Here is a 114,718-nt window from a genome sequence, read left to right as displayed (position 1 = left end):
ACGTTTACCCACGTACGACCAACAAGATCCTGCGTGCCTTCCTGCATTCGAAAGGGGTCGAGGATAAGGATATCGAAGAGGTTTACACCCCGTTTGGTCACAGCGACTACCAGACTATCGTTGCCAACATTAAGAAATTCTCCGCAGGCGGTAAAACCGCCGTGGTATCGACCATCAACGGAGACTCCAACGTACCGTTCTACAAAGAGCTGGCCAATCAGGGTCTGAAAGCGACCGACGTGCCGGTAGTGGCATTCTCCGTGGGTGAAGAAGAGCTGCGCGGGATCGACACCAAACCGCTGGTCGGCAACCTCGCGGCGTGGAACTACTTTGAATCCGTGGATAACCCGACCAACCAGGCATTCGTGGCGGATTACAAAGCGTATGCGAAAGCACACAAACTGCCGAATGCCGACACCGTGGTCACGAATGACCCGATGGAAGCCACTTACGTTGGCATCCATATGTGGGCACAGGCGGTGGAAAAAGCCGGTACTACCGATGTAGATAAAGTGCGCGCGGCGATGGCAGGCCAGTCATTTAAAGCCCCTTCAGGTTTTACGCTCACCATGGATGCCACCAACCATCACCTGCATAAGCCGGTCATGATCGGTGAAATTGAAGGGAACGGTCAGTTTAACGTGGTGTGGCAGACTGAACAGCCGGTACGTGCCCAGCCGTGGAGTCCGTTCATTGCCGGGAATGACAAAAAGCCCGATCAGCCGATGAAAACCGCCAGCAACTGAGCCATTACCGCAGGGAGATAATCCATGAACGTCATGCGCACGATCGTCGCTATTGTGTGGCTTGCCGGTCTGCTGCCAGGGATGGCGCAGGCATCGGATGCCGATCGTTTTGTTGCCGCCAGTCGCAGTCAGCAGGCTGACCTGTTGACGCAGTGGGCTGCAACGCCGGATGCCGCAAGGTTGCCGCTGCTTCAGGCACTGCAAGATGAAAACCTCTACACCGACAGCCAAAAGCACGCGTTTGTGCAACGTAATGGCGGCATCATGCCGCTGGGGGAAACCAAAACTGCAGAGGGGCCAACCAAAGCCGTGCGTCTGACCAACCGACTGCGGGTGCTTGCCGCAACAGCCATTGCTACACATCAGCTTGTGAGTGACAGTGTCACTGAAAGGCGTGCTGCGGCTCGCCAGCTTCAGCGTGATGCTCAGCCCGAAATGCTCGGTTTCCTGCAAACGCGGGTTGAGAGTGAAACCGATGATGTGGCGCGCCAGGCGCTGCTGCTGGCGGTGGCGAATCTTCAGCTGGCAAGTCCGCAGGCAGAGGTGCGCCGCAAGGCTGTCGAGCTGTTAGGCCAGTCCGACGATCCGGATGTGCAATCAAAGCTAATACCGTTTGCGCAGGTACAGACAGAGCCTGATGCTGGTGTTCGCGCTGCCGCAGAAGAGAGCCTTAGCCAGATTAAGCATCGCCTGATGTGGGGCGATCTGCTGGGACAGGCGTTTATGGGACTCTCTCTGGGATCGGTGCTGCTGCTGGCCGCGCTGGGTCTTGCTATCACCTACGGTTTGCTGGGGGTAATCAATATGGCCCACGGTGAGATGCTAATGCTCGGGGCGTACGCTACATGGATGGTGCAGCAGGTGATGGCCGGGCTTGCTCCCCAGTGGCTGGCGCTCTATCCGATTATCGCGTTGCCGGTGGCGTTCTGCCTGACGGCGGGCATCGGGATGGTGCTGGAGCGTACCGTGATCCGTCATTTGTACGGACGTCCACTGGAAACGCTGCTGGCAACCTGGGGCATCAGCCTGATGCTCATCCAGCTGGTGCGCATGACGTTTGGCGCACAGAATCTGGAGGTGGCAAACCCGGCATGGTTGTCTGGCGGCGTGCAGGTCTTCGCTAACCTGACGTTGCCGTGGAACCGCATAGTGGTGCTGGGGTTCGTACTGCTGGTGCTGTTCTTCACCTGGCTGATTCTGAATAAAACCCGTCTGGGACTTAACGTGCGTGCGGTGACACAAAACCGCAGCATGGCAGCCTGTTGTGGGGTGCCGACGGGGCGCGTTGATATGTTGGCGTTCGGGCTTGGTTCAGGCATTGCCGGGTTAGGCGGCGTGGCGTTATCTCAGCTTGGGAACGTAGGGCCAGAGCTGGGTCAGGGCTATATCATCGACTCTTTCCTCGTGGTCGTTCTCGGTGGCGTAGGCCAGCTGGCAGGCAGCGTGGCCGCAGCCTTTGGTCTTGGGATCTTTAATAAAATCCTTGAGCCGCAGATGGGGGCGGTACTGGGCAAGATTCTGATTCTGGTGGCGATCATTCTGTTTATTCAGAAACGACCGCAGGGGTTGTTTGCACTGAAAGGGAGGGTTATTGACTGATGAGCCAGCCACTCACCTTAACGCTGGCGCGTAAAGCGCCACGAACCATTCAGATTGTCGGCAGCCTGCTGGTGGCGTGTCTGCTGATATTACCGTTTTTTGCCTTGCTGCCTGCGACGCATCCGCTGGCGCTTTCGACCTGGATGCTGACGCTTATCGGTAAGATCCTCTGCTACGCCATCGTTGCGGTGGCGCTGGATCTGGTGTGGGGCTATGCCGGAATGTTGTCCCTTGGGCACGGCATTTTCTTCGCGCTGGGTGGTTATGCGATGGGCATGTACCTGATGCGCCAGGCCGCAGGTGACGGTTTGCCCGCGTTTATGTCGTTTCTCTCCTGGACCGAAATGCCTTGGTTCTGGTGGGGAACCCAGTACTTTGCCTGGACGCTGGTGCTGATTGTCATGGTGCCTGGCCTGCTGGCGCTGGTATTTGGCTGGTTTGCCTTCCGCTCGAAGATCAAAGGGGTCTACTTCTCGATTATGACCCAGGCGCTGACCTATGCAGGGATGTTGCTGTTCTTTCGCAACGAAACCGGTTTTGGCGGTAATAACGGTTTTACCGGTTTCACCACGTTACTGGGGTTTTCGGTGACGGAAACGACCACGCGTATTGCGCTGTTTCTGGCGACCGTATTGTTGCTGCTTCTGGCGTTAGGCACCGGATTTGCGCTGGCGAAGAGCAAGTTTGGTCGCATTTTGACTGCCGTACGGGATGCCGAAAACCGCCTGACGTTTTGCGGGTACGATCCTCGTGGGTTCAAGCTGCTGGTGTGGACACTTTCTGCAGTGCTGTGTGGCCTGGCAGGGGCACTCTATGTTCCGCAGGTGGGCATTATCAACCCAGGAGAGATGTCACCGACAAACTCGATAGAAGCGGCAATCTGGGTAGCGCTGGGCGGACGTGGCACGTTGGTGGGGCCGGTGATAGGCGCTGCGTTAGTGAATGGTGCAAAGAGTATTTTCACGGTCGCGATGCCGGAATACTGGCAACTGTTTCTCGGGATGATTTTTATCGCCGTGACCCTGTTTTTACCACGCGGCGTTTACGGTCTATTTCGTAAGGGAGAGAAGTAATGCAGCCAGCTGAAGGATTATTCACCCGCCAGTTACCTGGCGATCGCTACCGCGAACAGACCGACCCGGTACTGCAACTTGAGGCCATTAATGTCAATTTCGATGGGTTTCAGGCCCTGACGGATCTGACGCTGAATATCGGTGTGGGTGAGTTGCGCTGCGTGATTGGTCCCAATGGTGCAGGGAAAACCACGCTGATGGATGTGATCACTGGCAAAACACGGCCGAAAAGCGGCAAAGCGATTTATGACCAGTCTATTGACCTGACGCTGCTTGAGCCCGCCGCCATTGCCCGCCAGGGGATTGGCCGAAAATTCCAGAAACCGACGGTATTTGAAGCACTGACGGTGTGGGAAAACCTTGAGATTGCCATGAAAACCGATAAATCCGTCTGGGCGAGCCTGCGGGCAAAACTCAACGGTGAACAACGCGACCAGATTGATGAGATGCTGGTTTTGCTGCGGCTGAGTAGCGAACGTGATCGCTTGGCCGGGCTACTTTCGCACGGGCAAAAACAGTTCCTCGAGATCGGCATGCTGCTGGTCCAGGATCCGCATCTGTTGTTGCTGGATGAGCCGGCGGCCGGGATGACCGATGCAGAAACCGAATATACCGCTGAGTTGTTCAAAACGCTTGCGGGCAAGCATTCTCTGATGGTGGTGGAGCACGATATGGGCTTTGTAGAAACCATTGCCGATCACGTGACGGTACTGCACCAGGGGCGCGTGCTGGCGGAGGGATCGCTTCGCGAGGTGCAGGCCAATGAGCAGGTGATTGAAGTCTATCTGGGACGCTAAGGAGCGGTGATGTTACAGGTTAACGAACTGAATCAATATTATGGCGGTAGCCATATTCTGCGCGGCGTGAGCTTTGAAGCCATCACTGGCGAAGTCACCTGTTTGCTGGGGCGTAACGGCGTCGGGAAAACCACGCTGCTGAAGTGTCTCATGGGTCTGATCCCGGCGAAAACCGGGGAGGTGATTTGGCAGGGCAAAAAAATCACCCATAGCAAGCCGCACCAGCGGGTGCAGTCTGGCGTGGCGTATGTCCCGCAAGGGCGTGAAATTTTCCCGCGCTTAACCGTTGAAGAGAATCTGCTGCTGGGCCTGTCGCGGTTTTCTGCCCGCGATGCAAAGCAGGTCCCGGAAGAGATCTGGCAGTTGTTTCCGGTGCTTAAAGAGATGAAACAGCGACGTGGGGGCGATCTCTCCGGAGGACAACAGCAACAGCTGGCGATTGGTCGAGCGCTGGCAAGCCGCCCGCAATTGTTGATCCTCGATGAACCCACAGAAGGTATACAGCCTTCAGTCATAAAAGAGATAGGCCAGGTGATCCGCACTCTGGCAGACCGGGGGGATATGGCGATCCTGCTGGTCGAGCAGTTTTATGATTTTGCCGCCGGGCTGGCTGACAGCTATCTGCTGATGTCGCGCGGCACCATCATTCAGCGCGGACGGGGAGAAAACATGGAGCAGGAGGGCGTGCGCGGCCTGGTTGCGATTTGAAATGTTATAATATAACATTACCGCTCTTATAAAACGGAGTGAGGGTTTTGTTTTGGCTACACATATTGGCAAATTTGCAATGACTCTGGCGGCGATGCTGGTCAACGGCCAGCTGTTTGCCCACTCGCATGGACACCAGATGACCGAAGCGGAACAGAAGGCAGCGAACGGTGTCTTTGAAGATAAAGACGTCAGGGACAGAATGTTGTCTGACTGGGACGGTACCTGGCAGTCCGTATATCCTTTCCTGCTTGATGGCGCGCTGGATCCTGTCTTTAAACAAAAAGCCCAGAAGGATAAAAGTAAGTCCTTCGACGAGGTGAAAGCCTACTACCGCACAGGTTACGCGACGGATGTGGAGGCCATCGGCATCGAAAATAACGTCATGGAATTCCATAAAGGTAAAAAAGTCAGCCGCTGTCATTATGATTACAGCGGCTACAAAATCCTGACCTATACATCCGGCAAAAAAGGGGTTCGCTATCTGTTTGAATGCAAAGATGCCAGCAGTCAGGCACCGAAGTTTGTCCAGTTCAGCGACCATATCATCGCGCCGAAAGCGTCTTCGCATTTCCACATCTTTATGGGTAATACCTCTCACGAGGCGCTGCTGAAAGAGATGGATAACTGGCCGACCTATTATCCGAATGAAATGTATAAAGAGCAGGTAGTGGAGGAGATGTTACACCATTAATGCTTTAGGGCCGGGTAACGGCTACGCCTTACCCGGCCTACACGAGCTACGCTACGTTGGGTGTTTCGCACCACGCCTTCACGCTCATCCCGCGCAAGATCATCAGCCAGGCGATGACAATGGCGACCATCATAATCACAAATAACGACCAGTGCGGCAGGTTGGTCAGGATAATACCGGTGATCATCGGGTTTGCTGCAGCCCCCAGCCAGCCTAACGCCTGCGCGGAGAAGTAGCTCGCTTTCATTCCTGGTGGAGCGATATTGTCGATCAACATGTATTCACCCGGCGCATAGATAATCTCACCCAGCGTGAAAATGGCGGCAGCGATACCCCAGTAAATCAGGTTCTCTCCGGAGAGCATGAAGCCGCCGAGTCCCATAATAAAAAACAGGGTCGCGAGGGTCATCAGCGGGCGAATATTGCTGGCAGAGATCTTGCGGCCCAGCGCATATTGCAGCGTCACCACCACGGCGGCGTTTACGGGCAATACCACGGCGACCACTTTTTCAGCGAAATCACTGTCTGCATGCGCAGCCAGAACGTATTGCGAAATACAGCTCGCGAACGACCCTCCCACGTAGGACGCCAGCAGGCCAGAGAGCGTGTACCAGAACAGCGCGCGGTCTTTAAGCAATACTGACGGCTGCCACGGTGTCTTCTCCTCTGCGGTATCTAACGCCACGCTTTTCTGTACAAAGAAGTGGATAAATCCGAGCGGCAGTGCAGCACAGAAGGCGGCCAGCCAGAACGGTAACTGCAGGCTATACATTACCAGCAGGGTGCCAATAGGCGGCCCAATCGTCCAGCCAATATTCAGAAAGCTGTAATTCAGCGAGAAGACACGCGCTTTCTGACTTGCGGTGAGCACATCGGAGAACCAGGCCTTCAGCACCGTCGAAAAGACGGAATAGGCGCAGTTGATCAGCGCAAAGAAGAGCACCACCAGCGTGACGTTATCGACCAGCGGGATCGCGACAAATCCGGCGATAAAGGCCACGATCGCGATCAGCATGTAGCGTTTTTTATCAAACTTATCGGCGAGAATGCCAAACCCCAGGCTGAACACCACGCCGATAGTCAGCGCAATCGTCAGGGCATAACCAATATTCTCGACGCTCATGCTATAGACGCGCGTGAGATAAATGGTCATAAACGGCAGCGTTGCCCCCCGACCGATTGTTAACAACAATGACGATGCCAGCAGCGCTGCGGTTGAGCGCCTGAGAGATGGTTTCATATTCCTGCCCGACAATTGCTTATGCTTTTTTTGTGGTGTCCTAAAAGGAGTATCACGACATAAGGGGCTTGTATAGCACCTAATTTATCCGTAAGTGCTTAGTCTTACTGCCAGAATTAATGATCTTCTCGCAGCGCGCTTTTTTCTGTTACCTTGAAGTGTTAACAAATAATTAATATTTCAGGGGCAGGGTATGACGCGTAAAGACGGGCTGCTGGCGTTGCTGGTGGTCGTAGTATGGGGTCTCAATTTTGTAGTTATCAAGCTGGGGCTGCACAACATGCCCCCACTTATGCTGGCCGGTTTACGTTTCATGCTGGTGGCGTTCCCGGCGCTCTTTTTCGTCGCCCGTCCTAAAATCCCGTTGAAACTGCTGCTGGGCTATGGCCTGACCATCAGCTTTGGCCAGTTCGCGTTTCTCTTCTGTGCCATCAAGTTCGGAATGCCGGCCGGTCTTGCCTCGCTGGTGTTACAGGCGCAGGCGTTCTTTACCATTATTCTCGGCGCGTTTGTGTTTGGTGAGCGTCTGCAGGGCAAACAGCTGGCGGGGATCACGCTCGCGGTGTTTGGCGTGCTGGTACTGATTGAAGCCAGTCTGAATGGTCAGGATGTGGCGCTACTCGGCTTTATGCTGACGCTGGCGGCGGGGCTGAGCTGGGCATGCGGGAATATCTTCAACAAATTGATTATGCAGCACGAGGCGCGTCCGGCGGTTATGTCGCTGGTGGTCTGGAGTGCGCTGCTCCCGATAATCCCGTTTCTGGCGGCGTCGTTTATTCTGGATGGTCCGGATGTGATGCTGAACAGCCTGGTTGAAATCGATCTCACCACGATTTTGTCACTACTCTACCTGGCGTTTGTGGCCACCATTATCGGCTATGGGATCTGGGGTTCACTGCTCGGCAAGTATGAAACCTGGCGCGTCGCGCCGCTGTCGCTGCTGGTTCCGGTGGTGGGGCTTGCCAGTGCGGCACTCTTACTGAATGAAACGCTGAGCGCGCTGCAACTGCTTGGCGCTGTGCTGATCATGGCCGGGTTGTATATTAATGTCTTTGGCTTTCGCGTGCGTCGGGCGACGCGGGTCAGTGGAAAGGCATAAAAAAAGCCCCGCATCTGCGGGGCAAAACGAATCAGAGGCCGTGCTGATTATAATAAGGCACGCCTAATTCGTCGGACTTGTCGCTACCAGCACCCATGTGGTTGAAATCATAAGGTGACTGGCCATGTGCTGACGGCAAAATCATCGTATCAGGATTATTTTGCTGCGTTGCACGAGGTGTTTGCTCCGCGAAGGTCTGGCTGGAGAACAGCACCAGCAAGGCGAGGGCGGCGGAGGCGATAGCTTTCATGATTTCCTCGGTTACGTCTTTAAAGGCGATGATTAACTACAATGTTTTAACGGATACAGGTATCGGGATTCCCCCGGCACGCTGGTAATTCGGTACTTATGAGGTGGCACGTCAAAGTAGTTCTTGAACGTACGCGTCAGGGTTTGTTGCGATTCAAATCCGTAACGCTCCGCCAGATAAAGGATCGGCTCATTGCTTTCTTTCAGTTTCTGGGCAATTTCTGTCAGCTTGCGGCTGCGAATATATTGACCTAATGAATGGCCGGTCTCTTTTTTGAACATCCGTTGCAGGTGCCATTTGGAGTAACCTGAACGCTCGGACACTTTTTCAAGGGAGAGCGGCGATTCCAGGTTATCTTCGATCCAGTCCAAAATGCTATGAATGGTGATAGCGTCAGTATTGCGTCTGGACATCGTCATACCTCTTATTCTGTTTACGGCAGTATTTTCTTAAGCAAAAGCTCAAGGGTTGCCACTTCATCTGCCGTTAAGTTTTTTGTGAGTTCCTGATGTAATTTTTGTCCTACTAATTGATGACATTGTTCGCACATCGCTGCGCCATCGTCGGTCAGTTTGACCAGTACGCCGCGTTTGTCATTCGGGTTAGGGCTTCGTTCTATCCATCCTTTGCAGACGAGACGATCCAGCATGCGGGTTAATGCACCCAGATCGACAGAGAGCACCTTTTTCAGCTCAACCGGCGTGATACACACTTCGCAGCGAATGGAACACAGCACTTTGAACTGTGTTGCGGTGATATCCAGCGGTGACAAATAGTCATTGAGCAGGCGATCTTTTTTCTGATTGACCATATGAATAAGACGACCCAGTGGAATAATGTCGTTGAAGAGATCACTGGTGCTTTTCACAATGGTTGCCCTGGCAAGTAGTTTAGTCACGGCAGATATTATTGCTCAGGCAAGTATAAGTCAACTGAATGAATTAACCGATGCCACGAATTGCTAAAACGTTTCATGCACGTTTTTTGAGGTCTTTCAAATCAGATAGATAACCAGGAGTAATTGTTCACGGAGGAAAATAATCGTTACGTTGAGCAGATGGATGAATGTCACACTTTCCCCCTATAATTGCTGTGTTAAATATGGATAAGGATAACGACGCACTATGTTGGATTTGATGAAAGCAATTGGTCTTGGGCTGGTGGTATTACTGCCGTTGGCCAACCCGTTAACGACGGTTGCGCTCTTCCTCGGACTGGCGGGGAACATGAACAGCGCCGAGCGTAATCATCAGTCGATGATGGCCTCCGTATATGTATTCGCCATCATGATGGTGGCTTACTACGCCGGACAACTGGTGATGAACACCTTCGGGATTTCTATCCCTGGCCTGCGTATCGCCGGGGGGCTGATTGTGGCCTTTATCGGTTTCCGTATGCTGTTCCCGGCGCAAAAAGCGCATGAGTCACCGGAAGCGACCAGTAAATCCGAAGAGCTTGAAACTGAACCGAGTGCGAATATCGCCTTTGTGCCCTTAGCCATGCCGAGTACGGCGGGGCCGGGTACCATTGCGATGATCATCAGCTCCGCATCCACGGTGCGTGACAGCGCAACCTTCCCGGACTGGGTACTGACGGTTGCTCCGCCGCTGATTTTTGCGTTGATCGGAATCATCGTGTGGGCGTCTTTGCGCAGTTCTGGTGCGATTATGCGCTGGGTAGGCAAGGGCGGTATCGAGGCGATTTCCCGTCTGATGGGCTTCTTACTGGTCTGTATGGGCGTGCAGTTTATTATTAACGGCGTGCTGGAAATTATTAAGACTTACCATTAAGTTCATTGCCGGGTGGCGGCTTCGCCTTACCCGGCACAAACAAACGTCACCCGTGTTGCCGCTGTTCTTCCAGCGCCACCGGCCATTTACGGAAGATGAGCACCGACCAGATCAGCGCTACCAGCGCAGGAATGGCACCCAGATAGCCAATCGCCGACATCGACACATGCAGGCTGATTTGATTTCCCACCAGCGCGCCCGCGCCAATCCCCAGATTAAAAATACCCGAGAAGAGTGACATTGCGACGTCTGTCGCATCCGGTGCCAGGGCCAGAACTTTCACCTGCATGCCCAGACCGATAATCATGATCGCCACGCCCCAGAACAGACTGAGGATCGCCAGATGGTTTTCACTTCCTGCAGCGGGCATCAGTAACAGCAGGCAGGCCAGCAGCAGGCCAATAGCACTACTCACCAGAGTGGAGGCATGCTGGTTACCCAACTTACCAAACAGAATGCTGCCAATAATGCCCGCTCCACCGAGGATCAACAGTAATACCGTGGCAAAGTTGGCGCTAAAGCCCGCCACAACCTGTACAAACGGCTCAATGTAGCTATACGCCGTGTAATGCGCCGTCACCACAATGACGGTAAGCAGGTAGATACTCAGTAACGCCGGGCGACGCATCAGTAGCGGCAGGCTTTTCAGCGAGCCAGAATGTTCGCTTGGCAGCGTCGGCAGCAGTTTGATCAGGCAAACCAGCGTGATCAGTGCCCCCATGCCGATGGCGAAGAAGGTGGTACGCCAGCCGAAATATTGCCCTACGATGCGGCCAATAGGCAGACCCAATACCATCGACAGCGCCGTACCGGTGGCAATCAGGCTCAGCGCCTGGGCACGTTTACCGGCCGGCGCCAGTCGTATAGCCAGAGACGCAGTAATCGACCAGAACACAGCGTGGGCAAAGGCAATGCCGACGCGGCTAATGACCAGCACGGTAAAACTCCACGCCATAAACGACAAAACGTGGCTGGCAATAAACAACGCAAACAGACCGATTAACAGCTTACGCCGCTCTATCTGACTGGTCATGAGCATAAACGGCAAGGACATCAGCGCCACCACCCAGGCGTAGATGGTCAACATAATGCCCACCTGCGCCGTTTCCATCTGGAAACTTTCCGCGATATCAGACAACAGCCCAACCGGAACAAATTCTGTGGTGTTAAAAATAAATGCGGCAATAGCCAGCGTGACCACCCGTAGCCACGCAACTCTGCGGGAAACTGTGTTCGTTGTCATAGGGATGTCGGAGATTCGTTGCTGAAAAGAAGAGAGGTCGATCTTAAAACGTTAAATGGTGAAAACTCAATTATTATGTGATGTAGATCTCAATATTTACCTTATGAAAGCGGTAGCCGGGAACGTCGTTTTCATTGAATATAAAAGAACAACATAATAAAAACAGGCGGTAAGACAATGCAGGAGATTGATTTTTATCTGGTTGATGCCTTCAGTGACAAAACTTTTGGCGGCAATCCGGCAGCAGTTTGCCCGTTGAAGACATGGTTACCCGATGAGACCTTGCTGAGAATGGCGCAAGAGCATAATCAGTCGGAGACGGCTTTTTTCGTCTGCAGTAAAGGGGGGATTGAGCTACGCTGGTTTACCACTCTTACGGAAGTGAATCTCTGCGGTCACGCCACGCTGGCGGCGGCGTATGTCCTGTTTACCGAACTGGATTATCCCGACTCGCGGATCCACTTTGATACCGCATCTGGCCGCCTGACGGTAAGCCGTGAAGGTGACTGGATGACACTGGATTTTCCGGCATGCCCAACGCATGAAGAGACGCCCCCGCCGGAAATGCTCTCTGCCCTGGGGATCAGCAACTACGCTGAAGCCCGTAAAGGCCGGGCCTGGCTCATCGTGCTGGACGATCGCCAGCAGGTCGAAGCGCTCGCGCCAGACATCTCCGCGATGACGCCAGGCGAACATAAAGTAACGGTAACGGCACGGGGAGACAGTGAATATGATTTTGTCAGCCGCTTCTTCTCGCCGGGGGTGTCCGTCCCGGAAGATCCGGTTACCGGCTCTGCGCACACGATGCTCATTCCTTACTGGGGTGAAAAACTGCGTAAAACGACGATGCTTGCTCGTCAGGTTTCCGCACGCGGCGGGGATGTCCGTTGCGAACTGAAAGGCTCACGTGTGCTGATGAGCGGCCAGGCAGCACTCTATTTGAAAGGCACAGTTTTTCTGCGCTGAATACCCATAACAAGAGAGGAAGAGACAATGCAGGAAATTGAATTTTATCTGGTGGATGCCTTTAGTGACAAAACGTTTGGCGGCAATGCGGCAGCAGTGTGTCCTCTGGAAGAGTGGTTGCCGGACGAGACGCTGCTCAAAATGGCGCAGCAGCATAACCAGTCTGAGACAGCTTTTTTTGTGAGAACCGACGGCGGGTTTGAGTTGCGCTGGTTTACCACGCTGGATGAAATTAACCTGTGCGGCCATGCCACGCTGGCGGCATCACACGTTATTTTCGAGTACCTTGATTATCCGCATACCGAAATCACCTTCACCACGCGCTTTGTCGGCGAACTGACGGTAAAACGCAGCGGCGACTGGCTGACGCTGAATTTCCCTGCGTGGTCAACGGAGGTGGTCGACAACCCACCTGCGGGGCTGTTTAGTGCGCTGGGCATCACAAAGGCGAAAGAGGTGCGCGTTGGTCGAGATTACATGGTGATGCTGGAGAGCCAGCAGGCGGTGGAAGCACTAACGCCGGACATCGCGGCGATGCTCCCGCTGGATAAAATGGTTTGCGTGACGGCGCCGGGTGATGAGTACGATTTCGTCAGTCGCTTCTTCTGCCCGGGTGAAGGGGTGCCGGAAGATCCGGTCACCGGGTCGGCTCACAGTATGCTGATCCCCTACTGGAGTGAGAAGTTGGGTAAAACCTCACTGAATGCCCGCCAGGTGTCGTATCGCGGCGGGGATCTGCGCTGCGAACTGAAGGGTGACCGGGTGTTAATTGGCGGCCAGGCGACTTTGTATCTGAAAGGGCGCATCTATTTACGCTAACCGTGCGGCGCTGGTTGTGGACGTTCGTTTAGCAGCGCTATAAAGGCCTCCAGTTGGCGGGTCATTGCACCGCGTCGCCAGACCAGCCAGGTGGTCAGCCAGCGCCAGTTTTCTGCCAGCGGCCACGCCTCAACCTGATGATGCCCCGGCATGCTTTCCAGCATTGAACGGGGCATCAGCGCAATACCCGCACCCGCGATAACACAGGCGAGCATGCCGTGATAGGACTCCATCTCATGAATGCGGCCAGGCGTGGCTCTGTCTGCATGAAACCAGCTTTCCAGGTGTCGACGGTACGAGCAGTTAGCGCGAAAAGCGTAGACGTCGCTACCGCTCACCTGCGTGGCACGTTTGACCTCCGCGTGCCCGGCGGGGGTGACCAGCATCATTTCTTCGCGGTAGACGGGCATTCCCTCCAGCTCCGGGTGCGAAAGTGGCCCGTCGACAAAGGCGGCGCTTAAGGTTCCCTCCAGTACGCCATCAATCATCGTCCCGGATGGTCCGGTAGAAAGGGCAAACTGGATACGTGGGTAGCGCTGATTAAACTGCGCCAGCGTCTCAGGGATGCGTACCACTGCGGTACTTTCCAGCGCCCCGAGGGCAAATAACCCCTGGGGTTCATCTCCCGCGACGACCATGCGCGCTTCATCCACGAGCGCCAGGATCTGCTTGCTGTAGCGCAGGAAGTTATGCCCGGCGGGGGATAAACGCAAACGCTGGTTCTCACGAATAAACAACTCAACGCCAAGGTCAGCTTCCAGCTGGCGAATGCGGGTCGTCAGGTTGGACGGCACGCGATGCACCTTCTGCGCCGCCTGGGTGATACTGCCCGTCTGTGCGACGGCGTTAAACATTTCAAGCTGGGTTAAATCCATAGCATTCTCGATTCGTGAATAAGGTGGTTAGTATTATTCATTTTTAAGAAATAGCAGAGTGGGCCACAATCGATCAACCGTTTTAACGTGGGGAACATCATGACTTATTCACCTGCAACACATGCCCTCTCTGTGAACCCGACAACAGGGGAAACGCTCGCAGCCTGGCCGTGGGCAACCCAGGAGGAGGTTGAACACGCGATTTCACTGTCTGACGCGGGTTTTCGTCAGTGGCGATGCGAAAGCGTTTCACACCGTGCGCAGAAACTACGCGATCTTGGCGCAGCGCTGCGCAACCGTGCGGAAGAGATGGCGCAGATGATCTCCCGGGAAATGGGAAAACCCATTCTGCAGGCGCGGGCGGAAGTGGCAAAATCAGCCGGTCTGTGCGACTGGTATGCTGAGCACGGCCCGGCGATGCTGCGTGCGGAGCCCACGCTGGTGGAAAACCAGAAGGCGGCGATTGAGTACCGACCAATGGGACCGGTTCTCGCGGTGATGCCGTGGAACTTCCCGCTCTGGCAGGTGCTGCGTGGCGCGGTACCGATCCTGCTGGCCGGGAACAGCTATCTGCTTAAGCATGCGCCGAACGTCCTCGGTTCAGCCGATCTTATTGCGCAGATTTTTGCAGACGCAGGGTTTCCTGAAGGTGTTTTTGGTTGGGTGAATGCCACTAATGATGGCGTGAGCCAGGTGATTAACGATCGTCGTATTGCGGCAATTACCGTAACCGGCAGCGTGCGTGCCGGTGCGGCGATTGGCGCCCAGGCCGGGGCGGCGCTGAAAAAATGCGTTCTTGAACTGGGGGGCTCTGACCCATTCATCGTTCTCAACGATGCTGACCTGGATCTTGCCGTGAAGGCGGCGGTAGCGGGTCGCTACCAGAACACTGGACAGGTGTGTGCGGCGGCAAAACGCTTCATTGTGGAAGAGGGTATTGCGGATACTTTTACCCAACGTTTTGTCGATGCGGTTTCTGCGCTGAAGATGGGTGCTCCGGATCGGGAAGAGAACTATATTGGCCCGATGGCGCGTTTTGACCTGCGCGATGAACTGCATCAGCAGGTGCAGGCCACCCTGGCTGAAGGGGCAACGTTGCTGCTGGGCGGGGAGAAAATCAGCGGTGAGGGTAACTATTACGCACCAACCGTGTTGTCGAACGTTACCCCATCGATGACGGCGTTCCGCCAGGAGCTGTTTGGTCCGGTCGCGGCCATCACAGTAGCGAAAAACGCGGAACATGCTCTGCAACTGGCAAATGACAGTGACTTTGGACTCTCCGCCACCGTATTTACCGCCGATGAAGCGCTTGCGGATACATTCTCTCGCGAGCTGGAATGCGGCGGGGTGTTTATCAATGGCTATAGCGCCAGCGACGCGCGCGTAGCCTTTGGTGGCGTGAAGAAGAGTGGATTTGGCCGCGAGCTTTCCCACTTTGGGCTGCACGAGTTCTGCAACGTGCAGACGGTGTGGAAGGATCGCGTGTAATTTATTCGGCCCTCATCACGAGGGCCGTTGTCATTTCTCTGCAATGGTTCTGTCATTTTCATTTCGTAGACTCGCACGCGTCTAACGCATTGTTAATGAAGATAATTATGAACCTAACGCAAATTTTTCGCTGTATTGCGCAGCGTCTCACCCCTCGTCACTTTGGCCTGCTGACGGGCATCTTTTGCATTATTGGCCTTTTCTCCGCGCTGCAGCTCTCCTCGTCATTCCTGCTTAACGCCTCCCTGAATGAAGCTCAGCATAACGAGCAGAAAAATCTGCTGGCGTATCAGCAGCAGAGCAAGCTGGATCTGGCCCGTGTCTCCCTGCTGGCGGCAAGCGATCTGCTTAACCGGTCCGGCGTCTGGTTTATGCAGGATAAAGAGACCGGCTCCGACGGAAGCTGGCATAGCCTGATGGATGACGCGCAAAAGGCGCTGACGGTTTCTCAGCAGGCATGGAAGGCCTGGCTGGCGCTTAACCCGCCGAAAGATGATGCTCTGACGAATAGCTATCAGCTGTTCTATGGCGCGATCAAAGAGCAGGCTGAAGCTCTGGTCAAAACTAACACTATTGATGCGTTTTTTACCGTACCGGCTCAGGCATTTCAGACAGACTTTAACGACAACTATGCACGTTATCAGCAAGCCAGCGAGAAGCAGGCCATGCAGGGCCGCCAGACGTTGATGGCACAGCTTTCTGGTCTGCAAACGTTGTTCCTGTTTGCTCCGGTTCTGTTACTCGCCATTGCCGTTGCCGTCTGGTTCGGCATGTCCAGATGGGTGATTACGCCGTTGCGTCAGTTGATTGCGCACATCAACCGACTGGCTGCCGGGGATCTCTCCGGCACTCCACCGGGTGTTACGCGTTTTAACCGGGAAATAGGGCAGCTCAGCGACAGTATTACCACCATGCAACAGGGGTTACAGCAACTGGTGTCTCAGGTCAGTAATGCCACCACCTCTATGGTAGAGAACATTGGTTCTCTTGCGCAGGGTAACCAGAAGCTGTATCAGCAGTCAGCACGCCAGGCGAAAGAGCTTGAGGACGTGACGGCGCATATTGCGGCACTGGAAACGCATGTAGAAGGGAACACGGGTTATGCCAGACTCGCCAGCTCGCGAGCGGATGAAGCGCGCCAGGCGGCAATTGGCGGAGACCAGATGATGTCTACCGTTAATGCCTCTATGCAGGCGATCGTCGACCGATCCTCAGAGATGCGCGGGATCGTGGCAATGATCGACAGTGTGGCGTTTCAGACCAATATCCTGGCGCTAAATGCCGCCATCGAGGCTGCCCATGCCGGGAACCAGGGGCGGGGGTTCGCCGTCGTCGCCAGGGAAGTCGGACTGCTGGCCAGAAAGAGCAGCCACTCGACGCAGACTATCCAGGAACTTATCAATCGCTCATTACAGGGGATTGAGGACGGTTCCCGCGCCGTTAAGCGGATGGAGGATAACTTGCAGCAGGTCACCGGTCTGGTGGGGAATTTAAGTAGTTTGCTGAATGAGATCTCAGCCGCCACGCTCAGTCAGGGAGAGAGTATTCATCAGATGACAAGCCAACTTCAGGCGCTGAATCAGGTCTCTCGTCAGACGGATTTACTGGTCTCTGACGCCTCGGATGCTTCTCTGCGGCTGCAGAAGCAATCCGATCTTTTATTGCAGGCGGTTTCGCGTTTTCGTCTTAGCGCCTGACGTAATACATAAGCCTCTGTTATACTCGCAGCCCGTTTTAGCCTGAGGGCAAGGAGCAAAGTGTGGCTGCGGTCATCCATAATGAGATGTTGGACGAGATTCTGGCGCAGGTTCGTCCGTTAATTGGAAAGGGGAAGGTTGCCGACTACATTCCGGCCCTTGCCTCGGTCAGCGGGAATAAACTTGGCATCGCTATCTGCACCCTGGACGGACAGCGATACCAGGCAGGCGATGCAACTGAACGTTTTTCCATTCAGTCCATTTCCAAAGTGCTGAGCCTGGTTGCAGCCATGCGCCAGTATGAAGAAGACGAAATCTGGCAGCGCGTGGGTAAAGATCCTTCCGGCCAGCCTTTTAACTCACTGCTGCAGCTTGAAATCGAACAGGGTAAGCCGCGAAATCCCTTCATCAACGCCGGGGCGCTGGTAGTCTGCGACATGTTGCAAAGCCGCCTCAGCGCGCCACGTCAGCGAATGCTTGAGATTGTTCGCCAGCTTTCAGGCGTAGACGATATCGCCTACGATCCAGTGGTGGCGCGCTCGGAATTTGAACACTCCGCACGCAATGCCGCTATCGCCTGGTTGATGAAATCCTTCGGCAATTTCCATAATGACGTGGCGACCGTTCTGCAAAATTACTTCCATTACTGCGCCCTGAAAATGAGCTGCGTTGAGCTGGCTCAAACGTTCCTGTTCCTGGCACACCAGGGGCACGCTCCGCATCTTAACCAGGAGGTGGTTTCACCTCTGCAGGCGCGTCAGGTTAATGCCCTGATGGCAACCAGCGGGATGTATCAAAATGCTGGCGAGTTTGCCTGGCGTGTCGGCCTCCCGGCCAAATCAGGCGTTGGCGGTGGTGTGGTGGCGATTGTACCTCATGAAATGGCGATTGCCGTCTGGAGCCCGGAACTGGATGAAACGGGGAATTCGCTTGCCGGTGTGGCGGTTCTGGAGCAACTGACCCAACGTCTTGGGCGTTCCGTATACTGATGTCTGACCTGGAGCCTCTCTTTTCCCGCCTGGCGCGATCGAGTTTTCGTTCGCGCTTTCGCTTAGGCGATAAGGAAAGACAGTACTGCTGGGACAAAGGCGCCGAAACCATCGATCGGCATGCCGCTGACTTTGTAGAAAAGCGCCTTGCTCCGGCCTTGCCGGTAAATGATGGCAAACAGACACCGATGCGTGGTCACCCGGTGTTTATTGCCCAACATGCTACGGCCACCTGTTGTCGGGGTTGTCTGGCAAAATGGCATAACATTCCGCAGGGTGTTCAGCTTACGGCGCAGCAACAGCATTATATCGTCAGCGTGATCCACCACTGGCTGGTGCTCCAGATGAACACCTAAATTTGACGAGTTATGATCCCGTTGTAATTGTGTTATAGATGCATCCTAAGTTAGTCCCGACCATGCTGACGACCGCAGTAATTGCCATAAGCAACATATGGAATGATATTTAATGCGTTCTGCTCTTACCGCTTTCAGGCTGTTCCAACCCGATACGCCGCTGCGAAATACGTTGGCGATTTTTATTCTCACCTCCTTGTTCTATTTTGTAGGGGCGGAATTACGGCTGATTGAGGCTTTGTCGCTGTTCTGGCCGCTGAATGGCGTCATGGCGGGGATCTTTGCCCGTTATGTCTATCTGAATCGCCTGCATTATTACGCGGTGTCGTATGTTGCTATGCTGACGTACGACGCAGTGACGACCAACTGGGGAATGGCCTCAGTGGTGATTAATCTGTCTAATATGATCTTTATCGTTGTTGTCGCCGTGTTGGTTCAGCGCGACAGACGGTTAATGAAGAAAACCCCCGACCCGCTCAACGCGTTACGTCTGTTTAACTACTGCCTGATTGCCGCGCTGCTTTGTGCGTTGCTCGGTGCGGTGGGGTCAGTGGGGATTGATAGTCACACCTTCTGGCCGCTTTTTGCCGACTGGTTTAGCGAACAATTCTCAACCGGCGTGCTTGTTGTGCCTTGTATGCTTACGTTACGTATGCCCCTGCGTGAATTCAGGTTACGTCTTGAACAGCTCTTGCCGGTGATTGCCTTGATCGTCTCGGTGGTTGCATCGGTGGTGATTGGCGGGGCGGGGAGTCTCTCATTTCCTCTTCCTGCACTTATCTGGTGTGCGGTTCGCTACTCATTGCCTGCGACCTGTCTGCTGACGTTTATCACGGGCGCGACTGAAATCATTCTGGTCGCCAACTCGATTATTAATATTGCCGTGGCGACGCCGTTTACGACGCCGATGATGTTTTCAGCCCGTCTGGGGATCGCCACAATGGCGATCTGCCCGGTGATGGTATCCGTCAGCATGGCAGCGATTAATTCCCTGATTCGCCAGGTTTCTCTCAGGGCTGATTACGACTTTTTAACGCAGGTTTACTCGCGTTCCGGCCTTTATGAGGCGTTGAAGCGTGAAGAAACGTATCGCCATTCACGTTTTCTGACCGTCATGCTGCTGGATATTGATTACTTCAAAAGCATTAATGATAACTACGGCCATGAGTGCGGGGACCGCGTGCTGGCGTCGTTTGCCCGGCAGGTTCAGGAGGTCGTTGGTGAAGATGGCATGGTGGCGCGAATGGGCGGAGAAGAGTTTGCTGTGGTGGTAAACTCTGGCGACGCGCAGAATGGTTTTGAACTGGCTGAGCGCATCCGGTCCACCGTTGCCAGTCACCCTTTTACATGGCGTCAGCAAGCACTCCATTTGACGGTCAGTATTGGCCTGGGGAGTGGCAAGGCTGAGTCATGGCAGTTGACGGAGGTCTTCAATAAACTGATGGCCGAAGCGGACGATCATCTCTATCGTTCAAAAAAAGCGGGTCGAAATCGTACCAGCGCCCGGGTGTCGGATGAGCAAATTGCCGCGACCTCCGGAAGTGAAACATAGCTGCGTTAATCGTCATAAGGCATTGACGTGAATAGTAAGCGACTTAACAGGATGTTCGAACACTGACAACGTTCCTGTTTAAGCTACGCTTTGAGTAACGCTTTACGTCAGGAGACATTATGAAAGCACCTGCAATCCCTGAAAATGAAACGGAACGTCTTAACTCACTGCGTGAGTCTGGCTTGCTTGAGATTGACGGTTCCCCATCGTTTGACCGCTTAACACGACTGGCAAAACGCTTCTTCCAGGTGCCGTTGGCGATGGTCAATCTTATTGATGAACATGCGCTGATCGTTAAGTCAGCCGATGGGCAGGCACCCGGCACTGTGCCGCGTAACATCTCATTTTGTGGCCATACGATCCTGACCGAAGCGCCGCTGGTGGTGGGAGATATGCTCAAGGACGATCGTTTTGCGGATAATCCGCTGGTGGCCGGTGAACCTGGTGTTCGTTTCTACGCGGGCTTCCCGTTGCGTTTGCGTGATGGCGCAAGCGTAGGCTCGCTATGTCTGGTTGATTACGTGCCCCGCGAGTTTTCAGCGGCGGATCTCGCCGTACTGGGAGATCTTGGCGCTTTGGCAGAAGATGAATTTGCCGCGATCAGTGCTTCGACGACGGATGAATTGACCGGGCTGTTTAACCGCCGGGGCTTTAATCAACTCATGCGTTTCACCCTTTCCATTGCCCGACGCAGAGCTGAGCCGTTAACCCTTGGTTGGCTGGATTTGGATCGTTTTAAAGAGATTAACGATCGTTTTGGTCATGAAGAAGGCGATAAGGCGCTGAAAGTGATGGGACAACTGATGCGCGCTTCTTTCCGTGAGGCGGATCTGCTGGTGCGTTTTGGTGGAGATGAGTTCGCCGTATTGTTCGCGGATACGGATGAGCAGGGAGCCTGGATCGCTATGCAGTATCTCGTCGAGCAAGTCGAAAACTATAACGCCCGCAAATTACACCCCTGGTCGCTCCAGTTCTCCTGGGGGTTAAGTGAGTTCGACCATAACCGCAATGACCCGCAACAGTGGTTGAAAGATGCTGATGAAAAGATGTATGCCATGAAACTGCAGCGCCAGTGCGCCCGGTGACATAACAAAAGCCTATGTTCGATCCGTTTGCGTTAAGAAGATGTTAAATGCACAGTGAGCGTATTCAACGTAAGGAATAACAATGAATACCTCACTGCAAATCAAAAGCCTCACCCGCGAAGACATTCTCACCCATATTGATGCCCTGGCCGGGATCCTCGAAAACTGTGTCAACGGCGGCGCATCCGTCAGCTTTATGCTTCCCTTTAGTCTGGAGAAGGGCCGCTCTTTCTGGCGCGGTGTTGCTGAAAGTGTAGGGCGCAATGAGCGCCTCGTGCTGGCCTGTGTCGACCCGCAGGACGGCATCATCGGAACGGTGCAGTTAATCACCGACCAGCCGGAAAACCAGCCTCATCGTGCGGATGTGGCAAAGCTGCTCGTTCATGAGAAAGCGCGCCGGAAAGGGGCCGCGATGGCGCTAATGGAAGCGCTTGAAGTTCAGGCCAGAGCCAGAGGCATTTCCGTGCTGGTGCTTGATACTTCCACAGGCAGCGGCGCCGAGACGTTTTACCAGCGCGCTGGCTGGCAAAAGGTCGGCGAGATCCCACGCTATGCTCTTATGCCGGACGGTGCCATGACGGCCACGTCCGTGTTCTACAAGTTCCTGTAATTATTTTGCACAACTGCACCGGGATTGATCAAAACAGGGTTTCTGGTCGTCAGGTTTTGATAGGTTATCGTACCAATCTTATCAGGCTGTATGACTAATTATAAAAGGAACCTAAAGTGGACACTCTCAACCGTCGTGATTTTCCCGGTGCGCAATATCCTGAACGTATCATTCAGTTTGGTGAAGGCAATTTCCTGCGTGCGTTCGTCGACTGGCAACTCGATTTGTTAAACGAACATGCCGATCTTAACGCTGGTGTGGTTATCGTTCGTCCTATTCAAAGTGACTTCCCGCCGTCGCTCAGTACTCAGGATGGTTTGTATACCACGATTATTCGTGGCCTGAATGCGCAAGGTGAGGCGGTGAGCGATGCGCGTCTTATCCGTTCCGTTAACCGGGAGATCAGCGTCTATAGCCAATATGATGAGTTCCTGAAACTGGCTCACAACCCGGAGATGCGCTTTGTTTTCTCGAATACCACCGAAGCCGGGATAAGTTATCACGCCGGTGACAGATTTGAAGATGCCCCCGCAGTGAGTTACCCGGCGAAGCTGACGCGACTGCTGTTTGAGCGTTTCAGTCACTTCAACGGCGCGCCAGACAAAGGCTGGATAATCATTCCCTGTGAATTGATTGACTACAACGGAGATGCACTTCGTGAACTGGTGTTGCGCTATGCGCAAGAGTGGGCGCTGCCTGCCGCTTTTATCCGCTGGCTGAACGAGGCCAACAGCTTCTGTTCGACGCTGGTCGACCGTATTGTGACAGGCTATCCGCGTGACGAAGTGGCCACGCTGGAAGCTGAGCTGGGTTATCACGATGGGTTCCTGGATACGGCTGAACATTTCTATTTATTTGTCATTCAGGGACCGGCATCCCTTGCCCGTGAGCTTTGCCTGGATAAATACCCGCTAAATGTGCTGATTGTTGATGACATCAAGCCATACAAAGAGCGAAAAGTCGCGATTCTGAACGGTGCGCACACGGCGCTGGTGCCGGTGGCATTTCAGGCAGGGCTGGATACAGTGGGTGAGGCGATGAATGATAGCGACGTTTGCGCCTTCGTCGAGAAAGCGATTTATCAGGAAATTATTCCTGTTCTGGATCTACCGCGTGATGAACTGGAATCTTTCGCCAGCGCGGTAACAGGTCGGTTCCGTAATCCTTACATCAGGCATCAGTTGCTCTCTATTGCGCTCAACGGCATGACCAAATATCGCACTCGTATACTGCCGCAGCTGCTGGCAGGGCAGAAAGCGACAGGTAAATTACCTGCACGCCTGACATTTGCCTTAGCGGCACTGATGGCGTTCTATCGTGCAGAGCGTAACGGGGAACGCTATCCGGTGCAGGATGATGCACACTGGCTCGAACGTTATCAACAGCTGTGGGCGCAGCATCACGATAAGCAGATCAGTACCCGTGAGCTGGTGCAGGCGGTATTGAGCGTAAGTGAGCACTGGGAGCAGGATCTCACACAGGTTCGTGGCCTCGTAGACCAGGTGACACTGGATCTTGATGCCATTTTGTTGAAAGGAATGCGCTCAGCGGTAAAACCGCTTTGCTAAGGACGTTACCCGGCTTCGGCCGGGTTTAATAACAACATCATTTAGTTACAACATACTATTAGGCCTGAATTTAAAATTCAGATGCAGCACCGTGCGGTTAAAGCTAAACAGGTGTGAAAATTCAATGTTCCATTAACATGCTTGCAACCGTGTGGGGGATCACGTTTAATAACCACGCTCTTTTCTTTTCTGAAACTCACTATGATTGTTCGTCCTAAGCAGCACTGGCTGCAAATGATTTTTGTCTGGCATGGCTCGGTACTGCCTAAAATCTACACCCGACTGTTACTTAACTTCCTGTTATCTATCGCCGTGATCGTGATGCTACCGTGGTATACCTCTCTCGGCATCAAATTTACGGTTGCGCCATTTAGCATTCTCGGCGTGGCGATCGCTATCTTCTTAGGTTTCAGAAACAACGCCTGTTATTCGCGCTACGTTGAAGCTCGCCTGCTTTGGGGGCAACTGATGATAGCGGCCCGCTCTCTGTTTCGCGAGGTAAAAAACACCCTACCAGACGATAAGTATCTGGGTGAATTTGTCCGCCTGCAGATTGCCTTCGCAAACTGTTTACGCATGACCCTGCGCCGGGAAATGAACGCCGGTCAGTTGTCTCGCTATCTTGCCGCAGATGATTTAAAAAAAGTGATGGAAGCCAACTCGCCGGCGAACCGTATTTTGCTGATCATGGGAGAGTGGTTGGCTGTTCGACGTCGTAACGGACAACTATCAGACATTCTTTTCCACAGTCTGAATAACCGTCTGAACGACATGTCCATCGTTCTGTCTGGTTGTGAGCGTATTGCGACGACTCCAGTGCCGTTTGCGTATACGTTAATTCTGCACCGTACGGTGTATCTGTTTTGCATCATGCTGCCGTTCGCGCTGGTTGTGGACCTGCATTACATGACGCCGTTTGTCTCTGCGCTGATTTCTTACACTTTCATCTCGCTGGATGCGCTGGCGGAAGAACTGGAAGACCCGTTTGGTACAGAAAATAATGACCTGCCATTGGACGCCCTCTGCAACATGATGGAACGCGATCTGCTGCAGATGAACGATGAAGAGACTATTCCTGACAGGCTGATGCCGGATAAACATTATCAGCTGACCTGACGGGCGTTCCACTCGTCGCGGGTGATCTCCCACAGCTCAGATTCCAGTATTCCGCTGACGTACGCTTTCTTTTCTGTCCTGATAAGCCGCATGCCGCTACTGTCCGAAATACGTCGGGAGCGGCTGTTGGCGGCGGCTTTCGGGGCGCGTAATACGGGTTTGTTTAGCGTATTGAACCAGTAATCCGTCGCGGCAATGCTGGCCTCGCGCATATATCCCTGGCCCTGAAACTCCGGGGCCAACCAGAATCCTCGGTTGTTATCTTCCACATCGTACAGACAGATAATGCCCATCAGTTCATCGGGAACGTCGCGATGGCGGATGCTCCAGAACCATGCAATTCCTTTTGCCATATCCGGCAGCGCCACATTATTGACATAGTTTTCCGCGCCGTTATCCGGGTAGGGCCAGGGTACAGAAGAGACCATATAGCGGACGATCTCCCAGCGCGGATAAAGCTTCTGTATCTGGACGGCATCTTCGGCAACCAACGGTTTTAGCAATAGGCGTTCTGTCGTGAGAGTCGGTATCATCATCCGCGGATCTCCATATTTAAGCGTTATGCTTTTGTTTGGGTTCTGGTATTTTCATGTCTATCACATTCTGCTGAGCCATGCTGGGGTTATTCACTACCAAAAATGGGCAACATTTATTTAATGGCGAAATTTTGATGGGATTTTTGTCTCTTTTAACCGGACGGGTTTTCCTGGATCTTCTGAAGCATGGCAAAGAGATAGAGGAGTCTATTGCACGTTATTCCACTCCCGAGATGGAACAGTCTTTTTCTCCTCCCCTTAGCGAGTTGCCGCGTCAAAATCCTTACCCGGTAGCCACGTTGTTCCCTCTGTTTTTAGTGGTGTTTGCGTTTAACCTTTTGCCTTTTCTCCATACTATGCAGGGGTTATCTCCATTAAATCATGCACTGAGCTTTTTCGTACCATCATTAATAATGACAGGCGCGCTCATTGTTATAAGCGCGCTTCTGGCACGAGGGGCAACGTCGGGATTGCTGGGGTTTATGACGCTGTTCATAGTGATGCTGGTACTAACCCTCGTTCAGACGCTATATCTTCTGCTTTCCCATGACGGAAGTCTTTGGCCACTAGTCATCGCATTCTCCGCACTGTTACTTTGTCGGGTAGTGATGAATAGCAGTGGTTTTGTGCTGTTTACGCTGTATTGTCGTACTCAGCGTCTTGCCAGGCTGGCACGTGAAATGCGGCTAAAAATCCGTTAAAGAGGTGATGTGACGTTACCGAAAACTAAGTCGGGTTTTGATAATGGCGAACTCTTTGTAATACGAGGAAATACATGGCTGTCACGGTAAGAGCTTTACGCGCAGATGATTATTCTCAATGGCGTCCACTGTGGGACGGCTATACCCATTTTTATGACTGCTACCTTGAGGAATCTGTTACCGCATCGACATGGGAGAGGGCGTTATCAGATCGTTCACAGATGTTCTGCCGCGTAGTAGAGAAGAACGAAAAGGTCATCGGTTTTGCGATGTGCATTCTGCACGAAGGAACCTGGTCGACAGCGCCCATTTGTTACCTGGAAGATCTGTTTGTCGATGCTACCGAGCGCGGGGCGGGAGCCGGAAAGGCGCTCATTGATGCCCTGATAGAGGAAGGCAAACGGGAAGGGTGGTCAAAACTATACTGGGTCACCCGGGAGAACAATCCGGCGCGTAAACTCTATGATAAATATGGTGAAGCTGACGATTACGTCCGCTATCGCCTCTCCCTGTAAATCTGTAACGCCTGTGTTTGTATCACACTGTATCAGTGCCCCAGATACATACACAGGCTTGCAATAAACCCGCTTTCGAACATATCCGCTATACATTGAGGTGTTGTTATATCCCCGTGAAATGTACTCAACCGGAGATACCAACATGTTCAGCAAACTCGCTTACTCAACCCTCGCTCTGACCGTTTCTCTTGGCACTGTGATGTCCTGTCAGGCCCAAGTCACCGGCACAAACTTCGCGTCAGCTTTCGATAATCCACAGCAAATTAACGCCGGCGATCTGAATGTCGGTTATGTCGACATCGGCCCCAAAAATGGTCAACCAGTTATTTTATTACACGGCTGGCCTTACGATATTCACAGCTACGCCGAGGTAGCACCCGCGCTGGCGGCCAAAGGCTACCGGGTGATTGTGCCTTCTCTGCGCGGCTACGGCACCACGCGCTTCCTGTCTGCAAAAACGCCGCGCAACGGCCAGCCTTCGGCGATGGCGAAAGACATTGTTAACCTGATGGACGCACTGAATATCAAACAGGCGGTGTTCGCGGGATACGACTGGGGTGCCCGCACGGCGGATATCGTCGCGGCACTTTGGCCTGAGCGCGTTAAATCACTGGTATCGGTGAGTGGATATCTCATCAGCAGCCAGCAGATTGGCAAACAACCGTTGCCACCAAAAGCCGAACAGCAGTGGTGGTATCAGTTCTATTTCTCCACCGAGCGTGGTGCTGAAGGTTATGCCAAAAACACGCATGACTTCGCGCGTTTAATCTGGTCGCAGGCATCACCTGACTGGAAATTTAGCGATGCGGCCTTTAAGGCCAGCGCCAAATCCCTTGATAACCCGGATCATGTTGCAGTAACCCTCAGCAACTATCGCTGGCGTTTAGGGCTGGAAAAAGGGGAGCGTAAATACGACAGCTATGAGCAAAAACTGGCGACTTTGCCGAATATTACCGTCCCGACCATTACCATTGAAGGCGGAAATAACGGTGCACCGCACCCGGCACCGCAGGCCTATGCAGGTAAATTTACCGGTAAATATGAGCACCGCACCTTCGGCGCAACCGTGGGGCACAACCCTCCTCAGGAAGATCCACAGGATTTCGTCAAGGCGGTTATCGACGCGGATAAGCTGTGATATGTGCTATTTTCAATACGTTACCCCTCAGTCAGGAGAGTTCGGTGGAGCATATTGATCATATCCTTGTCGTCGATGACGACAGGGATATTCGTGAACTGATTGTCGACTATCTCATTAAGTCCGGTTATCGCGCGACCGGTGCGGCAAACGGTAAAGAGATGCGTGCCGTGCTGGATAAACAGCATATCGACCTGGTAGTGCTGGATGTCATGATGCCCGGTGATGATGGACTCACCCTGTGTCGACAGCTTCGCAGCGGCAAACACAAAGATCTGCCCATCCTGATGCTGACGGCGCGCAGCGAAGAGACGGACAGGATCCTGGGACTGGAAATGGGGGCGGATGATTACGTCGTGAAGCCGTTTGTCGCCCGTGAGCTACTGGCACGTATCAAAGCAATTTTGCGGCGGTTTCGCACAATGCCGCCCAATTTACAGGTGACCGAGGCAGGACGACTGGTGATGTTTGGCGAATGGCAACTGGATACCGTCGCCCGCCACTTAATTGACCCGGAAGGGGTGATCGTGGCGCTCAGCGGGGCGGAGTATCGCCTGCTGCGCGTATTCCTCGACCATCCTCAACGTGTTCTCTCCCGGGATCAGTTGCTCAACCTGACGCAAGGGCGAGACGCCGAACTGTTTGAACGTTCTATCGATTTGCTCGTAAGCCGGGTTCGCCAGCGTCTGAATGAAGATGCACGCACGCCTGCCTATATTAAAACCGTGCGCAGTGAAGGCTACGTTTTTACCATGCCCGTGATAATCAAAGAGGTTAATGAATGACGCTTTGGCCACGCTCACTGCTTGCCCGACTGCTGATCATTGTGCTTGCGGGTCTCTTGCTGGCCAACGCCCTGAGTCTGACGCTGGTCATGATTGAACGAATGCACAGTGCCCGCACGGTGATGCTCGGCAATCTGGAATACGATGTTGCAACCAGCGTGGCCATATTAGACCGGTTACCTGCCAGTGAACGCGCGGCCTGGCTTCCGCGACTTGAACGGGGTAACTATCGTTATATCCTCGGTGCAGGTGAGTCTGGTGCCGCGCCGACGGATAAGCGTTCGCAGGATGCCATCCGTACGTTAAAAGAGACCCTCGCGGTTGACTATCCGCTCAGTTTTACCGCTGTTCCGGGTTCTGTTTCCCATATTCAGGCACATCTCACATTGCACGATGGCTCGCCGCTGACCATTGACCTGATCCCCCGAATGCCGCCTGTCGCAAGCTGGCTACCTGTTGTTCTCATCCTGCAACTGTTGCTCCTGGCTGCCTGCTCCTGGATCGCGGTGCGACAGGTGATACAGCCTTTTTCACAATTTACCCATGCGGTAGATACGCTGGATCCTTCAGCAAATGCCCCCATGAAAGAGAAGGGACCGGTTGAAGTACAACGAGCAGCGCATGCCTTCAATGCAATGCAGGCTCGCATCCAGTCCTATATCAAAGACCGCGCGCAGATCCTCGCCTCCATTTCTCACGATCTCCAGACCCCAATAACACGCATGAAACTGCGTGTCGAAATGGCAGAACAACCTGAGCTTCGCGACAAGCTATTAAATGACCTTGATAACATGTCGCGTCTGGTGCGGGAGGGGATTGCATATGCCCGGTCATCAGAATCACTGGAAGAGACGTCGCTGAAACTGGAGCTGAACGCGTGGGTGAATAGCATAGCGTGCGATTATCAGGACATCGGTAAAAACGTGCAGTTTCAGGCAAGCGAGGCTCGTTTACCCGTTGTTACGCGCCCGCAGGCGCTTCGTCGGGTGATGACTAATTTGCTGGATAACGCTCTGAAATTCGGTGAATGTGCCGTCATCGCTATAGATGATTCGTCTACCGACGAGGTGGTCATTCACATCATGGACGGTGGGCCGGGAATACCCGAGGCCGAGCTCGCGGCTGTATTGCAGCCTTTTTATCGGGTTGAAACATCGCGCAACCGTGACACCGGCGGAACCGGGCTTGGTCTGGCTATTGCCGCGCAGCTCACCGCCCAACTTGAAGGAAAGCTGAAGCTGGTAAACCGCGCAGAGGGAGGGCTCGACGTCTCCATTGCGCTGCCTCGACGCTAATTGTACGGCTTTGTATCTCCCGGCAGACAGATACAAAGCCAGACAAAATCCCCGGTTTTACACATATCCTGAACACATCGGTACGATGAAATAGCCTCACTGCAGCGTTGCAGCATCTGTCATGTGAGGTCACTATGTTTCTGATAATTGCTTTCCTGGGCGGGATGATAAGCCTACTCAGTCCATGTACGCTCCCGGTTATTCCACTCCTGTTCGCCGGTTTCCAGGGGCAACGACGACATATTCTGGCGCTCTTTGCGGGGATGATCGTGATGTTCACCCTGGTGGCGATGGCCGTCACTGTCGCCAGCGAGTGGATTGCAGAGGCAACCCTCATCGGGCGCTGGGTCGCGCTTGTCATTCTGGCTATCGCCGCGCTGAGCTTAATCTCCCCGTCCTTCGCCCAGCGCATTGCATGGCCTGCCGTCAGCGTGGGAAATGTCCTGAACACGCGAAGCGGGCAAACGCGCGGTATAGCATCGGCTTTTCTGGCAGGACTAGCCGTCGGGTTGCTCTGGTCTCCCTGTGCCGGACCGATTCTGGGCGCCATTTTCAGCATTAACATTGCAGGACATTCGGCCATTGCGACGGGGGCTCTGCTGGCCGCCTATGGCAGCGGATGCGCGCTGATGCTGGGATTGCTTATTGTCGGCGGGCGTAAACTGGTGGCACCGCTGAGAGCAAAGTCGGCGCTGATGGAGAGATTGCGCCAGGCCGCGGGGGGCGTGATGCTTGCGGCTGTAGTTTTGAATGCAACAGGCGTAACGTCCATATTGAAAGGCGCTAACGGCGTCGCCGACTATCTGGAAACGTCGTTGCTGAATCTGGCAAAACCGGCAACCACACCGGTGAAACTCCAGCCAGTCGTGATGACTGAGCCCAGCAGTCAGTTACCTTCGTTAAACGGTGGAACAGGGTGGATAAATGGTGACAGTGTCACGTCTGAATCACTGCACGGTAAGGTAGTACTGATCGATTTCTGGACATGGGACTGTATCAACTGCCAGCATACGCTCCCGCATGTCCGTGACTGGGCGACAAAATACCAATCGCAGGGTCTGGTGGTGATTGGGGTTCACACGCCAGAGTATCCCTGGGAAAAACCGCTTTCCTCGGTAAAAAATGCAGTGAATAAGTGGCAATTGCCCTATCGGGTTGTGACAGATAACAACTATCAAATCTGGAATGCTTTCGGCAACCAGTACTGGCCCGCACATTACTATTTTGATGTGAAAGGGCAGTTACGCTACACCTCTTTTGGCGAAGGCAACTATGAACAGCAAGAGAAGGTCATTCAACAGCTGCTCAAAGAAGCCCGATCATAACCCGTCAGGGTTGACGTTTCGCAACGATAAACAGCCGTGGAAAAGCCAGCAGTATCTGCCCGTTTTCCTGGAGCGGATACTGCTCTTCCAGTAGTTCATGATAGCGTTTCAGAAAACGCTTCTGCTCGCTCTCATTTAGCTCCTGCAGCCACGGGCGCAAACCGGTGGCGCTGACCCAGTCAATAATGGCCTGGTGTGAGCTCATTTTATGAAAATACGTTGTCCGCCAGATATCTACGTCGCAACCAGCCTCTGACAAAATATCAAAATAGGCATGTACGCCGGGTAACGGTTCTCGACCACGATCAGGATAATCTTGCTCCAGCGCCACTTCACGCATCGCCACATGGGTGGGCTCGAGCCAGTTGTCAGGCATCTGGATCGCCAGCACGCCATTTAACATAAGCAAAGAGACAAGGTGAGGCAGGAGATCGTAATGGTCAGGGATCCATTGCAGCGATGCATTAGCGTAAATCAGACTCAGCGGCTGGCCGGGCTTATACTGACGAATATCGGCTTCAACAAAATGGCAGTCAGGTAACGCCTTGCGTGCTTCTTCCAGCATCGCAGGTGAATTATCAACCCCAGTAATATGTGCCGATGGCCAGCGATGCTGTAACAGGGCAGTACTGTTGCCTGGCCCGCAGCCCAGATCAACGATGGAGGTGACGTCATCCAGTGGAATTCTGGCGAGCAGTTCAGCGGCAGGACGCGTTCGTTCTGCACCATATTGCAGGTAAAGAGAAGGGTTCCAGTCAGCCATTGTCAGATCTCCGTTTTGCCTCTTTTTGCAAGAATAGCACAGGCAGACACCTGCACAGTGGCAGGTGTCATGAGTCAGGCAAATTACAAAATGCCTTTCAGTGCAACATGGTAAAGCAGCATGATGGTTTTCCCGTCGACAATCTTACCCGTTTCAATGCCCTGTAATGCTTCTTCCAGCGTCATTTCGAGTACATCGATATCTTCGCCCTCAGCCTTGATCCCGCCGCCTGAGCTGGTTTTGTCTTTCGGATGGTACTCGGCAAGGTAAAAATAGAGTTTTTCCGTGACGGATCCCGGGCTCATATACGCTTCAAAGATTTTCTGCACGCATGAAACGCTAAACCCGGTTTCTTCTTCCGCTTCTGCTTTAATGCGGCTCTCTGGATCCATGTTATCGAGCAACCCTGCAGCAGCTTCGATCAAATCGTCCTCATGGCCGTTGATAAATACAGGAAAACGGAACTGGCGGGTCAGGATCACCGTCTTTTTCTCACGGTTGTAGAGCAGGATTGTCGCGCCGTTACCCCGGTCATAAACTTCACGGTTTTGCCGCTGCCATTCGCCATCACGGCGCTGCAGGTCAAAGGTATATTTTTTAAGGACATACCAGTTATTTGACAGCGTTTCACTGTCAATAATGCGTACATCTGCACGTTTTGATTGCACGATTGTTCCTCCTTACGTAGAGTAATCATCATAACCAGCATTATCATGCAACTTCAAGATTAAACATGCAACACCAGGAATCCTAATGCTCACCAGTCAGCGAAAACAATTGATTATTGAAAAGCTCGAAGCCGAAGGGCAGGTTCAGTCGAAAGCACTCAGCATTCTCTTCGATGTGTCTGAAGACACTATACGGCGTGATTTACGTGAGCTGGCGGCAGAAGGGCGTTTACAACGCGTTCATGGTGGCGCACTACCGTCATCTTCCGCTATTGCTCCGTTTGCAGAGCGTCAATCCGTTAAGATGGATGCGAAAAAAAAGGTGGCCCAAAAAGGCGCACAGCTCATTTCTTCGGGGCAGGTGGTAATCATTGACGGCGGGACAACGACCGCCGAACTGATTACGTTTTTACCTCCTGACTTACACATCACCGTGGTAACGCACAGCCCGAGTATCGCTCTGGGGCTGGTAACTCATCCTGCTGTCGAAGTGATTCTGATTGGTGGCCGCCTGTATAAACACTCTATTGTTGCGGTCGGCGCGGGTGCCATTGAAGGTATCGAAAATATTCACGCAGATCTGTTCTTTATGGGAGTGACCGGCATCCACCCTGAGGCGGGACTGACGACCGGTGATTTTGAAGAAGCGTGCATCAAACGTGCATTTTCCGGCAGAGCCGCCGAGACGGTTGTCCTGGCCTCACCGGAAAAAATAAACACCGCGTCATCGTTTGTGATTGGCGATGTGTCTCTGGCGAATACCATCGTTGTCGATGGCAATACAGATGAAGACTGGATCCGTGCGTTATCGGAAAAAGGAGTATCTATCATTGCGTAAGTGAAGGGCTGGTCTATGCTAAAAAAGCGATCGGCCCTGATTGGGCTTTTTGAAAAATAACGATAATTCTCGCGTTTTCGGTGGCGAATATGAACAGGATTGTGCTCGCGCTTTTAACGTATTTTCTCTTCTCTGTGGTTGTTAATTCGCATGCAGCGGAACCTCGTCAGGAGCCCACTGAAAAGGAGCGCGCCCGAACGGTTTATATTTTCCATCAACCGATCGTCATGCTACAGGCAAAGTTCGGTCTTACCACGCCAGAAGAACGGGTGTTACGCATCCGCAATACGCTGCGAAATTTCACTGAAGCCGATGTTCGCGAACCGCTAAAGATTGTATCGGTAACCCGTTATAACCAGCCAGGTAGGCTCATTGTGATGAACGGCAAACCGGTGATGCTCCTGACAGCAGGCGATCTCGACGAGGGAGACGATCTCACCCTTGACCAGGCGGCGCAACGCGTACTGGCGCGTATGGAAGCACAACGTTCAGCCTTGAGCGTTCAATATAACAGCACCATGCTGGCGTTATCGGCAGTGAAAACCGTGGCGGGACTGCTGGGACTGGTGCTGTTTTGGTATGGCGCGTACCGTTCCTGGCGCTGGATCAAACGTGTTTTCCGCCGGCGTATTTTTGAGAATCGAAGCTGGATACCTCAGCGCTGGCGGCGGTTTATCGGTGCTATCGAAACGCGATTGTATGCATTGTTGATGATTTTACTGGGAATTGTCGCACTCTATGTCTGGCTGAGTTGGGCCTTCAGCCTGTTCCCCTGGACGCGCGTCTGGGGAGAGTCTCTGGGAGAGTGGTCCGTACGCGTGGTACGCGATATCGCGCTGTCGATTGTCTCAGCATTACCGGGCCTGTTGATTGTCCTGATCATTTTCCTTATTACCGCCTTTATTCTGAAATTGTTAAAGATGGTGCTCAACCAAGTGGAAGCAGGGCGTTTGCAACTGCCAGGCATCCATCCTGAAACGGTTGGTGCAACCCGCAAGCTGATTTCAGTCGTGGTGTGGCTCTTTGCACTTTCGGCAGCTTATCCTTTCTTGCCCGGGGCAAATTCACTGGCTTTTAAAGGTATCAGTGTATTCTTTGGCCTGATGCTTACGCTGGGTTCTGCCGGGGTGATGAATCACGCAATGAGTGGTCTGGTTTTGATTTATTCACGTGCTCTTCGCAAAGGAGACATGATTCGGGTGGCAGATAATGAAGGATTGGTAAGCGAAATTGGTATGCTTGCGACCAAAATTATCACCCGAGAAAACTATGTGGTTACCGTGCCGAACGCCGTTGTAGTAAGCGGTAAAATTACCAATTTGAGTGCGCAAAGCACGAACGGTGGCGTTAACCTGACGGTCGGCGTCACCATTGGTTACGACACGCCATGGCGTCAGGTGCATGCAATGTTAGAGCTGGCGGCCAAGCGTGCCAAAGGAATCGATCTTGTACAGCCACCGTTGGTGCGACAGTTGAGCCTGATGGATTGGTATATTGCCTACGAATTACAGGTACGGCTGCTTCCGAATGTGTCACTGGCAGATGCCCGTAACGAACTGCACAGCAATATTCAGGATGTCTTCAATGAATTTAACGTGCAGATCATGTCTCCGAACTTTGTACTGCAACCGGAAAACAGTGTGGTTGTGCCAAAAGAGAACTGGTATAGCGCGCCAGCGACGCCACCTGATGGCGGAAAATCATAATCGGCGATTGATAAGGTGCTTTCTGTCCAGGGCAATGAGGATGGTAAAAGCACAGATTTGCCCATGCATCCACATTGGTGCGCATAATGTATATTATGTTAAATAACCTCCATAGGTCTATTACTTCATGGCATGACAAATGCGGCTAGAGTACGCGCAGTGATTAGATTCATAGGCTACCTGATCACTACCTATGTATCTCCGTACTATCGAAATGAAACGCCCAAAGAATTGTCTCGTCATGCATCCCGTCTCAACACTCGATTGCTGATATGCAAAGAAGAGTTTAAAACTCTGGAAAGAGGCAATCAGCAGTATTATTCTCGAGTCATTCAAGGATTTCGGAGTATGACTGGTGATATGGTTGAAAATGTATATCGCATAGTCGTACCAAGTTCAAAGCATAAAAATAACTTTCTAAACCCCTTCCCTTCTGGATTTATTCAGTTTGACTGCTTCAATTTTAAACTCTTCGGGATAACGTTTACCGCTCATGGGCACCTCTCTTTAAGTCATCTTAAATGACTCCGAAGTGTCTGTTAAACCCGTGGCGATTCAATAAGAGATAACGTCATTATTTTATGTATGAATCCAGCACCTTCAGCACCACATCCAGATCTTCTTCGCGTCTGTTTTCCTCGGCTTCATGAACAATATGTTCCGTCAGATGCCCCTTTATCACTTCACGCATAAGTCCGTTAACTGCACCGCGTATCGCAGCGATCTGCTGGAGTACAGCTGCACACTCATGTGGCTCATCCAGCATTTTTTTCAGGGCAACAACCTGCCCCTGGATTTTACTGGTCCGGGCTTTCAGTTTTTGTTTATCTCGAATGGTATGCGACATAGCTGACCTCACTCATCAGAAGACACCTGTCATTATACCCCTGCCATCTACTGGGGGGTAGTATTTGTTACTGGGGGGGAGTAGAATCCGGATCGTCTGCCATAACCAAGAATGATTCTCATGAACGAATTTACAGCTCTTCTTCAGCAAGGCAATGCATGGTTTTTTATCCCCAGCGCGATTCTGCTTGGCGCATTCCATGGCCTGGAGCCCGGGCATTCTAAAACAATGATGGCGGCGTTCATCATTGCCATTAAAGGCACTGTCCGTCAGGCCGCGATGCTGGGGCTTGCGGCAACGCTGTCACATACCGCGATCGTGTGGTTAATCGCGTTTGGCGGGATGTATATCAGCAACAAATTTACCGCAGAATCTGCTGAACCCTGGCTGCAGATGATTTCGGCGGTGATCATCCTGGTCACCGCGTTCTGGATGTTCTGGCGTACCTGGCGCGGTGAAAAAAACTGGCTGGAGGGAATGCAGGACAACGGGCATCACCATCATGATGAAATCAAAATTGTCGATACCGGCCACGGAAAGGTCGAATTGTCCATTTTTGAAGAGGGTCAGCCTCCTCGCTGGCGGTTACGGACACTCAGCGGCCGAAAATGGGATGCCGGCAGCGTATCGTTAGTCACCCGCAGGGAAACGGCTACCTTCTCGCAGGTGTTTGATTTCGTTGATCGCGGTGATTATCTGGAATCGACATCCGCTATTCCGGAGCCGCACGATTTTAACGTGCGTCTGTCACTGGGGCACCGCGGACATATTCACGATTATGAGGTGACATTCAGCGAACACGAACATGACCATGACCACTCTGCCCTTGAGGGGCTGGATGTGAGTTCAAAAGAGTACCAGGATGCGCATGAGCGGGCTCACGCGAATGACATCCAGCGCCGCTTCACCGGAAAAGAGGTGACAAACTGGCAGATCCTGTTGTTTGGTCTGACGGGAGGACTTATCCCCTGCCCGGCGGCCATCACCGTATTGTTAATCTGTATTCAGCTCAAAGCCCTCACGCTGGGCGCCACCCTGGTGGTCTGTTTCAGCATCGGTCTGGCATTAACGCTGGTCACGGTGGGGGTAGGCGCAGCCGTCAGCGTCCGTCAGGTGGCTAAACGCTGGAGCGGATTTAACACCCTGGCCAGGAAGGCCCCTTATTTCTCCAGCGCCCTGATCGCAGCCGTGGGTCTTTATATGGGACTTCACGGCTGGTCCGGCCTGGTCAGCTGATGACATTACCGGGAAATATATGCTCTGGATCATTACAAAATATATTCTGACCGCGGCTGTGGTGGTGATGGTGTCGGAAGCCGCAAAACGCAGTGATAAACTGGGCGGATTACTGGCCGCATTACCGCTTGTCACTATCCTTGCATTGATCTGGTTGTATGTTGAAAAGCAGCCAATGGAGAAAATTGCCCGCCATGCCTGGTACACGTTCTGGTATGTGATACCCACGCTGCCTATGTTTCTGGTGTTCCCGCTGCTGCTCCCGCGGCTGGGATTCTGGCCCTCATTGGCGGCCTGCGTGATACTGACAGTCATCCTGTTTGGAGTGTTTTCCCTGACAGTACGTCGTTTCGGTATAGAGCTCCTGTAATGATAAAAACCCCTGATGCTCTTATCAGGGGTTTCTGTTGCTTCATCGTTCACTGACTGAACCGCGCTCAGGGTCCTGTCCCGAGTAAATACAGCACGATCCCGGCAGCGCAGCACCCGGCCAGTGTCGTCATCATTCCCAGCCGGAAGCGGAACAGCGACAGCATGGCAACACCCGACAGCGCAAGTGACCAGGGCTCCAGGCTGGACAGTACCGGTACCTGCAGGACCATGCCAAAGGTGCGAACGACGCTGATCTGCGCAAACAACGTATGCAGGGCAAACCAGACGGAAAGGTTGAGAATCACTCCCACAACAGCAGCGGTGATGGTGGACAGTACGGCATTGAGTGCCTTGTTGTTACGCAATGCCTCAATATAGGGAGCACCGATAAAAATAAACAAAAACGAAGGGGTAAAGGTCATCCATTTGGCCAAAATACCGCCCAGTGTCCCGGCCACCACCGGGCTGAATCCCCCCGGATCGCGGAATGCCGCCATAAATCCGACAAACTGCACAACGCTAATCAGCGGACCCGGAGTGGTTTCCGCCATCCCCAGTCCGATTAACATTTCCCCCGGGGTAAGCCAGTGAAAATGTTCAACAGCCTGCTGTGCCACATAAGACAGTATCGCGTAAGCACCGCCGAACGTGAGAACGGACATCTTACTGAAAAATAAAGCAATATGGGTATAGACGCTATCAGCCCCCATCGTGACCACAAAACCCATCAGCGGCCCCAGCCATATCAGTAAACCAAGGAGCGTCACTTTAATGGCTCTCCTGTGGGAAGGCCGCACGTGTTCAGGGATTTCCTGAGCAAAAGCGACATCAATCGCGGCCCCGGAATTATCCGCCGCATCGGGATCGCCAGGGTTCGAACGGGGCTGAAAAGCGCTAATCCCGGTTTTACTCCCGATAAATCCGATCAGTGCAGCAGCAGCAATAATGAGTGGAAAAGGGATGGCAAACACAAATATCGCGATAAATGACAACACCGCGACACCGACCATAGCCTGACTTTTTAGTGCCCGTCGGCCGACCCGCATAACGGCTTCCAGCACTACAGCAAGCACCGCAGCCTTGAGGCCGAAAAAAAGTGCCTGAACAATTCCAATCTGACCATAGCTGGCATAAATCCAGCTCAGTGTCCCCAGGGCCAGCAGGCCAGGCAGAATAAATAATATCCCGGCAACAAGCCCTCCCCGGGTGCGGTGCAGTAACCAGCCGATATACACGGCCAGCTTGTGTGCTTCCGGGCCAGGAACAAGGGTGCAGTAGTTGAGGGCGTGCAGAAAACGGGTTTCACTGATCCAGTTTTTTTCTTCCACCAGGATCCTGTGCATCACGGCTATTTGGCCTGCCGGTCCGCCAAAGCTCAGTGCGGCAACCCGCAACCATACCAGCAACGCTTCGCGAAAAGACACACCGTGCCGTTCATATGCCGGTGTTTGCGGAGAGGGAAATACCGGGTCTGAAAAACGGCTGTTATTGATGTTCATGGCTATTGACCTGTGTTGATGGATCCACTCCGGAGGCTTAATGACCTGGTTTATCGTCGTCGGAAGCACTTTTGCTGTAGGTGAGCAGAAGGCTGTCAAAAATGGGGCTGGCTGCATTCAGCAGTTGCTCATCATCGGTGAATGTTTCACGTAATCCCGCGAGAATACTTTCCACCCCGGCAGCTTCCGGGGGCTGAGCACCGCCGACATCAAGGTAATGCACGAGTAACCCGGTACGTGAAAGCCCCTCCTGCTCCAGAGAAAATCCGGCCAGCAGCACTTCGAAAGTCACCCTGTTATCCACATGACTGAATGTGGCCCCATCGAAGTCAAACCCGACAGCGCCGGCCGGACATTCCGCCGGATTGTCCATCCAGATAAATGTTGCCCGGGGATCAATAAAGCGCCGGATTAACCATGCACAGGCCAGCCTGTCTACCCAGGGACGCTGTCGTGTTGCCCAGATCCGCTGCTGGTAGTCACTTATGCGTAACAACGGGACCGCGACGCGGCCCCGTTTGCCGGATTAATGTTTTTTATCGTTTTCACCGCCGTGATGTTGGTGATCCCCATGCCCTCCGTGGCCGTGGAATAGATGCATTAGCGGGCAGGCCAGCAGCAAGAGATATGGCCAGTAGCCCGCCACATGTGACCAGTGTTCGCGCAGAAGCGCAAATGTCGCGATCGCGGCGACAGCAATAAGAGCATAGGTTGTACTTTTCATACTGGACTCCTTCTGTTCGTAACAGCCCTATCATTCAGGGTTATTTCCCGAGCCTGACACTTTTCAGACGCAACGCATTTACAATCACGCTGACGGAGGAAAGAGCCATGGCCGCCGCCGCAATAACCGGCGACAGTAGTATTCCGTAAAGAGGGTAAAGCAGACCGGCAGCCACAGGCACACCGAGTGCGTTGTAGATGAATGCAAAAAACAGATTCTGCCGGATATTTGTCATGGTGAGCTCTGACAGATGACGGGCTCTGTTGAGTATAATCAAATCGCCTTTGAGAAGGGTAACCCCGGCACTTTCTATTGCCACATCAGTACCCGTTCCCATGGCTATGCCAACGTCAGCAGCCGCCAGCGCCGGGGCATCATTTACACCGTCTCCTGCCATCGCGACCACATGACCAGACGCTTTCAGTCGAGTTATCACTGCTTTTTTGCCGTCAGGCAGAATCCCGGCTTCAACCTGATCTATACCCAGTTTCCGTGCGACGGCTTCAGCAGTAAGCTGGTTATCCCCGGTGAGCATAACAATGCGGATCCCCGCCTGACGCAAAGCTTTAAGCGCATCCGGCGTGGTTGCTTTCACGGGATCCGAGATAGCTATCAGGCCTGCAAGGTCCCCGTCTGTGGCCACATAGATAACGGTAGCGCCTTCCATCCGCAGCGTATCCGAAACGGCCTTTTGATTATCAATAACGATACTGTTTTCCTGCATAGCCAGTTCATTACCAATAACAACCCGTTGACCTTCGACATCGCCTGAGACACCTTTACCCGACGGCGCATCGAAATGAGTGACTACGGGTATCGCGATCCCCTTTTCCTGTGCTGCTCTGACGACTGCTATACCCAGCGGATGCTGCGAGCCTTTTTCCACTGCGGCCGTTACACGTAAAAGAGAGGCTTCCCCACCTGGATTGAGGCTGATTATCCCTGTCACCTTAGGCGAACCTTCCGTGAGCGTGCCTGTTTTGTCGACAACCAGCGTGTCTACTTTTTCAAGACGCTCAAGGGCTTCGGCATTCTTGATTAACACCCCGGCCTGGGCTCCTTTGCCCACCCCCACCATTATCGACATCGGTGTGGCCAGCCCCAGCGCACAGGGACAGGCAATAATCAGGACCGATACAGCCGCAATCAGACCGTGTGCCATCCTGGGCTCTGGTCCCCAGACAGACCAGATAACGAAAGCAACAACCGAAATAATTATCACCAGAGGAACAAACCAGCCTGAGACGCTGTCAGCCATTCTCTGGATGGGGGCACGCGAACGCTGTGCATCAGCGACCATCTGAACAATTCGTGAGAGCATCGTTTCATCACCGACTTTCTCTGCACGGATGATAAGACTACCTGTCTGATTAATCGTCCCCCCAATGACAGGGTCCCCCTCCGTTTTGGTAACCGGCATAGACTCCCCGGTCACCATCGATTCATCAATGGTTGTTTTGCCTTCGACCACGATACCGTCGACCGGAATACTCTCTCCTGGTCTGATGCGGAGCTTATTACCAGGCAGGACATCTTCCACATTAATATCCGTTTCATGACCGTCATGATCCAGCCGCCTGGCGGTTTTGGGGGCAAGGTTCAAAAGCGCAGTAATGGCACCTGAGGTTTGTTCCCGTGCCCGCAACTCAAGAACCTGTCCCAGCAGAACAAGCACCGTAATAACTGCTGCGGCTTCAAAATAAACGGCCACCAAGCCATCCATGTTTCTGAACGATGCAGGAAACCAGGAGGGGAAGACGGTTGCAATGACGCTGTAAACCCAGGCTACGCCGGTCCCCATTGCAACAAGGGTAAACATATTCAGGGAGCGGTTACGCAACGACATTCCGGCCCGGACGAAGAATGGCCAGCCACACCACAACACGACTGGAGAGGCCAGAAGCAGCTGCAGCCATGTGTTGTACTGTGGCGGTACTGTATTTCTCAAGGCGGGTAACAGATGGGCTCCCATTTCGAGTATCAGAACCGGAAACGCCAGCAACAACCCCAGCCAGAAGCGTCTTGTCATGTCGCGAAGTTCATCACTCTGCCCCGTTGATGCCGTGGCTACGAGAGGTTCCAGTGCCATTCCACAGACAGGACAGCTTCCGGGACCACTGCGGCGTATCTCCGGGTGCATCGGACATGTCCACAGACCTTCAGAAATATCTTTATCCGACTGGTGGTGAGGCTGTTTTATCTGATCAGGGCTAACTTCGTGGTGATGGGAATGTTCACTGGCATCTTCGGTAAGATAACGATCGGGATGGGCTTTAAATTTGCTCTCACAGCTGGCGGAGCAGAAATAAAGCTGATGGTCCTGGTATCGAATGCTGCTGTGCGCCTTGTCGGGCAGGATTGCCATCCCACACACGGGATCTCTCACCTTATGCAATACGTGACTCACGTCCGGAGATAATGTCTGTTCAGAAGCAGTCTGGTTGTTGTGTTGCACTGCATTGTCATTTTTCACAGTAACTCTCCTTATGCATACCTGAAGCATCTTTTGTCTTCAGAGTATGTCATGGATGCGATTACCACGAATGTCTCCGGCACAGGAGTGCCTGCTGCCGGCGTCCCGTTATCAGCCGTTCCGCTGACTATTCGATTCGCTGGAAAACTTTTTTACTTCCTTCCGGTGAGAATGCGATAACATCGTAAGCCTCTTTTCGGGCCCCCATTTCCATTCCCGGACTTCCGGCTTCTGCTGCCACCCCAGCCAGAGCGATAAACCCGGTTCCGGTTGCCATTGACATATGGAAGCCCTGCCAGTACAGGAACCATATCCCGCCAACCAGGGCGAACGCCAGGCTCATCAGAATTAACAGAGCTTCATCAACCCGACGGAATGCCAGATACAATAGAATGAAAATGATCATCACCATCATCGGCACTATTAGTTTCAGTTTCTTGTTGGCGTGCTCCAGTAATTCAAACTGTCCGGAAAATGACACGCTGGTACCCGGTCTCAGTTTCACTTTCTGACTGATAGCCGTTTTAATGTCATTGACCACCGACACCATATCCCTGCCGCACGCATCAATGTATATCCAGCTCGTAGGCCGGGCATTTTCCGTTTTCAGCATTGTAGGACCAGAAACGACGTTAATATCCGCCACATCACCCAGCGTAATTTGCTGCTTCATCGGCGTCAGGATCGGCATCTGTTTCAACGCATTTGGACTGTTCCGGTAATCCTGCGGATAGCGGATATTGATCGGATATAGGTGGCGAGGCAGGCGTCCCGGCTCCGGACTGCCGGAGGACGCGTTTGATGAGGGGAGTTTTACTGTTAGTTCATGAAGCTATCTAGAAGTTAGTTGGTGTTTTAATTAAAAATATTAATTTATATCAATGAGTTGGCGCATGATTTTTTATGAACTGAATACTTACTCAACATAAGTTAAATTAAATCCTACGTTCATTCAGTTCATAACTGGCTACAGACTACGATTAATCATACACTTACCTATCCCCCCAACTACCCGATTGTTAGGTTGCTGTCCGGTGAGAATGACATTGCCCAGCCTATCGGTTTTCTGGCGAACATTTTCATATTCACCTCTGTATACCCTGACATTCATGACAAAGATGTCATTAGCATGTCATGCAGCAAACAGAAGCCATTCGATATAATTAGTGCAACTTATCAGAAAGGCTGAATCACTTCATCAATACTCGGCGTCAGAGTACGCCAGGAAATGAATATCCAGCCCTCTCCCAGATAAATAAACACTGCCGAACCTGTTTCAGTTATGGAACTGAAAATATCGGTTGTACTTCCCCGGACATCACTAATTCAGAAATGGAGAGTTATCATGAAAAATATCGTATTAACATCTTTGCTGGGCTTTGGTTTAATTTCTTCGGCCTGGGCCACTGAAACCGTGGATATCCATGAGCGCGTCAACAATGCGCAAGCTCCTGCTCACCAGATGCAGTCTGCTGCGGCTCCTGTCAGGATCCAGGGTACTGTTCCTCGTATGACCGGTATGGACCAGCATGAACAGGCCATTATTGCTCATGAAACCATGACGAACGGATCGGCGGATGCGCACCAGAAAATGGTGGAAAGTCATCAGAAGATGATGGGAAATAACACTGTATCCATGACCGTCTCGTCAACGTCTTACGCAGCGATGGATGAGCATAAAAGAGCAGCGGTTGCCCATGAGTTCATGAATAACGGTCAGTCCGGCCCACATGAGGCCATGGCCGAAGCGCACCGCCGCATGATCAATGCAGGCTGAATGCGATTGCATTCCCTGCTCTGTTTTGTACCACTCACCTTCAGCCAACAGCGCTGACGTTGTACCGCCTTCGGACGGAAACAAGCCTGTCAGCCCGGCGGTTGCCGGGCAGCAGCAGCTAAATATTAAGAACGTTCTTAAAAAAACTTAATTGCATAAATATTTTATATTTTGATTTATCGACCTTTTTATGGTTGGAATAAAAAACCCGCAAAGTCATCTGCGGGTTTGCAACTTCATAAGCCAAGGTCCGAATGCATTGCATTATCCCAGACGCGATATCCTTGACCTCGCCTCGTCAAGATGTGCGCGTAACGCCGCCACGCATGGCGCAAAGCTGGCAGAAAAACGGTTGTAATCGCTGACCAAAGCATAAAAGTGCTCAGCCAGTTCAAGTGACTCATGCCAGATTTCTCCCGCAATCGCATCAAGGAGCATTGCCGGACGAAGTGTATTCACCATTCCGCCCCCCGACTTCGGCGCAAATCCCATGGGCAGCATGTCATAGGCAGGCGCAAGATGATAAGGACGCCCATGGGCGCTAATAAACGACAAATTCCCGTGGTGCATGTCGGTATTGCCGATCAACATACCAAATGCCCATAGCCGCGCCGTTCCTGCGATGGCATCAGGATGAACACATCCCTGCTTAACCAACTCGTTAACCAATACGGGCCAGGCCTCTCTTGCTCGGCCGACAAATTCCGCCTCCAGAGCCCGTAAAGAAAAAAGACCTTTACGGCCAAGTGGTCCTACACGATCAAACCGCGGGATTTCAAGGAAACGCTGTCCACCAAAATCAAATACCTCTGTTTCAACATCAAGCACTTTTAACGCAAGATGTTCTGCCAATAGAAGATCTCGCCAGCGTTCGCTTATGGGGTTATCGTCGGGAGCCGTGAACTTCACGATGACATGACCACGTTCTGTATAGGTGCAAAATTTTGGTTGCTCACCGCCAGCGGAGGAACCCGGGACCTCTCCGGAGCTAACAGCCAGAGCCAACGACGGATATGCCGTTGCCCGCTCCACTGCAACAGGCTGCGGCATATCCACAAAATGGTTTCGCGCTTGCTCTCCTATTAATACGTTCCCTACCGCATCGTGCCCATGAGCCAGTAAAGCCCTGATAACATCGGAGTCTGTCCAGTTTTCAGGATTTGCCGGCAGGCCAAGTTCAGTTGAAAATCGGGATGCATACGCCCGGCCAAGATATCCCTGGGGCCGCATATCAAAGAGCCACCACGGCAGCCCATCGCTATGAAGACAGATGTTATCCGCTTGCTCCATCACAAAACCATCGGGATAAACCGGTATGAGCTGCCCCAGCGGCTTGACCTTGCCCTCTTCGGTGATGCGGTAAATGGGGGCCGAACTAAACCCACGAAGCGCATCGCGTAGTACGTAATGAATAGATGGACCAGAGCCAATACGCACCACCTCATCACCAAGCGCTTTAATCGCTCTCGATACCGTAGGCTGACTAATTCCCATATTATCAGTAAGTTGCCTTACAGATGTTGGGCCTTTCCTCAGCAACTGTCGTAACGTTTCGGATCGATTTGTCATGGTTTTGAATCGCTTTATGAATAGGTTATTGAATAGCTAATTTATCAGCTATCCGTTCGCCTGTCATCTTCACGAAATGCGCTCGCTGTTTTGTGCCTCCGCATCCAAATCAATTTATACGCCGCAGGAATAATAAACAGCGATAACAGCGGAGCCGTGATCATTCCCCCAATCATTGGTGCTGCTATCCGGCTCATCACTTCTGACCCCGCACCGGTTCCCCAGAGAATAGGCAGTAAACCTGCAATGATCACCGCAACGGTCATCGCCTTCGGTCGTACACGCAGCACGGCACCATGATAAAGCGCTTCATCGAGCCCCTCTGCGGTAAATGTTTCCCGATGAGATAACTCCGGATGCGCTTCAATGGCATGTCGCAGATACATCAGCATGACCACACCAAACTCAGCAGCAACCCCGGCAAGAGCGATAAACCCGGTGCCTGTTGCCACAGACATATGAAAGCCCTGCCAATAGAGGAACCATATCCCCCCGACCAGGGCGAACGGTAGACTCATCAGGATCAATAAGGCTTCATCTACGCGACGGAATGCCAGGTACAGCAGAATGAAGATGATCATCACCGTCATCGGCACCATCAGCTTCAGTTTCTTGTTCGCGTGCTCGAGCAGTTCAAACTGTCCAGAGAATGACACGCTGGTACCTGGCCGCAGCTTCACGTTCTGACTGATGGCCGTCTTAATGTCATTTACCACCGATACCATATCCCTGCCCCGCGCATCGATGTAAATCCAGCTGGCGGGCCGGGCATTTTCCGTTTTCAGCATCGTGGGACCGGACACGACCTTAATATCAGCCACATCTCCCAGCGTGATCTGCTGCTTCATCGGCGTCAGGATCGGCATCTGTTTCAGCGCATTTGGACTGTTCCGGTAGTCCTGGGGATAGCGGATATTTATTGGATAGCGGGCGACACCTTCCACCGTTTCACCCACCGTTGCCCCGCCGATGGCCGAAGAGACGAACAGTTGCACATCGCCCACAGTCATCCCATAGCGGGAAGCTTTTTCCCGGTCGATGTCCACATCAATGTAGCGCCCCCCTTCCAGGCGTTCTGCCAGGGCCGAAACCACTCCCGGCACGGTTTTGGCTACTGCTTCAATGCTCTGCGCCGTGGCATCGATATCAGCCAGAACGGTACCCGACACCTTGATGCCAATGGGGCTTTTTATCCCGGTTGAGAGCATATCAATGCGGTTGCGGATAGGCGGGACCCAAAGATTTGCCAGGCCAGGCAAACGAACGGTTTTGTCCAGTTCGTCAATAATCTTGTCAATCGTCATGCCGGGCCGCCACTGATCTTCCGGTTTCAACTGTATCGTGGTTTCTACCATTTCGAGCGGTGCGGAATCCGTTGCCGTTTCGGCTTTACCGGTTTTGCCAAAAACAGAGGCGACTTCAGGAACGGTTTTGATGAGTTTATCCGTGGTCTGCAGGATCGCGGCGGCTTCAGCCGGCGAAACGCCTGGCAAGGTTGACGGCATATACAGCAGGTCCCCCTCATTGATCTTCGGCAGAAACTCACCGCCAACCTGGCTCAGTGGCCAGATAACCGTGAAGATGGATAACGCCGCGACCAGCAGAGTGGTTTTCGGCCAGTGAAGCACCCTAATCAATAGCGGATGATAGGCCTTAATCAATAACCGGTTCAGTGGATTACGGGTCTCAGCAGGGATCTTCCCGCGTATCCAGAATCCCATCAGGATAGGAATCACGATGATAGCCAACGCGGCTGCACCCGCCATGGAATAGGTTTTTGTAAACGCCAGCGGACCAAACAGCCGCCCTTCCTGCCCTTCAAGGGTAAAAATGGGGATGAATGATAAGGTGATGATCAGCAAACTAATAAACAGCGCAGGGCCCACTTCGATGGAGGCGTTAGTGATAACCTTCCAGCGCGTGGCGTTGTCAATCTGCTCCCCCGGATGCAGATGATCCCACTCCTCCAGCCGTTTGTGTGCGTTTTCAATCATCACGATGGCCGCATCCACCATCGCGCCAACGGCAATGGCAATGCCTCCCAGCGACATAATATTGGCATTCAGCCCCTGGAAGTGCATGACAATAAAGGCAATACACAGGCCAAGCGGCAGTGAGATAATCGCCACCAGCGCAGAGCGTACATGCCACAGAAACAGCGCACAGACGATGGCGACCACAATAAATTCTTCGAGGAGTTTAGAACTCAGGTTATCTATGGCCCGGTCAATTAACTGGCTGCGATCGTAAGTAGTCACGATCTCGACCCCTTCGGGCAAACTCGCCTTCAGCGTTTCCAGTTTATCTTTCACCGCCGTAATGACGTCGCGCGCATTTTTGCCCGAACGCAGGATCACGACGCCACCAGCGACCTCTCCCAGACCGTTAAACTCTGCTATCCCACGCCGCATTTCCGGGCCTGTTTGTACGCGGGCAACGTCACGCAGATAAACCGGGACCCCGTTTACACCGGTTTTCAGGACAATGTTATTGAAATCATCAATGGTCTGGAGATAACCGCTGGCGCGGACCATATACTCCGCCTCCGCGATTTCAACAGATGATCCCCCTGCTTCCTGATTAGACGATTCAAGCGCCTGCTTAACTTCCGGCAGGCTGATACCATACTGGGCCAGTTTTAACGGATTGACCTGAATCTGATACTGCTTAACCACACCGCCCACGGACGCGACTTCAGCCACGTTCGGGATGGTTTTGAGTTCAAATTTCAGGAACCAGTCCTGCAATGAGCGCAGTTCTGAAAGATCGTGCTTTCCACTGTGGTCAACCAGAGCATATTCAAATATCCAGCCCACGCCCGTGGCATCAGGGCCGATTTCAGAACTCACCCCCGCAGGCAGTTTGCCCTGAACCTGATTAAGGTATTCCAGAACGCGAGATCGGGCCCAGTACAGATCGGTGCCATCTTCAAAAATGACATACACATACGAGTCGCCGAACTGAGAAAATCCGCGCACGGTTTTTGCGCCAGGCACCGACAACATGGTAGTTGTAAGCGGATACGTGACCTGATTTTCTACAATTTGCGGGGCCTGGCCGGGATAGCTGGTTTTAATAATCACCTGAACGTCAGACAGGTCGGGCAAGGCGTCGACCGGGGTATTGATGATGGTCCAGGTACCCCACACGCTGAGGAACAGCGCCCCCATCATCACCAGGAAACGGTTGGCGACTGACCGCCGGATAATCCATTCAATCATCATCGTCTCCTTAATGACCTGAATGCGTGTCGTCAGTTTTTTCAGCACGGCGCATACGTTCCAGCGCACCGGTAATATTGGCCTCGGAGTCAATCAGGAACAGACCACTGACCACCACCGAATCCCCTTCGTTCAGTCCAGTATCAATAGCGGACTGTTGCTGAGATTCGTGTAGAACGTGGATCTTTTTGGGCACAAAGCGGCCTTCGGCATCAACGGTAATTACACGCTGTTCTTTGCCGGTATCTATCACGGCCTGGGATGGTATCAGCAGCATTTCCGGGCTTTGGGTATTCAGTTTCAGAAACGCATTCATACCCGGTTTCAGGAGTTCATCCTTGTTTGATACCTGCAACCGCACCTGCAATGTGCGGGTCGTTTGATCCACACTGGGCAGAAGGTTCCATTTTTCGACCGGGAACGATTTATCCGGATAAGCGGGTACGGAAATATCAAACTGCGACGAGTTTTTCAGCAGATAAGCGATAGATTCAGGTACTGCAGCGCTGATCCAGACCGGATCCATTCCCTGAATTTGCGCGACCACTTTCTCTTTAGAAATATTCATACCGGTACGCAGGTCAAAAGCCGTGATCACCCCGTCAATCGGTGCCTTTATGGTAAACCGGGTCTGGATAGTCCGGGTTGCTCGTAGCCTCTGAATGTCATCGTCCGGCATGCCGGCAAGCCGAAGCCGTTCCAGAACCCCCTTTATTTGCGTGGGTGTACCGCCGGTACCGGATAAGAGCAGAAACTCACTCTGCGCCTCTACCCAGTCCGGTATGGTGATATCAATAAGTGGCGTGCCTTTCTTCACGTGATCGCCAATTGTCAGGGGGTACACTTTCTCAACAAAGCCTTCCGAGCGTGCCTGAACAATGACGAATTGATATTCGTTATAACTGACGTTAGCCGGGATCGTTTGGGAATAATTCAGTGTGCCACGGGTGACTTTTTGTGTTTTTAACCCCAGATTCTGGACCTGCGTCGGATCAATACGTATACCGGCACTGCTTTTGTCGTTATTTTCATCCGCATATTTCGGCACCAGGTCCATATCCATAAACGGCGATTTACCGGGCTTATCGAATTTAACGTCTGGTTTCATCGGGTCATACCAGAAAAGTACCTTTCTTTCAGATGCGCTATTTTCTGTTTTTTCAGATGCATAAATTGTTTGCCATGCCGTCACGGATATCACTCCTCCAATCAGGAGACTGCTGATAACCATGGCGGCATATTTTATTTTGAAAGAGGTCATGCCAATCCTCTCTATTTAATGCTCTTAAGTAAAGAGATATTGCCCTGCTGAACAAATGAAAAATCAACGTGACTACCTGGTTTTAAGGCATTGATGCTCTCGTCAGCATTGGTAAAAGTGAAACGCATGGTCATTGCAGGCCAGCCGATTGCAGGTATAGCCTCGTGAGAAATCGTGACTTTTTTATTCGTGAGGTCAACGTCTTTCACGATTCCTGTGGCGTTGATGATTTGCTCTGCGGCGGCATCACTGGCGACACTCATCTCCCCATGCTGATGAACTTCAGCCTGAAGGCTGGCGGAGAACATCACAGAGATCGCACCGAATACAACGACTTTAAGAGAATTACGCATTTTTATTTTCCTGTTTAATTAAATAAGTTTACTCAACCCAGCCGCCACCCAGCGCGGTGAAAAGATTAATTTCATTAACCTGCCGGGAATAGATAAGGTCGAGGATGTTTTGTTGCGTAGAGAAAAGCGAACGTTCCGCATCAAGCACATTCAAATAACTGACCGCGCCACTGGAATATAACCCTCGCGCACGCTGAAGCGTTATTTGCAGAGAATTAAGATAACGCTGTTGTGCATCAAGTTGCTGGTTGATGCTGTCTCGCAACGCGAGCGCGTCAGCAACCTGTTTGAAAGCGGACTGAATTTTCTGTTCATAATTAATAACGGACTGCTGCTGGCGAATTTCAGCCAGTTTCAGATTGGCTTTATTCCTGCCTGCATTAAAAATGGGGAGCTCAATTTTAGGGATAAAATTCCACATCCCACTCCCTGGCGTAAAGAGGCTGGATAATTCCGTGCTGCTTGTCGAAAGACCACTGGTTAACGATATGGACGGGAAAAAGGCCGCACGTGCCGCGCCGATACTGGCATCAGCCGCTTTAAGCTGATACTCCGCTTCCATAATATCCGGACGCTGCAGCAGTATTTCTGATGAAAGATGCGGCGGCAGTTTTACTGGTGCGATATCGCTGGCGTTCATATCTTTTTCGGATGGAAGCGCGCGATAGGTTCCGAGAACCAGCTGCAGGGCATTGTTGGCCTGCGACAGTTCCCCTTCTCTTTTGGCAATTTCTGCCCGGGTACTTTCAATTTGCCCACGAGCTTGTTCAAGCGCCAGGACGTTCGTGCTGCCGGTCACCAGCTGTTGCTCAACGAACGCCAGGGACTGCTGGTAATTTTTCAGCGTATCCCGTGCAATACGCAGTTGTTTATACGCCAGTTGTTGGTTGAAATAGCTCTGCGACACATTCGAGACGAGCAAAATGTGCACGGCGCGACGCGCCTCTTCGCTGGCGAAATAATTTTGTCGGTCAGCCTCACTCATATTTCTGAGCTTGCCGAAGAAATCGAGATCGTAGCTAAGCGCAATACCCGCGTCATACTGTTGTGTGCCAGGTTTGTCACCTTTCAGACCACCGCTGTAAGTGATACCAGACGATCCATTCAGCTGAGGATAACGATCTGCGTCCGTTACATTGAACTGTGCCCGGGCCTCCTCAACCTTCAGCGCGGCCATTTTTAAATCACGATTGTTATTCAGGGCTTCGTTAATCAACCCGGCGACCTGAGGGTCGGTAAAAAAGTGACGCCAGCCAGTGTCCTGATATCCCGTCACTGCGGGTGTGAGGCCGTTGCGTGAAAGCGAAAATTGCTGAGGTACTGGTGCCGCCGGTCGCTGGTAGTCAGGCGCCAGCGAGACACAGCCTGCCAGAATAAATACCGTGCTGATGCTAAGTCGTTTTAACAGGAACATAACGGTTCAAATGAAGTCCAGAGTATTGTTAGGGCTACTCTACTGAACGCATCCTGTTTGACGGGTGACAGGATAATGACAATGTTGTCATTTTTACCGTAAGTCATTGTTAACGATCGCAGGCTCACTAGAATGTCATCAGCAGCCAGTCAGGGGAGCAAGATGAAAATATTGATCGTTGAAGATGAAATTAAAACCGGTGAATACCTCAGCAAGGGGCTCACTGAAGCAGGGTTTATTGTCGACCACGCTAACAATGGGCTGAATGGGTACCATCTCGCCATGACCGCCGAATATGATCTACTGATATTGGATATCATGCTTCCCGATGTGAACGGCTGGGATATTGTCCGCATGCTTCGTTCTGCCGGAAAAGGCATGCCGATACTGTTACTGACTGCCCTCGGCACGATCGAACACCGGGTTAAGGGGCTGGAGCTGGGGGCAGATGATTATCTGATTAAGCCATTTGCTTTTGCTGAGCTTCTCGCCCGGGTGAGAACGCTGCTAAGACGCGGAAATACAGTGATCACAGAAAGCCAGTTTCAGGTGGCGGACCTGACGGTTGATCTCGTTTCAAGAAAAGTGAGCCGCGCCGGAAACCGTATTCTGTTGACCAGCAAAGAATTTAGCTTGCTGGAATTTTTCATGCGTCATCAGGGAGAAGTGCTCCCCCGCTCCCTGATAGCCTCCCAGGTTTGGGACATGAACTTTGACAGCGACACAAACGCGATTGACGTGGCGGTGAAGCGGCTGCGGGCGAAAATAGATAGCGATTATGAGCCTAAACTTATCCAGACGGTGCGCGGCGTGGGTTATATGCTGGAGGTCCCGGATGCGCAGTAAGCCCCTCAGGCGCCCTTTTTCTCTTGCTCTGCGGCTGACCTTTTTTATCAGTCTCTCCACGATCCTGGCCTTTTTCGCCTTTGCCTGGTTTATGCTGCATTCTGTTGAAAAACATTTTGCCGAGCAGGATATCAGCGATCTGCAGCAAATCAGCACCGCGATGCAGCGCATCTTGCAGTCCCCGTCAGAACCCGATCAGAAGAAAGTCAGTAAAATCAAAGAGTCGATTGCCAGTTACCGCAACGTTGCCGTCCTGCTTCTTGATGCGCAGGGCAATGAACTGTTCAGCTCGGCACGAGGGGCGGCGCTACGCCCGGCGATGAACTCGGCAGACTTTAGCACGCACCGCCGCGCACAGGACGTATTTCTCTGGTCGGTAGAGGAACCCGCCGGGTCAATGCACGTCGGGTCTGATATGAAAATGGAAACGTACCGGATTATCGCCTCTTCAGGAACGGCGACACTGCAGGGCAAAACGCAGCGCTATGTCATGCTGATCGGCCTCTCCATTAATTTCCATCTGCACTACCTTGAGGCGCTGAAAAAGAATCTGTTCGCGATCGCCACGGTGATCAGCCTGCTGATTATTCTTATCGTTCGTATCGCGGTTCGCCAGGGGCACCTGCCACTGCGTAACGTCAGCACCGCCATTAAAAACATCACCTCTGAAAATCTGGACGCGCGGCTGGAGCCCTCCCGCGTGCCTGTCGAACTGGAACAGCTGGTGATCTCATTCAACCATATGATTGAAAAGATTGAAGATGTCTTTACCCGCCAGGCTAACTTCTCTGCCGATATCGCGCACGAAATCAGAACGCCCATCACGAATCTGGTGACGCAAACCGAAATCGCGCTGAGCCAGAACCGTTCGCAAAAGGAACTGGAAGATGTCCTGTACTCAAGCCTTGAAGAATACAACCGGATGACCAGAATGGTCAGCGATATGCTTTTCCTCGCCCAGGCGGATAATAACCAGCTCATTCCAGACAGGGTCATGTTCGACCTGAGCGCAGAGGTCGTTAAAGTGTTCGATTTCTTTGAGGCGTGGGCGGAAGAACGCAACGTAATGCTGAAATTCAACGGCACGCCCTGCCTGACGGAAGGCGATCCGCAGATGTTCCGAAGAGCAATTAGTAATCTGATCTCTAATGCACTGCGCTATACCCCAGAAGGGAAAGCGGTCACCGTCTCGATCAGAGAACTGGAAAGCGATTTTGAACTGGTGATTGAAAACCCCGGAACGCCCATCCCGGAAGAACATCTGCCAAGGTTGTTTGATCGTTTTTATCGGGTTGACCCATCCAGACAACGTAAAGGTGAAGGAAGCGGCATTGGACTTGCCATCGTCAAGTCCATCGTCACTGCGCATCACGGTAAAGTCCGTGTGGAATCAGATGCGGTATCGACTCGCTTCATTCTCTCCGTACCGCGAAAAGGTGTATAAGTCGTCAGCGTACCGCCCGACACACATCGCGAACTTTCTCTCTGAGCCACTGATGGCCAGGGTCCCTTTCCATTCGCGGGTGCCACATCTGTGAGACCGTAATGGTTCGGGTCCTGAAGGGCAGTTCAAAGACGTGCGCATGCCCGGTCATCGGTTGATTGAGCAAATACAACGCCGGCACCATCGCGATCAGATCGGACGTCAGCGCGACGGATAGCGCCGTCGGAAAACCCGGCACCACGCTGGCGACTTTACGTTTCATCCCCAATTCCGCCAGCGCCTCATCGACAAAACCGTGTAACGATCCATCGGGCGAGGCAACCACATGCCCCCAGGAGACATAATCATTCAGGCTTACTGTCGGGAGTGACGCCAGCGGATGCCCCTTGCGCACCACGCCAACAAACCGATCCTGAAATAACCTTTGCAGACGAATTTCAGGCCCCATATTGCTCTGCACGCCAATTTCCAGGTCAACCAGTCCTTCGCGAAGATAGCGCGACGTTTTCTCCGGTTTCGGGGTGAAACGGATACACACGTCAGGCGCGACGTCCGCCACGGCGGCAATCAGCAAGGGTCCAAACGCCACCACAAAACCGTCGTTGGCTCTGATGGTGAACAGCCGCGCCAGATTTTCCACCTTTAGTGTGTCCGCTGAAGGCTGTAGCACCGCCCTTGCCTCATGCACGGCGCTTCTGGCACGGTCCCGTGTGGCTTCGGCCCAGGGTGTCAGTACCATATGACGCCCGGCCCGCACCAGGATCGGATCGCCAGTCACCTCCCGAAGTCTGCTCAACGTACGGCTCATGGCGGAGGTACTCAGGTTTAAACGCCGCGCCGCGCCCGCCACACTGGCTTCAGCCAGCAGGATGTCGAGTGCGACAAGCAGATTAAAATCGGGATCGGTCACGGTGGCTCCTCATATAAGGCGTTTAATGCAACGATAAGTTGCAAATGCTGCGTCTTCCGCCCTGTATACCCCATGGTTATAGTTTCGTCATCAACATTCTTATCTGGAGTTACGATGATGATGCTATTTTCAAATCAACCCGGCGATGAAGGGCTGCCGGGAAATGAACGCGCCCGGGTCATGGCTGCAGTGATGACCACCACGCTGATGGGCGTCTTTGACGGCACCATGATCAACATAGCGCTGCCCTCCATGGCGAATGCCATGCAGGTGTCCGCGAATGTCGCGGTCTGGTTTGCGAATGGTTATCTGTTGTCGGCGGCAATGACACTCGCCATTTTCGCGGCGCTGGCGGCTCGCATTGGCTATCGGCGGGTCTTTCTGGCCGGGCTTACCACCTTTACGCTCACCTCCCTCGGCTGCGCACTGGCGAAAACACCCGAGGTGTTGATCGGAATGCGTATATTGCAGGGTATCGGCGGTGCGGCCACCCTCAGTATTGCCCCGGCGATACTGCGTTCCGTGTTCCCCGGTCGACTGCTTGGCCGCATTCTGGGGTTACACGCTCTGCTTATCGCCTCCAGCACCGCGATTGCGCCCGTGCTGGGCGGCAAGATACTGGACACACTGAGCTGGCAATGGTTGTTCGCCATTAACATTATTCCAGGAAGCATTGCCTTGCTGCTGGCCTGGAAGGCTCTTCCTCGCAAAGCGGCTGTTGATAGTGCTCCCTTTGATACGATAGGGGCAGTGCTCTCTGCCGCACTGTTAGGTTCGATGATCATGACGGCCAACAGTTTTCAGCACGTGTTGCAAAGCGCTGGTCAGGAAAGCGTGACGTGGGCGCTTATCGCCATGGTCAGCGCCATCGCCTTTATCTGGCATATTCGCCGCAGCCGGGCACCATTACTGCCCCCCGTCATGTTCAAAAATAGCCGCTTTACACTTGCCGCGTTGACCTCTCTGGCTTCATTTGTGAGTCAGGGCATCACGTTTGTCGCGCTGCCGTTCCTGTTTCAGAATATCTATGGCTATAGTCCGGTCGTTTCCGCCCTGCTTTTCACACCGTGGCCAATCGGTATCGTGCTGATTGCCCCGCATGCCGGGCGTTGGGCGGATACGCTTTCAGCACCGCTGATCTCGACCATCGGACTGATTATTTTTGTCGTCGGGTTGGTTCTGCTGGCGACGTTACCTTCCAGCCCTTCCGCATGGAATATCTGCCTGCGTAGCCTGGTTTGCGGTGTGGGGTTTGGTTGCTTCCAGAGCCCCAATAACCGGGAAATGCTCTCGAATGTGGCGCGGGAAAATGCCAGTTATGCATCCGGAGTGTTGTCTATTGTCAGGACATTTGGTCAGTGTCTCGGCGCTGCCGTGGTAGGCGTTCTGCTGACTGTCGCCGCAGCACCCGAACATCAAACGCTTGATGAGCAAACGGTCCATCTGGCGCTGTGGATCGCCGTGATTGCCTCAACGGGATCGGTGCTGTTTAGCCTGAGCAGGCTACGTCCCGCAGTCCGGGCAGCAGCCTAAACCTGGTGCAGCGCCTGACGGCGCTGCACCTTCGTTTACTCCAGAGCGAGCAACGCAAAGCTCGCCAGCCAGTGACCGCCGCTGTAGTGGCTACCCACCACATGCTCTACGCTTGCGGCAAGATGTTTTGTCACGGCATTTCGCAATGCCTGCTGTGCCGGATGGTTTGCCGGCAATGCTTTGGCAATGTGCTTCATACACCAGGCACGGCTGAGGTTTAATCCGTCCAGATGAGCAATTTTCGGGTCGGTTCGGTCACTCACTTCCGCCGGATTCATCAGTGCCGCAATCGACCCCACCTCCGGCAGAAACGCGTCAAACCACGCCGGGAAGTCCTCTGACACTTTGCTCATCAGTAACGCTTCGGTCAACGCACCGGAAATATACTCATCACCGCCGGGTTCGTAGTGAGCCGGATAGCGCGTGTCGGCAAAATAAAACCGCTCCGCCGCCGTCAGAATAGCCTGCTCAAGCGCGCTATCTTCCACTGCCCGGGCGTAATCGAGTGCCAGTGCGAGCGCAAACGCCGTGTTGTAGTGCGTCCCGACGCGGATCGGATAGGTGAGCTTATTCAGGTAATCTACCAGCCTGTCGCGAATGTCCAGCGTTAAGGGTTGTAGTGTCTGATACCAGCCTTCTGCCTGAGGCAATGACGACCGTTTCAGTTCCTGGGCCAGCGCCAGCAGCCAGCCGTAACCATATGGTCGCTCAAACGACGCGCGGAACGGCGCGGTGAAATAGGCCAACTCCTTCGCCACGTTCTCTTCAGTCAGGTGCTCAGCGAAGAGCGCGACAATCTCCTCTCTGCACGGCAATTCTGGATAAAGACGCACGCAGCGCAGCAGCAGCCAGTAGCCGTGCACCGCCGAATGCCAGTCAAAACAGCCGTAGAAAATCGGGTGCAATTCGCGAGGTGGCAGAACATCTTCATCATCATTCAGCAGGTGCATGATGTGGTTCGGATATTCCTGGCGCAAATAGGTTAATGGCATGCGGGCAAACGCGTCAGCCTGATGTTGCGTTAATTCCATAACAGCTCCTTAGCGAAACACGAGGAAATACATTAAGAACACGTTCACCACCAGCAGGGTTAACGCGGTTGGGATCTGGATCTTGATCACCTGATATTTGTCTTTCAGCTCCAGCAGCGCGGCGGGAACGATATTGAAATTCGCCGCCATCGGCGTCATTAGCGTGCCGCAATAGCCCGCGTACATGCCAATCGCCAGCAGCGGCGCCGGGTTGCCGTGATGCACGTTGATCAGGAACGGTAAGGCGATGCCGGCACTCAGCACCGGGAAGGCCGCAAACGCGTTACCCATGATCATGGTGAACAGCGCCATACCCACGCAATAGATGACCACCAGCATGAAGCGGCTATCCGGGTTCACAAAAAGGCTGACCACTTTCTGTACCGAATCGCCCGTATTTGCCGCCACAAATACCCCGCCGAGCATGGCCAGCATTTGCGGCAGGATCACCGCCCAGCCGATGGTATCAACAAGACGACGGGACTGACGAACCGCATGCAGTGGCGTGCCTTTAGTCAGCCACCAGCCTGTGAGGATCGCCGCGACACAAGCCACGCAAAGTGCCGCCAGGGTGAGTTGTTTCTGATCGAGCAGGAACACACCGCCTACAGAAACCCCTTTCAGGAATAACGTCCCGAGAACCGTCACCACCGGGATCATCAGCGCTGGCAGGAACAACCAGTTTTTGAGCCGGTTTGACGAGGCAGCCCGCTCTTCATCGGAGGCCATTTTATAGTGCCCTTTCCCGACCAGCCCAAAACCCGCCAGCAGCGCGATAACGATGACACTGCCGCCAATGATCCGGTACGCCAGCGATTTACCGAGCTCCTGCACCATCAGGTCACCAAACAGGAAGATCCCGCCGAATAAAAACCAGAACAGCGCAGTGGTAAAGCGTTTAGGATTAGCGCGATCGCGCAGGGTCATCACAACCAGCAGCATCACGACAAAGCCAATCAGGTAGTACACGCGGTTAATGGTAATAAGCGTCATCATTGCGCGGCCTCCTGCGTTCCCTGCTCCGCGCGCCAGGCCATCACGTCACGACGGATGCTCGCATCCAGACGCAGCAGCCGGGTCATATGAATGATCAATGCCGCAATGGCGGTCGGGATGGCCCACAGACCAATATGGAGCGGTTCAATGCCCTGAATGCCATTCTCTTTCAGGAACGCGTCAATCAGCAGCACCGCGCCAAAGGCAATAAAGATGTCTTCCCCAAAGAAGACCGCGATGTTGTCACACGCGGCGGCATGGGCTTTGATTTTGTCGCGAATGTGCTGCGGCAGCTCGCCATATTCATTCAGCGCCGCCCCTTCGGCCATCGGTGCCAGCAGCGGGCGCACCGTCTGCGCATGACCGCCCAGCGACATCAGACCCAGTGCAGCCGTACCCTCACGAGCGACAAAGTAGAGCATCAGAATACGCGCCGAGGTCGCGCTGGCGATCTTCGCCACCCAGGCCTGAGCGCGCTCTTTAAGTCCGTAGTACTCCAGCAAACCGATAACGGGCAGGATCAGAATGAAGGTCGCCAGCGATCGGCTATTCACAAATTTCTCGCCGAAGGTTTCCAGCAGCATACCGAAATCCATGCCGACCAGCAGACCCGTCGCCAGCCCCGCCACCACAACCACCAGTAGCGGGTTGAAGCGCAGTGCAAAACCAATAACCACGATCGGTATCCCGATCAGCGGTAACAGCGTAGTACCGTCCATAAACGTTTACCCTATCGAAAGTGAGCGTTGCGCGCCGACGGCTATTTTTTTAATTTGCGGCGAGCGATGTTGTGTTTTGTTGGCAGACTTCGCAAAACCTGCGCTAAAAAGCTATATCTGATGCGCAAAAACATGTAAACAAATTATCAATAAAATGTTCTTATTTTATCGACGAGTTTACATTTCTGGCTAAGGAACCTTATGACCACAAAAAAGAGTGCTTCAACACTTCACGACGATAGCAATGATGGCCGTATCGTCTCCTCCCATCATCTGGTGTCTGCGCGTTGTGCAGAATTATCGGAACTGGAGTACGCATTAATCATGACCAGCAATGCGTTTAACAAATGGATGGTGCGCTGTATGGCCGCTGCCGGAGAGCCTGATATGGGGGCGTTTGATGTCTCACTGCTGCATCATGTGAATCACCGCAACCGCAAGAAAAAGCTGGCCGATATCTGTTTCGTCCTCAACGTGGAAGATACCCACGTTGTGACCTATGCCCTGAAAAAGCTGGTCAAAGCAGGTTATGTGACGAGCGAGAAAGCGGGTAAAGAGCTCTTCTTCTCCACCACGGAGGAAGGTAAAGCGTTATGCATGAAATACCGTGATGTGCGGGAAGCGTGCCTTATCAATATTCAGGCAGAGAGCGGCATTTCAGGGGGATCGATTGGAGACACCGCACAACTGTTACGCACGATATCATCACTGTATGACACTGCGGCCCGGGCGGCGGCCTCACTGTAAGTCGAGTTGCCACATAAGGTTCATTTTTCTGTCATTGAACTCCATTACGCTTTCGTGATTTTAACAAGGTGTTGAGGAAAGAAGTGTGAATTCAATGGCTAAGGTATTACTGCTGGCATTACCCGTATTTAGTGCAACGGCAATGGCGGCTAATCGTGACCTGTGTGAACCCAAAGCGTATGAAATGGCGCTGCGCTATCAGCAGAAATCGGCCGAGATTATGGCACTTCAGATGCAGACGTATCGGTTTGCCACTGAGCGTTTCAATGAAAAATTAAAAGATCTGAAAACGCCAGAGAATTACGCCGTCGTCATGGATCTGGATGAAACTGTCCTTGATAACACTCCTTTACTGGTGCGCGATACGGAACAGTGTCACGATTTTACCCAATGGGACACCTGGAGTGACTGGGAGAAACAGGGCAAACCGGGTTTGATCCCTGGCGCGAAAGCCTTTCTTGACCACGTAAACCAAAGCAAAGTCCGTATTTATTATGTTTCGGATCGTATGCAGGAAAACAAAGCCGACACGCTCAATACGTTAAAATCTCTGGGACTTCCGCAGGTTTCAGATGAGAGCGTACTTCTGGATACGGTCAGCAAAGAAGAACGTCGCCAGAGTATCCTCAAAAAGCAGCAGATCGTGATGCTGTTCGGCGACAGTCTGCCAGATTTCGCCGTGCAATTTAAAAACAAAAAACCGAGCGAACAGCAACGTGAGCTGGTGGAGGCCAGCGCTGAACATTTCGGCAATGACTGGATTGTGCTGCCTAATGCCGCTTATGGCTCCTGGTCAAAAGCCACGCCGGACAGCTGGAACGCACCGCTGAAAAAATAACACCTTACGAGCCGGGAAAGGGACCTGCACCACCCGGCTATTATGCTGGCTCCTGTCATTATTAGGTAGGTTCTTCTATTTTTACGGAGAAGTAAGATGAGCGCTTTCAAAGGAGATTCTTATGCTTACCGTGAAAAAACTTGCTCTGTCCACGCTGATATCCAGTGCATTACTTCTCTACCCTTCATTACAGGTATTGGCAAATACTCCTCAGCACGTTGTTGAACAACAAGCTGGCGGATACCGCGTTCAGGTCGGCGATATTATCGTCACTTCGTTTACAGACGGGAGTGTTGCGCAGGATCTGCATAAATTACTGCGCCGGACAACGCCGCAAAAGATTGATGCCTTGCTCGCAAAAAATTTCCAGACCAACCCGGCTGAAGTGTCCATCAACGCTTTCCTGATAGCGATGCCCGGACACAAAATCCTGGTGGATACCGGCTCAGGCCAGCTCTTTGGCCCGGGTAACGGCGGACGTCTGATTGAGAGCCTTGCCTCGCAAGGTATTAAGCCGCAGGACATTACCGAAATCCTGCTCACTCACGCCCATTCCGATCATGCTGGCGGTCTGGTGAAAGACGGTAAGCCGGTGTTCAGCAATGCGCGCGTTTTCGTTGGAAAACCGGAAATCGACTTCTTCTTTAACGAAGACAATCAGAAAAAAACGGGCTACGGCAAGAACTACTTTGACGTCGCGCAGAAGACCTTAAAACCTTACCTTGATGCCGGTAAAGTGGTGCCTTTTAGCGGCACTTCTGAGATCCTGCCGGGTATTACCGGCACGGTACATCCCGGCCATACACCGGGATCAGCCTTCTATACCCTGACAAGTAAAGGCGAGAAGATCACCTTCGTGGGCGATATTATTCATGCCGCGGCGGTCCAGTTCCCGCAGCCCGACGTGACTATCACCTACGATGAAGATCAGAACAAAGCGGCACGCGTGCGCGAAGAGGCGTTTGCGGACTTTGTGAGAAATAAAGACCTGGTTGCTGCCCCCCATCTCCCGTTCCCGGGTATCGGCTATGTCACCAAAGGCGAAAACGGCGGCTATGGGTGGGTGCCTGTCACCTATACCAACCGGGACGCCAGCAGTGCGGAATAAGCATCAGCGCGGGATGTCATTGCCGCTTCCCGTGCTTTCTTGTACCCTTTCACCGGTTAACCCAACCCCACTAAAATTGAGACGTCCGGACGCTTATGACTGCACACATTTCTAACGATCCTTTGCATGGCGTAACGCTGGAGATGATGGTCAACGCCCTGGTGGCGCGATATGGCTGGAACGAGTTGGGCGACCGAATCAAAATTAACTGTTTCAGAAAAGATCCCAGCGTTAAATCGAGCCTGAAATTTTTGCGCCGTACCCCCTGGGCACGCGCGGAAGTCGAAGCCCTGTATCTGGACTCCCTCAACGATGAAGGACGCGTAGAACAGGAAACGCCCGCCTTTAATCCCTGGGCTAACAGTCGGATTATCAAGAGCTAATACGCAAATGACGCGACATGTAAAACGGATTGGTGCGCTGGCTGGCTGCGCACTTTTACTTGTGAGCTGCTCCTCAAAACCACCGAAATCACTGGTTACCCCTATTCCCACCGTCAGCACACCGACACAGCAGTCCAACGAGCCGATGCGCGGGATCTGGCTGGCGACCGTTTCCCGCCTCGACTGGCCACCGGTCGCATCAGTGAATGGCCGCAGCGCTGACCAACGCATCGCTATGCAAAAGCAGGCACTGACCAGCAAGCTAGACAATCTTAAGCGTCTCGGAATTAACACCGTGTTTTTCCAGGTGAAACCGGACAGCACGGCACTCTGGTCGTCAAAAATTTTACCGTGGTCAGATATGCTGACGGGCAATATCGGTGAATATCCAGGTTACGATCCACTGCAGTTTATGCTGGATGAAGCGCACAAGCGCGGCATGAAGGTGCATGCCTGGTTCAACCCATACCGCGTGTCGACCAACACCAAACCCTCGACCATCGCCGCCCTGAACCGGACGTCATATCAGACTCCGTCCAGCGTCTATGTCCAGCATCCGGAGTGGGTACGCATTTCTGGCGATCGTTTCGTACTCGACCCGGGCATTCCGGAAGTGCGCGACTGGATCACCCGTGTGGTCACCGAAGTGGTGGCAAACTACCCGATAGACGGCGTGCAGTTTGATGATTACTTTTATGCCGAATCACCCGGTTCGGCGCTCAATGACGGGCAGACTTACCGGCAGTACGGCCAGGGATTTGCCTCAAAAGCCGACTGGCGCAGGCACAACACGCAACAGCTGATCGTGCAGGTTTCCCGCGCGATTAAACAGACAAAACCCGGTGTCGAGTTTGGCGTCAGCCCGGCTGGCGTGTGGCGTAACCGTTCATTTGATCCGGCAGGCTCGGACACACGGGGTGCTGCAGCCTATGATGAATCCTACGCCGATACGCGTCAGTGGGTGCAACAAGGTTTACTCGACTACATCGCCCCGCAGATTTACTGGCCTTTCTCCCGGGATGCTGCGCGCTACGACGTGCTGACCAAATGGTGGGCCGACGTCGTTAAGCCGACCCACACTCGCCTGTATATCGGCATTGCGTTCTATAAAGTGGGCGAACCGTCGAAAAATGAACCGGACTGGATGGTTCAGGGCGGCGTGCCGGAGCTGAAAAAACAGCTCGATTTGAACGATTCGCTACCCAACGTGAATGGTACGATCCTGTTCAGGGAAGATTACCTGAACCAGCCGCAGACCCAGCAGGCGGTTAACTACCTGAAAGGTCGCTGGGGTAGCTAAGTGAAGAGCAGGCAGAAACGCCCCGTTTCTGCCTGTTTTTTTTTATGGCTTCGGCCCGAACATTGCCTCAAGCTGCTGTGCATCTGGCATACCCACCACCTGCTGAAGCTCATTCTCCGCATTCAGATAATAAATAGCTGGCGTGGCGTTAGCGCCCAGAGCGTCCATTAACGCCTGGTGTTTCTGCAGTATTTCAACGGTTTCACGGGATGTGCTGCCTTCCGGTTTGGGCAATTTTTTACCGCCAGATAATTCGTAATCACGCCAGGCCGAGACCGGATCTTTCGCATTCAGTATAGCGGCGGCATTACGTCCGCTGTTGGGGTTGAGAAACGCCACCAGCAGCGTATTAAGCTGAACGTTACCGGCCTTCACCCACGGTTGCGCCTCTGACCAGAACTGTTTGCAGTACGGGCAGAACGGATCCGCAAACACAAAGACTTTACGCGGAGCGTTCTCCGCCCCTTCTTTCAGGGGATGCGCCGCGTTAAGCTTTTTCCACATTTCGCGTCCCATTGGGGCATAGATCTCTTTCTGGAAATAACCTTCGCTGAGATTTTTTCCTTTGTCATCGTACAGATACCCCGAGATCACGTGCTTGCCGTCCGGCGTTAAAAAGAGCGTTACGCCCATATCCTGATATTGTCCAAGCCAGGCTGGTGCGCCGCCAGGTGCATCCAGTTTCTTAATGATTTTGATGTCCTGCTGCTCGCTGAAGTGTTTTACCACGTCCGGTATGGCTTCAGCCGCCTGCGCCAGCCCTGACGATACCAGCGCTGAAAGTAACAGTAATTTTTTCATTTCCCTCTCCGGTTTTGCGGGGGCATCAAGCCCCCTTTCAGGTTAGCGGTTTTTCAGTGCATCACTGACCATTTCATCGAACTGTTCAAACGGCACCCAGCCGGGAAGCAATCCTTCACCGATGAGCGTGGCGGGTGTTCCCTGAATCCCCATTTTCTCTGCAACGATCAGGCTGCGCTTAATCGTCATCAGGCTCTCCTCATCTGGCGTCGTGACACTCACCCCTGCCCGTTTTTGCGCCTCCTGAATGCTGGCGTCATCGTGGTACCCCTTTTTCGCCATCAGGGTATGGTTCAATTTCATAAACTGCTCCGGATGCGCGCGCCAGAGCGTTAAGGCGTCACGCGCTGCGGTCAGCGAACTTTCCGAGCGGAAAGGCAAAAACTTAAAGACCACTGCGACATCCGGGTATTTTTCGACAATTTTCTCCAGGTACGGGTCGAATTTTTTGCAGTACGGGCAGTTGTAGTCCGTAAAGACCACAAGCGTCAGTTTTGGGTTTTTCGCGCCGATGCGCGGGGAGTTCGGATCGTTAAACAGAAAATCAGAGATCATCTTCTGCGCACGTTGTTCCTGGTCCGGCGTCAGGGGTGTTGCCGCCATCACCTGAACGGAGGCCAGAAGTAGCAGCATTGTAATAAGGATTTTTTTCATAAAATGGTTAACCTTTTGCGTTGTTCAGTGTGGCGACAAGGGTGCGCTTATCCAGCAGCGGCGAGAGGATCTCTCCGTCCGGGATACCGGGGCCATACACCTCATTAAACGGAATGGCATAGCGGTTTCGCTTCTCAAGAAACGCAGCGATAAGCGCGGAAGGCTGGCTCCAGTCTCCGCGCAGGGCCACCACGTCCGGCTGACTCAGTGCGGCAATGATGTCCGGCTGATTCAGTACCCGATGCTCGTTAACCTTACAGGTCACACACCAGTCGGCAGAGATATCTACAAACACCCGTTTCCCCTGCGCAAGCGCCATCTGGATGGCCTCTTCACTTAGCGGTTGCCACGGGATCGTCTGCTCCACACGTTGCGTTGCGAGGACAGGTGATGCGTTAAGCAACCCGCGCAGTTGGTATCCACCAAATACCGACAGGGAGATCACCACCAGCCAGAATAGTGGTGAGGACGTTTGCCCCTTCATTGTGAAGAGCGCCAGCGCAATAACAATCAGTACCAGCATTACGATCTGACCAGCCGTTTCACCCAGATGCAGGTTCAACAGCGTTGCCAGCCAGAGGCTGGAGGCCAGCATCATCAGGCCAAGGATGATCTTCAGGGTGTTCATCCAGCGCCCGGGCTTCGGCAATAACGTGGCCGTTTTTGGCACCAGGGCAACAAACAGCCACGGCAAACTCATTCCCACGCCGAGCATCAGGAAAATAAGCCACAGAGTCTGCAGCGGTGCGCCGAGGGCAAACGCCACGGCAGTACCGAGGAATGGTGCGGAGCACGGCGTGGCCAGCAGCGTGGCAAACATCCCTTCACAGAAACTGCCCCCCAGCCCCGTACCGCCCGTCGCGGCCAGGCGTCCTGCGGCGGCAGAAGGCAGCAGCATCTCAAACACCCCAAACAGGTTCAGCGCGAAGAGGAAGGTCACGGCGACCATCAGACCAATAAACCACGGGTTCTGGAACTGAATGCCCCAACCCAGCGATGCCCCGGTCAGCTTAAGCGCAGTCACCATCGCGGCAAGCAGCATAAAGGAGGTGAGGATCCCGGCGCTGGTTGCCAGAAAACGCAGCCTGATCGTTCGTCTGTCTGAGCCCGCATGCAGGATACTGTTGAGCTTCATGCCCATCACCGGCAATACGCAGGGCATCAGGTTCAGGATCAACCCGCCCAACAGCGCAAAGATCACCATTTTTCCCATGCCGGGCGCTGCGGACGCAGCAGGCGTTGTTCCAACCGTCATTACGGTTTGCTGGGCTTCACTGCCATTAGTCAACACAAACGACAGAGCTTTACCTGCCAGCGAGGTGGGCTTATCTCCCCACTCATCGGTGACAGGAACGGTCACCCGAAGCTGATGACCGTCGTGTTTAATGACGGGTTCTCCCGGAAGAATATCCCCCTCCAGCGGGTCAAAATAGATCCCCGGATTGTCCCACTTTCCTTCCGTTGTCCCTGTAATGACCAGATTGCCGTCCGCCAGCCAGGCAGTAAGGTCAGACGAAACACCTGACGAGCCGGGAACAGAGCGCATCGCGTTGTCGAAGGCATCACGAAAACCGGCATCGACCGGTTGATTAAAATCGAGATGTAGCGGGTAGTCCGTCAGCAGGCAGACGTTACTGCACGTGGAGAGCGTCAGCGTTCCGTCGAGCGCATCTCCCTTCACCCCGTCGAGGACAATCGGGATCGTGACCTTGTCGTGATAACCCTGCGTGGTCATGCCGGAGATATCGAAGCGCGAAGGTACTGGCCAGGACCAGCTGTCCGTTACGCCTTCCGGCCAGCTGATTTTCGGCGCGACACCACCCTCTCCCGGCGAACGCCAGTAGGTTTTCCAGCCGGGCTTTAGCTCGACGGTGAGCAAACCCTGAATGCGGTTTTGATCCCTTTCCGCCTGAAAGCGGATACGGGCGTGATCATTTTGTGGGGAGACCTGCCAGCCAGTGTCTGCCGCATGGGTAATACCGATGCAGGACAGCCACAGGAAGACGAAGCCCCTGAAAAGGTTAAACATGTTTTACTCCGTGAATAGTGAAAATTATCGTGTGGTGACGATGTTTTTCATTCGCGGAAGACGCAGTTTTTTAGATGTATTCGGGGAGGCGGTGCCTGAACGGGTTGTTCTCTGGAAACAAATACCCGCCCCTGCGTAAACAGCTGCAGGAGGGCAAAGAAGATAATAATGGCTGGCAGTGCGCCGTCGAAGAACAGCGGCTGCGCGCAGAGAAGCGAGTGCGCGCCAAGCTGACAAGGTGACGGGCCGGGCTGTTCAGTGTTGCTGTTTTGAGCTGGGGCGTCAGCTATCTGGGACGTTTGCGGATCCAGTCCCTGTAAAAAATGGTTGAGATACACCGCACGCTGCACGAGACAAAGTGCCATCGCGAGACAGGTGACGATCAAAAGCCATTTTCCGAGAAGCTGACGGTTGCGCATAACATTCCAGAGTAACAAGACGCCCCGATCATAAACGATAGTGATGAATCTACAAGCACCGGAAGTGTAAGGTTTTGTCTGTCGCCGCTATTCACCGGTCAGCGCGTCATAAACATCCCGCAGCCGCGTACGCAGAAACAACACCGCCTTGTGCTTACGGGATAACAGCGCCTGCTCGCTGGCACCCGTCTCCTCTGCCAGCATTTTAATGCTATACCCGTGAAGCTCGGTCTTTTCGAATACCTCCCGCTGCGGCGGTGTAAGTTCAGACAACGCCTGTTCCAGTTCTTCCCACAACAGCGTTTTGAGATACTCCTCTTCCGGTGTCTGCGGCATACCGAACAGGGTTTCGGCCAGCTCGTCTTCCGGAAAGCCGTCTTCAACGTCACCCGTAAAATAGCCGGAGAGCGAAACCTCGCGTTTTTTCCGCGACCGGTCAGTCATCTCATTACGCGCCGCGCGGAACAGCCACGCAGCAACGTTCTCGACTGGCTGTTCCACTTTCATCAACTGATACGTGACTTCCTGCAAAATGTCGTCGGCATCATCACGAACGGACGTGCGCCCGCGTATGAAGGCTTTCAGCCTGGCGCGACAGGCATTGAGCGCCGACATCAGCATGGATCCGCCCGCCTCCCCGGCTTTCATTTCGCTCACTCTGCTTCCGGCGTTTTTGGCGCGTTGTCATCGCGTTTTTCGTCACGATGGCCGTGCCAGCCGCAGTGTCCGCGCCCGTGGCGACCAAACCCTTCGCGACGCTGCTGAATAAACGCCTCGCGCTGTTCGGGGGTCATGTTCATCCAGCGCTCGTGCATTCGGCGGTGCGCGCCAAACATCCCGGGACGGAAACCCAGCCCGCCAAACAGAATGCGACTCAGCACCAGAATGCCCAGCGCCTGCCAGAATCCGATGGCCTTAACGCCGAGGATGGCCGGGAGCAAGGCGTTCCACAGGGTCATCACCAGCAGGCCGAGCACGATGAAAATCACCGCGCCAATGACTAAGCCCTTGCCCATGCGGTGGCGACCGAATCCGCGCCCGTGACCTCTGCCGTGCATATCAAAATCTCTCATGGTGTTTACCTCGTTTACAGTAACTGATTATGGCTTGTGATGAGGTAGACGGATGAGGGAGGGAAATATTGCTGGGGGATATAAATTTTTTTTGGGGAGAGGTTATGTCTGCGCCGAAGCTTCCGGCTAATAAAGCCTGTAACGCTCCGGCGCAGGTATCTTACCTGAAGGTCAGGTGCGCATTTCATCGCGCACTGACCCGTTACGCAGAAATCAGTCTGCTGATTTCACGGTGATCCCGGTAATGCTAAAGTCGTTACCGTCACCACTGGCTTTATGACTGAATATTTCCAGCAGGTTATCGCCCGACGTGGCTGTAAACTCGCCTGACAGCGTGACCCATTCACCTTTTACCGCCAGTGCGGTGACCGGCGTGATATCCTGTCCCGCGACCCTGAGTGAAAGTTCTGGCACCACCTTGTAGTCATTGTCCCTGCGCGCTTGAATACTGAAGCTGTAGCGTTTCCCCTGCTGAAGCTCCGTATAGTGTTTATAAAGCAGCACACCATTATGCGTTCGACCTTTCACATTGGTGGTCGGGAAACGGATCAGGGTCGCTTCCCCTTCTGAGTAAAACTCATGTTCAGGCGTTGCCGGGCCAAACTTCCAGTCATTCAGATGATTATTCGCAAAATCGGTCGTATCAAGGAACGGTTTTGGTGGTGGCTCCGGGCAGACAGGAGTTACAGGAACCTCCTGAGTAACCGGTGCCGTCAACGGGGGAGTTGGTTGCTTGTGGTGATCCAGGCACTGGCATGGATGTTTCTTTTCCTTATCATCACAGCGGTTGCCACAAACATCAATCAGTGACTGAAGAACACCGGCAAGCGTGTTTACCGCCCGGACAATCTCAGGCACCTGTGCGCACAGGTCGCTGTCGTTGCCGGGGATTTTGGCCGGGGTTTTCCCTTCCAGGGCATCTGCTTCGTCTTTTTTGTTCTCGACGCTGTCGAGTTGCGGAACCTTACTGGCACAGATGGTGTTTTTCAGAACCGTTGCAAAATCGGCGACCCCGGAAGTGTAGATATAGTGCTCACCCCCTGTACGAAGCGCAAGGCGCTTGTATTCCCGGATCATGGCTTTTTCGTCTGCCGGTGAAGGGTACGGCAGTGTGGCATGAGGGGTGCCCAGATAGGTGTGAATTTTGACGTTTGCCTGTAGCGCAGTGGCTATGGCATCGTCACAGGCTTTGATTCGGTCTGCATCCAGGGTCATTTCTCCCCCCTTCAGACTTTCGTCCCCCAGCACGAAGACATTCTTTTCAGCACCGTCACGCCAGTCAAAAAAACGAATCACATCTTCCGCTGCAGGTGCGACATCTTCCTGCGCCGGATTTCCCTCCTTGATATGTTCCCTGCCTTTCAGTGCGGCCGGGTTGGCACCTGTCTTTCCCGTCAGATACTGACGAACGGTGGTGGTAAACTCTGTTCCGGCAAAACCACCTTCAATGCCCAGAAATTCCGTCCGTAGATCAGAAGGACAGGCTTTTCTGGCTTCCTCAATCGCTGCACCCAACTTTGCGCTGAGGGCTTCTGCTTCATCCTGCATGGAAAGACTACTGTCAATGATAAAGACCAAATCAACTTTTTTATTATCCTGTTCGCTCATCTCAGAGACTCCATATGAGGTAATATTCCTGTTTACGGACAGGGAGGACCGTTGCTCGTACGACCTCCCCGCAGACTTTCAGCCGAAAACAACAAACCGGACGTCATAACCACCGGTATTGTTGGCATATTCTGATGCCGTGTTTGTATCGTTAAAGATGAATGAGAGTTCACCATCCACCGGCACTTCCCAGTCGGTTCCTCCGCTGCCAATGCCGAAGAGATGCTCGCCGGCTTTAATGATTAGTTTCCCCGCCACCGCCTCCGGTAAGACGAATGTCGGGTCCGGTGTTTGTGCTGACGGATGCTGGCTGTCACCATCAGGCCCGAAACGGCGGCCACGGCTGTCGTACTGTGCTGTACCAGCCGCAACCAGCATCACGGTGTCCCCTTTGCTGACTGTGACCCCGGTACGTGTCCAGTCGCTGCCTGTCGCGGGTACATGACCTTTCCACTCAGCCTTTTTCGCCGCCACTTTTTTCTCATCTTCCCCGGCATAGACGTTGACATTGAAAGCCCCGCTGTTATCTCGATGAGAAGAGTCACTCACGATTAAAATCAGATCTCCGGTTTCCGGTACCGTCCACTGATAAACACCGCTACCAACGTCATAGCTTTTTCCGGACGCGCTGAAGCGGGCTTTCAGTACCTTATCCGCTTTCGTGATAAGACCTTCCTTAACCCTGCCAAACGGAGCAGCAAGGGCATATTCTTCCTTGCCATATTTAATCCATCCTTCAGCGATGATGCTTATTTTTTGCCCAGCCTTAAGGCTGAGTTTTGTATTAATCCCTTCAGATGCATTCGCATCAACACATCCTGACCACGCTGGTGAAGCTGTCATGAAACTCTCCTTTATCGTTTCGGATTGAAACTATTTGACTGCCATATTAGATGAATAATTAAGATACCAATGACAGAATCCATTATTTTATTAAGGATATCTGCATACACATAAATACTAGGAATAAACAGACAAGCCATCAAACAATAATTCATAAATTCAAGACGCAGTTGTGACTCATCCTGCTACTGGCTTTGGGTTTTAAAATTAATATTAGGAATAACCTTACCCTCTTATACGATATTTTTTATCACTTTGGATGCAATCCTGACTTTTTCAAAAAGATGTCACTTTCTTAAAACCATATTATTCAGGTGGATAAATTGGATTTTTACCCTGCCATTTCTGGTAGGCTTCCGTTATAAACCCAGTAATACGCAGGAATCCTAACGGTAATCCCGCACTATCTAGTTCAGTGAGAAATTATTATTTACCTTATAGAAAACCCCATTGCATTAACATTTCCCCACAGTGAGGAGAATGCATTGCTTTGTGAGATTAATCCTAATACCACACCTGAACACCACTTTTAAATCAATAAGTTAATGTGAAATCGCAATGGAGTTTAATTATTTATCAGTACGCTCATTAAAAAATACATTACTCTATTCACAGTTGGACAATAAGTTTAGTGTCACAGAAGCAACATTTATCACCTTTATTAAAGGCCGAATAATCAGTATATCGCCGCGAGAGCAGCATAATATTGGCGTCGCTAATTAAACCTGATAAGGAAGAATACCATGACTGTCAAACCAAACTGGACCGGAAAAGTACCTGCAAATGCACCTGAAGGTGTCAGCACTGATATTCAACTAAATGCAGGAGAAGAAATCACTCTCCTCGCATCCGGTTTCATTAAATACGGTAAAGAGGAGTTTGCTCTCGCTGTGCCGGATGGCCGGATAAAAGAGGGACTTATCACGAAAGCGGATAAGGTCCTTAAAGCACGATTCGGGACTTCTGGTAAAGGGTATGATATCGGAGGGGGAGTATATAAATGGGCTTCACCTGAAAGCGGAACATTGCATTTGTATATTGCTGATACAGCGACTGGCTATTCTGATAACACAGGTAGCTTCAGCGTCAGTGTTTATAAATAAGCACTATCCCTCCTGATGTGCAGGAGCAGCCTCCGTTTTCCGGAGGCTGAACATTCCGCCGTCTGCCATGCAGATGAAGAGTAATGCCGTTAATGGCAGGATGATTAACAGGACATATTACATGACAGGGAGACTTATCCGTCATCTACTCTGGCAGTACCCCGGCTGGGTCTTTTTCTGCCTGATGATGACCAGTGCTGCAGCAGGTGTGCTGGCTGTGTTGATGCTGCATTTTTCCACAGAGGACGCCTTTCTTGCAGCGTTTTTCCTGTTTCTGATGGTGTCAGTGCCGGTCTGCTTATGGCTCCACCGCTTGTCCATCGCACACCAGCGCCGGCAGAACTGAAGAGAGCCGCAACACCATACACAATAAAGGCTCCCTCAGGAGCCTCTTTCCATTCAATCAAGCCTGCACCGGCAAACTAAAACTCGAAATACTCCGCGAAAGCTGCTGCGCCTGCTCTTCCAGCGATGCCGCGGCCGCGGCGGACTGTTGCACCAGCGCGGCATTCTGCTGGGTCACGCCGTCCATCTCGGTTACCGCCTGTCCGACCTGGCTGATCCCACGGCTCTGTTCTTCAGATGCCACGGAGATCTGCTCCATCAGCGTATTCACTTTATTAACAGAACCAATAATGGAATCGATCACCTCGCCCGAACGGTTTACCAGCTCGGCACCGTTTTTCACGCTGGAAACCGACTGCGCAATCAGGCTCTCGATGTCCTTAGCCGCCACTGCGCTTTTCTGCGCCAGGGTGCGTACTTCACTGGCCACAACCGCAAAACCGCGTCCCTGCGTACCCGCGCGCGCCGCTTCAACTGCCGCGTTCAGCGCCAGAATATTGGTCTGGAAAGCGATGCTGTTGATGACGCTGGTAATGTCTTCGATACGCTTCGAGTTTGCCGCGATAGTATTCATAGTGTCGATGACTTCACGGGTCACCGCTTCACCGGTATGGGCATTTTTCACCGCGTCCTGTACCAGTTTTCCGGCCTGATAGACGTTATCGGTATTGTTCGCCACGGTTGCGCTCAGTTCTTCCATGCTGGCCGCCGTCTGGGTTAACGCGGACGCCTGCTGTTCGGTACGTGACGCCAGGTCAATATTCCCGGAGGCAATCTCTTGCGCTGCGTGGGTCACGGTATGGCTCGCATCGCGCACCTGGGCGATGGTCGCAAGCAGCGCCTGGCGCATCTGCTCCATCGAACTCATAAGATGGTCGATTTCGTTGCCGGAGCGTCCCTTCACCGGCACCGGGATGTCCAGCTTGCCTGCCGCAATCTGGCTGCAGTGTTCGCGTGCCAGGTTTACCGGGGCAAACACAAAGCGCTTCATCAGCAGGCTGACCGCGACAATCACCACCACAAACAGGCAGGCGATTGCGGCAATCATCACCAGACCTGAAACGAAGTTGCTGCTCGCATCTTCGTTCAGGCTTTTGGCGTATTTCTGGTGGACGGAAAGCACCTGGTCGAGAACGATCTCGTACTGGCGGTCGAGGCGGGACACGTCCTGGATCAGGGCGTTAAATTTGGCAACATCGTGCGCTTCGGCAGCATTGATAAGCGGTACCAGTCCCTGGTTGCGGTAGTTTTGCCAGGCATCCTGATAGGCAGTCACCAGCGGCGCTTCATCCGTCAGACGCGGTGAATCCATAAAGGCTGCAAAGGCGTGGTCCGCTTTGGTCAGCGCCTCTTTCACTGCGGCAAGCTTCGCAGACTCATCTGCCGAGTTGCCCGCTTCCACCATCTTCACATACTCCATCACCCGAACGCGCAGGGTGCGGCTGTGGTTGATGGGGTCAATAATCGACAGCACAACCTGGATCTCTTTGTTCACATTATCCAGGGAATTATTACTTTTAATGATGAGGCCAACGCTGGTGACGGTGCTGACAACAAAGAAGAAAAGCAGTGAGAACAGGACAATCAGGGACGACTTTTTCAACGACATAGACCAATACCTCAAGGAGAATTATTCCTTATGGTTATCGGCGCATCCAAAACTTAAATTAATTAAAGTTATTGATGTATCGGTCAGAGCTATATAGATGACTTATAGCGTCGTTGCAGGGTGGCATCCAGCTTGCGCTGCAAGGGCTGCGGCGTCTCCCCTTCGATCAATTTGCTAATTAAATCAAAGCAGTGCCAGGCCAGCTGGCGGTTATCCTGACGAATGGTATCGACAGGGATCGTCAGCGAATCGTAGAGGTAGTGATCGTCAAAACTGGCTAACCTGATATCGCTTTGCAACAGGTTGTGTTGACCCATGTAGCGCAATACCCCTTCCAGCAGACCGCAGGCGGCGGTGAAAAGCGCTTTCGGCGGACGTCCCAGGCGGGCGCAAAGTTCAGCGAACATCTCGTATCCGGAGCTCGGATGATAGTTGCCGTGAATGATCCACTCGGGGCGTAGCGTCACATTGGCTTCACGCAAACCTTGCTTAAACCCTTCCAGGCGGTCGCGAGTTGGGGAAAGACGGGGTTGACCGCCGAGGAAGTAAAACTCATCAGGATGCTGACGTGCAATGTCAGCCACCAGTTCCGTCGTCGGGGTAATGGAATCGGTGATCACCAGCGGCAGAGCGCTGTCGTTGATATGGCGGTCAAAAAGGACAACGGGCAGTTGCTCACTCAGCTTGTGGTAGTCCGCATCATTGAGCATGCTGGAAGCTACAATCAGCCCGTCCACCTGACGCGCCACCATGTTATTCACCACCACCGTCTCCTGCCCCGGGTTTTCATCGCTACAGGAGATCAGCAGTTGAACGCCAGCCTCACGGCACAGCGTCTCCAGCTCGTGAGAAAACACGGCGAAACCGTAGTTGGTAATTTCAGGAACCACCAGGCCAATGGTGTGGCTACGGTTATCACGCAGAGACCGGGCATGAATGCTGGGTTGATAGTGGTGCTCTTTGGCAATCGCCAGTACGCGTTCACGCGTCTCTTCCGCGACGCGCAGCTCTTTGCTGCGTCCGTTCAGGACCAGGCTGGCGGTGGCTTTTGATACCCCCGCCAGTTCCGCGATGTCTTTAATGGTGACGCGTTTTGTTTTTCTCACAACGACTTAGATCCGGCTGCCAAAACCCTCATTCTATCATGTAGGCGCGCAGCGACCAGTAGCGTAATGTGATGTCGGACGCACCTTCGAATCGTACACGGGCCGGATGGTCAGGAAAATAGCGGCTGCTCATCACTCCTTCACCGTGATTGATGAAAATTTCAACGCTGGAGCGGTCGCACAGAACGCGTAAATGGCTGACGTCCCCCAGCCAGTAGCGGGTCAATATTTCCCCGTTTTTCAGACTGGCGCGTTCCAGACGCAGCCCCTGGTCATCAACCGTGAGACGCAAGGCTCCACCAAAATCCACGTTCACGTGCGATGTGTTCAGTTCAAACTCCAGACGCGTCGCATCCAGTTCTGGCGCATCACTGGCGAATCCCTGCCAGCGTTGTTCACCTTCACGCAGCGCTTCCAGTTCACGAGCCGGGGTCTGCCAGAGCTTGCCGTCGTGGTAGCGTAATTCGCGCGGACAGGTCATCTGGTGCATCCAGCCATGCGTTCGCGTTGGCTGAAGCATCTCTTCTCCGTCCGGCACACCCATCCAGCCGATCAGAATGCGTCGACCGTCTTCCGCCAGCGTCGTTTGCGGCGCGTAAAACTCAAACCCGGCGTCCAGCTCGTGCAGAGCGCCGTGATCGAATGCGGCGTTTGCATAGTCAAACGCCCCGCTCATCCATGCGGCTGGATAGGTGTTGAGATAGCGATGCGGCTCGCGCGCCAGCCCCTGCGGACAGCAGATCAGAACATACGTCCCGTCGAGGGCAAACAGATCGGGGCACTCCCACATATACCCTGCGTCCATCAGGCCGTTAACGCCGTGACCGGCGATCTCGCCGCAGGACGCCCAGGTGTGCAAATCAGCGGATTTGAACAGCAGCACTTTGCCGCGTTTTTGCAGATCCTGCGCGCCCAGCACCATGTACCACTCCCTATTGTGCTGCCACACCTTCGGGTCGCGCACGTGGCCGGTGTAACCTTCCGGTAGCGCAAGCACAGGTCCGAGTTTCTTAAAGCTGCCGTCCGGTTGTTCCACGGCCAGAGACTGCCAGGCGGTGCGGTTGCCGTCATCGAATTTGACGTTGCCGGTGTAACACAGGGTCAAAACGCCCTCGTTATCCACGGCGCTACCAGAGTAGCAGCCGTTGCGGTCATACTCTTCGTCGGGCATTAACGCCATCGGTTCATGCTGCCAGTGCACCAGATCCGCAGAACTCCAGTGCCCCCAGCATTTAAACCGATGTTCGCAGTCCAGCGGGTTCCACTGATAAAACAGATGATAACGCCCGGCAAACCAGATAAACCCGTTGGGATCGTTCATCAGCCCCGTTACCGGCGCGGCGTGCCATTGCGGATAATGGCTGTCTGCGAGCGCGCGCGGCTGGCCTTTCATAACGGCCTGCAGGATCGCAGGCCAGCGTGAAGGTAACGTCATTATTCTGAGTCCGTTTTATATTTCAGCAGCAGCGAGACGGTAAACGCCACGCCGAAGGCAATCACCATGCCGATAATATAGTTGAGCAGAGAGCTTGCCTGCACAATGGCCATACCTGGAATAGCGGTCAACCCAACGGCAGTCATATAAACATGCACTGAGACCACCCAGGCCCCGCCCACCGCACCGCCAATCAACGCGGCAATAAACGGTTTTACGAAACGCAGGTTGATACCAAAAATGGCCGCTTCAGTAATACCGAGCATGGCAGAGAACGCCGATGGTAAGGTAATGGCTTTGATTTTCGCATCTTTGGTTTTGAACCACACCGCCAGACAGGCGCCGCCCTGTGCTACGTTCGCCATCGCCCAGATCGGCAGCAGGAAGTTAACGCCAATCGACGGGTTACCCAGCAGACCTGCTTCAATCGCGTGGAAACTGTGGTGAATACCGGTGATCACAATCACCGAGTAAAGCCCGCCAAACAGCAGCCCGGCCAGCCAGCCCGCGTGTTCAATTAACGTACTCAGGATAAAGGAGATGCCGTCGCCCAGCGCACGCCCCGCCGGACCAATAATCAGTAAGGCGATAAATCCGGAGATAACGACGGTGAGGAACGGCGTCAGGATCAGGTCTAACGCATCCGGGATCGCGCGACGCAGGTTTTTCTCCACGATGCTCATGAACCAGACGGCCAGCAGCACGGGGAATACTGTGCCCTGGTAGCCAATCATCGCGATCTCAAGGCCGAAGAAATTCATGGTGTGGAAGCCGGACGCCACGCCCCAGGCGTTGGTCAGCGCCGGGTGCGTCAGAATGCCGCCCAGCGTCGCGCCGAGATACGGGTTGCCGCCAAATTCCCGCGCGGCGGTAAAACCAATCAGAATAGGCAGAATGATAAACGCCGCCGAACTGCACATATCCAGTATGATGTAGATGGCGTTATCCGCATTGACCCAGCCGTAGGTTTTCACCATACCGAGCAGGCCCATCAGCAGACCAGAGGCAACAATTGCGGGAATGATCGGCACAAAGATGTTTGAAAGCAAACGGGCAATGCGCTGGAACGGGTTCAGCTTGCGCGCCGCCAGATCCGCGGCTTCAGATTTACTGGATTCGCTGATCCCCGCCGCCTGAATAAATGCGGCGTAAACCTTGTTGACCACGCCCGTGCCAAAAATCACCTGCATCTGCCCGGCGTTACGGAAACAGCCCTTCACACCCTCGACCTTACCGATGGCCTGCTGGTCAGCAAGCGCGTCATCGACCAGCACCAGACGAAGACGGGTTGCGCAGTGTGCCGCGCTGGCGATATTTTCCTTGCCACCGAGCAGCGGAATAAGCTCGCGGGCGATTTGATTAAAATCCATAGATACCTCTGCCTGACTTCTTTTTATGATGTGCGAAACGCCCCCGCCAGGCGGGAGCGTGATGGGTTAAAACCAGGTTTCCATCTGGACCCCAAAGTTCCATTCCCCGCCTGCGTTGAAACCGCTGCTGCCAAAGGCATCATCGCTGGCGTAGTTATCCAGTTTGCTGCTCCAGTCCATCCAGGTGGCAAACAGGCGCAGCTCCGGACGGCTGAAGAAATCGCCGATTTTGCTCGCTTTTAACGTTGGCGCAAAGGTCAGCTTGTAGAAACTGCCGTTGACGGCGTTGCGGTCCTTATAGCCTTCCGGGTTTAAATCCATGTACTGATAGCTTCCCTCAAACGCCAGGGCGAAGTTCTGAGTCACCTCTTTAATCAGACGGGTGTTGAGCGTCACCCACTCATAGCTATCGCCCTTGACGTAACGATCTTTACTGCTTTGCGCCAGGACAGCAGGGGCAACGCTCCAGCCTCCGCCAATCGGCGTGACACCGTAACTTGCAAAGCGCCAGGTATCCGCCTCAGACAGCAATGCGCCATCGGAGCCGATGCTTTTCACTTCCGCACCCAGCCCGTGACCATACAGCAGCGCCGTTTTGGCTGTCCCTTCCCGCAGGCCGTAGAAACTCTCATTGTGCAATCCAACCAGGGCATGAACGCCGGTATTGGCGGCATCGGTTTTGATAAGATCGCCGTTGGTATCTTTACGATCGTCGTTATCTTTTGCCCGCAGACCGCTTACCATCAACTGGAACGGTCCGGCGAAGTGGTTCATGCTGAGGATATAGTTCTGAACGTTATTGTCGGTCTGCTCCACACTGCCGAAATTGCGGCCGTAAATAGAGAAGTTACTGCGCAGCGAATCGTTCCATTTCACGTCATACACACCGCCACCGGTACCGGCAAGGAACACGACGTCGGAATCCAGCCAGTGAATATCAAAGTTGTCACGGTCAAAGCGTTTACCCGCCCAGAAGGTACTACCCTTCAGCGCACCGGTGAAATCAGGCAAGTTGCCCAGCTCAGCAAAGGCCTGACGAATATTGAGATCGCTGGTATCGGCTGACCAGTCGTTATAGGTCCTCTGACCGTCGGCCAGCATCGCTTTGAAGCGCGTGGTCGCCCCGTTATCCAGCGTTTGTTTATGCTCCAGGTTCAGCTCAACGTAGGTGTCGGCTTCGTTACCCAGACGCCCTACTGCTCCGCCCGTTTCCCCGGCGGGTGTCAGATAAGGGCCGCTTTTGCTGCTGGAGGCCGCATCGTTCATCAGCAGGCCAGAACGGGCATAGCCGTGGAACTCAAACCCACCGCTTTGGTCCGCTTTTTTCTCCAGCGCGGTGGTGCGTTGAGCCACTTCCTGAGTTGTCGTTTGCGCCTGCTGCTGAGCCGCAACCAGTTGCTGCGTTTTTTGTTCTGCATCCGTCGCGCGTTTCTCAGCAACCTGCGCACGCGTCTCCGCGTCCTGAAGACGCTGTTCCATCGCCGCAAGTCGCGCTTCGATGCTTGTCATATCCGTTTGGGCAAAAACAGAGGTACTTCCGGCCAGCATGCCTATCATCACGGCAAGTCTGCGTTTTTTATACATTTTGTCGCATCCCTAAAAGAAGTCATTAATAGTGCTAAATTGCTAAACCGGTTTAGGTTGCTGATACTAAACCGCCGAATTTTGGATCGGCAATCTTTTTTGCTAAACCGTTTTAGTAAGTGTGATCGGGGCGACAATTCAGGCCACCCGAGGGCGGCCAGTAATGGGAGGAATTACAGGGCGTGTTGATATGGCAGAGCAGTCATTGCCCCTTTCGCCGTGGTGGCTAACGCACCGCAGCGCTGAGCTAAAGCGATAACGGGCGTCAGCGCCTGACCAGCAGCAAGCCCATACAGCAAACCCGCCACGAAGGCGTCGCCTGCGCCGGTGGTATCGACACATTTCACAGGCGTGGCCGGATAGTGTTTCACGGTGCCCTCATGCCATGCGATGACGCCCTCTTTACCCTGGGTGACCAGCACCAGATGCGCCGGGCAGCGATTCATGAGCTTATCCAGACCGGTCTCAACCTGTGTTTCGCCAGTGAAAAAAGCCAGCTCTTCGAGAGAGAGTTTCACCACGTCTGCACCCTGCAGAGCGCGTTCGAGACAGCGGCGAAGTTCGTTCTCATCCTGCCAAAGGTCCGGGCGAATATTGGGATCGAAACTGACGTACCCCCCCACCTCCCGGATGGCGGCCATCGCCTGAAATGTCGCAGAACGGCTCGGCTCTGCGCTTAACGCGATGGAACAGACATGCAGCCACTCTCCGGCGCTGAACGTTGGCAGATCGGCGGGTTCCAGAAACAAATCGGCGCTCGGACGCACCATGAAAGTAAAAGAGCGTTCGCCCTGGCCGTCGAGATCGACCACCACCGTTGAGGTGCGGTGCGCCGAGTCAAGGTGCATCCACTCCACGTCGACTCGCTCGTCAGCTAATGTCTTAGACATAAAACGTCCGAAAGGATCATCGCCAACCCTGCCGATAAAGGCGCTCTGGCCACCCAGCCGGGCAATACCGACCGCGACATTTGCCGGTGCGCCACCGGGACACTGCAATAATCTGCCTTCTCCATCAGGCAGCAAATCCACTACCGCATCGCCAAGTACCCAGATTTTTTTCATGTGATCCTCTTTGCTAAACCATGTTAAACCGTTTTAGCTATTTAAGCACAGGCCAGGCAAAGGGGAAACAATGTGGGAGGAAAATTGGTTTAACGCACCAGATGTGGCCAGTGTATTTCGCCTGTGCCATTGAGCTGGGGACGGGCAAACAGGAACCCCTGAAAACGTCGGATCCCGGCGGATTCAAGCCAGCACCACTCCTCTAATTTTTCGATGCCTTCAGCCACCAGAGTGATTTCGAGGTCGGAGCAGCAGCTGATAATCGACCGCACAATTGCCTGTTTCGGACCGCTAAGATGAATATTGCTGACAATTTCCCGGTCAATTTTAATTTTATCCGGCTGGAACCGGGTCAGCAGCGAAAGCCCCGCATAGCCGGAACCAAAATCGTCAATCGCCAGGCCAATGCCTTCGGCACGAAGTTGTTTAATAGCGCTATTAAACTGGTTGAAGCCGGAAATCATCTCGTTTTCAGTGACTTCAATGACCACCTGCTCCGGTTTAAGCCCGTGTTTTTTAATTTGATCCGCCAGAAATGCCACGGCGCCAGGAACATTGACCAGCGACATCGGTAACAGATTTACCGCAATTTTATGGTTACCAATACCGAGCTTTTCAGCCAGCGCAAAGGCATAGGCTTTCGTCTGGAGATCAATTTCGTAGATTTTATCCGGCTCGAGGGAACTGAAAAAATGCTCCGGGCTTCCACCGTCATTACCGCGAATGAGGGCTTCAAATGAACTGATTTTCCCTTCAGAGGGTTCAACAATGGGCTGGAGCGCAAACTGGCAAGGTTGATTAGCCAGCAGGCCCAGACTCGCTCCTGGCGGTAATGTTTCCGTCGTAAGCGTCCATTTTGTCGGGTCGTAACGTTCTTCAACCGAGGACGGACGTTGATCGGTAATAAACGTCTGAATAAATTTAAATACCCGATCATCAGAGACGAGATAACTGTCCAGCTTGCTGTAACGCAGAACCGACTGTAGCACCTCTTTCGGCGACTGGATCTGCAGGTCGAAGAGCAGCATACCGACATTTTCGAACCGTCTGCGTGGGCCATAGTCCCGCATCAGTTCAACTACGCCACTGTGCCGTTTGTCATCACGGATTTTATGGAACAACTTAACAACGCTCTCTTCCGAACCCTCAAGAATTTGCAGAATTTCACTCCCTCTTGAGAGGAGAACGCCGGTGATACTCAGTTTTGAATTACGGAGCTTAGCCCGCTCCACCAGCTCCCGCAGCTCACTGGACGGGTGGGATAAATTCAACTGGCTTCGGTAAATGAGCGTTGTCAGCACAAGAGCGGGTTCCAATGAGAGAGAAAGGTGCCTTGAACCTACTGTTTATCATAATTAATCAGTGCGGCCTAACATATTCACGCCACAAGGGTTCTTTACGGTTATTGCTCCCCGATCCGGCTGTCGATCCTCTCCAGCATGTAGTCGTAGAACGGGTTCGAGGTGACCCGCATGAGCGCCTCTTTCCCGACGCTCAACACGGAGGTTTCTCCCCAGAGCGCAATCGTCCCCAGGCTAATGCCATAGTGGTTTTTCACGCCAGGTTCGCGGCCATACAGATCGTCATCCGGTGGGAACGGCACAGCAATATGCGACAAAGAATAGATATCCTTCGGCCAGGATTGCGCAAGCGGCACGACTGTCTCATGGGTGCTGCCTGTCGGGGTTGTTTTCGCCACCGTCGAGAAACTGTGCGCGTCAGCATTAGTGATAATCGTGACACTGTAACGTCTCTGTTCGACGGGCAGCAGCGCCGAGGTTGCCGTCCAGGATGACGGCTTAAACAGCGGGCGGAAACTCGCAGCCTGGTTGATATCAAACACCACCAGTTCACTGCCGTTTGCCGGAAGCTGATCAAATAACCCGGTGACCACCGCGCGGGTACTGACCGTGGAATCCATCACCGACTGGAATGCCAGAACCGGTGGTAACTGTCCCAGTTTGTGTTCCCGCGCCGCGCGGCCAATCTGCTCCTGAAGGGTCTTCGTCAACAGCCACGACTGGCGGGCGGCATTTACCGGGAACGAGTTGTATTTATACGGATTATATTCCGGCGAAATATTTAGCCACGCCGCTTTGGCAAACGCCGGCAGCAGCGCCGGTAACCCGGCGAAACCGGCAAACCGCGCAAAGGCCGTCACGCCAATCATCGGTGAAAGCAGTACCACCTGCTGCGGTCGATGAAGTGAAGTGGAATCCAGCGCATCAAGGGTATATTTCATCGCCAGCGCCCCGCCGTTGGAGTACCCCACCAGATGGAGTGGCGCACTCTCTCCCGCCAGACGCGTGGCTTCCCGCACGGCAAGGCGCGTTGCAGCCAGCCACATCTCCCAGTCAACATCCGTCAGTGCGCCGGGTGCGGTGCCGTGTCCTGGTAGCCGCGGTACCACTGCCACAAACCCGTGCTGCTGATAATGCAAAGCCAGGTGTCTGACGCTGTAAGGTGAGTCCGTCAATCCGTGCAGCAACACAACCGCACCGCGCGGCTTTCCGGCAGGCATCAGCACAAATGAACGGTTGGCATCTGGTGAAAACTGACCGGGCCATACCAGGCTCTGGCGGTAATAGCGGTTTAACGACGTGCGTTCCTCGCCCATTGTTTTCGCCGTCACCGCGTTATCCAGATCGGTGAAAATCGCCTTTTCCCGGGCCTGATACCCGGCAAAATCGGCTTTGTCCAGCTCGCGCACGGACATCTCATCTGCCCGCCAGGTATGCCAGAGGTGCAGTTCCGGGCCCTGCTGAGACAGATACACCCGCACAGCAAGCAGCACGACCAGGACGATCCCCGCTACCATCGCTATTTTTTTTGCGAGAGCCATCAGGCGCACGCTCACACGCCAGGACAAATTCGCCATGCCGGGATCCCTTTTATTTTCACTGTGTTTATATCTTATCAAAAATGTGAAGAAGCTGACGTATTCAACAAATTCATACCTGCCCGCTCAGCCAGTGCACCAAAAGTGAACTAGGCTGCACAAATGTTGATCATTGGTTAATTAAATATTGCATGAAGTTTGCGTCGCAGCAGGTTCTCACTGCCCTGTGACTCTGGCACGCGTCATGCATTGTTAATCAGGTAACACAATTCTGGCGACTGACAGCCTGTTAACAGCGAGGCGGTATGACGACAAAACCCGAGATGTTGAGCCGTATCGAAGCGACCTTCAGCCAACTGACGCCCAGCGAAAAACGGGTTGGCAGCTGGCTACTGGCGCACACCGCGCAAATTCCGTTTGAAACGGCAGAGAGCGTCGGTCTGGCGACCGGTACCAGCGGCATCACCGTCGGACGCTTCCTGCGCAAGCTGGGGTATCGTAACCTGGAAGACGCCAAAAAAAGCCTGCGCGACCCTTACCAGCCCTGGGGCATGAATGAGCGTCTGGACTCCTGGCAGCAGCAGCGCCCCCTGCCCAATCGCCTTCAGCACGCTTTGTCGCTGGAAGTGGATGCCATCACGCAGGTGTATCAGTTGGCGCAAACGGACACCTTCCGCCAGGTGGTGCATCAGTTGGCTCACGCGGAGGCCGTTTTTGTGCTGGGAATTCAGTCGACGCGCGGGATCGCCAACGCTTTCTTCAGCCACCTCGAGTATCTCCGCCCTGGCGTCAGCTATTCCGAGGGGGCATCCGGGAGCTGGGTTGAATCTCTGAACTCCGGGTTTTCGCATCCCTATGTGGTGCTGACAGATACCCGTACCTACTCCGCTGTCGCTCGGCAGTACTGCCGTGTGGCGAGTGAGAAACAGATCCCCCTGGCCTTGATCACTGATATCTGGTGTCCGTGGGCACGCGATTATCCGATTGATTTACTGCAAGTGAAAACCGATACCGGCCATTTCTGGGATTCGCTTGCCCCCGTGAGCTGTCTGTTCAACCTGCTGCTGTCGGGCGTGGTGGAAGCGTTAGGTGACGCGCTTCCGGCTCGCCTGGCCGTAAACCGACAATTACAACAAGAGTTTGGCCAATTCGAACGCTAAAGGAGCGGAGCTATGCCCGAAGAGAGTGAACTGATTGATGTGGCGAAAGCGTTTCCCACGCTGCACATCGATCTGAAGTACGCCACCGCCGACAACATCACTGGCCGCCCGATCTATCAGGAAGCAAAGTGCCTGTTGCATACCGATGCTGCCACTGCACTGGCGAAAGCCATCGGTATTGCCACGCTGGCCGGGTTGAAACTGGTGGTGTACGACGCCTATCGACCGCAACAGGCGCAGGCCCAGCTGTGGGATGCCTGCCCGAACCCGGAATATGTGGTGGATGTGGCGATTGGCTCCAATCACAGCCGCGGTACGGCTATCGACGTCACGCTGATGGATGAACATAACACCGTGCTGGATATGGGTGCCGGTTTTGACGAAATGCATGACCGCTCGCATCCGTATCACCCCTCCGTGCCACCGCACGCCCAGCGCAACCGTCTGCTGCTGAACGCCATCATGTTCGGCGGCGGTTTTGTGGGGATCAACAGCGAATGGTGGCATTTCGAACTGCCGAATGCCGCCAGCTATCCGCTGCTTGACGACCGTTTTGCCTGTTTTCCATTGACGCACACCCCTCTTTGAACCTGGAGCACTGCCATGAAAACAACGCTTCTCACGACCGTAATTGCCACCACACTGGCACTGAGCGCCCCGCTGGCGCTGGCTGCCGTCCCGAAAGACATGCTGGTGATCGGTAAAGCAGCTGACCCGCAAACGCTCGATCCTGCCGTAACGATTGATAACAACGACTGGACCGTCACCTATCCGTCCTATCAACGACTGGTGAAATACAAGCCCGGTACAACCGAAGTGGAAGGCGATCTGTCAACAGGATGGAAAGCCTCCGACGACCAAAAAGAGTGGACCTTTACCCTGACGGACAACGCGAAATTCTCCGACGGCACGCCGGTCACCGCCGAAGCGGTCAAGCTCTCGTTCGAACGCCTGCTGAAACTCAGCCAGGGGCCGTCTGAAGCCTTCCCGAAAGACCTGAAAATTGATGCCGTTGATGACCATACGGTGAAATTCACACTCAGTCAGCCGTTTGCCCCGTTCCTCTACACGCTGGCGAACGACGGTGCCTCCATCATTAACCCGGCGGTGTTGAAAGCCAATGCGGCGGACGATGCGCGCGGTTTTCTGGCGCAAAACACCGCTGGTTCAGGCCCGTTTATGCTGAAAAGCTGGCAGAAAGGTCAGCAACTGGTACTGGTGCCAAATCCCCACTGGCAGGGTGATAAACCGCACTTTAAACGCGTGTCCGTGAAAATAATCGGTGAGAGTGCCTCCCGCCGACTGCAGCTTTCCCGCGGCGATCTGGATATTGCTGACTCTCTGCCGGTGGATCAGCTGGCCGCCCTGAAACAGGAGGGCAAAGTGGCCGTCGCAGAATACCCTTCTTTGCGCGTGACCTACCTGTATCTTAACAACAGTAAGGCACCGCTCAATCAGGTGGATTTACGCCGGGCTGTCTCCTGGGCGACGGATTACCAGGGAATGGTGAAAGGCATTCTGAGCGGCAATGGCAAGCAGATGCGTGGCCCGATCCCGGACGGCATGTGGGGCTTTGACGCGACGGCCATGCAGTACAGTTTTGACGAGGCCAAAGCCAAAGCCGCGCTGGATAAGGTGAAAGACAAACCGGCCAGCCTGACCTTCCTCTACTCGGACAACGACCCGAACTGGGAGCCTATCGCCCTCTCCACCCAGGCCAGCCTCGGCAAACTCGGCATTAACGTCAAGCTGGAAAAACTGGCAAACGCCACCATGCGCGACCGAGTCGGTAAAGGTGATTATGACATTGCCATCGGCAACTGGAGCCCGGACTTTGCCGACCCGTATATGTTCATGAACTACTGGTTCGAGTCGGACAAAAAAGGGCTGCCAGGCAACCGTTCGTTCTATGAGAACAAAGAGGTGGATTCACTGCTGCAGGCCGCGCTGAAAACCACCGATCAGGCGGAGCGCACCAAAGACTACCAACAGGCGCAAAAAGTGGTGATCGACGAAGCCGCGTACGTTTATCTGTTCCAGAAGAATTACCAGCTGGCGATGAACAAAGACGTTAAAGGCTTCACCTTTAATCCGATGCTCGAGCAGGTGTTTAACATCGCCACCATGAGTAAGTAACGGTTCTCGCCGGGGGAAAGTGTATGACGTTCTGGAGCATTGTGCGCCAGCGCTGCTGGGGGTTACTCCTGGTGGTGGCCGGTGTCTGTATTATTACTTTTATTATTTCACACATGATCCCCGGCGATCCGGCCCGTCTGCTGGCCGGTGACCGCGCCAGCGACGAAATTGTACAAGGCATCCGCCAGCAACTGGGTCTGGACCAACCGCTGTACATCCAGTTTGGTCGCTACGTGGAGGCTCTCGCCCACGGTGATTTAGGGACGTCGATTCGCACCGGACGTCCGGTTGCAGAAGATTTAAAAGCCTTTTTCCCCGCCACGCTGGAACTGGCTTTTTGTTCCCTGCTGCTGGCCCTGGTGATTGGCGTGCCGCTGGGGATTTTATCGGCGGTGTATCGTAACCGCTGGCTGGATCATCTGGTGCGTTTGATGGCAATGACCGGGATCTCCACCCCCGCGTTCTGGCTCGGGCTGGGCGTCATTGTGCTGTTCTATGGTCATCTGCAAATTCTTCCCGGTGGCGGTCGGCTGGACGACTGGCTTGACCCGCCAGCTCATGTCACCGGGTTTTATCTGATCGATTCCCTGCAGGAAGGCAACGCAGAGGTGTTTTTGAACACCCTGCAGCATCTGATTTTACCCTCTCTGACGCTGGCGTTTGTGCATCTGGGCATTGTGGCGCGGCAGGTACGCTCGGCCATGCTTGAGCAGTTGAGCGAGGATTACATTCGTACCGCCCGCGCCAGCGGGTTGCCAGGCTGGTACATCGTGCTGCGCTATGCCTTACCAAACGCCATGATCCCGTCAATTACCGTACTCGGACTGGCGCTGGGCGATCTGCTTTACGGTGCCGTGCTTACCGAAACCGTCTTCGCCTGGCCGGGAATGGGCGCCTGGGTGGTGACCTCTATCCAGGCGCTGGATTTCCCGGCGGTGATGGGCTTCGCGGTCGTCGTCTCGCTGGCGTATGTGCTGGTTAATCTGGTGGTCGATCTGCTTTACCTGTGGATTGACCCACGAATCGGGCGCGGAGGTGCCGAATGATGTTAACGCAGGAAACGCCCGTACCGGTTAAAACCGTGAGACAACGCATCAACTGGGCAAAGCTCTTCTGGATGCTGCGTCAAAGCCCGCTCACGCTGATTGGAGGCGTCATTATGCTGCTGATGCTGGTGCTGATGGTGACCTCGCCATGGATTGTGCCGCATGACCCAAACGCGCTGGATCTCACCGCCCGTCTACAGGCACCGTCGGCGCAACACTGGTTTGGCACTGATGAGGTGGGACGCGATCTGTTCAGCCGCGTACTGACAGGCAGTCAGCAATCCATTACCGCCGGGCTGGCCGTTGTGGTCATTGCAGGAGGGATTGGCTCGCTGCTGGGTTGTTTGTCCGGTGTTCTGGGGGGACGCGGCGACGCCATTATTATGCGGGTGATGGACATTATGCTCTCTATTCCCTCCCTGGTACTCACCATGGCGCTGGCGGCCGCGCTGGGCCCGAGCCTGTTTAACGCCATGCTGGCGATTGCGATTGTCCGCATTCCGTTCTACGTCCGCCTGGCGCGCGGGCAAACGCTGGTGGTACGCCAGTTTACCTATGTCCAGGCCGCCCGCACATTTGGCGCATCGCGCTGGCATTTAATCCGCTGGCATATCCTGCGCAATGCCCTGCCACCGCTGATTGTGCAGGCCTCACTGGATATCGGTAGCGCCATTCTGATGGCCGCCACGCTGGGCTTTATTGGTTTGGGTGCTCAGCAACCGACCGCCGAATGGGGCGCAATGGTGGCCGTTGGCCGTAACTACGTCCTCGACCAGTGGTGGTACTGTGCCTTTCCTGGTGCAGCCATTTTGATTACTGCCGTGGGCTTTAATCTGTTTGGTGACGGTATCCGCGATCTGCTGGATCCGAAATCGGGAGGGAAACAGTCATGACCGAATCGGTATTAACCATTGAAGATTTACATCTGAGCTTCCCGATTTTTCGCGGTGAGGTCCATGCCCTCAACAACGTCTCGCTGGAGATCAAAAGGGGTGAAATCGTTGGCGTAGTCGGTGAATCGGGTTCGGGAAAATCGGTTACCGCCATGCTGACTATGCGCCTGCTGCCGGAAGGCAGCTACCACATCCATCACGGTCAGGTGAGGTTACTGGGTGAAAATGTCCTGACGGCATCCGAAAAACAGCTTCGCCAGTGGCGAGGCGCAAAAGTGGCAATGATTTTTCAGGAGCCGATGACCGCACTCAACCCGACGCGGCGGATTGGCAAACAGATGGTAGAGGTGATCCGCCAGCATCAGCCGCTTTCGCGGGGTGAGGCGCAGCAGAAGGCGATCACTCTGCTGGAAGAGATGCAAATCCCGGACGCGAAACAGGTCATGGAGCGTTATCCGTTCGAGCTATCAGGCGGCATGCGTCAGCGGGTGATGATCGCCCTTGCCTTCTCCTGCGAGCCTGAACTTATCATCGCCGACGAACCGACCACGGCACTGGATGTCACCGTTCAGTTACAGGTGCTCCGGCTTCTGAAGCACAAAGCACGCGCCAGCGGCACCTCGGTGCTGTTTATTAGCCACGATATGGCCGTGGTGTCACAACTCTGCGATCGCATGTATGTGATGTACGCGGGTAGCGTGATAGAAAGCGGATCCACGCAAACGCTGATCCACCATCCCGTACACCCTTATTCTATTGGTCTGTTGCAGTGTGCACCGGAAAATGGTCAGCCGCGCGACATGCTTCCGGCGATCCCCGGCACAGTACCCAACCTCAGCCAGCTTCCGCAAGGATGCGCTTTCCGCGAGCGTTGCTTTGCCGCCGGGGCGAAATGCAGTGAAACACCGCGCTTACAACCCAATGGCGCAGAAGGCCAACAGGCCGCCTGCTGGTATCCACAACGGGAGCAACACCATGTCTGATGTACTGCTGGAACTGGATAGCGTGCACGTGAATTTTCCGGCACGCAAAAACTGGCTGGGTCGCGTAACGGAGCAGGTACATGCCCTGAACGGGCTTGATTTACAGATCCGCCGGGGAGAAACACTGGGTATCGTCGGTGAGTCCGGCTGCGGGAAAAGCACCTTGGCTCAGCTATTAATGGGTATGCTTAAACCCAGCACCGGCGCCTGCCAGCGGACACAGCACGCGGGCGGCATGCAGATGGTTTTCCAGGACCCGCTCTCCTCACTCGACCCGCGTTTGCCGGTCTGGCGCATTATCACCGAACCCGTCTGGGTGCAAAAACGCAGCAGTGAGCGCGAGCGCCGCCAGCTGGCTGAAAACCTCGCGCTGCTGGTAGGTATTCGCCCGGAATATCTCGACCGACTCCCTCACGCCTTTTCTGGTGGACAGCGTCAGCGCATTGCTATCGCCCGGGCGCTATCGTCTGATCCGGATATTATAGTGCTCGATGAACCCACCAGCGCGCTGGATATCTCGGTGCAGGCGCAAATCCTCAATCTGCTGGTAAAACTGCAACAGCAGCGTAATCTGACCTTTGTTTTGATCTCCCATAACGTTTCGGTGGTCAGGCATATGAGCGACCGCGTGGCGGTGATGTATCTGGGTCAGATCGTTGAACTGGGCAGTGCTGCACAGGTGTTGGGGGAGCCGCGCCATCCTTACACCCGGCTGCTGCTTGACTCGGTTCCCAGAACGGGTCAACCGCTGGATGAGGGGCTGGCGCTGCGAAAGACTGAGCTTCCCGGTAACCGTCATTTGCCGGTTGGCTGTTTTTTCCGTGACCGTTGCCCGATGGCAATGGAGGGATGTGAACATCCGCAACCGTTACAGCCCTCACACGAGGGCCGGAACGTCCGCTGCTGGCGGAGTCTGGATTAGATTTGCGCCATCCCGCCGTCTACAAACAGCTCGATAGCGTTAATAAAGCTGGCCGCATCGGAAGCCAGAAACGCCACCGCTTTACCCACTTCACCCGGCGCGCCCAAACGTCCGAGCGGTACCTGATCGGCCAGCGCGTCATACAACCCCTGACGGTGTTCTTCAGGCACCAGATCGCCAAGCCCCGGGGTTTTGATCGGGCCCGGGCTCACCACGTTGACGCGGATCCCCCGGCCCTGCAAATCCAGCGCCCAGGAACGCGCAAAGTTGCGCACGGCAGCTTTACTGGCGCTGTAGACGCTAAAGTTGGCCGTCCCCTTAATGGAGACCGTCGAGCCGGTCAGAATAATCGACGATCCGGCGGAGAGCAGCGGCAGCGCCTTCTGCACCGTAAACAGCACCCCGCGAACGTTGGTGCCGAAAATACGGTCAAACTGCTCTTCGGTGATCGCGCCCAGCGGCAGCATATCGCCGCCACCCGCATTGGCGAACAGGATATCAAGGCGGCCTTCTTCTTTGGCGATCCGGGCATAAACCTCGTCCAGATCGGCAAGCTTAGAGACGTCCGCGCGAATGCCCACTGCGCCAGAAGCAATCTCTGCGACTGCCGCGTCAAGCTCGGCCTGACGACGCCCGGTGATGTACACCTTCGCGCCCTGCGCCGCCAGCTCCTGTGCCGTTGCCAGACCAATACCTGTGCTGCCGCCGGTGACTAGTGCAATTTTTCCTGAAAGAGTCGTGTTCATGTCATTTACCTTGTGTTGTGTTTGCGATGGACAAACTTTAGCCCTTGCGGCATTAGTGAAAAATGGGCAAAAATGAAAATGACTATTCACCAGGAGAAATAATCAGAGGTCATCATGGACCAGTTAATGGCGATGCGCGCTTTTACCCGGGTAGTGGAATCCGGCAGTTTTACCCGCGCGGCAGACTCTCTGAATATGCCGATAGCCACCCTGAGCAAGCTCGTGAAATCGCTTGAGGCGCATCTGGAAATACGACTTTTGCACCGCACGACGCGCCGGGTCGTCACCACACCTGAAGGGGCGGAATACTATGAAAAAGCGCTCAGGGTCCTGATAGATATCGAAGATATCGACACCGCGTTTCGCGTTTCTCGCGCGACGCCAAAAGGGCGTTTGCGGGTTGACGTGGGCGGCTCCACCGCCCGCGACGTGCTCATTCCCCTGCTGCCGGATTTTATGCAGCGTTATCCGGAAATCCGCATCGACCTTGGGGTAGCCGATCGTCCGGTGGATCTCATCAGCGGTAACGTTGATTGCGTGATCCGCGGCGGCCCGCTAAACGACTCGACCCTCATCGCCCGCCATATTGGCAACGCCGAAATGGTCACCTGCGCGACGCCAGGCTACCTGAAAAATCACGGCGTTCCCGCCTATCCGCAGGAGCTGTGCAATGGCCACAAGCTCATCAGCTACCTCTCGCCCGTCACCGGGAGGGCATTTCCGTTTCGCTTCAGAGAGAACGGCGAGACGCTGGAAATAAATATTCCGCATTATCTCGGTGTAAATGAAAGTAATGCCCACCTGGCGGCTGCCGCGGCGGGGCTGGGCATTGTGCAGACCTTTGAGTATTCGGCAAACGCGTATTTACAGGCGGGTACGCTGACGGCGATCCTGGGCAACTGGCGCCCTGCTGCCTATCCGTTTCACGTGGTATACCCGCAGAACCGCCATTTGACGCACCGTCTTAAGGTGTTTATTGCATGGCTGGCGGAGGTGTTCCCCACCGCATTGAAGGGATAGCCGGGCGCGAACCCGGCTGGGACTTAGTTAAGCTTATAGTCCAGTGTAATTTCGGCTTTCAGGAGCTGCGATACCGGGCAGCCCGCTTTCGCTTTCTGAATAATGCCATCGAACTGCTGAGGGGCGATGCCTGGGACGGTCACCTTACTTTTTAGGGCAACCTTCGTGATGGCAAAGCCGCCGTCGGTTTTATCCAGAGAGACGTCCGCGGTGGTATCAATGGAATCGGCGGTATAGCCCGCTTCGCCAAGCATCAGCGACAGTGCCATCGAAAAACAGGCCGCATGTGCTGCGCCAATCAGCTCTTCGGGGTTGGTCCCCTTTTCGCCCTCAAAGCGGGTATTGAAACCATAAGGCTGTTGATTAAGAACGCCGCTCTCGGTGGAAACCGTTCCTTTTCCGCGCTTAATGTCGCCAGACCAGTGTGCCGAACCGTGCTTATGAATAGTCATTCTTGCTCTCCTTTTGGCTTACAAAGGGTTAAGTATAGACTACGCATCTGGCCCACCCTGGAACACAGAAAATTCCAGGTCTTTCACCTGCTGTACCGACAAAAAAGGATAATAATATGGCGCTAAAAATCAGGATGGCCGTTGCCGTAACCACACTGGCTCTATCGCTGTCTTCACTGGCGAAAACGCCGGAGAACTTTATCTATACCAGCTCCGGCGATCTCGATGCGGCGTTTCCGCTTGTTGCGCGAAGCGACATCGGCGGCGTGCAGATCGTTTACAACTGGCGCTTGCTTGAACCCGAGAAGAACAAGTATGACTTCTCGCGCATTGAGCAGGATCTGGCGCGTCTTAAGACTGCCAGGAAAAAGCTCTTCATCCAGATTCAGGATCGTTTCTTTGAGCCTAATGCCCGCTACGTGCCGGATTATCTGATGCACGATAAGCAATATAGTGGCGGGATTGCACCGCAGTTCGATAACCCCGGCGAAGGCAAGCCAGTCGGTTCTGGATGGGTGGCGCGTCAGTGGGATCCCGCCGTGCGCCAGCGCTACCAGGCGCTGCTGGCCGCCCTGGCGAAACGCTTTGATGGCGAGGTATACGGGGTAAACCTGCCGGAAACCGCCATTGATGTCGACGAAAAAAATCCGCCGGCCGGATTTACCTGCGACAGATATTTCGCGGGTGAAATGGAAAACCTCGCCTTTGCGCGTAAGGCTTTTCAGAAATCACACGTTGTGCAATACGTGAACTTCTGGCCGTGCGAGTGGGATAATGACCACGACTACATGGGGCGTCTGTTTGCGTATGCCAGCGCTAACAATATCGGCCTGGGTGGACCGGACATTGTTCCTAACCGCAAGGCCCACATGAAAAATGCCTATCCCTTCTTCAATAAAAATAAACACACGCTGCCGCTCATCGCCATGGCGGTTCAGGAGCCGACCCTGACCTATATAAATCCTCAGACCGGTAAGCCCTTTACCAAAGCCGAGTTTGACCAGTTCGCAAAACAGTACCTCGGGGCCGATATTATTTTCTGGAGCACGGCCACGCCCTGGCTAAAGGCAAAGTAATCAAGAGCGTTCGCGACATTCATGCCAGATAACCGGCCAGTTCATCAAGAAACACACGCAGTGCAGCTGGCTGATATTCCCGGGACTGATAAATGCCATGGATGGCAAGCGGTTTCGGCTCCAGCGCGCTCAGCACCGGCACCAGCAAACCCAGGTCCAGCGCGGCAGACGCTTCGCGCTCCGGCAGCATCGCAATACCGCAATGCTTTATCGCCGCATCCATCAACAGCGAAGAGATGCTGGCGCTCAGGTTGCCGCTGACGGCCACGCTCAGGCTTTCACCTTCCGGGGTCAGGAAGTGCCAGGACTGCCCGGCGAAAAAGCTGTAGTGCAGGCAGTTGTGCTGGGCTAATTCTTCGGGGCTGACGGGCGTCCCGTGCAGCGCAAGATAATCGGGTGAGGCACAGAGGACCGAGCGACATTCTCCCAACCGACGGGCAATCATGCCGGGTTCAGGGTTATCCGTAATGCGCACGGCGACATCAATCCGCTCTCCCACCAGGCTGACCGGGTGGTTGTTCACATCCAGCTCGATGCGCAGTTGCGGATAGCGCGAAAGCAGACCGGGCAGTACCGGCGCAATGAGGTGCATAGCGGTGAAATGGGCGCAGGCCACCCGCAACGTGCCAGACGGCAGATCTTTCTCCGACTGGCCTTCGATCTCCTGCGAGATCTGCGAGAGTGTCCGCGTTTTTTGCAGCACCTTTTCCCCTGCTGCGGTCAGGGTTAACTTGCGCGTTGAGCGGTTAACCAGCCGTGTTCCCGCCCATTTCTCCATTTGTTCAAGGTAGCGGCTCACCATCGGTCGGGAAATCCCCAGCGCGCGGGCCGCCGCGCTCAAACTTCCCAGCTCGCATATCCGGTTGTAGACCTGAGCGGCAATAACGCGATCCATAGAAACTCCATTTGCTCGATTTATGAAACTAAGCATGTCTTGTTTCAGGAATTCTGGCAAATGCGAATATCCGTACAATAGAGACTTTCCTGCACAACAGAGACAACAGTATGAAACTCACTCACCTTGCTTTGCTTTCCACCCTTTTCACTCCGGCTGTTTTTGCCGCACCGTTGACCATTGATACCTATAACCCGCAAGAAAAAGGTATTTTCGCTGTCTCCTCAACGCTGGTCTCCGGCCCGAAAGAAGCCGTTCTGTTTGATGCGCAGTTCAGTGTGAAAGATGGCGAAGCGCTGGTAGAGAAAATTCGCCACAGCGGTAAGACGCTGAATAAGATTGTGATTACCTCTGGCGACCCCGATTTTTACTTCGGTCTGCAGCCGTTGGTAAAAGCCTTCCCGAATGCCAAAGTGGTGGCCACCCAGCATGTCGTTGACCATATTAAAGCCACCAAAGACGCCAAGCTCGCCTTCTGGGGTCCACAGATGAAAGACGGCGCGCCAACCGAGCTGGTTGTGCCGCAGGTGCTTACCTCCACCACGTTTATGGTTGACGGGGAAAAGATTGATATTGAGCAACCAGACAGCTACGCGGCCTATGTCTGGATCCCGTCAGCGAAAACCATTCTTGGCGGTACCGGGGTTTCCTGGGGCATTCACGTCTGGACAGCAGACACCCAGACAGCAGCGAGCCGTAAGCAGTGGCAAGAAACACTGGATAATATGGCCGCACATAAGCCCGAGCGCGTCATTCCGGGGCATTATCTCGGTACGCCGCCAGCCGGAACCGGAGCTATCGACTTTACCCGTCAGTACCTTCAGCAGTTCGAACTGGCGTTGGGTCAACATAAAAACTCAACCAGCGTAATCGACACGATGAAAAAACAGTGGCCGAACCTTGCAGAAGCCAGCTCACTGGAGCTGAGCGCCAAAGTGAATACCGGCGAAATGAAGTGGTAATGTAAAAACCTGCTATGCTGGATGTGCAACCTAAGGGGTTACATTTCGTTTGCGTGAGCAAACTGGTCCTTAAAACTATCAACAGGATTGAGGAGTTAACATGAAATCGAACCGTCAGGCACGCCACATTCTGGGGCTGAACTACAAGCTTTCAAACCAACGTAAAGTGGTGATTGAAGGCGACCATGAAACGCAAGTCACCCACGCCACCGGCAGAAAACGCCACGCGGGCAAGTAAGTTCCAGAAACAGAACCTCAACACCATCGGTCTTCCGATGGTGTTTTTGTTTATGTGTTGCGGTAATTCATATTTAGCTCCTTTATAATACCGCCTGACCGCATCCCGTAGCACAGGCCAGAAAGATGACAAACAGCAGTGTCAGGGACGGATCTTCATAAAAAGAGTGAGTGACATGGACAACAAACTGAAAAAACATCGTTCCTTATATATCCCTTATGCCGGACCGGTTTTACTCGAATTCCCCCTGCTTAACAAAGGCAGCGCCTTCAGCATAGAAGAGCGCAGCAGCTTTAACCTGCTGGGTTTACTGCCCGAAGTGGTTGAGACCATTGAAGAACAGGCAGAGCGCGCGTGGATCCAGTATCAGGGTTTCAAAACTGAAATCGACAAACATATCTACCTGCGTAACATTCAGGATACCAATGAAACCCTCTTCTATCGCCTGGTGCAGAATCATCTCGAAGAGATGATGCCGGTGATCTACACCCCAACGGTGGGTGCCGCTTGCGAGCGCTTCTCAGAGATCTACCGTCGCTCTCGCGGCGTTTTCATCTCTTATCAGAACCGTCACAACATGGACGACATTCTGCAAAACGTGCCTAACCACAATATCAAAGTGATCGTGGTGACCGACGGCGAGCGTATTCTCGGCCTCGGCGACCAGGGCATTGGCGGGATGGGGATCCCCATCGGTAAACTCTCCCTGTATACCGCCTGTGGTGGCATCAGCCCGGCGTATACCCTGCCGGTGGTACTGGACGTCGGCACCAATAACCAGCAGTTGCTCAACGATCCACTTTATATGGGCTGGCGTCATCCGCGAATCACCGACGATGAGTACTATCAGTTTGTTGATGATTTCATCCAGGCCGTGAAACACCGCTGGCCGGACGTGCTGCTGCAGTTTGAGGACTTCGCGCAGAAAAACGCCATGCCGCTGCTGAACCGCTATCGCGACGAGATCTGCTCGTTCAACGACGACATCCAGGGTACCGCAGCGGTCACCGTGGGTACGCTGATCGCCGCCAGCCGCGCGGCAGGTAGCCAGTTGAGCTATCAGAAAATTGTCTTCCTCGGCGCAGGCTCTGCCGGTTGCGGTATTGCCGAGCAGATTATCGCGCAGACGCAGCGTGAAGGGTTAAGCGAAGAGCTGGCGCGCTCTCGCGTCTTTATGGTTGACCGTTTCGGCCTGCTGACCGACGGTATGCCAAACCTGCTGCCGTTCCAGACCAAGCTGGTGCAGAAACGCGAAAACCTGAAAAACTGGGATACCGACAACGAAGTGCTCTCCCTGCTGGACGTGGTGCGCAACGTGAAGCCAGATATTCTGATCGGTGTTTCCGGGCAAACCGGCCTCTTCACCGAAGAGATCATTCGCGAGATGCACAAGCACTGCGAACGCCCTATCGTGATGCCACTCTCTAACCCAACCTCCCGCGTGGAAGCGACGCCGCAGGACATCATCGCCTGGACTGAAGGTAACGCCCTGGTTGCCACCGGCAGCCCGTTCGATCCAGTGGTGTGGAAGGATAAAACCTATCCGATCGCCCAGTGCAACAACTCTTACATCTTCCCGGGCATTGGTCTGGGCGTAATCGCCTCCGGCGCGTCTCGCATCACCGATGAAATGCTGATGTCGGCGAGCGAAACCCTCGCGGGCTATTCGCCGCTGGTCAACAACGGTGAAGGACTGGTGCTGCCAGAGCTGAAAGACATTCACAAGGTGTCGCGCGCTATCGCGTTCGCGGTAGGTAAAATGGCACAGCAGCAAGGCGTGGCGGTGAAAACCTCTGCCGACGCGCTGCAGCAGGCCATTGACGACAACTTCTGGAAGCCTGAATACCGGAGTTATCGCCGGACGTCGATTTAACTCTGCGCCCCAACCGTTCCCTCTCCTCAAAAGGGAGAGGGAACGTGAACACCCTCCTCTCTTTATTTTCTTAGCCGCTACAACGGCGTTCCCCTACCCCTTATTTAAAAAATCAATAACTCAACAATAATCCATATCTCGTTGAAATATAAAGTTTTCGTATAACACTTTTTGCCTAATAAACAAATTCTTTTAAGGGTTTAGTAACGTTCCACATCACTAAACTCATTATTTGAAAAAGGGTATTAAAATGGCAATACCGGCATATCTTTGGTTAAAAGATGACGGCGGTGCAGATATCAAAGGCGCTGTTGATGTACAAGATCGCGAGGGAAGCAAGGAGCGGTCATGTACTACAGAGATGAAGTGATAAGTTACTTGCAGGCGAATAAAATTCTTGCGTTAAAACTCGACCACGCATTAACGGGTGTAGGAAAAGCCGTATCAAATCAGATTGAAACGATCGGCGCAGGTGCAACGCGCGCGCTGTATTATACGTCCTGCTTTACTGATGAATATCAGGACGTATGCAAGAAACAAAAAACTGAAGACATTCGATTTAGAAACGGTGTTATTTATCTTCTTCGACATAACAATGTTGCGTATGACATGTTCAAACTTTATTTCGAAGAAATATTTAAAGATAAAACCACAGAACAGCTTGAACGTATCAAACAAATGCTTATGGCTGTTAATATCCATATTGCCGCAAGCTCACTCACAAACGTGGGGTTTGCTTTAGCAACGGCATCATTTGTCGCAGCAGGCATGAATCTAAACCTTGAAATCAGTGCCCTGGCAGGGCGAAGAGCGGGACAGGCTGTTGGAATTATTGGCATATACGGCATTGTCCAAAAAGCGGCAGACAGTGCGTATCGTCTTCACATTACTTATCCCGCATACTACTCAGCGCTATACATTCAAGAGTTGGAAATGATGTATTTCCTGATAGAGCCAGTGTTTGAGCGGGCTAAGGCGCTTACAGCACAATGGGCATCGGATGATGAAATTGCGGATATCATAACCAGGATGGTTCGATAACCATGATGAATCTTATTAAAAGGTTTTTCAGGCGAATGTTCAGGTCGTTAGTTTCGTATTATGGCCCATCAGCGCTGACAGTAGTATTCGCCTTGATTCAGGGCTCATTATTTCCTGACACCCCAATCTGGCTGATCCCCTTATTCTTTGTGTTTGTGATGGTTGTTTTATCAATATATGAAATTGCAAGATTCAAACGTTAGCATTATCGTAAATTTATGCATAAGGAAATATTATGTCTATACCCGCACACTTATGGCTTGAAGATGAAAATGGTTCACCGATCGTTGGTAGTTGCCTTATGCCACTTCGTCTGGGGTCTATCGAGTTAAAATCCTTCTCTCACGGTGTCACTATCCCGGTCGATCCAAGCTGGGGAAAACTAACAGGAACGCGTGTCCATCGCCCTATCACAATAGTGAAGGAATTTGATCAAACAACACCACTTTTATACCGCGCTGTCTGTGAAGGTCGAACCATGAAGAAGGCCACAATTAAAATGTACCGTATTCTGGAATCAGGTATTGAGGCCGAGTATTTCAATATCATTCTGGAAAACGTCAAGTTTACAACGGTTGCACCCTACCTGTCTCCTAACGGTATAAGCAGTACGCACCTTGAAACGCTCGAATTACGTTATGAAGCGATTACCTGGAAGTATACAGAGGGTAATATTATCTATCGTGATTCATGGAACGATCGTTGTTGCGCATGATGACCAGGTGCCAGAGGAGGCTTCGCCTCCTTTGACCTTAACAAAGAGAGGAAATGGTCAATTTCATCACAGAGCAGTGACAAGTGGCGAAAATGAAACCTTGTGTTTGCTTATATCCATGAAAGCAATATTACCTCTCTGCTTGGTAAGTACTGAAAAAAATTGTATAATGTTATTTAATTGTAAACTCATAACAAATAAGGAGGCCAATTATGCTGTACTGTGAAATTTTCAATGTTTCACATACATTTGGTGATCGCACCAGCTCAAGCGTTATCGGTATCGTGCTGCGATAACTTCTGCTTGAGCGAAGACACCAACCCCTGAAATCCCTTCTCTCGGGCTTACTGAGTTATCGTCAGCGATGTTTGACGAGGCATAAACATGCCTGTAACTCTTGGGTAAGCAACAATGAGCACTTTACTCACTGCACAATCTTTACGTGTTGATACGGCGTTTGGCACGCTCTTCGACTCACTCTCCTTTACGCTGAAAAAAGGCGACCGCATTGGCCTGCTGGGCGATAACGGCTGTGGCAAAAGTACGCTGCTGAAGGTGCTGGACGGCACAGATTCCCCTGCCGCCGGAACGGTTGCGTTGGCCGGATACTGCCTGATGGCGCGCGTGGAGCAACACCTGCCGGACGCTATTTTTCCGCTGACCATGCTGGATGCCGTGCTGGCGCAGTTACCTTCTGCTGAAAGTGACAGCCTGCGCTGGAAAGCCGAAACGCTGCTGGCAAGCATGGGCTTCACTCCGCAAGATATGATGCTGCAATCCGCGACACTCAGCGGCGGGCAACACACTCGTTTGCTGCTGGCGCGAGCATTGATTCACGAGCCGGATCTGCTTTTGCTGGATGAACCGAGTAACCATCTCGATTTACCCACCATGCTCTGGCTTGAGCAATTTTTGCAGAACTGGTCAGGCAGTTTCGTACTGGTTTCACATGACAGACAGTTACTCGATGCCGTCACCAACGGTAGCTGGATCCTGCGTGATAAGTCACTGAACTACTTTGCCCTTCCCTGCACGGCTGCACGCAAAGCACTGGAAGCCAAAGACGAAAGCGATGCGCTGCGCCATAAGGCGGAGCAAAAGGAGATCGACAGAGTTACCGCCAGTGCAAAACGGCTGGCAACCTGGGGTAAGGTTTACGACAACGAAGATCTGTCCCGTAAAGCCAAACAGATGGAAAAACAGGTCGAACGGCTCAGGGAGAGCCAGACGGAGCTCACCGCAGGCAGTCCGTGGACATTAACCCTGCGTGGTGATGCGCTGCGGGCAGACCGTCTGCTGGAGATTGAAAATCTCGGCGTCCCCCCTGCTCCTGGGCTACCCAGCCTGTTCAGCATTGAGACAGCGCGCCTGAAAAGCAGCGATCGCGTGGCGATTGTCGGTCGTAACGGCTGCGGTAAATCGTCACTGATGAAGCTAATCTGGCGACAGTTTACCAATGAACTGACCCACGACGGGTTGAAGCTGCACCCGCGCGTGTCGCCAGGCTATTACGACCAGACGCTTCATCAGCTTGCGGACAACGCCACGCTGCTCGACGCGCTGGAGCCTTTTGCACCCGACCCGCAATCTCGCAAAATGGCACTGATAAGCGCGGGTTTCCCGTGGGCGCGTCACGGGCAAACGGTCAGCACGCTCAGCGGTGGCGAGCGTTCACGCCTGTTGTTCGTGGGCCTGACGCTTGCTCGCTACAGCCTGCTGATGCTGGATGAACCCACCAACCACCTCGACATGGAAGGCAAAGAGGCGCTGGCGCAAACCCTTCAGCAGTTCGAAGGCGGTGTTCTGCTGGTCAGCCATGACCGTCAGTTGATCAGCCAAAGTTGTAATCGTTTCTGGCTGATTGAAGAAGGAAAGCTGAGCGAGTGGCACGATGCAGAAGCGGTGTTTGAGCGTCTGCGTGAAAGCGCAGGGCTAGTGACATCCGCGGCGCCCGTTGCTGCCGCGACGGTTCAACCCTCGCCGTATGACGATCTGCTTGAACGGCTGGTCGCTCTGGAAACGCTGCTGGAAGACGATCTGGCACGGAAGCCGAAGCATCAGAAGCCACAGCTTCAGGCGCAATGGCGTAAAGAGATTAAGGAGATAGAAGCACAGCTGTAAAACTGCGCCCGGCGGGTTGCTCGCCGGGCCAGTCTTTTCCCCCTTAATAATTAGAGGGATCGCCGTATTCTTAACCTTAAAGCGAATCAAATGATGACATTATGTTGCCGTAGCCTTGCATTACCAGGCTAATGTATTAATCCTTAAGGGGTATTACACCTGCTATGCAGATTCTAATCATGAACAAGGAGATACACATGAAGGCTGCTGTTGTCACTCAGGATCACCAGGTCAATGTCACCGAAAAAACGTTACGATCGTTAAAGCATGGAGAGGCACTGCTGAAGATGGAGTGCTGTGGCGTATGCCATACCGACCTCCACGTGAAGAACGGTGATTTCGGCGATAAAACCGGGGTTATCCTGGGCCATGAAGGGATTGGTATCGTTAAAGAAATCGGTCCTGGCGTGAAATCGCTGAAAGTCGGCGATCGCGCAAGCGTGGCATGGTTTTTTGAAGGCTGTGGTCACTGCGAATACTGTAATACCGGCAACGAAACCCTGTGTCGCGATGTAAAAAATGCCGGTTACTCCGTGGATGGTGGCATGGCGGAAGAGTGCATCGTCACCGCAGATTACGCGGTAAAAGTGCCGGACGGTCTGGATTCGGCTGCTGCCAGCAGCATCACCTGCGCCGGCGTGACCACCTACAAAGCGGTAAAAGTGTCGGGTATTAAACCGGGCCAGTGGATTGCAATTTATGGTCTGGGCGGGCTGGGCAACCTCGCGCTGCAGTACGCCAAAAACGTCTTTAACGCCAAAGTCATCGCCCTTGACGTTAACGACGAACAGCTGAAGCTGGCGGCAAGCATGGGTGCAGATTTAACTATCAACTCACGCAGCGAAGATGCCGCTAAACTTGTGCAGGAAAAAACCGGCGGCGCGCATGCCGCAGTCGTCACTGCCGTCGCAAAAGCAGCCTTCAACTCTGCGGTTGATGCCGTGCGTGCCGGTGGCCGTGTGGTCGCGGTTGGCCTGCCACCGGAAGCAATGAGCCTCGATATTCCGCGTCTGGTGCTGGACGGTATTCAGGTCGTCGGTTCGCTGGTCGGTACCCGTCAGGATCTGCAGGAAGCGTTCCAGTTTGCGGCAGAAGGCAAGGTCGTGCCGAAAGTCACGATGCGTCCTATCGAGGACATCAACGCCATCTTTAAAGAGATGGAACAGGGTCAGATCCGTGGCCGTATGGTGATTGACCTGCGTTCATAATCACCCACCGTTCAAGTACCGCTCCTGACAGGGGCGGTTTTTTATAGCCATTTTCCGGCAATCCTTATCTTAATTCCTTTGTTCCCTTGTTTTCCCCCGCGCCTGATGATGAATCCGACGCTAACAAGAAGATAACAAAGGAATTCACCATGCAAACCCCATTTCGTCTGCCGCTGCTGACGGCGCTGATTCTGACGACAACCGCAGCCTGGTCCGCCGATGCGCCCGTCAAAGGCGGCACGCTGATTTATCTGGAGCAACAGGCGCACACCAACCTCTACCCGCCCGCCGGTGGCTTCTACCCGAACGGCGGCATTCTGAACCAGATCACTGACAAACTGACGTGGCAGAACCCCAGGACGCTGCAGGTGGAGCCCTGGGTGGCAGAAAGCTGGACCACCAACGCCGATAAAACCGAATACACCTTTAAAATTCGCCCTGGCATCACCTTCTCTGACGGCACGCCGCTGGACGCGAACGCCGTAGCAAAAAACTTTGATACCTACGGTTTAGGCAATAAAGCGCAGCGCCTGCCGGTGTCAGAAGTGATCAATAACTACGATCGCAGCGAAGTCATCGACCCGCTGACCGTGAAGTTCTACTTCAAAAAACCGTCGCCGGGGTTCCTGCAAGGCACCGCCACCATTGGCTCGGGTCTGGTCTCGCTCAGCACGCTGAAACGCAACTTTGAAGAGCTGGGGGATGCCCGTCATATCATTGGCTCTGGCCCGTTTGTGGTGAAGGACGAGAAGCTGGGTCGCGAAGTAACGCTGGAAGCGCGTAAGGACTACCAGTGGGGTCCCAAAAATCTGGCGCAACAGGGGCCAGCCAATCTTGATGGCATCAAGTTTATCGTGACTCAGGAAGACAGCGTGCGCGTGGGCGCCCTGCTGTCCGGTCAGGCTGATTTTATTCGCCAGGTGCAGGCGTATGACGAAAAGCAGGCGACCGATCAGGGCTATAAGATCTATGCCGCCCCAACGCGTGGGGTGAACGACAGCATCAGCTTCCGCCCGGATAACCCGCTGGTCTCCGATATTCGCGTGCGCCAGGCGCTGCTGCATGCCACCAATGCAAAACAGGTGGTTGAGACCCTCTTCTCGGCCAACTATCCGCAGGCGAAGTCAGTGATTGCCGATTCCGCCGCAGGCTTTGTCGATCTCAGCGACAAATTGGCCTTTGACCCGGCTAAAGCCAACCAGCTGCTGGATGACGCGGGCTGGAAAGCAGGCAGCGACGGGATCCGCACCAAAGACGGCCAACGTCTGGCGCTGACGGTGTATGAATCCCTGCCGCAGCCGCAAAACAAAGAGGTGCTGCAACTGGTTGCCCAGCAGTGGCGACAGGTGGGCGTGTCGCTGAGCGTTAAAGCGGGCGACGCAGGCAGCCGTACGCTGGATAACCTTGACCCGCTGAAAACCCCTTTAACCGTCTCCGAAGTGGGTCGCGCCGATCCGGACGTGGTGAAAAGCATGTTCTACCCGGCTAACCGCGACGCGCTGCTGCAAAAAGGGGGATCCAGCGACAAGGTCAAAAACTTCCGTGACGACAAGTTAAATGAACTGCTGGTGAACATTTCTGCGGAGATTGATCCGCAAAAACGCCTGCAACTGACGGGAGACGCCCAACGCTATCTGCTGGATAACGCCTACGTCATTCCGATTTTCGAGGAGCCGCAGGTCTTTGCCGGTGCGCCGTGGCTGAAAGGCGTCAATTTTGAAGCGGTAGGCCGCCCGTCGTTCTACGGCGCGTGGATTGAGAAACACTGAGGAGCCGACGATGCGCCACGCACTTCTTCAACGCTTTGGGCACGGGCTGCTGGTACTGTGGGCCGCCTTTACCCTTTCGTTCGTGTTGCTCCAGGTGCTGCCGGGCGACGCGGTGCTGATTAAATTTCAGAACCCGGACCTGGGCTTAAGCCCGGCGCAAATCGAGGAGATGCGCGTGGCCTACGGCGCAGACAGCCCGCTGTGGCAGCAATACGGTCATACGCTGCTGGCGATGCTGCGCGGGGATTTCGGCTATTCGCTACAGGCAGGCGTGCCGGTCAGCGAGCTGATTGCCAGCAATCTGCCGGATACCCTGAGCCTCGCCCTGCCTGCCTTTTTACTCGCGGTCCTGCTGGCATTTGCGCTGGCCTTTGCGTCGCGCCTGCCGGGTCTGCGCTGGCTGAGTAATACCCTCCAGTCTCTGCCAGTCCTGTTTATCTCTTTACCGACGTTCTGGCTGGGGATTGCCCTTATCCAGCTCTTTTCTTTCCAGCTGCGGCTGATCCCGGTGATTAACCCGACGCCGCTGCAGGGGTTGATCCTGCCGATCGTAACCGTCGCGATCCCGATCTCCGCCCCGCTGGCACAAATTCTGATGCGCAGCCTGGACCAGGTGGCGACGCAGCCATTTGTCGCCGTCGCCCGTGCCAAAGGGCTGAGTGAAACCGCTGTCCTGTGGCGTCACGTGACCGGCAACACCCTGCTGCCAGTGCTAAATATTGCCGGGCTGCTGCTCGGCGAGCTGATTGCCGGGGCGCTGATCACGGAAACCGTTTTTGGCCGCAGCGGTCTCGGGCAACTGACCCAGCAGGCGGTGAATAACCAGGATATTGCCGTACTTCAGGCGGTGGTGATGATTTCCGCCCTCGGTTTTGTCCTGATCAATCTGCTGGTGGACCTGCTGATGCCGCTGCTGGATCCCCGTCTGCAAACCGTTACCGGAGGTGCATCATGAGCCTGGTCGATTACGCTGCCGCCGCGCGAAAACGCGTTCCCGCCTGGCAGGGCGTCGCGTGGCAACCAGGACTGTGGCTGGCATGGGCAGTAATTATCGTTGCGCTTTTTGCCGCCGTGGCGCCCGGCCTGTTAACCCACTACAGCCCGATTGAGGGCATCGCCGGTGCACAGCGCCTGGCGCCACAGGCGGGACACTGGCTCGGCACCGATCAGCTTGGCCGCGATGTTTATACCCGTATTGTTTATGGTGCGTCCCACTCCCTGAGCGCGGCGCTGGCCGCCGTGACGATGGGTCTGCTGGCAGGCACCGGCTTAGGGGTGGTTGCCGGGGCGTTCGCCGGACGCGTCGAGTCTCTGCTGATGCGCTTCGTCGACGTGCTGCTGTCCATCCCGTCTCTGCTGCTCTCGCTGACGGTGATTATTCTACTCGGGTTTGGCACCGTTAACGCCGCGATTGCCGTAGGCGTGGCTTCAATAGCCAGCTTCGCCCGCCTCGCGCGCGGTGAAGTCGTGCGCATCCGCCATACGGATTATGTCGAAGCGGCGTTTGGTAGCGGCGGGACGTTTTTCGCCGTGCTGTGGCGACACATCCTGCCCAATGCCTTAACTGCCGTCATCGCCTTTGCCACGCTGCAGTTTGGTCAGGCCATCCTGGCGCTCTCCACGCTGAGCTTTCTCGGTTACGGCACCCCGCCGCCGGTGCCGGAGTGGGGCTTATTGATTGCCGAAGGCCGTAATTATCTCTCTACCGCCTGGTGGCTAACCACCTTCCCCGGCGTAGTCGTCATCGCCGTAGTGCTGGCCACCAACCGTATCAGCCAACAGTTCAGCGGAGGCCTGAAATGAGCGTACTCTCGGTAGAAAACCTGACCATCAGCTACCGTACCGCGCGCCAGTGGCGCGAGGTGGTGCATAACGTCAGCTTCACGCTCGGGCGAGGAGAAATGCTGGCCTTTGTCGGCGAGTCCGGCTCCGGCAAAACGACCACGGCGCAGGCGATCATCGGTCTGCTGGCCGATAACGCCCGGCGCGATGCGGGAAAAATCATTCTCAACGGCGAGGAGATAAGCCAGTGGTCCGCTAAGCGTCTCGATACCCTTCGCGGCGCGCGAGTTAGCCTGGTTCCGCAGGACCCGGGTAATTCGCTCAACCCGGTGAAGACCATCGGTGCGCAGGTTGGAGAGATTATTCAGCTACACCAGAAAGTGGCTCGCGCTCAGCGCGACGAGCAGGCGCTCGCCCTGCTGACAAAGGTCGGCCTGAGCCACCCCGAACAGCGCATGACCCAGTATCCGCATCAGCTCTCGGGCGGGATGAAACAGCGCGTGCTGATTGCCATCGCGATAGCGCTGCGCCCGGACGTCATCATTGCCGATGAGCCTACCAGCGCGCTGGACGTGACGGTGCAAAAACGCATTCTTGACCTGCTGGATATCCTGCGCCGGGAATCGGGTACCGCCGTTCTGTTTGTCACCCACGATCTCGCGCTGGCCGCTGAGCGCGCGGACAGGCTGCTGGTTTTTCGCGATGGGGAGGTTCAGGAGCAGGGAAACACTGCCGATATCGTGCGCACACCGCAGCACGCCTACACCCGCCAGCTGTTAAGCGATCTCCAGGGCCAGCGCCTGACCATTGCGCCGGTGGCAGGTCTGCCGCTCGCGTCACCGGCCATTCGCGCCCGCGCCATCAGCAAACAATTCTCCCTGGGCAAAGGCCATCAGCTTCAGGCGCTGGATCGGGTAACCTTTGACGTCAGGCGCGGCAGCACGCATGCGCTGGTGGGTGAGTCCGGCTCCGGAAAAACCACCCTCGCCCGTATTTTGCTGGGTTTCGAACAGGCAGACAGCGGACAGGTCATTATTGATGATATTGATGCCACCACGCTTAGCCGCGAGGCCCGTCGCCAGCTGCGCCAGAAGATCCAGTTTGTCTACCAGAACCCGTTTGCCTCTCTCGACCCGCGTCAGACGCTGTTTGAGATCATCGAAGAGCCCCTGAAGAACTTTTCTCGCCTCAGTAAGGTGGAGCGAAAAGTCCGGGTGGAGACAGTGGCGCAGCGGGTTGCCCTGCCCGTCGATATTCTGAGCCGCACTGCCCGTGAGCTTTCAGGCGGGCAGCGCCAGCGCGTGGCTATCGCCCGGGCGCTGATCCTGAAGCCGACCATTCTGGTGCTGGACGAAGCCACCTCCGCGCTGGACGTCACCGTGCAGGCGCAGATCCTGGCTCTGCTTCAGCAGCTGCAGCAGCAACTGGGGTTGACCTATCTCTTTATTACGCACGATCTGTCCACGGTTCGCCGAATCGCCCACAGCGTCACGGTGCTGCGCAGCGGTCAGGTGGTCGAACAGGGCGACGTCGGAACCTTATTCACGTCGCCACAGAACGACTATACCCGCGAGCTGATTGCTGCCATTCCCCATTTTTCACCCGCTACAGAGGAGTTCGCATGACGCGAAAACGCCTGGGATTTTTCACCCGCCTGCTTGACGACGCTACGCCGAAGGAGCGCTATCGTCTGGCAACTGAACAGATCCGCCACGCCGAACGCCACGGTTTTGACAGCGCCTGGATTGCTCAGCACCACTTCCACGAAAGTGAAGGTGGCCTGCCGTCGCCGCTGCTGTTTCTGGCACACATCGCCGCGCATACCGAAACTATCCGCCTGGGCACGGCCATCATTACCCTGCCGATGGAAAACCCGCTGCGCGTGGCGGAAGATGCCGCCGTGCTGGATCTGCTTGCAGACGGACGCCTGGAAGTAGGCTTTGGCTCAGGCGGCACGCCAACCTCTTTTCTGCCGTTCGGCCTGACGTTTGAAGAACGTGCGACCGCGTTTGCCGAGAACCTGCATGTGATCCAAAGCGCCTGGCGCGGTGATTCGCTTACCCATCCGGATAATCACCTTTACCCGCCTGCGCCACAGCTGGCCGACCGTATCTGGATAGCCACCTTCTCAGTTGACGGTGCTGTTCGCGCCGCGCAGGCCGGACACGGTTTAATGCTCTCCCGCACGCAGCCGCGCCCGGCAGATCGGCTGGATTTAACGCTCGACGCGATCCAGAACCCGATTGTGGATGCCTACCTCGATGCGCTGCCAGCAGGCATCGCCCCGCGTATTCTGGCCTCCCGTACAGCCTTCGTCGCTGACAGCGATGACTATGCGCTCAGAGTCGCAATGCCAGGTCTCGCGAAACAAGCTCAGCAGCATCGCGCTGCCGGATACACAGTTAAAGGTGACAACGTCACTGATTATCGTCGTCAGTTCGATGCCCATATCGGTTCGCCTGATACGGTGCTGCGTTCACTTAATGCGGATTCCATTCTCAGGCGCGCCACGGATATCTCATTCCAGGTCCATTCGGTCGAGCCTTCGCATCGCGACACGCTGCGCTCCATCGAACTGATCGCCGAACATATTGCCCCCCACATCCTTTGAGGAGACACCTATGTCATTAAGTCAGGACATTCTCGCCGAGCTGGCGGAAATTAAACCCGGTTCCCCTCTGGCAGAGGCGCGCGCCACGCGTGATGCCGCCACACGACACGCGCAGGGCAGCTACGAAATTCTCTTCAGCCAGCAGGACACCGATTTTCCACTCGATGAACGCTTCACTGTGGCAGCAAAAGTTGCCAGATGGCACAACGCAGAGGCGCTGGCCGCGCACTACGCGGGGTTTGGCCTGGCCGACCCCACCTCAGAACGCCTGATCCCGGCGCTGAGTTTTGCGCGCCTGCTGACATTTTCCCCCGTCGAAGCGACGCCTGCAGCGTTAAAGGCGCTGACCCAGGCGGGATGGAGCAAGGAAGGCATTGTTACCCTGGCACAGCTCGTCGCATTTGTGAGCTTCCAGAGCCGACTCATTACCGGGCTGCGGCTGCTGAACGACAAACCTGTCGCCAAAAGCGATGCGCCGGTGGCGGCAGGCATCTGGCACACGACCGCAACAACGGTCACCGGAAAGGCGGCACCCGTCGCGTTTACCCAGCAGGAGCTGGGATGGGAACCGTGGATAGCGGCCAAACCGCTAGCGGACTTCCGTGACGATGAGGTTGCCATCCTGGCGAAATTTGGTCATACCGACTCCGACTACTTCCGTCTGCTGGCGCGCAACCTGCCGGTGCTTGAACAGCGCACGTTGACCGATAAAGGAATTTTTTATACACCGGGAGGACTGCCGCGCGCCGAGCGCGAGCTGGCCGCAACGGTAGCCAGTAAAATCAACGGCTGCATTTACTGCGCATCTGTCCATGCGCGTAAAGCCAGCCAGCTGTCAAAAGATGACGCCGCGGTAGAGGCGCTTCTGGCGGTGCGTCCCGGGCAATCCCTCAGCGACGGGCAGTCTGCGCGCTGGCAGGCGGAAATTAACGTAGCGGCAGCGCTGTCGGTCACCCCGCCTGCCGCCACGCCGCTGCACCTTGCCGCGCTGGAAAAAGAGGGGCTGGATACCCTGGCGCAGCTTGATCTGGTGCAGTCCGCCGCGTTCTTCGCCTGGGCCAACCGCCTGATGCTGACGCTGGGAGAGTCCTGGCTAGCATGACTCCATCAGGCTAGCGCGCGAGCGTTAGCCTGAGCCTGTCTGGCCCGCAGATGGCCGTAGATCAGCAGTGAACTCATGGCCGAAAACGAAAGGAGTGCGGCAGGCAGCGTGACATAACTCCAGCTAAAGCCAAGCGTAATCATCATGCCGCCGAAAAATGCGCCAACCGCACTGCCGAGATTAAATGCCATCTGACCGCCTGCGGCACCCAGCATCTCACCGCCCTTCGCATTCTGCAGAAGCAGAATTTGCAGCGGCGCAGAGAGCGCGAACAGTCCGGCACAGCAGATAAACCCCATGACCAACGAGGCCGTTTTCAGTTCTCCAAAGGCAAAAAGCAGCAGCAGAGAAGTCACAATCACCATGTCGGTGGTGGCCGCAATGCGCAGCGGGCTAAAGCGACCTGAAAGTTTACCGCTCAACAGATTGCCCAACACCATGCCAAGCCCCATCAGCATCATGATGACTGTCATCACCCCTTCGGTAAAACCAGAGACGTTGACCATAAATGGTTTAACGAAACTGAACCAGGCAAAAACCCCGGCGTTGCCAAACATGGTGGCAGCAAAAATCAGCCAGGGTTCTGGTTTTTTAAGGAAGTGGAACTGCTCGGTCAATTTGATTTCTGATTTGTCGTGGATGTCCGGCACCCAGAGCAGAACCGAGAGGATCACCAGCGCATCGAACACGGCAATCAGGAAAAAGGTATAGCGCCAGTTGAATTCATGCCCCAGCCAGGTGCCCAGTGGAACGCCCACCAGGTTGGCTACGGTCATACCGGCGATCATCCCGGCCACCGCGACCGTCACTTTCCCCGGTGGGGCAATTTTAGAAAGGATAATTGCCCCGACGCCAAAAATGGCCCCGTGCGGAAAACCAGAAATCAAACGCCCCAGTGCCAGCCAGAAGTAAGACGTTGAAAACGTGAATATTGCATTTCCGATTGCGGACATCATCACCAGAAACAGCAGTGTGGTTTTTAACGAGAACTTGCCTGAGAACAGCGCCATAATCGGGGCACCAATCACCACGCCGAAGGCATAAAACGAGATCATATTCCCGGCGGAGGGAATTGAAATGCCGGTGTCATGGGCCAGCTCGGTTAACACCCCCATAATGCCAAATTCAGCCATTCCCAGGCCAAAGGTGCTCAGCGCCAACGAAAAAATTGTCTTTTTCATACTTCAACCACTGGTTAATCACTCGCGACGGGCATTATTGAATAATCTTGTATGGTGAGCCAGTTCAAATGAGCTGGCTGACACGTTAATCCATTAATTCAGGTGGATTACACTTCTAAGTGCGGCCTCGCTTTTTTCCCGCGCCGGACAACCTGAGGATGACAATCATGGGAAGCAAAAAGAAAACCAGTGCCACTGTTGATGTCGTAAAAAATGCCCCGCTAAAAACCAAAGAGTATGAGCAAGAGCTTCGTCGCCTCCACGTTGAACTGGTTAAGCTCCAGCAATGGGTTGTCGCCAAAGGACTCAAAGTGTGTATTGTTTTTGAAGGACGCGACGGCGCCGGCAAAGGCGGTACCATTAAAGCGATCACCGAGCGCGTCAGTCCACGCGTGTTCCGCGTGGTTGCCCTTCCCGCGCCAACCGAGAAAGAGAAAACTCAGCTCTATTTTCAACGTTATGTTCCCCATTTGCCTGCCGCCGGGGAGATCGTCATATTTGACCGAAGCTGGTACAACCGTGCAGGTGTCGAGCGGGTAATGGGATTTTGCACCCCTGAGCAAGTTGAGAAGTTCCTTGATGGTGCGCCGGTGATGGAAAAAGCGATGGTGGATGCCGGCATTATCTTGCTGAAGTACTGGCTTGAGGTGACGCCGAAAGAGCAGGAGCGCCGTCTGCGTGACCGCATTAACGATGGTCGTAAAATCTGGAAACTCTCACCGATGGATATTAAATCCTTTAACCTGTGGGACGAGTATACCCTCGCGCGCGACGCTATGTTTGAAGCCACCGATACCGCCTGGGCGCCATGGTTTGTGGCACGCTCAGAAGATAAAAAACGCGTGCGGCTAAATATTATTTCGCATCTGCTTACACAAATCTCGTATAAAGAAATTCATGTCGACAAGGTGGATTTACCGAAACGTAAAATCGGCAAAGTGAAACCCACCAAATACCCGTTCAGGTATGTTGCAGAGCGGTTTTAATATAGCAAGGGATAGGCCTACGCAAGTGCAGCGCCGCCGGGTAAAGCCGACGGCGCAGGCCTTACTTCAATCCTTCCGTACTTTCCTGTTTCGCCTCCAGCCGTTCCACATCACGATACCAGCGCGGGTGATGTTTCTGCGCCCAGCGGCGGCTCACCTTCCCTTCAATCATGCCTTTAATCGATCCTTTCACCCAGAACGCCATATACATATGGATCAGGATGGCGTGAATCAGAATGATGGCCGACGTCGCGTGGATCAGCAGCGCGTAGCGAATCACCTGTATCGGGAAGTAGTGTGCAAAATACGGACGCCAGATAATCACCCCGGTCACCAGCAGCACAAAAATCATGCTCATGATGGTCCAGAACATCATTTTCTGCCCGGCGTTGTATTTGCCCACTTTCGCGACTTTGTGCTCGTTACCCTTCAGGACTTCGACAATCCCTTTCACCCATGGGATATCCTGCTTGTCAGGAATATTGTGATGAACAAAGCGCACGAACATAAACATCAGCACCACGAAAATCAGCACGCCGAAAAACGGGTGCAGAATGCGCCCCATTTGCGGAGTACCGAAGGTTTCGGTCAGCCACTGCAGCGTCGGGAAGAAGAACGAAATCCCCGACACCGCCACCAGGAAGAAGCAGATCACCACCGTCCAGTGACAGGCGCGGTCGACAAACTTCGTGCGCACGATCATTTTCGACTTACTCATGATGATCCTCCTCGTCGTCTACCTCTTTGTTTGGCCCAATCCCAATGTAGTGATAAATCAGCCCGGCAAAGGTGGCGATAAAGCCCGCCGCGGAGAGCGGTTTAAGCGCCCCTTTCCACAGATTGATGGACGTATCGATCGCCGGATCCTTCGGTAAGTTGTGGTACAGCTCTGGCTGGTCGTTATGGTGCAGCACATACATCACGTGCGTGCCGCCCACGCCCTGCGGATTATAAATACCGGCCTTGTCGTAACCGCGTGCTTTCAGCTTGTCTACCCGCGCCTGCGCCACGTCCAGCATCTCTTTTTTGGTACCGAAGTGGATAGCCCCGGTCGGACAGGTCTTCACGCAGGCAGGTTCCTGCCCGACGCTGACGCGGTCTACGCACAGCGTGCATTTATATACCCGGTTATCCTCTTTATTGAGGCGCGGGATGTTAAACGGACAACCCGCAATGCAATAGCCGCAGCCGATGCAGTTGTCCTGCTGGAAGTCGACGATCCCGTTGGCGTACTGAATAATTGCGCCGGCAGACGGGCACGCCTTCAGGCAGCCCGGATCTTCACAGTGCATGCAGCCATCTTTGCGGATCAGCCACTCCAGCCTGCCGTTCTGCTCGGTTTCGCTAAAGCGCATTACTGTCCAGGATTTGGCGCTCAGATCCGCCGGGTTATCGTAAACCCCGACGCAGTGCCCCACGTCGTCGCGGATATCATTCCACTCCGAGCACGCCACCTGGCAGGCCTTGCAGCCCACGCAGGAGGAGACATCGATAAGCTTGGCGACCTCTGCCTTGTAGTCCCGCGCGCGGGGCGCGGGAGTTATTGGGTTAGTCGCGGAGCGTTTGATAACGTCTTGTGTTTCCATCGCCATGTAATCGCTCCTTACGCTTTCTCGATGTTAACCAGAAACGCCTTGTACTCCGGCGTTTGCGAGTTGGAATCGCCGACATTTGGCGTCAGGGTGTTGGCGATGTAGCCTTTCTGTGCCACTCCTTCAAAGCCCCAGTGCAGTGGGATACCGACGGTTTCCACCTGCTGACCATTCACGTTCAGCGACTGCAAACGGCGAGTGACTACCGCCACTGCGCGGATAAAACCACGTTTGCTGCTCACCTTCACGCGGTCGCCGTTGGCTATGCCCTTCACTTTCGCCAGGGTTTCACTGATCTCAACGAACTGTTCCGGCTGGGCGATGGCATTAAGCCGCGCATGCTTGGTCCAGGTGTGGAAGTGCTCGGTCAGGCGATAGGTGGTCCCCACATACGGGAACGTATCCTTCTTACCTAAACGCAGCACATCGTCCTCGTAGATACGCACCACCGGGCTGGAGATCACGTTTGGATGCAGCGGGTTGGTGCCCAGCGGCGTTTCCATCGGTTCGTAGTGTTCCGGGAATGGCCCTTCCGCCAGCTTGTCGAGAGCGAACAGACGTCCCAGACCTTCCGGCTGCATGATAAACGGCCCGGTGTTACTGCCCGGCGCGGCGGTGTTGTAGTCCGGGATATCGTTCCCCGTCCATTTCGTCCCGTTCCACTGAATCAGCATCCGTTTCGGATCCCACGCTTTACCATTGATGTCCGCCGAGGCACGGTTGTAAAGCACACGGCGGTTCAGCGGCCACGCCCATGCCCAGCCCAGCGTATTGCCAAGCCCGGACGGGTCAGCGTTATCGCGGTTGGCCATCTGGTTACCCTGCTCCGTCCAGCTACCGGCGTAGATCCAGCAGGAAGAGGCCGTTGTACCGTCGTCGCGCAGCAGCGCGAAGCTGTTCAGCAGTTGGCCTTTCTTCGCCACCAGGTTGCCCTTAGCGTCATAGAGATCCGCCAGCGCCACGCCATTGTTCTCTTTCGCGACCTCTTCAGACTCAGGATGGTCAGGCTGCTTGTAGTTCCAGCTCATCTTCAGCAGCGGTTCAGCGCCTTTACCGCCTTCGGTGCGGTACATTTCGCGCAGGCGATGGTAA

109 protein-coding genes and 2 pseudogenes (2 of these 111 running past the window's edge) are annotated in these 114,718 nt (G+C 54.0%); 64 read left to right on the top strand and 47 right to left on the bottom strand.

Annotated elements, in window-relative coordinates; genetic code table 11:
• The 6 genes in view from urtA to zinT are tightly spaced (at most 52 nt apart) and all read left to right on the top strand, a layout consistent with a single transcriptional unit that may run on beyond the window.
• Positions 1–746: the 3' portion of an urea ABC transporter substrate-binding protein gene (urtA, locus tag WB237_RS05660; protein ID WP_108089932.1), read on the top strand. It extends 526 nt beyond the left edge of the window; only the last 746 of its 1,272 coding nucleotides appear in the window; its start codon lies beyond the left edge, outside the window; its stop codon occupies positions 744–746.
• Positions 747–770: 24 nt separating this feature from the next.
• Positions 771–2,345 (top strand): urea ABC transporter permease subunit UrtB, encoded by a 1,575-nt coding sequence (gene urtB, locus WB237_RS05655; RefSeq protein ID WP_336211259.1) that lies wholly within the window; start codon positions 771–773, stop codon positions 2,343–2,345.
• Entirely contained in the window at positions 2,345–3,418 is a 1,074-nt protein-coding gene (gene urtC, locus WB237_RS05650; RefSeq protein ID WP_336211255.1) for an urea ABC transporter permease subunit UrtC, read from the top strand. Before urtB ends, urtC begins: the two co-directional genes overlap by 1 nt.
• Positions 3,418–4,215, top strand: coding sequence for an urea ABC transporter ATP-binding protein UrtD (urtD, locus tag WB237_RS05645; RefSeq protein WP_336211252.1), 798 nt, complete (start codon positions 3,418–3,420; stop codon positions 4,213–4,215). The genes urtC and urtD overlap by 1 nt, the downstream gene beginning before the upstream one ends.
• 9 nt (positions 4,216–4,224) lie before the next feature.
• Positions 4,225–4,923 (top strand): urea ABC transporter ATP-binding subunit UrtE, encoded by a 699-nt coding sequence (urtE, locus tag WB237_RS05640; protein WP_028017434.1) that lies wholly within the window; start codon positions 4,225–4,227, stop codon positions 4,921–4,923.
• A gap of 52 nt (positions 4,924–4,975) precedes the next feature.
• Positions 4,976–5,617 (top strand): metal-binding protein ZinT, encoded by a 642-nt coding sequence (gene zinT, locus WB237_RS05635; RefSeq protein WP_336211246.1) that lies wholly within the window; start codon positions 4,976–4,978, stop codon positions 5,615–5,617.
• Positions 5,618–5,663: 46 nt separating this feature from the next.
• On the opposite strand, the gene ydeE is transcribed toward zinT, so the two are convergent.
• Entirely contained in the window at positions 5,664–6,857 is a 1,194-nt protein-coding gene (gene ydeE, locus WB237_RS05630; protein ID WP_336211243.1) for an efflux MFS transporter YdeE, read from the bottom strand.
• Between the two features lie 193 nt (positions 6,858–7,050).
• On the opposite strand from ydeE, the gene eamA reads away from it, so the two are divergent.
• A complete protein-coding gene (gene eamA / locus WB237_RS05625) occupies positions 7,051–7,956 on the top strand; it encodes an O-acetylserine/cysteine exporter (protein WP_336211239.1) in 906 nt (301 codons plus the stop codon).
• 31 nt (positions 7,957–7,987) lie between these two features.
• Here the strand turns inward: eamA and marB are convergent, their stop codons facing one another.
• From marB to marR, 3 genes are read right to left on the bottom strand one after another with little or no spacing between them, the layout of a single operon-like run.
• Entirely contained in the window at positions 7,988–8,206 is a 219-nt protein-coding gene (gene marB, locus WB237_RS05620) for a multiple antibiotic resistance protein MarB (RefSeq protein WP_129995816.1), read from the bottom strand.
• A gap of 32 nt (positions 8,207–8,238) precedes the next feature.
• Positions 8,239–8,619, bottom strand: coding sequence for an MDR efflux pump AcrAB transcriptional activator MarA (gene marA, locus WB237_RS05615; RefSeq protein WP_008502237.1), 381 nt, complete (start codon positions 8,617–8,619; stop codon positions 8,239–8,241).
• Between the two features lie 20 nt (positions 8,620–8,639).
• Positions 8,640–9,074 (bottom strand): multiple antibiotic resistance transcriptional regulator MarR, encoded by a 435-nt coding sequence (marR, locus tag WB237_RS05610; protein WP_114977245.1) that lies wholly within the window; start codon positions 9,072–9,074, stop codon positions 8,640–8,642.
• A gap of 256 nt (positions 9,075–9,330) precedes the next feature.
• Here marR and WB237_RS05605 point away from each other — a divergent pair, with 256 nt between their 5' ends.
• The gene (locus WB237_RS05605; protein WP_336211232.1) at positions 9,331–9,996 is read left to right on the top strand and encodes a MarC family NAAT transporter; all 666 of its coding nucleotides are present in this window, start codon (positions 9,331–9,333) and stop codon (positions 9,994–9,996) included.
• Positions 9,997–10,042: 46 nt separating this feature from the next.
• Here WB237_RS05605 and WB237_RS05600 read toward each other — a convergent pair whose 3' ends face one another.
• Positions 10,043–11,239, bottom strand: a complete 1,197-nt coding sequence (locus tag WB237_RS05600; RefSeq protein WP_336211230.1) for a sugar transporter — start codon at positions 11,237–11,239, stop codon at positions 10,043–10,045.
• 177 nt (positions 11,240–11,416) lie between these two features.
• Between WB237_RS05600 and WB237_RS05595 the strand changes: the two genes are divergently transcribed.
• Together WB237_RS05595 and WB237_RS05590 are read left to right on the top strand one after the other, a co-directional pair.
• Complete coding sequence (locus WB237_RS05595; RefSeq protein ID WP_336211226.1) at positions 11,417–12,205, top strand: PhzF family phenazine biosynthesis protein; 789 nt, start codon at positions 11,417–11,419, stop codon at positions 12,203–12,205.
• A gap of 27 nt (positions 12,206–12,232) precedes the next feature.
• Positions 12,233–13,024, top strand: coding sequence for a PhzF family phenazine biosynthesis protein (locus WB237_RS05590; protein WP_336211224.1), 792 nt, complete (start codon positions 12,233–12,235; stop codon positions 13,022–13,024).
• Here WB237_RS05590 and ptrR read toward each other — a convergent pair.
• Positions 13,021–13,899, bottom strand: a complete 879-nt coding sequence (gene ptrR, locus WB237_RS05585; protein ID WP_336211222.1) for a putrescine utilization regulator PtrR — start codon at positions 13,897–13,899, stop codon at positions 13,021–13,023. The two genes, WB237_RS05590 and ptrR, sit on opposite strands and share 4 nt — an antisense overlap.
• A 99-nt stretch (positions 13,900–13,998) precedes the next feature.
• Here ptrR and sad point away from each other — a divergent pair, with 99 nt between their 5' ends.
• The 9 genes from sad (at position 13,999) to WB237_RS05540 (ending at position 24,360) form a co-directional block, all read left to right on the top strand.
• The gene (gene sad / locus WB237_RS05580; protein ID WP_336211219.1) at positions 13,999–15,387 is read left to right on the top strand and encodes a succinate-semialdehyde dehydrogenase; all 1,389 of its coding nucleotides are present in this window, start codon (positions 13,999–14,001) and stop codon (positions 15,385–15,387) included.
• 107 nt (positions 15,388–15,494) lie between these two features.
• Positions 15,495–17,084: a methyl-accepting chemotaxis protein gene (locus WB237_RS05575; RefSeq protein WP_336211217.1), complete on the top strand. Its 1,590-nt coding sequence runs from the start codon at positions 15,495–15,497 to the stop codon at positions 17,082–17,084.
• Positions 17,085–17,146: 62 nt separating this feature from the next.
• Positions 17,147–18,073 carry a glutaminase B gene (gene glsB, locus WB237_RS05570; protein ID WP_336211214.1) on the top strand — a complete coding sequence of 309 codons (927 nt, stop codon included), beginning with the start codon at positions 17,147–17,149 and terminating at the stop codon, positions 18,071–18,073.
• On the top strand, positions 18,073–18,429 hold the full coding sequence (locus WB237_RS05565) for a DUF4186 domain-containing protein (protein WP_336211211.1): 357 nt from the start codon (positions 18,073–18,075) through the stop codon (positions 18,427–18,429). The genes glsB and WB237_RS05565 overlap by 1 nt, the downstream gene beginning before the upstream one ends.
• Positions 18,430–18,541: 112 nt before the next feature.
• Positions 18,542–19,981 carry a sensor domain-containing diguanylate cyclase gene (locus WB237_RS05560; RefSeq protein ID WP_336211208.1) on the top strand — a complete coding sequence of 480 codons (1,440 nt, stop codon included), beginning with the start codon at positions 18,542–18,544 and terminating at the stop codon, positions 19,979–19,981.
• Positions 19,982–20,100: 119 nt separating this feature from the next.
• Positions 20,101–21,066, top strand: a complete 966-nt coding sequence (locus WB237_RS05555) for a sensor domain-containing diguanylate cyclase (protein ID WP_336211205.1) — start codon at positions 20,101–20,103, stop codon at positions 21,064–21,066.
• A gap of 82 nt (positions 21,067–21,148) precedes the next feature.
• Complete coding sequence (locus tag WB237_RS05550; RefSeq protein WP_336211202.1) at positions 21,149–21,676, top strand: GNAT family N-acetyltransferase; 528 nt, start codon at positions 21,149–21,151, stop codon at positions 21,674–21,676.
• 116 nt (positions 21,677–21,792) lie between these two features.
• Positions 21,793–23,244 (top strand): tagaturonate reductase, encoded by a 1,452-nt coding sequence (locus WB237_RS05545; protein WP_336211199.1) that lies wholly within the window; start codon positions 21,793–21,795, stop codon positions 23,242–23,244.
• A 201-nt stretch (positions 23,245–23,445) separates the two neighbouring features.
• Positions 23,446–24,360: a bestrophin family protein gene (locus tag WB237_RS05540; RefSeq protein ID WP_336211197.1), complete on the top strand. Its 915-nt coding sequence runs from the start codon at positions 23,446–23,448 to the stop codon at positions 24,358–24,360.
• On the opposite strand, the gene WB237_RS05535 is transcribed toward WB237_RS05540, so the two are convergent.
• Positions 24,348–24,896: a GNAT family N-acetyltransferase gene (locus WB237_RS05535; protein ID WP_336211193.1), complete on the bottom strand. Its 549-nt coding sequence runs from the start codon at positions 24,894–24,896 to the stop codon at positions 24,348–24,350. The genes WB237_RS05540 and WB237_RS05535 overlap by 13 nt on opposite strands.
• Before the next feature lie 134 nt (positions 24,897–25,030).
• Between WB237_RS05535 and WB237_RS05530 the strand changes: the two genes are divergently transcribed.
• The 6 genes from WB237_RS05530 (at position 25,031) to WB237_RS05505 (ending at position 30,658) form a co-directional block, all read left to right on the top strand.
• Complete coding sequence (locus WB237_RS05530) at positions 25,031–25,597, top strand: hypothetical protein (protein ID WP_336213486.1); 567 nt, start codon at positions 25,031–25,033, stop codon at positions 25,595–25,597.
• A gap of 74 nt (positions 25,598–25,671) precedes the next feature.
• Entirely contained in the window at positions 25,672–26,112 is a 441-nt protein-coding gene (locus WB237_RS05525; protein ID WP_108089916.1) for a GNAT family N-acetyltransferase, read from the top strand.
• 145 nt (positions 26,113–26,257) lie between these two features.
• Entirely contained in the window at positions 26,258–27,253 is a 996-nt protein-coding gene (locus WB237_RS05520) for an alpha/beta fold hydrolase (RefSeq protein ID WP_336211189.1), read from the top strand.
• A 44-nt stretch (positions 27,254–27,297) separates the two neighbouring features.
• Positions 27,298–28,038 carry a response regulator gene (locus WB237_RS05515; protein WP_336211187.1) on the top strand — a complete coding sequence of 247 codons (741 nt, stop codon included), beginning with the start codon at positions 27,298–27,300 and terminating at the stop codon, positions 28,036–28,038.
• On the top strand, positions 28,035–29,333 hold the full coding sequence (locus WB237_RS05510) for an ATP-binding protein (RefSeq protein ID WP_336211186.1): 1,299 nt from the start codon (positions 28,035–28,037) through the stop codon (positions 29,331–29,333). The genes WB237_RS05515 and WB237_RS05510 overlap by 4 nt, the downstream gene beginning before the upstream one ends.
• A gap of 134 nt (positions 29,334–29,467) precedes the next feature.
• Complete coding sequence (locus tag WB237_RS05505; RefSeq protein WP_336211184.1) at positions 29,468–30,658, top strand: cytochrome c biogenesis protein/redoxin; 1,191 nt, start codon at positions 29,468–29,470, stop codon at positions 30,656–30,658.
• Between the two features lie 4 nt (positions 30,659–30,662).
• Here WB237_RS05505 and tam read toward each other — a convergent pair whose 3' ends face one another.
• Both tam and WB237_RS05495 read right to left on the bottom strand, forming a co-directional pair.
• Complete coding sequence (gene tam, locus WB237_RS05500; RefSeq protein WP_336211181.1) at positions 30,663–31,421, bottom strand: trans-aconitate 2-methyltransferase; 759 nt, start codon at positions 31,419–31,421, stop codon at positions 30,663–30,665.
• Positions 31,422–31,504: 83 nt separating this feature from the next.
• Positions 31,505–32,089, bottom strand: coding sequence for an NUDIX domain-containing protein (locus WB237_RS05495; RefSeq protein ID WP_049005520.1), 585 nt, complete (start codon positions 32,087–32,089; stop codon positions 31,505–31,507).
• A gap of 85 nt (positions 32,090–32,174) precedes the next feature.
• On the opposite strand from WB237_RS05495, the gene WB237_RS05490 reads away from it, so the two are divergent.
• Both WB237_RS05490 and WB237_RS05485 read left to right on the top strand, forming a co-directional pair.
• Entirely contained in the window at positions 32,175–32,927 is a 753-nt protein-coding gene (locus WB237_RS05490; protein ID WP_336211176.1) for a DeoR/GlpR family DNA-binding transcription regulator, read from the top strand.
• Between the two features lie 89 nt (positions 32,928–33,016).
• Positions 33,017–34,633, top strand: a complete 1,617-nt coding sequence (locus WB237_RS05485; RefSeq protein ID WP_336211174.1) for a mechanosensitive ion channel family protein — start codon at positions 33,017–33,019, stop codon at positions 34,631–34,633.
• 574 nt (positions 34,634–35,207) lie between these two features.
• On the opposite strand, the gene rcnR is transcribed toward WB237_RS05485, so the two are convergent.
• Complete coding sequence (gene rcnR / locus WB237_RS05480) at positions 35,208–35,480, bottom strand: Ni(II)/Co(II)-binding transcriptional repressor RcnR (RefSeq protein WP_336211172.1); 273 nt, start codon at positions 35,478–35,480, stop codon at positions 35,208–35,210.
• Positions 35,481–35,600: 120 nt separating this feature from the next.
• On the opposite strand from rcnR, the gene WB237_RS05475 reads away from it, so the two are divergent.
• On the top strand, positions 35,601–36,716 hold the full coding sequence (locus tag WB237_RS05475; protein WP_336211169.1) for a nickel/cobalt efflux protein RcnA: 1,116 nt from the start codon (positions 35,601–35,603) through the stop codon (positions 36,714–36,716).
• Between the two features lie 19 nt (positions 36,717–36,735).
• Positions 36,736–37,086, top strand: a complete 351-nt coding sequence (locus tag WB237_RS05470) for a DUF3147 family protein (RefSeq protein ID WP_336211166.1) — start codon at positions 36,736–36,738, stop codon at positions 37,084–37,086.
• A 67-nt stretch (positions 37,087–37,153) separates the two neighbouring features.
• On the opposite strand, the gene chrA is transcribed toward WB237_RS05470, so the two are convergent.
• The 5 genes and pseudogenes from chrA to WB237_RS05445 all read right to left on the bottom strand — a co-directional run.
• On the bottom strand, positions 37,154–38,587 hold the full coding sequence (gene chrA / locus WB237_RS05465; RefSeq protein WP_336211163.1) for a chromate efflux transporter: 1,434 nt from the start codon (positions 38,585–38,587) through the stop codon (positions 37,154–37,156).
• 37 nt (positions 38,588–38,624) lie between these two features.
• Positions 38,625–39,083, bottom strand: a complete 459-nt coding sequence (locus tag WB237_RS05460; protein ID WP_442892473.1) for a chromate resistance protein ChrB domain-containing protein — start codon at positions 39,081–39,083, stop codon at positions 38,625–38,627.
• Positions 39,084–39,113: 30 nt separating this feature from the next.
• Positions 39,114–39,311 carry a DUF2933 domain-containing protein gene (locus WB237_RS05455; protein ID WP_336211160.1) on the bottom strand — a complete coding sequence of 66 codons (198 nt, stop codon included), beginning with the start codon at positions 39,309–39,311 and terminating at the stop codon, positions 39,114–39,116.
• Between the two features lie 40 nt (positions 39,312–39,351).
• Positions 39,352–41,814 (bottom strand): Ag(+)-translocating P-type ATPase SilP, encoded by a 2,463-nt coding sequence (gene silP, locus WB237_RS05450; protein WP_336211156.1) that lies wholly within the window; start codon positions 41,812–41,814, stop codon positions 39,352–39,354.
• Between the two features lie 193 nt (positions 41,815–42,007).
• Positions 42,008–42,535 (bottom strand): annotated as a pseudogene (locus WB237_RS05445) (efflux RND transporter permease subunit); the annotation flags it as partial.
• A gap of 594 nt (positions 42,536–43,129) precedes the next feature.
• On the opposite strand from WB237_RS05445, the gene silE reads away from it, so the two are divergent.
• Entirely contained in the window at positions 43,130–43,561 is a 432-nt protein-coding gene (gene silE / locus WB237_RS05440; protein ID WP_336211154.1) for a silver-binding protein SilE, read from the top strand.
• Positions 43,562–43,825: 264 nt separating this feature from the next.
• On the opposite strand, the gene yjjJ is transcribed toward silE, so the two are convergent.
• The 5 genes from yjjJ to WB237_RS05415 are packed head-to-tail and all read right to left on the bottom strand — an operon-like array spanning position 43,826 to position 51,379.
• On the bottom strand, positions 43,826–45,130 hold the full coding sequence (gene yjjJ, locus WB237_RS05435; RefSeq protein ID WP_336211151.1) for a type II toxin-antitoxin system HipA family toxin YjjJ: 1,305 nt from the start codon (positions 45,128–45,130) through the stop codon (positions 43,826–43,828).
• A 44-nt stretch (positions 45,131–45,174) separates the two neighbouring features.
• A complete protein-coding gene (gene silA, locus WB237_RS05430; protein WP_336213483.1) occupies positions 45,175–48,351 on the bottom strand; it encodes a Cu(+)/Ag(+) efflux RND transporter permease subunit SilA in 3,177 nt (1,058 codons plus the stop codon).
• Positions 48,352–48,361: 10 nt separating this feature from the next.
• The gene (locus tag WB237_RS05425; protein WP_336211149.1) at positions 48,362–49,612 is read right to left on the bottom strand and encodes an efflux RND transporter periplasmic adaptor subunit; all 1,251 of its coding nucleotides are present in this window, start codon (positions 49,610–49,612) and stop codon (positions 48,362–48,364) included.
• A gap of 11 nt (positions 49,613–49,623) precedes the next feature.
• Entirely contained in the window at positions 49,624–49,965 is a 342-nt protein-coding gene (cusF, locus tag WB237_RS05420) for a cation efflux system protein CusF (protein ID WP_336211145.1), read from the bottom strand.
• A 28-nt stretch (positions 49,966–49,993) separates the two neighbouring features.
• The gene (locus WB237_RS05415; protein WP_336211143.1) at positions 49,994–51,379 is read right to left on the bottom strand and encodes an efflux transporter outer membrane subunit; all 1,386 of its coding nucleotides are present in this window, start codon (positions 51,377–51,379) and stop codon (positions 49,994–49,996) included.
• Between the two features lie 162 nt (positions 51,380–51,541).
• Here WB237_RS05415 and WB237_RS05410 point away from each other — a divergent pair, with 162 nt between their 5' ends.
• Positions 51,542–52,225 (top strand): copper/silver response regulator transcription factor, encoded by a 684-nt coding sequence (locus tag WB237_RS05410; RefSeq protein ID WP_336211140.1) that lies wholly within the window; start codon positions 51,542–51,544, stop codon positions 52,223–52,225.
• The gene (locus tag WB237_RS05405) at positions 52,215–53,669 is read left to right on the top strand and encodes a Cu(+)/Ag(+) sensor histidine kinase (protein ID WP_336211138.1); all 1,455 of its coding nucleotides are present in this window, start codon (positions 52,215–52,217) and stop codon (positions 53,667–53,669) included. The genes WB237_RS05410 and WB237_RS05405 overlap by 11 nt, the downstream gene beginning before the upstream one ends.
• A 4-nt stretch (positions 53,670–53,673) precedes the next feature.
• Here the strand turns inward: WB237_RS05405 and WB237_RS05400 are convergent, their stop codons facing one another.
• The gene (locus WB237_RS05400) at positions 53,674–54,579 is read right to left on the bottom strand and encodes a LysR family transcriptional regulator (protein WP_336211135.1); all 906 of its coding nucleotides are present in this window, start codon (positions 54,577–54,579) and stop codon (positions 53,674–53,676) included.
• A 117-nt stretch (positions 54,580–54,696) separates the two neighbouring features.
• On the opposite strand from WB237_RS05400, the gene WB237_RS05395 reads away from it, so the two are divergent.
• On the top strand, positions 54,697–56,112 hold the full coding sequence (locus WB237_RS05395) for an MFS transporter (protein ID WP_336213481.1): 1,416 nt from the start codon (positions 54,697–54,699) through the stop codon (positions 56,110–56,112).
• Positions 56,113–56,147: 35 nt separating this feature from the next.
• Here WB237_RS05395 and WB237_RS05390 read toward each other — a convergent pair whose 3' ends face one another.
• The 3 genes from WB237_RS05390 to WB237_RS05380 are packed head-to-tail and all read right to left on the bottom strand — an operon-like array spanning position 56,148 to position 58,858.
• Positions 56,148–57,143, bottom strand: coding sequence for a DUF2891 domain-containing protein (locus WB237_RS05390; RefSeq protein WP_336211131.1), 996 nt, complete (start codon positions 57,141–57,143; stop codon positions 56,148–56,150).
• 9 nt (positions 57,144–57,152) lie between these two features.
• A complete protein-coding gene (locus tag WB237_RS05385; protein ID WP_336211129.1) occupies positions 57,153–58,139 on the bottom strand; it encodes a DUF979 domain-containing protein in 987 nt (328 codons plus the stop codon).
• Positions 58,136–58,858 (bottom strand): DUF969 domain-containing protein, encoded by a 723-nt coding sequence (locus WB237_RS05380; protein ID WP_008501655.1) that lies wholly within the window; start codon positions 58,856–58,858, stop codon positions 58,136–58,138. Before WB237_RS05380 ends, WB237_RS05385 begins: the two co-directional genes overlap by 4 nt.
• A gap of 201 nt (positions 58,859–59,059) precedes the next feature.
• Here WB237_RS05380 and WB237_RS05375 point away from each other — a divergent pair, with 201 nt between their 5' ends.
• The 5 genes from WB237_RS05375 (at position 59,060) to WB237_RS05355 (ending at position 63,234) form a co-directional block, all read left to right on the top strand.
• Positions 59,060–59,605 carry a winged helix DNA-binding protein gene (locus WB237_RS05375; protein WP_336211126.1) on the top strand — a complete coding sequence of 182 codons (546 nt, stop codon included), beginning with the start codon at positions 59,060–59,062 and terminating at the stop codon, positions 59,603–59,605.
• A 94-nt stretch (positions 59,606–59,699) separates the two neighbouring features.
• Entirely contained in the window at positions 59,700–60,443 is a 744-nt protein-coding gene (locus WB237_RS05370) for a 5'-nucleotidase, lipoprotein e(P4) family (RefSeq protein WP_209313266.1), read from the top strand.
• Positions 60,444–60,564: 121 nt separating this feature from the next.
• Entirely contained in the window at positions 60,565–61,551 is a 987-nt protein-coding gene (locus tag WB237_RS05365) for an MBL fold metallo-hydrolase (protein ID WP_336211122.1), read from the top strand.
• Positions 61,552–61,646: 95 nt separating this feature from the next.
• Positions 61,647–61,934: a VF530 family protein gene (locus WB237_RS05360; protein WP_336211119.1), complete on the top strand. Its 288-nt coding sequence runs from the start codon at positions 61,647–61,649 to the stop codon at positions 61,932–61,934.
• 7 nt (positions 61,935–61,941) lie between these two features.
• A complete protein-coding gene (locus tag WB237_RS05355; RefSeq protein ID WP_336211116.1) occupies positions 61,942–63,234 on the top strand; it encodes a glycoside hydrolase family 10 protein in 1,293 nt (430 codons plus the stop codon).
• Between the two features lie 42 nt (positions 63,235–63,276).
• On the opposite strand, the gene dsbG is transcribed toward WB237_RS05355, so the two are convergent.
• The 8 genes from dsbG to WB237_RS05315 form a co-directional block, all read right to left on the bottom strand.
• Entirely contained in the window at positions 63,277–64,035 is a 759-nt protein-coding gene (gene dsbG, locus WB237_RS05350; protein ID WP_336211114.1) for a thiol:disulfide interchange protein DsbG, read from the bottom strand.
• A gap of 42 nt (positions 64,036–64,077) precedes the next feature.
• The gene (locus tag WB237_RS05345; protein ID WP_336211111.1) at positions 64,078–64,689 is read right to left on the bottom strand and encodes a DsbA family protein; all 612 of its coding nucleotides are present in this window, start codon (positions 64,687–64,689) and stop codon (positions 64,078–64,080) included.
• A 7-nt stretch (positions 64,690–64,696) separates the two neighbouring features.
• A complete protein-coding gene (locus tag WB237_RS05340) occupies positions 64,697–66,718 on the bottom strand; it encodes a protein-disulfide reductase DsbD family protein (protein WP_336211108.1) in 2,022 nt (673 codons plus the stop codon).
• A gap of 47 nt (positions 66,719–66,765) precedes the next feature.
• On the bottom strand, positions 66,766–67,137 hold the full coding sequence (locus tag WB237_RS05335) for a hypothetical protein (RefSeq protein WP_049007666.1): 372 nt from the start codon (positions 67,135–67,137) through the stop codon (positions 66,766–66,768).
• A gap of 87 nt (positions 67,138–67,224) precedes the next feature.
• The gene (locus WB237_RS05330; protein ID WP_336213479.1) at positions 67,225–67,785 is read right to left on the bottom strand and encodes an RNA polymerase sigma factor; all 561 of its coding nucleotides are present in this window, start codon (positions 67,783–67,785) and stop codon (positions 67,225–67,227) included.
• A gap of 5 nt (positions 67,786–67,790) precedes the next feature.
• Positions 67,791–68,210, bottom strand: coding sequence for a hypothetical protein (locus WB237_RS05325; RefSeq protein WP_336211105.1), 420 nt, complete (start codon positions 68,208–68,210; stop codon positions 67,791–67,793).
• A 213-nt stretch (positions 68,211–68,423) separates the two neighbouring features.
• Positions 68,424–69,818, bottom strand: a complete 1,395-nt coding sequence (locus WB237_RS05320; RefSeq protein WP_336211102.1) for a carbohydrate binding domain-containing protein — start codon at positions 69,816–69,818, stop codon at positions 68,424–68,426.
• 78 nt (positions 69,819–69,896) lie between these two features.
• Positions 69,897–70,661 carry a LecA/PA-IL family lectin gene (locus WB237_RS05315; RefSeq protein WP_336211100.1) on the bottom strand — a complete coding sequence of 255 codons (765 nt, stop codon included), beginning with the start codon at positions 70,659–70,661 and terminating at the stop codon, positions 69,897–69,899.
• Positions 70,662–71,404: 743 nt separating this feature from the next.
• Here WB237_RS05315 and WB237_RS05310 point away from each other — a divergent pair.
• Both WB237_RS05310 and WB237_RS05305 read left to right on the top strand, forming a co-directional pair.
• The gene (locus tag WB237_RS05310) at positions 71,405–71,764 is read left to right on the top strand and encodes a LecA/PA-IL family lectin (RefSeq protein ID WP_336211097.1); all 360 of its coding nucleotides are present in this window, start codon (positions 71,405–71,407) and stop codon (positions 71,762–71,764) included.
• 121 nt (positions 71,765–71,885) lie between these two features.
• Complete coding sequence (locus WB237_RS05305) at positions 71,886–72,110, top strand: hypothetical protein (RefSeq protein ID WP_336211093.1); 225 nt, start codon at positions 71,886–71,888, stop codon at positions 72,108–72,110.
• A gap of 57 nt (positions 72,111–72,167) precedes the next feature.
• On the opposite strand, the gene WB237_RS05300 is transcribed toward WB237_RS05305, so the two are convergent.
• The 8 genes from WB237_RS05300 to WB237_RS05265 all read right to left on the bottom strand — a co-directional run bounded on the left by WB237_RS05300 (position 72,168) and on the right by WB237_RS05265 (position 83,155).
• Complete coding sequence (locus WB237_RS05300) at positions 72,168–73,718, bottom strand: methyl-accepting chemotaxis protein (RefSeq protein ID WP_336211090.1); 1,551 nt, start codon at positions 73,716–73,718, stop codon at positions 72,168–72,170.
• 89 nt (positions 73,719–73,807) lie between these two features.
• Entirely contained in the window at positions 73,808–74,824 is a 1,017-nt protein-coding gene (locus tag WB237_RS05295) for a LacI family DNA-binding transcriptional regulator (RefSeq protein ID WP_028018952.1), read from the bottom strand.
• A 28-nt stretch (positions 74,825–74,852) separates the two neighbouring features.
• Positions 74,853–76,259 carry a sucrose-6-phosphate hydrolase gene (locus WB237_RS05290; RefSeq protein ID WP_336211086.1) on the bottom strand — a complete coding sequence of 469 codons (1,407 nt, stop codon included), beginning with the start codon at positions 76,257–76,259 and terminating at the stop codon, positions 74,853–74,855.
• Positions 76,259–77,629 (bottom strand): sucrose-specific PTS transporter subunit IIBC, encoded by a 1,371-nt coding sequence (locus WB237_RS05285; protein ID WP_336211083.1) that lies wholly within the window; start codon positions 77,627–77,629, stop codon positions 76,259–76,261. Before WB237_RS05285 ends, WB237_RS05290 begins: the two co-directional genes overlap by 1 nt.
• 66 nt (positions 77,630–77,695) lie before the next feature.
• Complete coding sequence (locus tag WB237_RS05280; RefSeq protein ID WP_336211080.1) at positions 77,696–79,213, bottom strand: carbohydrate porin; 1,518 nt, start codon at positions 79,211–79,213, stop codon at positions 77,696–77,698.
• A 173-nt stretch (positions 79,214–79,386) separates the two neighbouring features.
• Positions 79,387–80,277: an aminoimidazole riboside kinase gene (locus tag WB237_RS05275; RefSeq protein ID WP_336211077.1), complete on the bottom strand. Its 891-nt coding sequence runs from the start codon at positions 80,275–80,277 to the stop codon at positions 79,387–79,389.
• An 89-nt stretch (positions 80,278–80,366) separates the two neighbouring features.
• Entirely contained in the window at positions 80,367–81,578 is a 1,212-nt protein-coding gene (locus WB237_RS05270) for a diguanylate phosphodiesterase (RefSeq protein ID WP_336211073.1), read from the bottom strand.
• Between the two features lie 101 nt (positions 81,579–81,679).
• The gene (locus tag WB237_RS05265; RefSeq protein WP_336211069.1) at positions 81,680–83,155 is read right to left on the bottom strand and encodes an alpha/beta hydrolase; all 1,476 of its coding nucleotides are present in this window, start codon (positions 83,153–83,155) and stop codon (positions 81,680–81,682) included.
• 266 nt (positions 83,156–83,421) lie between these two features.
• Between WB237_RS05265 and WB237_RS05260 the strand changes: the two genes are divergently transcribed.
• The 7 genes from WB237_RS05260 to WB237_RS05230 are packed head-to-tail and all read left to right on the top strand — an operon-like array spanning position 83,422 to position 90,256.
• Positions 83,422–84,276 carry a MurR/RpiR family transcriptional regulator gene (locus WB237_RS05260; protein ID WP_028018945.1) on the top strand — a complete coding sequence of 285 codons (855 nt, stop codon included), beginning with the start codon at positions 83,422–83,424 and terminating at the stop codon, positions 84,274–84,276.
• 12 nt (positions 84,277–84,288) lie between these two features.
• Positions 84,289–84,864: a D-alanyl-D-alanine dipeptidase gene (gene ddpX / locus WB237_RS05255; RefSeq protein ID WP_336211066.1), complete on the top strand. Its 576-nt coding sequence runs from the start codon at positions 84,289–84,291 to the stop codon at positions 84,862–84,864.
• 15 nt (positions 84,865–84,879) lie between these two features.
• Positions 84,880–86,412, top strand: coding sequence for an ABC transporter substrate-binding protein (locus WB237_RS05250; protein ID WP_336211062.1), 1,533 nt, complete (start codon positions 84,880–84,882; stop codon positions 86,410–86,412).
• Between the two features lie 23 nt (positions 86,413–86,435).
• Positions 86,436–87,458: an ABC transporter permease gene (locus tag WB237_RS05245; protein WP_336211060.1), complete on the top strand. Its 1,023-nt coding sequence runs from the start codon at positions 86,436–86,438 to the stop codon at positions 87,456–87,458.
• Positions 87,455–88,351 (top strand): D,D-dipeptide ABC transporter permease, encoded by an 897-nt coding sequence (gene ddpC / locus WB237_RS05240; protein WP_336211058.1) that lies wholly within the window; start codon positions 87,455–87,457, stop codon positions 88,349–88,351. Before WB237_RS05245 ends, ddpC begins: the two co-directional genes overlap by 4 nt.
• Positions 88,348–89,334 carry an ABC transporter ATP-binding protein gene (locus tag WB237_RS05235; protein WP_336211055.1) on the top strand — a complete coding sequence of 329 codons (987 nt, stop codon included), beginning with the start codon at positions 88,348–88,350 and terminating at the stop codon, positions 89,332–89,334. The genes ddpC and WB237_RS05235 overlap by 4 nt, the downstream gene beginning before the upstream one ends.
• Positions 89,327–90,256: an ABC transporter ATP-binding protein gene (locus WB237_RS05230; RefSeq protein ID WP_336211051.1), complete on the top strand. Its 930-nt coding sequence runs from the start codon at positions 89,327–89,329 to the stop codon at positions 90,254–90,256. The genes WB237_RS05235 and WB237_RS05230 overlap by 8 nt, the downstream gene beginning before the upstream one ends.
• Here the strand turns inward: WB237_RS05230 and WB237_RS05225 are convergent.
• On the bottom strand, positions 90,253–91,002 hold the full coding sequence (locus tag WB237_RS05225; RefSeq protein WP_336211048.1) for an SDR family NAD(P)-dependent oxidoreductase: 750 nt from the start codon (positions 91,000–91,002) through the stop codon (positions 90,253–90,255). The two genes, WB237_RS05230 and WB237_RS05225, sit on opposite strands and share 4 nt — an antisense overlap.
• A 114-nt stretch (positions 91,003–91,116) precedes the next feature.
• On the opposite strand from WB237_RS05225, the gene WB237_RS05220 reads away from it, so the two are divergent.
• A complete protein-coding gene (locus WB237_RS05220) occupies positions 91,117–92,022 on the top strand; it encodes a LysR family transcriptional regulator (protein WP_336211044.1) in 906 nt (301 codons plus the stop codon).
• A gap of 23 nt (positions 92,023–92,045) precedes the next feature.
• Here WB237_RS05220 and WB237_RS05215 read toward each other — a convergent pair whose 3' ends face one another.
• Complete coding sequence (locus tag WB237_RS05215; protein WP_023311893.1) at positions 92,046–92,474, bottom strand: OsmC family protein; 429 nt, start codon at positions 92,472–92,474, stop codon at positions 92,046–92,048.
• Between the two features lie 116 nt (positions 92,475–92,590).
• Here WB237_RS05215 and WB237_RS05210 point away from each other — a divergent pair, with 116 nt between their 5' ends.
• Entirely contained in the window at positions 92,591–93,550 is a 960-nt protein-coding gene (locus tag WB237_RS05210; RefSeq protein WP_336211042.1) for a hypothetical protein, read from the top strand.
• Positions 93,551–93,569: 19 nt separating this feature from the next.
• Here the strand turns inward: WB237_RS05210 and WB237_RS05205 are convergent, their stop codons facing one another.
• Positions 93,570–94,445 carry a LysR family transcriptional regulator gene (locus WB237_RS05205; RefSeq protein ID WP_336211039.1) on the bottom strand — a complete coding sequence of 292 codons (876 nt, stop codon included), beginning with the start codon at positions 94,443–94,445 and terminating at the stop codon, positions 93,570–93,572.
• A 110-nt stretch (positions 94,446–94,555) separates the two neighbouring features.
• Between WB237_RS05205 and WB237_RS05200 the strand changes: the two genes are divergently transcribed.
• The 14 genes and pseudogenes from WB237_RS05200 to WB237_RS05130 all read left to right on the top strand — a co-directional run bounded on the left by WB237_RS05200 (position 94,556) and on the right by WB237_RS05130 (position 109,867).
• Positions 94,556–95,407 carry a Vmh family MBL fold metallo-hydrolase gene (locus WB237_RS05200; protein WP_336211037.1) on the top strand — a complete coding sequence of 284 codons (852 nt, stop codon included), beginning with the start codon at positions 94,556–94,558 and terminating at the stop codon, positions 95,405–95,407.
• A gap of 100 nt (positions 95,408–95,507) precedes the next feature.
• The gene (sra, locus tag WB237_RS05195) at positions 95,508–95,645 is read left to right on the top strand and encodes a stationary-phase-induced ribosome-associated protein (protein WP_008501714.1); all 138 of its coding nucleotides are present in this window, start codon (positions 95,508–95,510) and stop codon (positions 95,643–95,645) included.
• A gap of 175 nt (positions 95,646–95,820) precedes the next feature.
• A complete protein-coding gene (locus WB237_RS05190) occupies positions 95,821–97,518 on the top strand; it encodes an NAD-dependent malic enzyme (protein WP_028018933.1) in 1,698 nt (565 codons plus the stop codon).
• Positions 97,519–97,768: 250 nt separating this feature from the next.
• Positions 97,769–97,861, top strand: a pseudogene (locus WB237_RS05185) (type VI secretion system tube protein Hcp); the annotation flags it as partial.
• A gap of 5 nt (positions 97,862–97,866) precedes the next feature.
• Positions 97,867–98,559 (top strand): hypothetical protein, encoded by a 693-nt coding sequence (locus WB237_RS05180; RefSeq protein ID WP_336211023.1) that lies wholly within the window; start codon positions 97,867–97,869, stop codon positions 98,557–98,559.
• Between the two features lie 235 nt (positions 98,560–98,794).
• The gene (locus tag WB237_RS05170) at positions 98,795–99,274 is read left to right on the top strand and encodes an Hcp family type VI secretion system effector (RefSeq protein ID WP_049006491.1); all 480 of its coding nucleotides are present in this window, start codon (positions 98,795–98,797) and stop codon (positions 99,272–99,274) included.
• A 411-nt stretch (positions 99,275–99,685) separates the two neighbouring features.
• Positions 99,686–101,395, top strand: a complete 1,710-nt coding sequence (locus WB237_RS05165) for an ABC-F family ATP-binding cassette domain-containing protein (RefSeq protein ID WP_336211017.1) — start codon at positions 99,686–99,688, stop codon at positions 101,393–101,395.
• 197 nt (positions 101,396–101,592) lie between these two features.
• Complete coding sequence (adhP, locus tag WB237_RS05160; RefSeq protein ID WP_336211014.1) at positions 101,593–102,603, top strand: alcohol dehydrogenase AdhP; 1,011 nt, start codon at positions 101,593–101,595, stop codon at positions 102,601–102,603.
• A 149-nt stretch (positions 102,604–102,752) separates the two neighbouring features.
• Positions 102,753–104,372, top strand: coding sequence for a TIGR04028 family ABC transporter substrate-binding protein (locus WB237_RS05155; protein WP_336211009.1), 1,620 nt, complete (start codon positions 102,753–102,755; stop codon positions 104,370–104,372).
• 10 nt (positions 104,373–104,382) lie between these two features.
• Positions 104,383–105,327, top strand: a complete 945-nt coding sequence (locus tag WB237_RS05150; RefSeq protein WP_336211006.1) for an ABC transporter permease — start codon at positions 104,383–104,385, stop codon at positions 105,325–105,327.
• Positions 105,324–106,175, top strand: coding sequence for an ABC transporter permease (locus WB237_RS05145; RefSeq protein WP_336211004.1), 852 nt, complete (start codon positions 105,324–105,326; stop codon positions 106,173–106,175). The genes WB237_RS05150 and WB237_RS05145 overlap by 4 nt, the downstream gene beginning before the upstream one ends.
• Positions 106,172–107,779: an ABC transporter ATP-binding protein gene (locus tag WB237_RS05140; RefSeq protein ID WP_336211001.1), complete on the top strand. Its 1,608-nt coding sequence runs from the start codon at positions 106,172–106,174 to the stop codon at positions 107,777–107,779. The genes WB237_RS05145 and WB237_RS05140 overlap by 4 nt, the downstream gene beginning before the upstream one ends.
• Positions 107,776–108,765 carry a putative FMN-dependent luciferase-like monooxygenase gene (locus WB237_RS05135; RefSeq protein ID WP_336210999.1) on the top strand — a complete coding sequence of 330 codons (990 nt, stop codon included), beginning with the start codon at positions 107,776–107,778 and terminating at the stop codon, positions 108,763–108,765. The genes WB237_RS05140 and WB237_RS05135 overlap by 4 nt, the downstream gene beginning before the upstream one ends.
• A 10-nt stretch (positions 108,766–108,775) precedes the next feature.
• The gene (locus tag WB237_RS05130) at positions 108,776–109,867 is read left to right on the top strand and encodes an alkylhydroperoxidase domain protein (RefSeq protein ID WP_336210997.1); all 1,092 of its coding nucleotides are present in this window, start codon (positions 108,776–108,778) and stop codon (positions 109,865–109,867) included.
• A gap of 5 nt (positions 109,868–109,872) precedes the next feature.
• Here the strand turns inward: WB237_RS05130 and araJ are convergent, their stop codons facing one another.
• Positions 109,873–111,048 (bottom strand): MFS transporter AraJ, encoded by a 1,176-nt coding sequence (araJ, locus tag WB237_RS05125; RefSeq protein ID WP_336210996.1) that lies wholly within the window; start codon positions 111,046–111,048, stop codon positions 109,873–109,875.
• A 167-nt stretch (positions 111,049–111,215) separates the two neighbouring features.
• On the opposite strand from araJ, the gene ppk2 reads away from it, so the two are divergent.
• Complete coding sequence (gene ppk2 / locus WB237_RS05120) at positions 111,216–112,034, top strand: polyphosphate kinase 2 (protein ID WP_336210993.1); 819 nt, start codon at positions 111,216–111,218, stop codon at positions 112,032–112,034.
• Positions 112,035–112,095: 61 nt separating this feature from the next.
• Here the strand turns inward: ppk2 and fdnI are convergent, their stop codons facing one another.
• The 3 genes in view from fdnI to fdnG are tightly spaced (at most 11 nt apart) and all read right to left on the bottom strand, a layout consistent with a single transcriptional unit that may run on beyond the window.
• Positions 112,096–112,752 carry a formate dehydrogenase-N subunit gamma gene (gene fdnI, locus WB237_RS05115; RefSeq protein ID WP_136194917.1) on the bottom strand — a complete coding sequence of 219 codons (657 nt, stop codon included), beginning with the start codon at positions 112,750–112,752 and terminating at the stop codon, positions 112,096–112,098.
• Positions 112,745–113,626 carry a formate dehydrogenase subunit beta gene (gene fdxH, locus WB237_RS05110; RefSeq protein ID WP_108089851.1) on the bottom strand — a complete coding sequence of 294 codons (882 nt, stop codon included), beginning with the start codon at positions 113,624–113,626 and terminating at the stop codon, positions 112,745–112,747. Before fdxH ends, fdnI begins: the two co-directional genes overlap by 8 nt.
• Before the next feature lie 11 nt (positions 113,627–113,637).
• Positions 113,638–114,718 carry the final stretch of a formate dehydrogenase-N subunit alpha gene (fdnG, locus tag WB237_RS05105; RefSeq protein ID WP_336210988.1) on the bottom strand. 1,967 nt of this gene lie beyond the right edge of the window, so 1,081 of the gene's 3,048 nt are visible here — the last part of the coding sequence; its start codon lies beyond the right edge, outside the window; the stop codon is at positions 113,638–113,640.

Source organism: Enterobacter sp. P82 (genome assembly GCF_037053385.1).
GTDB lineage: Bacteria > Pseudomonadota > Gammaproteobacteria > Enterobacterales > Enterobacteriaceae > Enterobacter.
The sequence above is the reverse complement of the archived record's forward strand: the minus strand, read 5'-3'. Positions and strand labels throughout refer to the sequence as shown.

Bases quoted from the DNA above. Each gene is read 5' to 3' on its own strand.
- urtB (WP_336211259.1), top strand. From the start codon at position 771: ATGAACGTCATGCGCACGATCGTCGCTATTGTGTGGCTTGCCGGTCTG.
- urtC (WP_336211255.1), top strand. From the start codon at position 2,345: ATGAGCCAGCCACTCACCTTAACGCTGGCGCGTAAAGCGCCACGAACC.
- urtD (WP_336211252.1), top strand. From the start codon at position 3,418: ATGCAGCCAGCTGAAGGATTATTCACCCGCCAGTTACCTGGCGATCGC.
- urtE (WP_028017434.1), top strand. From the start codon at position 4,225: ATGTTACAGGTTAACGAACTGAATCAATATTATGGCGGTAGCCATATT.
- ydeE (WP_336211243.1), bottom strand. From the start codon at position 6,857: ATGAAACCATCTCTCAGGCGCTCAACCGCAGCGCTGCTGGCATCGTCA.
- eamA (WP_336211239.1), top strand. From the start codon at position 7,051: ATGACGCGTAAAGACGGGCTGCTGGCGTTGCTGGTGGTCGTAGTATGG.
- marB (WP_129995816.1), bottom strand. From the start codon at position 8,206: ATGAAAGCTATCGCCTCCGCCGCCCTCGCCTTGCTGGTGCTGTTCTCC.
- marA (WP_008502237.1), bottom strand. From the start codon at position 8,619: ATGTCCAGACGCAATACTGACGCTATCACCATTCATAGCATTTTGGAC.
- WB237_RS05605 (WP_336211232.1), top strand. From the start codon at position 9,331: ATGTTGGATTTGATGAAAGCAATTGGTCTTGGGCTGGTGGTATTACTG.
- WB237_RS05600 (WP_336211230.1), bottom strand. From the start codon at position 11,239: ATGACAACGAACACAGTTTCCCGCAGAGTTGCGTGGCTACGGGTGGTC.
- WB237_RS05595 (WP_336211226.1), top strand. From the start codon at position 11,417: ATGCAGGAGATTGATTTTTATCTGGTTGATGCCTTCAGTGACAAAACT.
- WB237_RS05590 (WP_336211224.1), top strand. From the start codon at position 12,233: ATGCAGGAAATTGAATTTTATCTGGTGGATGCCTTTAGTGACAAAACG.
- ptrR (WP_336211222.1), bottom strand. From the start codon at position 13,899: ATGGATTTAACCCAGCTTGAAATGTTTAACGCCGTCGCACAGACGGGC.
- sad (WP_336211219.1), top strand. From the start codon at position 13,999: ATGACTTATTCACCTGCAACACATGCCCTCTCTGTGAACCCGACAACA.
- WB237_RS05575 (WP_336211217.1), top strand. From the start codon at position 15,495: ATGAACCTAACGCAAATTTTTCGCTGTATTGCGCAGCGTCTCACCCCT.
- WB237_RS05565 (WP_336211211.1), top strand. From the start codon at position 18,073: ATGTCTGACCTGGAGCCTCTCTTTTCCCGCCTGGCGCGATCGAGTTTT.
- WB237_RS05560 (WP_336211208.1), top strand. From the start codon at position 18,542: ATGCGTTCTGCTCTTACCGCTTTCAGGCTGTTCCAACCCGATACGCCG.
- WB237_RS05555 (WP_336211205.1), top strand. From the start codon at position 20,101: ATGAAAGCACCTGCAATCCCTGAAAATGAAACGGAACGTCTTAACTCA.
- WB237_RS05550 (WP_336211202.1), top strand. From the start codon at position 21,149: ATGAATACCTCACTGCAAATCAAAAGCCTCACCCGCGAAGACATTCTC.
- WB237_RS05540 (WP_336211197.1), top strand. From the start codon at position 23,446: ATGATTGTTCGTCCTAAGCAGCACTGGCTGCAAATGATTTTTGTCTGG.
- WB237_RS05535 (WP_336211193.1), bottom strand. From the start codon at position 24,896: ATGATGATACCGACTCTCACGACAGAACGCCTATTGCTAAAACCGTTG.
- WB237_RS05530 (WP_336213486.1), top strand. From the start codon at position 25,031: ATGGGATTTTTGTCTCTTTTAACCGGACGGGTTTTCCTGGATCTTCTG.
- WB237_RS05525 (WP_108089916.1), top strand. From the start codon at position 25,672: ATGGCTGTCACGGTAAGAGCTTTACGCGCAGATGATTATTCTCAATGG.
- WB237_RS05520 (WP_336211189.1), top strand. From the start codon at position 26,258: ATGTTCAGCAAACTCGCTTACTCAACCCTCGCTCTGACCGTTTCTCTT.
- WB237_RS05510 (WP_336211186.1), top strand. From the start codon at position 28,035: ATGACGCTTTGGCCACGCTCACTGCTTGCCCGACTGCTGATCATTGTG.
- WB237_RS05505 (WP_336211184.1), top strand. From the start codon at position 29,468: ATGTTTCTGATAATTGCTTTCCTGGGCGGGATGATAAGCCTACTCAGT.
- tam (WP_336211181.1), bottom strand. From the start codon at position 31,421: ATGGCTGACTGGAACCCTTCTCTTTACCTGCAATATGGTGCAGAACGA.
- WB237_RS05490 (WP_336211176.1), top strand. From the start codon at position 32,175: ATGCTCACCAGTCAGCGAAAACAATTGATTATTGAAAAGCTCGAAGCC.
- WB237_RS05485 (WP_336211174.1), top strand. From the start codon at position 33,017: ATGAACAGGATTGTGCTCGCGCTTTTAACGTATTTTCTCTTCTCTGTG.
- rcnR (WP_336211172.1), bottom strand. From the start codon at position 35,480: ATGTCGCATACCATTCGAGATAAACAAAAACTGAAAGCCCGGACCAGT.
- WB237_RS05475 (WP_336211169.1), top strand. From the start codon at position 35,601: ATGAACGAATTTACAGCTCTTCTTCAGCAAGGCAATGCATGGTTTTTT.
- WB237_RS05470 (WP_336211166.1), top strand. From the start codon at position 36,736: ATGCTCTGGATCATTACAAAATATATTCTGACCGCGGCTGTGGTGGTG.
- chrA (WP_336211163.1), bottom strand. From the start codon at position 38,587: ATGAACATCAATAACAGCCGTTTTTCAGACCCGGTATTTCCCTCTCCG.
- WB237_RS05455 (WP_336211160.1), bottom strand. From the start codon at position 39,311: ATGAAAAGTACAACCTATGCTCTTATTGCTGTCGCCGCGATCGCGACA.
- silP (WP_336211156.1), bottom strand. From the start codon at position 41,814: ATGCTTCAGGTATGCATAAGGAGAGTTACTGTGAAAAATGACAATGCA.
- silE (WP_336211154.1), top strand. From the start codon at position 43,130: ATGAAAAATATCGTATTAACATCTTTGCTGGGCTTTGGTTTAATTTCT.
- yjjJ (WP_336211151.1), bottom strand. From the start codon at position 45,130: ATGACAAATCGATCCGAAACGTTACGACAGTTGCTGAGGAAAGGCCCA.
- silA (WP_336213483.1), bottom strand. From the start codon at position 48,351: ATGATTGAATGGATTATCCGGCGGTCAGTCGCCAACCGTTTCCTGGTG.
- WB237_RS05425 (WP_336211149.1), bottom strand. From the start codon at position 49,612: ATGACCTCTTTCAAAATAAAATATGCCGCCATGGTTATCAGCAGTCTC.
- cusF (WP_336211145.1), bottom strand. From the start codon at position 49,965: ATGCGTAATTCTCTTAAAGTCGTTGTATTCGGTGCGATCTCTGTGATG.
- WB237_RS05415 (WP_336211143.1), bottom strand. From the start codon at position 51,379: ATGTTCCTGTTAAAACGACTTAGCATCAGCACGGTATTTATTCTGGCA.
- WB237_RS05410 (WP_336211140.1), top strand. From the start codon at position 51,542: ATGAAAATATTGATCGTTGAAGATGAAATTAAAACCGGTGAATACCTC.
- WB237_RS05405 (WP_336211138.1), top strand. From the start codon at position 52,215: ATGCGCAGTAAGCCCCTCAGGCGCCCTTTTTCTCTTGCTCTGCGGCTG.
- WB237_RS05395 (WP_336213481.1), top strand. From the start codon at position 54,697: ATGATGCTATTTTCAAATCAACCCGGCGATGAAGGGCTGCCGGGAAAT.
- WB237_RS05390 (WP_336211131.1), bottom strand. From the start codon at position 57,143: ATGGAATTAACGCAACATCAGGCTGACGCGTTTGCCCGCATGCCATTA.
- WB237_RS05385 (WP_336211129.1), bottom strand. From the start codon at position 58,139: ATGATGACGCTTATTACCATTAACCGCGTGTACTACCTGATTGGCTTT.
- WB237_RS05380 (WP_008501655.1), bottom strand. From the start codon at position 58,858: ATGGACGGTACTACGCTGTTACCGCTGATCGGGATACCGATCGTGGTT.
- WB237_RS05375 (WP_336211126.1), top strand. From the start codon at position 59,060: ATGACCACAAAAAAGAGTGCTTCAACACTTCACGACGATAGCAATGAT.
- WB237_RS05370 (WP_209313266.1), top strand. From the start codon at position 59,700: ATGGCTAAGGTATTACTGCTGGCATTACCCGTATTTAGTGCAACGGCA.
- WB237_RS05365 (WP_336211122.1), top strand. From the start codon at position 60,565: ATGCTTACCGTGAAAAAACTTGCTCTGTCCACGCTGATATCCAGTGCA.
- WB237_RS05360 (WP_336211119.1), top strand. From the start codon at position 61,647: ATGACTGCACACATTTCTAACGATCCTTTGCATGGCGTAACGCTGGAG.
- WB237_RS05355 (WP_336211116.1), top strand. From the start codon at position 61,942: ATGACGCGACATGTAAAACGGATTGGTGCGCTGGCTGGCTGCGCACTT.
- dsbG (WP_336211114.1), bottom strand. From the start codon at position 64,035: ATGAAAAAATTACTGTTACTTTCAGCGCTGGTATCGTCAGGGCTGGCG.
- WB237_RS05345 (WP_336211111.1), bottom strand. From the start codon at position 64,689: ATGAAAAAAATCCTTATTACAATGCTGCTACTTCTGGCCTCCGTTCAG.
- WB237_RS05340 (WP_336211108.1), bottom strand. From the start codon at position 66,718: ATGTTTAACCTTTTCAGGGGCTTCGTCTTCCTGTGGCTGTCCTGCATC.
- WB237_RS05335 (WP_049007666.1), bottom strand. From the start codon at position 67,137: ATGCGCAACCGTCAGCTTCTCGGAAAATGGCTTTTGATCGTCACCTGT.
- WB237_RS05330 (WP_336213479.1), bottom strand. From the start codon at position 67,785: ATGAAAGCCGGGGAGGCGGGCGGATCCATGCTGATGTCGGCGCTCAAT.
- WB237_RS05325 (WP_336211105.1), bottom strand. From the start codon at position 68,210: ATGAGAGATTTTGATATGCACGGCAGAGGTCACGGGCGCGGATTCGGT.
- WB237_RS05320 (WP_336211102.1), bottom strand. From the start codon at position 69,818: ATGAGCGAACAGGATAATAAAAAAGTTGATTTGGTCTTTATCATTGAC.
- WB237_RS05315 (WP_336211100.1), bottom strand. From the start codon at position 70,661: ATGACAGCTTCACCAGCGTGGTCAGGATGTGTTGATGCGAATGCATCT.
- WB237_RS05310 (WP_336211097.1), top strand. From the start codon at position 71,405: ATGACTGTCAAACCAAACTGGACCGGAAAAGTACCTGCAAATGCACCT.
- WB237_RS05305 (WP_336211093.1), top strand. From the start codon at position 71,886: ATGACAGGGAGACTTATCCGTCATCTACTCTGGCAGTACCCCGGCTGG.
- WB237_RS05300 (WP_336211090.1), bottom strand. From the start codon at position 73,718: ATGTCGTTGAAAAAGTCGTCCCTGATTGTCCTGTTCTCACTGCTTTTC.
- WB237_RS05290 (WP_336211086.1), bottom strand. From the start codon at position 76,259: ATGACGTTACCTTCACGCTGGCCTGCGATCCTGCAGGCCGTTATGAAA.
- WB237_RS05285 (WP_336211083.1), bottom strand. From the start codon at position 77,629: ATGGATTTTAATCAAATCGCCCGCGAGCTTATTCCGCTGCTCGGTGGC.
- WB237_RS05280 (WP_336211080.1), bottom strand. From the start codon at position 79,213: ATGTATAAAAAACGCAGACTTGCCGTGATGATAGGCATGCTGGCCGGA.
- WB237_RS05275 (WP_336211077.1), bottom strand. From the start codon at position 80,277: ATGAAAAAAATCTGGGTACTTGGCGATGCGGTAGTGGATTTGCTGCCT.
- WB237_RS05265 (WP_336211069.1), bottom strand. From the start codon at position 83,155: ATGGCGAATTTGTCCTGGCGTGTGAGCGTGCGCCTGATGGCTCTCGCA.
- WB237_RS05260 (WP_028018945.1), top strand. From the start codon at position 83,422: ATGACGACAAAACCCGAGATGTTGAGCCGTATCGAAGCGACCTTCAGC.
- ddpX (WP_336211066.1), top strand. From the start codon at position 84,289: ATGCCCGAAGAGAGTGAACTGATTGATGTGGCGAAAGCGTTTCCCACG.
- WB237_RS05250 (WP_336211062.1), top strand. From the start codon at position 84,880: ATGAAAACAACGCTTCTCACGACCGTAATTGCCACCACACTGGCACTG.
- WB237_RS05245 (WP_336211060.1), top strand. From the start codon at position 86,436: ATGACGTTCTGGAGCATTGTGCGCCAGCGCTGCTGGGGGTTACTCCTG.
- ddpC (WP_336211058.1), top strand. From the start codon at position 87,455: ATGATGTTAACGCAGGAAACGCCCGTACCGGTTAAAACCGTGAGACAA.
- WB237_RS05235 (WP_336211055.1), top strand. From the start codon at position 88,348: ATGACCGAATCGGTATTAACCATTGAAGATTTACATCTGAGCTTCCCG.
- WB237_RS05230 (WP_336211051.1), top strand. From the start codon at position 89,327: ATGTCTGATGTACTGCTGGAACTGGATAGCGTGCACGTGAATTTTCCG.
- WB237_RS05225 (WP_336211048.1), bottom strand. From the start codon at position 91,002: ATGAACACGACTCTTTCAGGAAAAATTGCACTAGTCACCGGCGGCAGC.
- WB237_RS05220 (WP_336211044.1), top strand. From the start codon at position 91,117: ATGGACCAGTTAATGGCGATGCGCGCTTTTACCCGGGTAGTGGAATCC.
- WB237_RS05215 (WP_023311893.1), bottom strand. From the start codon at position 92,474: ATGACTATTCATAAGCACGGTTCGGCACACTGGTCTGGCGACATTAAG.
- WB237_RS05210 (WP_336211042.1), top strand. From the start codon at position 92,591: ATGGCGCTAAAAATCAGGATGGCCGTTGCCGTAACCACACTGGCTCTA.
- WB237_RS05205 (WP_336211039.1), bottom strand. From the start codon at position 94,445: ATGGATCGCGTTATTGCCGCTCAGGTCTACAACCGGATATGCGAGCTG.
- WB237_RS05200 (WP_336211037.1), top strand. From the start codon at position 94,556: ATGAAACTCACTCACCTTGCTTTGCTTTCCACCCTTTTCACTCCGGCT.
- sra (WP_008501714.1), top strand. From the start codon at position 95,508: ATGAAATCGAACCGTCAGGCACGCCACATTCTGGGGCTGAACTACAAG.
- WB237_RS05190 (WP_028018933.1), top strand. From the start codon at position 95,821: ATGGACAACAAACTGAAAAAACATCGTTCCTTATATATCCCTTATGCC.
- WB237_RS05180 (WP_336211023.1), top strand. From the start codon at position 97,867: ATGTACTACAGAGATGAAGTGATAAGTTACTTGCAGGCGAATAAAATT.
- WB237_RS05170 (WP_049006491.1), top strand. From the start codon at position 98,795: ATGTCTATACCCGCACACTTATGGCTTGAAGATGAAAATGGTTCACCG.
- WB237_RS05165 (WP_336211017.1), top strand. From the start codon at position 99,686: ATGAGCACTTTACTCACTGCACAATCTTTACGTGTTGATACGGCGTTT.
- adhP (WP_336211014.1), top strand. From the start codon at position 101,593: ATGAAGGCTGCTGTTGTCACTCAGGATCACCAGGTCAATGTCACCGAA.
- WB237_RS05155 (WP_336211009.1), top strand. From the start codon at position 102,753: ATGCAAACCCCATTTCGTCTGCCGCTGCTGACGGCGCTGATTCTGACG.
- WB237_RS05150 (WP_336211006.1), top strand. From the start codon at position 104,383: ATGCGCCACGCACTTCTTCAACGCTTTGGGCACGGGCTGCTGGTACTG.
- WB237_RS05145 (WP_336211004.1), top strand. From the start codon at position 105,324: ATGAGCCTGGTCGATTACGCTGCCGCCGCGCGAAAACGCGTTCCCGCC.
- WB237_RS05140 (WP_336211001.1), top strand. From the start codon at position 106,172: ATGAGCGTACTCTCGGTAGAAAACCTGACCATCAGCTACCGTACCGCG.
- WB237_RS05135 (WP_336210999.1), top strand. From the start codon at position 107,776: ATGACGCGAAAACGCCTGGGATTTTTCACCCGCCTGCTTGACGACGCT.
- WB237_RS05130 (WP_336210997.1), top strand. From the start codon at position 108,776: ATGTCATTAAGTCAGGACATTCTCGCCGAGCTGGCGGAAATTAAACCC.
- araJ (WP_336210996.1), bottom strand. From the start codon at position 111,048: ATGAAAAAGACAATTTTTTCGTTGGCGCTGAGCACCTTTGGCCTGGGA.
- ppk2 (WP_336210993.1), top strand. From the start codon at position 111,216: ATGGGAAGCAAAAAGAAAACCAGTGCCACTGTTGATGTCGTAAAAAAT.
- fdnI (WP_136194917.1), bottom strand. From the start codon at position 112,752: ATGAGTAAGTCGAAAATGATCGTGCGCACGAAGTTTGTCGACCGCGCC.
- fdxH (WP_108089851.1), bottom strand. From the start codon at position 113,626: ATGGCGATGGAAACACAAGACGTTATCAAACGCTCCGCGACTAACCCA.